Origin of the sequence: Kitasatospora sp. NPDC091207 (genome assembly GCF_044768625.1) — a bacterium.
Taxonomy (GTDB): domain Bacteria; phylum Actinomycetota; class Actinomycetes; order Streptomycetales; family Streptomycetaceae; genus Kitasatospora.
Window position 1 is genome coordinate 169,656 of record NZ_JBIVVS010000010.1, and the last position, 108,518, is coordinate 278,173.

The window sequence follows — 108,518 nt, forward strand, 5'->3', positions numbered from 1 at the left end:
CGCGGCCGGTCCTGGTCAGCGCGGCCGGCTAAGGAGCAGGCGCACGGTTCGCATGGGCTCAGGGTACCGCAAGGGGATCAGGCCTCTCCCGGAGATACCGACCGGGCGGCCGCGTCGAAGTCGCGCAGCGCGCGGGCGACCCGCTCGGACTGCATCCCGGCCGCCAGGGCGCGCGCCCGGTCGGCCGTGCCGGCGGCCTCCCGGAGGCGGCCGGTACGGCGCTGGGAGTCCGCCAGCCGGACCATCAGCAGCACCCGGGCCCGGGCCCGGCCGGGTCCGAGCCCGGCCACCGCCCCGGCGAGCAGGGCCTGGGCGTCGCGGTGGTCACCGAGGAGGAGGTAGCCCTCCCCCACCATGCCCGCGAGGTCCGCCCGGGCCTGCGCCACCTCCGCGCCCCCGGCCCTGGAACCCGCACCCGCACCCGCAGCACCCCCGGCCCCGGCCCCGGCCCCGGAACCCGCACCCGCACCCTCCGCGGGCCCCGCCCACCCGTCCAGCTCCGCGAACGCCCGCCCGGCCGCCGCCGCGACCTGCTCCGGCTCACCCCGCCGCCCGTACGCACGCGCCATCCGGCCGAGCTGCAGGGCCCGGTCGGCCGGGCCGAGCGCCTCCCAGGCCGCCTCCAGCACCCCGGCGAGGACGGTGACGGCGTCCAGCCCCCGCGCTCCCCCGCCCTGGGTGGCCAGCACCACCAGGCAGCCGACCACCCCCACCCCGAGCCGGGGGTCCCCGCTGAGGTGGGCGGCGCGCAGCGCGGCCACGAACGCCCGCTGGGCGGCCGCCTCGTGGCCGAGGTCGTACGCGGCCCAGCCGGCCAGCCGGGCCAGCCGGCTCGCGGTGCCGTACAGCGCGCGGCCGAGTTCCTCGTCGTATCCGCCGAGTTCCAGCAGCTTGGCGACCATGGCCAGCTCGGCCCGGGCCGGCCCGAGCACCAGGCCGCCGCCGCAGGCCCGTTCCAGCCGCAGCTTGCTCCGGTAGGAGAGCCGGAGTTCGCCGACCAGCGCGGGGTCGATCCGCAGCGCGCCCTCGCCGCCGCCGACGGGTGGCGGCGGGGTGGCCAGCCGGGCGGCGGCCTGGTCGAGGTCGGCGCCGCGGAACAGGTCGGTGAGCCGGACCGGACCGGCGTCGGTGGCCGCCTCGCGCAGCGCGGTCTGGGCGGTGTCGGCCGTCCACGGGTCGGTGAGCAGCCGGGGCGAGAGGATCTTGGCCCCCCGGTTGCCGCCCATCCGGCCCCAGAGCTGCTCGTAGGTGACGGCGATGCCGAGCGTGCGGCTGAGCACCTCGCAGACCGTCTGGTCGTGCGGGCTGCGCGGGACCATGCCCCGGTCGCGCCACTTGTACGGGGCGGTGGAGCTGATCGCCAGGCCGGGCGGCAGGGTCAGGTTCACCTCGCGGGCCAGCCGCTCCGGGTTCCAGCCGAGCTGGTGGAGTATCCGGGCCAGCTCCTCGTTGCGTCTGCGCTCCAGATCGGCCATGGCACGACGGTAGCGGTCCCGCGTGGCCGGCGGCCGGGCCGGCCGGAAAACCCCGGGGGGTGCCCGCCGTAGCTGAGCGGGCACCGCCGGGGCCGGCCGAACCGGCCTCGGGAAACGCCGAAGGCCGCCTCCCGGAACGGGAGGCGGCCTTCGACTTCTGTGGAGCTACGGGGAATTGAACCCCGGACCTCTTGCATGCCATGCAAGCGCTCTACCAACTGAGCTACAGCCCCTTGACCTGCGGTGTCACCGGAGGTTTCCTTCGGTTTCCCTCGGCGACATCGACTACTTTACACGGTCGAAGGGGTGCTCCACGAATCCGTTACCGGAGGTACTACCCGGCCGTCGGACGGCTGCGGGCGGCGAACGCCGCGCCGAGGCCGACGAGGCCCGCGATCGCGGCGGTGGTCACCAGCAGGGCGTGCCCGGAGTCCGGGGCGACGGCCGGCAGATCGACCCCGCCGAGGAAGACCGAGCCGAGCACCGCGACCCCGACCACCTGGCCGAGCTGGACGACCGTCACCAGCACGCCGCTGGCGTCCGCCGCGTCCGCCGGGGCGACACCGCCCAGCGCCCGGGCGAACAGCGGCGAGTACGAGCAGCCGGCGACGAGGCCGAGCCCGGTCATCAACAGCAGGGCCGCGGGGCCGATCTCCGCGCCGCCGCCGAGCAGCACCCCGAGCAGCAGGTAGCCGGGGGCCAGCAGGGCGGCGCTGATCAGCGGCAGGAAGCCGTGCAGCCGGGCGGGCAGCCGGTGCCAGTGCAGGCTGGACAGCCCGAAGCCGATCGCCACCGGTGCCGAGCAGAGCCCGGCGCGCAGCGCGCTGTGCCCGAGGCCGGACTGCTGGTGCAGGGCGAAGGCGAACAGGAAGCCCGCGAAGGCGGCCATGATCATGAAGATCGCGCCCGCCGCCGGGCGCAGTCCGGGCGCCCGCAGCACCCGGCCGGAGATCAGCGGTTGCCCGCCGCGCCGCGCGATCCGGCGCTCGACCACCACGAACAGGCCGAACAGCGCCGCGCTGCCGGCGAGCATCGCCCAGCCCCAGCCGGGCCAGCCCAGTTCGTGGCCGAGCACCAGGGGCACCACCAGCAGCCCGAGGGCCGCGCCGAGCACCACCAGGCCGGGGAGGTCGAGGCCGCGCTCGCGGTCGCCCGGCAGCTTCGGCAGCAGCCGGGCCCCGGCCACCAGCAGCGCCAGCCCGATCGGCACGTTGACCAGGAAGACCGGGCGCCAGCCCGTCCCGAACAGGTCGGCGCTGACCAGGACACCGCCGAGCACCTGGCCGACCGCCATGCCCCCGGCCAGCACCGCCGAGTAGAGGCCGAGCGCCCTGGTCCGGGCGGCGCCGGTGAAGGTCTGCTGCAGCAGGCTCATCACCTGCGGCACCATCAGGGCCGAGCCGGCGCCCTGGAGCAGCCGGAAGGCGATCAGCCAGCCGGTGGTCGGGGCGAGGCCACAGGCCAGCGAGGCGGCGGTGAAGACGGCCAGGCCCAGCTGGAACAGCCGGCCGTAGCCGTGCCGGGCGCCCAGCCGGGCGCCGGTGATGAGCAGCACCGCGTAGGCGATGGTGTAGCCGGCGATGACCAGTTGGAGGGCCGCGCCGGAGGCGTGCAGGTCGGTGCGGACGGTCGGCACCGCGACGTTGACGATGGAGACGTCCAGGATGGCCATGAACTGGCCGCAGAGCAGGAGGGCGAGGAGCCGCCCGGGCCGGGCGGCCGGGCCGGGGGCGATGGCGCCGGCCGCACCGGGCCGGATCTGAAGGTCCGTCATGGACCCAGCGTGCCGCGCGGCCGGTACTGGTGGTTAGAGCCTGCGGATCCTGGTACCGGCAGCACCTGTCTCGCCGGCCCGCCCTGCGGCACGATGGCGGGTATGACCGTCCTGGACGACCGCACCGCCTCCACCGCCGGGCCGCGCCGGCAGGACCGCCGCCGCACCGAGCTGGCCGGCTACCTCAAGGCCTGCCGGGCCCGGGTCTCCCCCGAGGACGTCGGCCTGCCGCCGGGGCTGCGCCGCCGGACACCGGGGCTGCGCCGGGAGGAGGTGGCGCAGCTCTCCGGGGTCGGCGTCACCTGGTACACCTGGCTGGAGCAGGGGCGGCCGATCAACGCCAGCGAGCAGGTACTGGCGGCGGTGGCCCGGACGCTGCGGCTGGACGACACCGAGCGCGAGCACCTGTTCCGGCTCGCCGGGCTGTCCGCGCGCCCGCGCACGCAGGCCGACCCGCCGGTCCTCGACCCCTCGACCCAGGCCATCCTGGACGCGCTCGCGCCGCTGCCGGCCGCGGTCTCCAACACCCGGTTCGACGTGCTGATGTACAACCGGTCGTACGAGTCGCTGTTCGGGACGAACCGGACCGCCACGCCCAGCGGGCGGTTCAACAGCATCTGGTGCACGCTCCTCATGCCGCCGTGCTGCAACCCGTTCCTGAACCGCGCGGAGGCGCTGCCGCGGATGGTGGCGGTGCTGCGGGCCGCGTACGGCAAGCACGTCGGCGAGCCGGTCTGGGAGGAGCACGTGCAGGGGCTGTCGGCGCGCAGCGAGCTGTTCCGGGACCTCTGGGCCCGGCAGGAGGTGGCGCAGCCGCAGACCTGGCTGCGGGTCTTCCGGCACCCGAAGGTCGGGGTGCTGCGGCTCAACGCCTCGTACCTGTCGCTGCCCGGGGTGCCCGAGACCTATGTGGTCGTCTATCTCCCGGAGGGGCCGGAGGACCGGGTCCGGATCGAGGAGCTCGCCACCCTGGCGCCCGGCGGCTGGCTCAACAGCTGCCACTCCTGAGCGGCCGGCCGGACTCCGGCCGTTCCCGGGGCCGCCCGGCCGACGGGGGCCCCGGGAACGCGGAAGGCCGCCACCCGATGGGTGGCGGCCTTTTCGCCGGTCTGTGGAGCTACGGGGAATTGAACCCCGGACCTCTTGCATGCCATGCAAGCGCTCTACCAACTGAGCTACAGCCCCGCGACACGCACGGCCCTCGCGGACCGCAGGTGCGGAGTGGAGCTACGGGGAATTGAACCCCGGACCTCTTGCATGCCATGCAAGCGCTCTACCAACTGAGCTACAGCCCCGCACTCACCGGATTTCGCGCTTCCCTTCCGGGCTGCGTTTCTTCCGTGCGAACGAGGAAGACTCTAACTGGTCAGGCCCGGAACTGCGAAATCCGCCCCCGCAGACCGCCCGGCGGCTCACCGCCGGGTGTCGCCGCCCAGGTGTCCCCACCCGAACGTCACCACCCGAACGTCACCGCTCGACCGTCCCCACTCGGCCGTCACCACTCGGCCGTCGCCGCCCGACCGTCACCGGCCGGGCGTTCCCGATCGGGTGTTCCCGATCGGCACCGTCGCCACCGCTCAGGTGTCGTCGCCGATCACCGGCTGCGGGAGGGTGCCCGCGTTGTGCTCCAGCAGACGCCAGCCGCGCGCGCCCCGGCCCAGCACGGACCAGCAGCAGTTGGACAGGCCGCCGAAGCACTCCCAGAGCGCCGGCTCCAGGCCGAGCAGCCGTCCGAGCATGGTGCGGATGGTGCCGCCGTGGCTGACGACCACCAGGGTGCCGTCCTCCGGCAGTTTGCCGACGGCGTCCAGCACCACCGGCACCGAGCGGTCGGCGACCTCGGTGGACAGCTCGCCGCCGCCGCGCCGGATCGGCTCGCCCTGCGCCCAGGCCGCGTACTCCTCCGGGAAGCGGGCCCGGATCTCGGCGTTGGTGAGCCCCTGCCAGGAGCCGGCGTACGTCTCGCGCAGCCCCTCGTGGTGCTGCACGTCCAGGCCGGTGACCCTGGCCAGTTCCTCGGCGGTGCGCCGGGCGCGCTGGAGGTCCGAGGAGACCAGCAGGTCGGGACGGAGGCCGGAGAGCAGCCGGGCCGCCCGCTGGGCCTGCAGGACGCCCTGGCCGGTCAGCTCGATGTCCGTGGTGCCCTGGAACCGCGATTCGAGGTTCCAGGACGTCTGGCCGTGCCGCCAGAAGACGATGCGCGGGCCCCGCGCCTCGCGGCTCAGCTGTAGTCCTCGGCGCCGAAGTTGTCCGCCGGGGCGGCCTCGGCCGGGGCGAGGGCGTTGCCGGCCTCGTCGGTGTGCGCGTCGGGACGGTTGCGGGAGGCCAGCGCGTCGGCCGGCAGCGGCAGCTCGGGGCAGTCCTTCCAGAGCCGGTCCAGGGAGTAGAAGGAGCGCTCCTCGGAGTGCTGGACGTGCACCACGATGTCCAGGTAGTCGAGCAGGATCCAACGGCCGTCGCGCTCGCCCTCCCGACGCACCGGCTTGATGTCCAGCTGCTCGCGCAGCTTGTCCTCGATCTCCTCGGCGATCGACTTGACCTGGCGGTCGTTGTTCGCGGAGGCGATCAGGAAGGCGTCGGTGATCGACAGCACGTCGCTGACGTCGAACGCGATGATGTTGTGCGCCAGCTTGTCGGCCGCCGCCTGGGCGGCGACGTTGATGATTTCCTGGCTGTGCTCGGTGGCGGTCACGATGTTCTTCCGGCTCGGCGGCTTGGGGGCGATGCCCGGCACTCGGCCGGGCATCGCCTTCCAGGATCTCACGCCGCCCCGGTGGCCCAGGAATCGTTTCCCGCGCCACCCGGCCGCCCCGGTCCTCCGCGCGGGCCTACTGCGCCTTCGGCGGCTGGTAGTCCTTGCCGAGGACGACCACCAGGTCGGCGTTCTGCGCGTCGGTGACCTTCTTCGCGGCCGTCTCCGGCAGGTTGAGGCTGACCGCCAGCGACTTCGCCGCGGCCTGCCGGGCGTCGTCGGTGTAGCGGATCTCACTGGTCGCCTGCGGCGTCGCCTTCGCCCCGCCCGGGATGAAGGTGAGGCCCGCGTTCACCACCTGGACCTGCGCGGCGCCGGCCGCCTGGTCGTTGCCGGTGGCGTCCTGGATCGAGACCCGGGCCGGCGCGTCGGCCGAGGTGGCGGACTTCACCGTGCCGCCCAGCACCTCCTTGACCTGCTGGCCGGCGCCGGCCTCGTCCAGGCTGCCGTCCGGCTTCACGGTCAGCACGGTGGTCCCGAGGTGGCCGTCCTTCGCCTGCTGGGCGAGCTGGACCAGCACGCCGGCCAGGGCGTCCTCCGGCAGCGACGGGTCGAGCACCGCGTTCATCCGGTGCACGTCGTCCTTGGCGTCCTTGAACTCGACCGGCATGGTCCGCATCACCGCGTCCATCACCTGGCCGAACCGGGCGAGTTGGGCGTCCCGGTTCTCGCCGGACGCCTGCAGGGTGGCGTAGGCGACCGCCGCCTTCCCGCTCAGCAGGGTGTTCTTGCCCGCGGCGGAGAGCAGCTTGCCGTCCGGCTTGCCGCCCTCGTGCGTCTCGGCGTTGGTGTCCACCCGGACCCCGCCGAGCTGGGCGACCAGCAGCTCCAGGTACGGCGTGTCGAGCCGCCAGGTACCGGCCACCGGGGCGCCCAGCACGGTGGCCAGGCCGTCCCGGGTGGCGGACGGACCGATGCTGTCCATCGCCTGGCCGACGGTGGTGACCGGCGGGTCGCCCGGGCCGGGCAGCCGCAGCGTGTCCGGCAGCAGCAGCACGGTGCCCTTGTGTCCCGAGGCGTCGTTGACCAGCAGCGCGCTGGAGACCTTGCCCTGGAGGTCACGCAGGTGCACCACGTTGACCTGGCGCGGGCCGGCGGCGGTCGCCGCGGTCTGCTTGCCGCCGGTCAACCAGAGGTAGCCGCCGGTGCCGGCCGCCGCGAGCGCCAGCACCACGCCGACGCCGATCAGCCGGGTGCGCAGCTTGCGGCGGCGCTCGGCGCGCACCTCGCTGCGCGACTCGGCGAACTTCAGCCAGTCGATGACGTCCTCGGTCTCCTCCGCCTCCTCGTCGACGAAGGTGAACTCACCGGTGGCGTAGTCGTCCCGGGGCGTCTTCCCGGCACCGCCGGCGGCCTTGGCCGCACGGCTCCCGCCGACCTGCTCGGACGGCGCCGCGGGCCGGGCCGGCGCCGCCCCGGCGGGGGTCGGCCGGGGCGTGCGGGGGCGCGGCGGCACCGGGGCCGGCGCCGGGGCGGCCTGCTCGGGCACCGGCTCGGCGACCACCGGCTGCGGCCCGGTCCCGAACTGCTGCGGCTGGTGGCCGCCCTGCTGTCCGTAGCCGCCCTGCTGCGGCTGCTCGTACGGCTGGTACGCCTGCTGCTGGTACTGGTCCTGGCCCTGCCCCTGGTAGCCGCCCTGGTAGCCGCCGGGCTGCTGGTACGCCTGCCCGCCGGCCGCCGGCTGCCCGTACGGGTCGTACTGGTCGTACCGCTGCTGCTCGTAGCCGCCCTGCTGTCCGTAGCCGCCCTGCTGCGGCTGCTCGTACGGCTGGTACGCCTGCTGCTGGTACTGGTCCTGGCCCTGCCCCTGGTAGGCGGTGTACTGGTCCTGCCCGTGGGGCTGCGCCGGCGGTACCGGCTGCCCGTACTGGTCGTACTGCTGCTCGTAGCCGCCCTGCTGCTGCTCGGGCGGGTACTGCTGCTGGTACTGCCCGGTGGACCAGTCGTCCTGCTGTCCCCTGCGATCGGTCATCCGTCGGCCCCTCCGGGGATCAGGTCCGGTGCGGCGCGTAGAGCGCCCGCTTGTCGATGTAGCGGACCACGCCGTCCGGGACGAGGTACCAGACCGGTTCACCCTTGGCGACCCGGTTGCGGCAGTCCGTGGAGGAGATGGCCAGCGCCGGGACCTCCACCAGGGAGACCCCGCCCACCGGAAGCCCGGCGTCCGAAAGAGTGTGCCCCGGCCGGGTGCAGCCGATGAAGTGGGCGAGCGAGAAGAGCTCCTCCGAGTCCCGCCAGGAGAGGATCTGCGCGAGCGCGTCGGCGCCGGTGATGAAGAAGAGGTCCGCGTCCGGGTGGAGCGCGCGCAGGTCGCGCAGGGTGTCGACGGTGTACGTCGGGCCCTCGCGGTCGATGTCGATCCGGCTGACCGAGAACTGCGGGTTCTCCGCGGTGGCGATGACCGTCATCAGGTAGCGGTCCTCGGCCGGGGTCACCTCGCGGTCGGTCTTCTGCCACGGCTGCCCGGTCGGGACGAAGACCACCTCGTCGAGGCGGAACGCGCTCGCCACCTCACTGGCGGCGACCAGGTGTCCGTGGTGGATCGGGTCGAAGGTGCCGCCCATCACGCCGAGCCGCTTCTTCACCGGTACCGGTCCGCCGGGATTCCCGGCCTGCTCTCCCATGCCGCCACACCTTACGCGACGCCCGTTACGGTGCGGGAACGCCCGGGTGGAGGCCATCCGGAGAACGCGTGAGGGAGCGGCCGGCGCTCCCGCCGGACGCTCCCCGAGCCGACCCGGCGGGGTTCGGTGCGCCGCTCAGCGGTCCCGGTTGAAGCGCGTGGTCACGTAGAGCAGCAGCAGCAGGACGAACAGTGCGGCGCCACCCGTGAGGTACGGGTTGAGGCTGTCGTGGTTGCCCCCCTCACCCTCGGAGGCGAGCAGGTTCAGGACGGGGAGTGCGGCGGCAGTGCTCATGGTCGGCGGACCTTCTCGGCTCGGATGACGGACCAGGGGTGGGCGGGCCGGTGAGGACCCACCTGTCATCGTACGGGTGCCGACACGGCAACCGCTCGGCGGCCCACCGCGTCTGATCCCGCGTGAGCCGGGCGCCCGGCGGGGCCCGTCCGGAGGGTGGTCAGTTGTTGCGGCCGGCCCGCAGCAGGAGCCAGGCGAGCAGGCCGACACCGACGAAGGAGGCCACCACGATGATCCGCAGGAAGAGCCCCGGGCCGTTCTCCGTGGAGATCGGACCGGCCAGGCTGACAAGGGCGTCGGTGGACATCTGCGGGCTCCTCGGACTGCTCGGTACCGCGGCCAGGTCTGGTCTCGGCTCTCCAGGTCATTCAGGGTAGACCGGCCTCACACCCGCGCCGGTCACCGCCCCCTCCGGCGCCGTCCGCGCCGCGCGTAGGGTGAGCGCGGGGACGAGTACGCAACCACGGACGTTGCACAGACAGTCGTTGCAGGCGAAGACCAGCGGGGGCCGGCCAGCTGCCGGGGCCGCCGTCGACCAGGAGGGTACTCACACCATGACCGATACGACCTCGAAGGCCCCCAGCCGGCGCCGCCAGCGGTTCCCGGAGATCTCCACCCGGGCCTGGGAGCACCCGGCGGACCGCTCCGCCCTCGTCGCGCTGCGCAAGCTGACCGGTTTCGACGACGTCCTCAAGAAGCTCGCCGGGCTGGTCTCCGAGCGCTCGATCCGGCTGATGTTCCTGGCCACCGCCGTGAAGACCTCCGAGCGGCAGTTCCCCGAGCTGCACGGGATGGTGCGCGACGCCGCGTACGTGCTGGACCTGGAGAAGGTCCCGGACCTCTACGTCTCCCAGGACCCGACGGTCAACGCCTACTGCATCGGCATCGACACCCCGATCATCGTGGTCACCAGCGGCCTGGTCGAGCTCCTGGACGAGGAGGAACTGCGCTCCGTCATCGGCCACGAGGTCGGCCACGCGATGTCCGGCCACGCCGTCTACCGGACGATGCTGCTGATCCTCACCAACATCGCCGCCCGGATCGCCTGGGTGCCGCTCGGCAACCTCGCGATCATGGCGATCGTCACCGCGCTCAAGGAGTGGTTCCGCAAGGCCGAGCTCTCCAGCGACCGGGCCGGCCTGCTCGCCGGCCAGGACCTCCAGGCCTCCATGCGGGCCCTGATGAAGCTGGCCGGCGGCCACAACCTGGGCGAGATGAACGTCGACGCCTTCCTGGAGCAGGCCGCGGAGTACGAGAAGGCCGGGGACCTCCGCGACGGCGTGCTCAAGCTGCTGCAGGTCCTGCCGCAGAGCCACCCGTTCGCCGTGGTGCGGGTCGCCAAGCTGAAGAAGTGGGCGGAGAGCGAGGAGTACCGCTCGATCCTGGCCGGCGCCTACCCGCGCCGCACCGACGACGCCGAGACCTCGGTCGGCGACCAGTGGAAGGCCGCCGCCGACCACTACACGAGTTCGGTGAAGGAGAGCAAGGACCCGCTGATGGGCCTGATCCGCGACGTCGCCGGCGGCGCGGCCACCGTCGGCGGCAAGCTCCGCGACACCTTCACCGGCGCCACCCGCTCCAACGGGTCGTCGGCCCCCCGCGACGAGAACTGATCCCGCGGTGCCGACGGCTCCCGGCGGCCCGCCGGGAGCCGTCGGCGCACCCGGGGCCCGGCACCGCCCGAACGGCACCCACCGCCCGAACGGCCCCCGGACCGTGCCCCGCGGCCCGGCCTCAGCTGCCCGCCAGCACCCCGCAGACCTGCCAGGCCGGGTGGGCGTGATTGCCCGGATCGATCGGCTGCGCACCGGCCGCCGGGGCACCGTCCGCCCCCGCCAGCAGCGGCTGCACGTACCCGGCCAGCGAACCGCCGCACGGCGCCGGCCCGGCCTGGAGCACCGAGTCCACCAGCCGCAGCTGGGCGGAGGCCAGGTCGATCCGGTCGAACTGGAAGGTCAGCTGCCGCCGGACGGTCTCCAGCGTCACCGGCGCGCCGCTCGGGGCCCCGGCCGGCTTCAGCGCGTAGACGAAGGTGTGGTCGGTGGTGATCTGCAGGGTGGTGCTGTCCGCCTCGTCGATCCGCATCGCTCCCGCCACCTTCACGCTGTCGGCGGCCAGCGCGACCTGCGCCGGGTCGAAGCGGACCACCCACCCGGTCAGCGCGTGGTGGCGGTCGTCGACGGGCTGCGCCACGCTGGCGTCGAACTGGGCCTGCTCACCGGGCGTCACGAAGGCCCGCACATCGGCGGTCGCCCCCTGGATCAGGGCTGTCGGCGCCAGCGAGGAGGCGACCAGGTAGCGCTGGACGGTGTCGAGCGCCTTGGTCACCTCGATCCTGCTGAAGTGCTCGGTGGCCGCCCCCGCGGGAGTCCCCAGACCGAGGGCACCGTCGCTGTACCCGGGCGGCAGCGCGGCGAACGGGGCGGCCGGGTCGGCGGCCGGCCGGACCGCCGAAGCCGGACTCAACGCCACCAGACTGACGGTCACTTGGGTGCCCTCGGGGCGGGACGTCGGCCGGTTCGGCGCGCTGATGCCGAAGTACACGGCGGCCGAGAAGGCCAGCAGGATCAACAGCAGTAGGGCGAGCGCCTGCCGCGGCACGGTGCCCAGCGGACCGAGCCGGATCCGCGGGCGGGTGGCCCGGCCGAACGAGTTCGCCAACCGTTCCCGGGCCGAGAGCTCCTGGATCCGGGCAGCCCGGACGAACGATTCGTCGAAGACGACGGACCGGTACTCGTCATCGCTTCCGGAACCACCGTCGGGCGCACCCTCCGGAGGCTCTCGCGGGTCACCCATGACACCAGGGTAAGCCGCGGCCGCGCCCCGCCACGAGGGTGTTCACACAGATTCCCGGGAGCGCTCCGTGACCGGAACGCCGTCGCGCGGAGGCCCCCGGGCGCACTCCGGCGCACGGCTCGCGAATCAGCGCCTCAACCCGCCGGCGCGGTGACCACGAGCGACGGATCGGCCGGCGAGGGGGCCGGATCGACCCCCGCGCTGCTGCTCCCGGACTCGGGCCGCCGGGGCGTGCCGCCACCGGCCCCGCCCACGCCCTGGTAGACGGCCGCGACCGCCACCGCGACCAGGCTCACGCCCATGATCACGGCGAGCACCCAGGCCACCGGCCGGTGCCAGCGCTGCTGGGCGACATAGCGCCCGCGCCGCGCCCGGACCGGGTCGTAGACGCTGTCCCGCCCCCACCGCCCGGCCCGGCGCCCGACCACCCGGCCGGGACCCGACCACGGATCGGGGTAGCGGCGGTCGTCGTCCAGTCCGCTCGGGTAGGGGCGCAGCTCCAGCGGCACCCCGTCACCCGCGGGGACGTCATAGGACCAGCCCGGTACCACCGCGTCCGGCTCGAACCGGGCCTCGGCCGCGGCGAGCTGCCGCTCCTTGGCTGTCGGCTCGTGCACGGCGGCGGACCGGACGAAGGCCTCATCGAAGACCACGGTGGCGAACTCGTCGTCCGCACCACCGTGGTCGGCGCCGTCGGGGTACGGCAAGCCCCCCACATCGTCAGCCACGGATTCAGCGTATTACCGGTCGGGCGATTTGTCTGTGGCTCCTCGCACTTGGTCGGTCACTCGTGTGACGCGGCCCGCCCGCCCGGAGCCCCCGGCCGGCTCAGCCGGCGTCGGCCGCCCCGCCCACGGTCTGCGCCGCCTCGCCCCGGACATGCCCGTCACCAGTGACGATGTACTTGGTGCTGGTCAGCTCCGGCAGGCCCATCGGGCCGCGGGCGTGCAGCTTCTGGGTCGAGATGCCGATCTCGGCGCCGAAACCGAACTCACCGCCGTCGGTGAACCGGGTCGACGCGTTGACGGCCACCGTCGTCGCGTCGACCAGCTGGGTGAAACGGCGGGCGGCGGCCTGCGAGGTGGTGACGATCGCCTCGGTGTGACCGGAGGACCAGCGGCGGATGTGCGCGACGGCGGCCTCCAGCGAGGGCACCACGGCCGCCGCCAGGTCGTACGAGAGGTACTCCGTCTCCCAGTCCGCCTCGGTGGCCGGCACCACGGTGGCCGCCGACCCCTCGGCGGCCTTGAGCACCGCGTCGTCGCCGTGCACCGTCACCCCGGCCTGCGCCAGGGCCGCCAGCGCGAGCGGCAGGAAGGCCTCCGCGACGTCCTGGTGGACGAGCAGGGTCTCGGCCGAGTTGCAGACGCTCACCCGCTGCGCCTTCGAGTTCAACAGGATGCCGACGGCCATCGCCAGGTCCGTCTCGGCGTCCACGTAGACGTGGCAGTTCCCCGTCCCGGTCTCGATCACCGGCACGGTCGAGCCCTCGACCACGGTCCGGATCAGCGAGGCCCCGCCGCGCGGGATCAGCACGTCCACCAGGCCCCGGGCGCGCATCAGCTCCTGGACCGACTCCCGGCTCTCGCCCGGGACGAGCTGGACCGCGTCGGCGGGCAGCCCCGCCGCGACGACGGCGTCGCGCACCACCGCGACTAGCGCGGTGTTGGACCGGTAGGCGGAGGCCGAGCCGCGCAGCAGCACCGCGTTGCCGGACTTCAGGCAGAGCGCGGCGGCGTCCACGGTGACGTTCGGACGGGCCTCGTAGATGATGCCGACGACGCCGAGCGGGACCCGCACCTGTCGCACGTCCAGGCCGTTGGGCAGGGTGTAGCCGCGCACCACCTCGCCGACCGGGTCGGGCAGGCCGGCCACGTCGCGGACGTCCGCGGCGATCGCGGCGATCCGCTCGTCGGTGAGGGTGAGACGGTCGACCACCGACTCGGCGGTGCCCGCCGCCCGGGCGCGCGCGACGTCCTCGGCGTTGGCGGCGGTGATCTCGGCGCTCCGGGCCACCAGGGCGTCCGCGATCGCCACCAGCGCGGCGTCCTTCGCCCGGCGCGGCAGCGGGGCGAGCGCGGCGGCGGCCTCCCGGGCTCGGCGCGCTACGGCGAGGACGGGGCTGTCGGCGGTGGCGAGGTCGCTGGTCATGCGCCAAGGGTAGCGACTGCGCGGGCGCCGACCGCCGGGCATTTCGCCCGGTGAGACACCGCCCGGGCGCCCCGGCGGCGCGCCGGGCCGAGCGGCCGGGCCGAGCGGCCGGGCGGACCGGGGCCCGGGGCCCGGGGCCCGGGGGTTCAGTACGGGTGCACCCCGCCCAGGTGCGGCGGCGGATCGCCGAAGCCCTCGGCGACCCGCTTGTGGTACGTCGCCCGGTCGACCACCTCCAGCCCCACGATCTCCCAGGGCGGCAGGCTCGCGGTGACCTTGTGCTCGCCCCAGAGCCGCAGCGCGATGGCCGCCGCGTCGTGCAGGTCCCGGGCCTGCTCCCAGTAGCGGATCTCCGCGTGGTCGGCCGCGTAGCGGGCCGTCAGGAAGAACGAGTGGTCGTGCGCGAGGCGTTCCAGCCCCGCCCGCAGCGCGGACAGCGGGGTGGTCGGCCCGGCCACGCTCAGCACCACGTGCCAGAGCCGGGCCTGCTCGGGCACCGTGGGCGGCTCGCCCTCGTCCCGCCGGTCCGGCCGGATCCTGCGTACCGCGCCGGGCTCCTGCGGCGGCGGACCGGCCGGCTCGGCAGGGGCGTCGGCCCCGCGCCCGCCGTCGATGCTGGTCAGCCGCCGGCCCGCCGTTCCTCCGGTCAGCGCTGCCTCGCGCCTGCGTTCCACCGGCGGCCTCCTGTTCGGCGATCTCGTGTCGTCGTACCCGCCGGCCTCGGCCCGACGCGGACGGCTGCGCCCCTCCTCGCCCGCGGCCGGGCGTGCACCCCGCGCGCGGTCGCCGCCGCTCCTCCAGGCCGGTCAGCCGCGCAGGACGACCAGGTCGTCGCGGTGGACGACCTCGCGCTCGTACGCGGCACCGAACTCCTGGGCCAGGTCTCGGGTGGACCGGCCGAGCAGCCGGGGCAACTCCCTCGCATCAAAGTTGACCAGTCCGCGCGCCACGATGTGGCCGTTTTCGCCAAGAAGGTCCACCGGATCACCCGCGGCGAACTCCCCGTCGACCTTGGTGACCCCGGCCGGCAGCAGCGAGGCGCCCCCGGAGACGACCGCCGCGACGGCGCCCTCGTCCAGGTGCAGGGCCCCGCGCGGGCTGCTGGCGTGGGCCAGCCAGAGCAGCCGGTCGGAGGAGCGGCTGCCGGTGCGCAGGAACAGCGTGCCGGTGGGCCGGCCGGCCAACGCGTCGGCCGCCCGGCTGGCGGCGGTGAGCACCACCGGGATGCCCGCGCCGGTGGCGATCCGGGCCGCCTCCACCTTGGTGACCATGCCGCCGGTACCGACGCCGGCCTTGCCCGCGCTGCCGATCGAGACGCCGTCCAGGTCGTGCGGCCCGGCCACCTGGGCGATCCGGCTGGTGCCGGGGCGGCTCGGGTCGCCGTCGTAGAGGCCGTCCACGTCGGAGAGCAGCACCAGCAGGTCGGCCCGGACCAGGTGGGCGACCAGCGCGGCCAGCCGGTCGTTGTCACCGAACTTGATTTCGGCGGTGGCGACGGTGTCGTTCTCGTTGACGACCGGCATCGCGCCCATCGCCAGCAGCTGGTCCAGCGTCCGGTAGGCGTTGCGGTAGTGGGCCCGCCGGCTGGCGTCCTCGGCGGTCAGCAACACCTGGCCGACCCGGATGCCGTAGCGGGCGAACGAGGCGGTGTAGCGGGCGACCAGCAGACCCTGGCCGACGCTCGCGGCGGCCTGCTGGCGGGCGAGGTCCTTGGGTCGCCGGTCCAGGCCCAGCGGGGCCAGGCCGGCCGCGATGGCACCGGAGGAGACCAGGACCACCTCCGGGGCGTCCGGGCCGCCGCGCACCTTGGCGAGCGCGTCCACCAGGGCGTCGACCCGGTCGGCGTCCAGGCCGCCGGCCGCCGTGGTGAGTGAGGAGGAGCCGACCTTGACGACGATCCGTCGCGCGGTCAGGACCTCCTCCCGCAGTGAGTCGTCGCTCATCTCGCTGTACGCCCTTCCGGTGTGGTGCGGGTACGGCGGGCCCGGGCCCGGCCGTCACCCCCGCAATCTACGCGATCGGCGCAGCTCGGCCGCCGGGCATTTCACCGGCTGGACCCGCCCCGGGTACGGGCCCGCCGTGGCGCGGCCGAGCGGCGCCTTCCCGGCCCGCGGGCCGGATCGGCGGCCGGGCAGCACATCTGACGACCCGTCATCCGCGCGGGCGGAGCGGACTCCCCCGGCCCGCCCGGCGCACCGGACCGCGCTCCCGCCACTCCGGCGGGAGGCGCCGGCCGCGGGAAGTCCCGTACCCGCCAGGCGAAGTGATGTCGCGCAAACGCCGCGGCCCCGCCTCCGGAACGGGAGGCGGGGCCGCGGCGGCGCACAGGTCGGGACCGGTCGGTCCTACTCCTCGTCGTCGCCCTCGACGGCCTCCGGGCGGCTGCCGGAGAGCGCCTCGAAGGCGAGGAACTCGGTCTCGGCGGCGTCCCGGCCCTTCTGCTTCTCACGACGGCGGTCGACCGCCGGCCGCGGGTTCTCGAAGCGGTGGTCCTCACCGCGGCGGCCGAGCATCTCGGCGCCGGCGGCCATGGTCGGCTCCCAGTCGAAGACGACGGCGTTCTCCTCCGGGCCGATGATGACGGTGTCGCCCTCCCGGGCGCCGACCTTCCAGAGCTTGTCCTCGATGCCGAGGCGGGCCAGCCGGTCGGCGAGGTAGCCGACGGCCTCGTCGTTGGAGAAGTCCGTCTGGCGGACCCAGCGCTCCGGCTTGGTGCCGCGGATGCGGTAGGCGCCGTCCTCCTCCTCGATGGTGAAGCCGGCGTCGTCCACGGCGGTGGGCCGCAGCACGATCCGGGTGGACTCCTCGAGCGGCTTGGCGGCCCGGGCCTCGGCGACGATCTGCGCCATCGCGAAGTTCAGCTCGCGCAGGCCCTTGCGGGAGGTTGCGGACACCTCGAAGACGCGGTAGCCGCGCTCCTCCAGCGACGCCCGGGTGAGGTCGGCGATGTCCTGGCCGTCCGGCACGTCGATCTTGTTGAGCGCCACCAGGCGCGGCCGGTCGTCCAGGCCGCCGTACTGGGCCAGCTCGGCCTCGATGGTCTCCAGGTCGGTCAGCGGGTCGCGGCCGGGCTCCAGGGTCGCGCAGTCCAGCACGTGGACCAGCACCGAGCAGCGCTCGACGTGGCGCAGGAACTCCAGGCCGAGGCCGCGGCCCTGGCTGGCGCCCGGGATCAGGCCGGGCACGTCGGCGACGGTGTAGACGGTGTCGCCGGCGGTCACCACGCCGAGGTTGGGGATCAGGGTGGTGAACGGGTAGTCCGCGATCTTCGGCTTGGCGGCGGAGATCACCGAGATCAGCGAGGACTTGCCGGCGCTCGGGTAGCCCACCAGGGCCACGTCGGCGACGGACTTGAGCTCCATGACGATGTCACGGGCCTCGCCCGGCTCGCCGAGCAGCGCGAAGCCGGGCGCCTTGCGGCGGGCCGAGGACAGCGCCGCGTTGCCCAGGCCGCCGCGGCCGCCGGCGGCGGCGACGAAGCTGGTGCCGTGGCCGACCAGGTCGGCGAGGACGTTGCCCTGCCGGTCCATCACGACGGTGCCGTCCGGCACCAGCAGCACGAGGTCGTGACCCTCGGCGCCGGTCCGGTTGCCGCCCGCGCCGGGCTTGCCGTTGGTCGCCTTGCGCTTGGGCGAGTGGTGGTACTCCAGCAGGGTGGTGATCTGCGCGTCCACGGTGAGGATGACGCTGCCGCCCTCACCGCCGTTGCCGCCGTCCGGCCCCCCCAGCGGCTTGAACTTCTCCCGGTGAACGGAGGCGCAGCCGTGGCCCCCGTTACCCGCGGCGACGTACAGCTCGACGCGGTCCACGAAGGTGGTCATGGGTGTGCCTCCAGTGCGAAGAAAGTGTTGACCTGCTGTAAAGCATGAAGGGTGGACCGGATCATTCCGGCCCACCCTTCATTGTGAGTCTTGTCGGACTCAGGCCTCGACGGCCACGATGTTGACGACCTTGCGGCCGCGACGCGTGCCGAACTCGACCGCACCGGCGGCGAGCGCGAACAGCGTGTCGTCGCCACCACGGCCGACGTTGGCGCCCGGGTGGAAGTGGGTGCCACGCTGGCGAACGATGATCTCGCCGGCGGAGACGACCTGGCCGCCGAAGCGCTTCACGCCGAGGCGCTGGGCGTTCGAGTCACGGCCGTTCCGGGTAGAGCTTGCGCCCTTCTTGTGTGCCATCTCGCTATCCCCTTACTTGCTGACGGAGTCGATGCTCGTGATCCGCACAGCAGTGTGCTGCTGACGGTGACCCTGGCGACGACGGTAGCCGGTCTTGTTCTTGTAGCGCAGGATGATGATCTTGTCGCCCTTGGTCTGGTCGACCACCTCGGCGTGAGCCTTCACGCCGGCCAGCACCCACGGGTCGGAGGTGACATCGTCACCGTCGACGACCAGGATGGTGGAGAGCTCCACCGAGTCACCCGGCTTGGCCTCGATACGGTCGATCTCCAGCACGTCGCCGATGGCGACCTTGTGCTGGCGGCCGCCTGCGCGAACGATCGCGTACATGCGGTACCCACTTTCCTAACTCGGTCGGAGCTCCAGATGCCAGCCACCTGGGTACGGACACAGGGGCCTCTCCCCGACTCCTCTGACGAGGCGCCCGGAAGGTGATGTGTTCGGGAGCGCGGCGTAGACACGCCGAGGGTCAAGAATACGGACCGGCCGCCTTCGGGGCAAACCGGGCCGTCCCGGTCCGGGGCGGGCTCGCGCCCGCCCCGGACCGGGGCGCTACTCGGCTGCCGAATCACCCTCGGCGGCCGCGGCCTTCTTGGCCGCCGCGCTCGTCCGCTTGGTGGCGGTCTTGCGGGCGGTGGTCTTCTTCGCGGCGGCCGCCGTGGTCTTCTTGGCCGCCGTCTTCTTCGCCGCGGTCTTGCGCGCGGCCCGCTTCTTCGGAGCCGGCGCCTCCTCGGCGGGCTCCTCCTCGGCGGCGGGCTCCTCGGCGACCGGCTCGGCCTCGGCGGCGGGCGCCTCGGCCGGGGTCTCGGCAGGAGCCTCGACGGGGGCTTCGGCGGCGGCCTCCGCCGTCACCTCGGCCGGGGCCTCCCCGGGCGTCTCGGCAGCCGCGAAGGCCGCCTCCAGCGCCGCGTCGGCCCGGGCCTGCAGCACCACGATCTCGGCCTCGGCGGGCGCCCCGGCCGGAGCCGTCGCCTTGCGCACCGCGCGGCGGCGGGTACGGCCCGCCGGCGCCGCCGTGGCGGCGGGGATCTCGACCAGGCTCGGCTGGGCCGGCTCCTCGGCCGCGGCCGGCTCGGCCACCGCCTCGGCGACCGGCTCGACGACGACCTCGGCCTCGGCGACCGGCACCTCGATCGCGAGCTGGCCCTCGACCTCCTCGTGCTCCAGTGCCTCACCGCCGGCCTCGACCGCGGTCTGCGCCTCGTCCTGGGCGGCACCGCCCTTGCCCCGGCGCCGGCGCTTGCCGCTGCCCGCAGCCGCCTCGCCCGCCGCGACGGCCTGGCCGCCACCGGTGTGGACGTGGGCGCTGGGCTGCTCCATGTGCACGATCACGCCGCGCCCGTTGCAGTGGACGCAGGGCTCGGAGAACGACTCCAGCAGGCCCTGGCCGACCCGCTTGCGGGTCATCTGGACCAGGCCCAGCGAGGTGACCTCGGCCACCTGGTGCTTGGTCCGGTCCCGGCCCAGGCACTCCAGCAGACGGCGCAGCACCAGGTCCCGGTTGGACTCCAGCACCATGTCGATGAAGTCGATCACGATGATGCCGCCGAGGTCGCGCAGCCGCAGCTGGCGCACGATCTCCTCGGCCGCCTCGATGTTGTTGCGGGTGACGGTCTCTTCGAGGTTGCCGCCCTGACCGACGAACTTGCCGGTGTTGACGTCGATGACGATCATCGCCTCGGTGCGGTCGATCACCAGCGAACCACCGCTGGGCAGCCAGACCTTGCGGTCCAGCGCCTTCATCAGCTGCTCGTCGATCCGGTAGGTGGCGAACACGTCCACCTCGGAGGTCCACCGCTGCAGGCGCTCGGCCAGGTCGGGGGCCACATTGGAGACGTAGTCGTGGATGGTGTTCCACGCCTCGGTACCGGAGACGATGACCTTGGTGAAGTCCTCGTTGAAGATGTCGCGGACGACCCGGACGGTCATGTCCGGCTCGCCGTAGAGCAGCGCGGGGGCGTTGCCGGTCGCGGCCTTCTTCTGGATCTCCTCCCACTGCTGCTGGAGGCGCTGGACGTCGCGGGTCAGCTCGTCCTCGGAGGCGCCCTCGGCGGCGGTGCGCACGATGACGCCCGCGTCGTCGGGGACGATCTTCTTGAGGATCTGCTTCAGACGGGCCCGCTCGTTCTCGGGCAGCTTGCGCGAGATCCCGGTCATCGAGCCCTCGGGCACGTACACCAGGTAGCGGCCGGGCAGCGAGATCTGGCTGGTCAGGCGGGCGCCCTTGTGGCCGATCGGGTCCTTGGAGACCTGCACCAGGACGGACTGGCCGGACTTCAGCACCGACTCGATCCGGCGCGGGCCGCCGTGGCCGCCCAGTGCGCCGAAGTTCACCTCACCGGCGTACAGCACCGCGTTGCGGCCCTTGCCGATGTCGACGAAGGCGGCCTCCATCGACGGCAGCACGTTCTGGACCTTGCCCAGGTAGACGTTGCCGACGTACGAGGTGGCCTGCTCCTTGTTGACGTAGTGCTCGACCAGCACGCCGTCCTCGAGGACGCCGATCTGGGTGCGCTGGCCGTTCTGGCGCACCACCATGACGCGCTCGACCGACTCGCGGCGGGCCAGGAACTCGGCCTCGGTGATGATCGGCACCCGGCGGCGGCCCAGCTCGCGGCCCTCGCGGCGGCGCTGCTTCTTGGCCTCCAGACGGGTGGAGCCCTTGATGGACTGCACCTCGTCCGGGTCGAAGGACGGCTCGGTGGAGCGGCGGCGCGGCTCGCGCACCTTCACCACCGTGCGGACACCGTCCTCGGTGGTCTCGGCGACCTCGGTCGCACCGGCCTCACCGCTGCGACGGCGGCGGCGACGGCGGCGGCGGGACGAGGCCAGGCCGGCCGACAGCTCGTCGTCGTCCTCGCCGTCCTCGTCCTCGGCCTCGGCGACCGGCTCCTGGACGGACTGCTCGGTCTCGGCCTGCTCGGCCTCGAAGTCCTCGGCCTCGCCACGACGGCGGCGGCGGCCACCCCGGCGGCGGCGGCGCGACGGACGGCCGTCCTCCCACTCGTCCTCGGCCTCGGGGCCGGCGGCGGGGGCCTCGGCGACGGCCGGAGGCTCGACGACGACGGGCGCCGCGACCGGGGCCGCGACCACGGGGGCGACGGGGGCGACGGGAGCGGCCGGAGCCGCGGGGGCACTGGCGGCGCCGCCCTTGCGGCGGCCCGGGGTCTGCACCCGCACCTGGGTGCGGGTACGGCGACGGCGGCCGACGCCGCTGTACTCGAACTCGTCCTCCTCCGCCGTCTTCGCGGCGGGGGCCTCGACCGGGGCCGGGGCCGGGGTCTCGACCGGAGCGGCCGGGGCGGCCGGGGCCGACGGGGCCGACGGGGCCGACGGCGCGGTGTAGGGAGCCGGCTCCTGGAAGACCGGGGCCTGGAAGATCGCGGTGGACGGGCGGACCGCGCGGCGGCGCACCCGGTGGGTCGGCTCGGCCTCGGCGACCGGCGCGGGGGCCGGGGCGGGCTCCGGCTCGGCGGCGGGCGCGACGGCCTCGGCCTCCTCGACCGGCTCCTCCTCGGCGGCGGGCTCCTCGGCCGGGGTCTCCTCGACGACCGGCGCGGCCTCGACCACGCGGCGCCGACGGGGGCGGCGGGCCGGTGCGGCGGGGGCCTCCTCCACCGGCGCGGCCTCGGCGGCGGGCGCCTCGGCCGGGATCTCGGCAGCGGTCTCGACGGGCGCCTCGGCGGCGGCGGGCGCGCTCACCGGCGCCTCGGCACGCTTGCGGGCACGGCGGGCCCGGACGGGCTTCTCGGCGACCGGCTCGGCGACCGGCTCCGCGGCCGGCGCCTCCGCGGCGGGAGCCTCGACGGCCTCCGGCGCGGTCACCACGATCGGGGTGGCCTCCGGCGCCCCGGCGGGCGCCTCGGCACGCTTGCGGGTACGGCGGGCCCGGACGGGCTTCTCGGCGACCGGCTCGACGGCCGGCGCCTCCGCGGCGGGCGCCTCGACGGCAGCCGCCTCGGCCGGAACCACCGTCTCGGCGGTGTCGGTGGCCGCACCCTGCGGGGTGCCCGCGGGGCGGGACACCGCACGGCGGCGGCGGCGCGGCGGCGCGGCGGACGCGCCCTCGCCGGTGGTTCCGTCGCCGGTGGCGACGGTGTTCTCGTTCGGTTCCGCTGCCGCGCTCTGCTGCGGATCGGTGTTATCGAGCATGCGGGTGGATCTCCCGTCAGGCCCCCGGGCTCCGTATCCGGGCACGGCAGGGCACCGGTGGCCGGCCGGCATCACGAGGATGCTCGGGCCGGACCCTTTCCTGGTGCCGCCGTGCGGACGCGAGGCCGCACAGGGGCTCGTAGTCTCGCTCGGCGCCCCGCCCTCGGCGGGGTGTCGAAAGTCTTCTGGTCTGACCAGTCTTCTGAGGTTTTCCCAAGCTGCGCCGTCCCCCAACCCCGGGTGGCTCCCGGACGGGGTCCTCGGGCCCACCGACCATCCGGGTCGGCGGGCCGCAAGAGGCCGGCCTGTGCTTCGACGACGCTCGCTCCCCTGGGGAGCCGCGGGGGCCTGGAGGACCAGTGGGTCCAGTGAGGCACTGGACCGGGCCTCCGCCCGCTAGGCGGACGCGGTTGCGCGCGGCTCGCCGGCGGCCACAGGGCCGGCCGGGGCCGCGGCGCGGTCGAGCGCCAGCGGGTCGGTCACCGTGCCGGTCCCCTCGTCGAGCGGCCCCTGCGCCAGCCTGGTCACCTCTGCGGGGACCGGCGGCGCCAGGTCAGCCGTCGCACGGAGACCGGACAATACGTCGTCGGGTCGTACGGCGGGTGTGGCGTGTCGTACTACCAGCCGCAGTATCGCACAGGGACGGCCGGTCCGAACATCGCGGGCCCGTTCGTCGTCCGTGTCCGCACCGCTGTCGACCTGCGGCGAGAGGATTTCCAGCGCCGCCACCGCGCCGCGCGCGTCGAAGACACGCACGCCGTTCTTGGTGAGGCGTTCGACCTCGACCCGCTCCTCGGCGAGGAATGCGGCGGCCGCGGCGGCCGCCTCCTGCGGCGTGACACCGTCCAGCCGGACCTGCCATTCGGAGGCTTCCAGACGCTCCACGAAGTTCGGCGTCCGGACCTCGACCGCGTCGATGACGTCGAGGCCGTTCGGCAACGACTCGTCCAGCTGCGCGCGCAGCTCCTCCGGGTCGCGGAAGGCCGCGAGGCCGATCTCCAGGTACTCCGCCTCGCTCGCCACTCCGGTGGGGGCGGCGTTGGCGTAGGAAACCTTCGGGTGCGGCGTGAACCCGGCCGAATAGGCCATCGGCACGGCCGACCGGCGCAGGGCGCGCTCGAAGGCGCGCTGGAAGTCGCGGTGGCTGGTGAAGCGGAGCCGGCCGCGCTTGGTGTAGCGGAGACGAATCCGCTGCACCGTCGGCGCGGGCGGCGGACCGTCGGGCGTACGGCGTGCCAGGGTCGCTCAGTCCTTAGTCAGATGTCCCCGTCCGGCGTGGCACGAACGCGCCACACTCCGGACTCTGTCACTCAAAGGGTACGCGCCCGCGCACCCCCTTCGCTCCGTCCCTGGTCAGCACGGATGCGCGAAACCCCGGCCGGAGCGTCCGGCCGGGGTCCCGGGATGACGTGCTATGTCCTACTTGACGACCGTCAGCGGCAGCAGTTTCTTGCCGGTGGGGCCGATCTGGATGGACGTGTCCATCTGAGGACAGACCCCACAATCGAAGCACGGGGTCCAGCGGCAGTCGTCGACCTCGACCTCCTCCAGGGCGTCCTGCCAGTCCTCCCAGAGCCAGTCCTTGTCGAGGCCGCTGTCCAGGTGGTCCCAGGGCAGCACCTCCTCGTAGGTGCGCTCACGGGTGGTGTACCAGTCGACGTCGACGCCGGTACCGGCCAGGCCCTTCTCGGCCGAGGCCATCCAGCGGTCGTAGGAGAAGTGCTCGCGCCAGCCGTCGAAACGGCCGCCGTCGTCGTAGACCGCCCGGATGACGGCGCCGATCCGGCGGTCGCCGCGGGAGAGCAGCCCCTCGACGATGCCCGGCTTGCCGTCGTGGTAGCGGTAACCGATGTTCTTGCCGTACTTGCGGTCGCCGCGGATGGAGTCGCGCAGCTTGGCCAGGCGGGCGTCGGTGGCCTCGGCGGACAGCTGCGGGGCCCACTGGAACGGGGTGTGCGGCTTGGGCACGAACCCGCCGATGGAGACGGTGCAGCGGATGTCGTTCTGGCCGGTGACCTCCCGGCCCTTCTGGATGACGTTCTTCGCCATCTGGCCGATCTGGAGCACGTCCTCGTCGGTCTCGGTGGGCAGACCGCACATGAAGTACAGCTTCACCTGGCGCCAGCCGTTGCCGTACGCGGTGGAGACGGTACGGATCAGGTCCTCCTCCGACACCATCTTGTTGATCACCTTGCGCATCCGCTCACTGCCGCCCTCGGGGGCGAAGGTGAGCCCCGAGCGGCGGCCGTTGCGGCTGAGCTCGTTGGCGAGGTCGATGTTGAAGGCGTCGACCCGGGTGGACGGCAGCGACAGGCCGATCTTGTCCTCGGCGTAGCGGTCCGCCAGGCCCTTGGCGACGTCGGCGATCTCGGTGTGGTCGGCGGAGGAGAGCGACAGCAGGCCGACCTCCTCGAAGCCGGTGGCCTTCAGCCCGCGCTCCACCATCTCGCCGATGCCGGTGATGCTTCGCTCCCGCACGGGGCGCGTGATCATGCCGGCCTGGCAGAAACGGCAGCCGCGGGTGCAGCCGCGGAAGATCTCGACGGACATCCGCTCGTGCACGGTCTCGGCGAGCGGGACCAGCGGCTGCTTGGGGTAGGGCCACTCGTCGAGGTCCATGACGGTGTGCTTGGAGACCCGCCACGGCACGCCCGGCGCGTTCGGCACCACGCGGGCGATCCGGCCGTCGGCCAGGTACTCCACGTCGTAGAACCGGGGCACGTAGACGCCGCCGGTGCGCGCCAGGCGCAGCAGCACCTCCTCGCGCCCGCCCGGGCGGCCCTCGGCCTTCCAGGCGCGGACGATCTCCGTGATGTCCAGCACGGCCTGCTCGCCGTCGCCGACCACGGCGCAGTCGATGAAGTCCGCGATCGGCTCGGGGTTGAACGCGGCGTGGCCGCCGGCCAGCACGATCGGGTCGTCCTCGGTCCGGTCGCGGGCCTCCAGCGGGATGCCGGCCAGGTCGAGCGCGGCCAGCATGTTGGTGTAGCCGAGTTCGGTGGAGAACGAGAGTCCGAACACGTCGAAGGCCTTGACCGGCCGGTGCGCGTCCACGGTGAACTGCGGGACGCCGTGCTCGCGCATCAGCGCCTCGAGGTCCGGCCAGACGCTGTAGGTGCGCTCGGCCAGCACGCCCTCGCGCTCGTTGAGCACCTCGTAGAGGATCATGACGCCCTGGTTCGGCAGGCCGACCTCGTAGGCGTCGGGGTACATCAGCGCCCAGCGCACGTCGCAGGCGTCCCAGTCCTTGACGGTCGAGTTGAGCTCGCCGCCGACGTACTGGATCGGCTTCTGGACGTGCGGGAGGAGGGCCTCCAGGCGTGGGAAGACCGATTCGACAGTCATGTACTAGGAACCCTTACGACGTTGAGAGGTGTCGCTCGCACCGGACCCGGTCGGGTGGTGGGCGACGGCTGGGAGGGGTGACCCTCAAGGGTAGCCGAATCCGGGGACGGTCCGGCCGGCCGCGGGCCCCGGGCGGCCACGCGGAACCCCGCAGACCGGTTGTTGACAGCCCCGGACGGCCCATGCGCTACTGGCAGGGCTCCGCCGGGAGGCCCTGCACGCCATCGGGACAAGGAAGTTGACCATGCACGACGGCACCGACACCGGCCTCCCGGTATGACCGACACCGGCCGGCGGGTGCCGCACTGCCACCCGGTACCCGAGCAGGCGGACCGCTACCCCACGGTGGCCCGCGCCGAAGCGGCGGCCCGGCGGCTCGCCCGGCGCCATCCGGAGCGCTGCCGGCTGCGGGAGGTGGGCCGCTCCCGCGCCGGGCACCCGCTGCTGCTGCTCTCGGTCGACGCGGGCCCGGACGCCGTCCTGGTGGTCGGCGGCCCGCACCCCAACGAACCGGTCGGCGTCGCCAGCGCCCTGCGGCTGGCCGAACGGCTGCTGGACCACCCGCCCCGGCCGGGCGTCTCCTGGCACATCCTGCCCTGTCTGGACCCGGACGGCGCCGCGCTCAACGCGGGCTGGCTGGACGGTCCGCTCACCATGCGCCGGCACTACGAGCACTTCTACCGGCCCTCCTTCGAGGAGCAGCCCGAGCTGCTGCCGCCCGCCGGAGCCGACCGCGCGCCGATGCCGGAGAGCCTGGCGCTGACCGGCGTGATCGACGAGCTGCGGCCGTTCCTCCAGTGCTCCCTGCACGGGGTGGACTTCGGCGGCGCGTTCGTGCAGCTCACCGGTCCCGTCCCGGGGCTGTCCGAGCGCTTCGGCCGGTCGGTGGCCCGCGGCGGCATCCCGCTGGACGTCGACTCCTACGACGCGGTGGGCTGGGCCAGCCCGGCGCCGGGGACGTATCTGATGCCGGCGCCGGGCGGCGCCGGTGTCTCGCGGGCGCTCCCGGACGAGCCCGAGCTGTCCACCTGGTCGTACGCCGGCCGCTACGGCGGGGTGACGGCGGTCCTGGAGGTGCCGATGTGGGCGGTCGACTCGGTCGGCGACGCCCGCCCGCACCCGGCCGTCCGGCAGGCGGTCGGCACCGCCGCCCGGGTGCTGCGGGACCGCGCCGAGGAGCTGTCCGGTCTGCTCGTCCATGTGCCGCCGCACTCGCGCCGGGCGTACGGCCCGTTGGTGCGCGCCGCCGAGTTCACGCTGGCGGTCTGCTCGCCGGTCGCCGACGAGTGGCTGGACCAGTGGTGCGCGCAGCCGCTCACCGTCTCGCGGGTGACCACCGCCGGGCTCGCGGCCGCGCGGATCCCGCTGCGGGTGGCGTCGGTGCTGCTGCGTCTGCTGGCGGACACCCGCGGTCCGGCGGCGGACGCGGCCCGCGAGCGGGCGCAGGGGATCGTCGCCGAGAGCCTGGACCAGCTGCGGCACCGCTTCGGTGCCCGTTGGGTGCCGGTGGAGGTGCAGACCGCCCATCACACCCGGGCGGTGCTCGCGGCGGCCGCGTGCCTGCCGGGCCGGGGCCGGTAGCGGGGCGCCGTCCGTCTTCCGGGCCGGGTGGAACGCCGGCGGGGGGGGGGCCCGGCCGGGGGCCCCCCCCCCCCCCCCCCCCCCCCCCCCCCCCCCCCCCGCGTCCGCTCAGCCGGCGGCCGGGTGGCCGCAGCGGAACAGCGGGTCGCGGGTGTCGAAGGCGACGTCCTCGCGGGCCGCGTCGACGGCGGCGTCCGAGCGCGGCAGGTCGAACGGCAGGACCCCGGTCATCGGGGCGCGGCCGAGCACGGCGTCCAGGACGAGGTCGTCGTGGGCGCCGAACTCGCCGACCAGCAGGGCGGCGTGGGGCACGAGCGGGGTGAGCACGGCGGGCCGGTCGAGGTGCACCACGAAGGCGGTGGGGACGACGGCGGCGACGGCGCGCAGCCGCGCCACCTCCTCGGGCCGGTACTCCAGCGAGCCGCTGTGGAAGAACCGCTCCAGGAACCCGTCGCGCGCCTCGTAGGGCGCGGCGATGCGCAGCACGGCGAGATCGGCGTCCTCGGGCCGGTCGACGACGGTGCCGTAGCGGGCGGCGACGGCCGGGTCGACGCCCTCGACGTAGAGCCGGGTGCCGGGCCGCGGCGCTCCGGCGATGTGCACCAGCGAACGTGCCTGGACCCGGCGGCCGAGCTCGCGTCCGGCCGGGGCGCCGACCAGTCCGGCGGCGGCGTCCGGGTCGACGTAGGGGTCGTCGAACAGGCCGAGGCGGAACTTGTCGCGCAGGATCCGGCGGGCGGACTCGTCGATCCGGGCCTCGCTCACCGCGCCGGAGCGGACGGCGGCCAGGACCAGTTCGGGATCGGTCTCGCCGCCGAGCTGGTCGGCGCCGGCGTCCAGGGTGAGCACCACCTGCTCGGCGACCGACAGCTCCTCGACGCCCCAGTGCCGCGCCGGGAGGCTGACCAGGCCGGGGACGTCCATGCCGGTGATGGCGTTGAAGTCGGTGCAGACGACGCCGTCGAAGCCGTACTTCCCGCGCAGCAGCCCGGTGATGACGTCACGGTTGAAGTTGGCGCCGACCTCGGCCAGCCCGGTGCCGGAGGGGATCGCGTAGGCGGGCATGATCTGCGCGGTGCCGGCCTCGAACGCGGCCTCGAAGGGGCGCAGGTGCTGCTCGAAGGCGCCGCCGGGGTAGACCAGCCGGCGTCCGGCCGCGAAGTGCGAGTCCTCGCCCTTGAACTGCGGGCCGCCGCCGGGGAAGTGCTTGGTCATGCAGGCGACGCTGTCGGGGCCGGTCCGCTCGCCCTGGAGGCCGGCGATGTAGGCGGCGATCATGCGGGAGGCGCGGTCGGCGTCCTCGCCGAAGGTGCCGTTGATCCGGGGCCAGCGCGGCTCGGTGGCGAGGTCGGCCATCGGGTGGATGGCGAGCCGGATGCCGACGGCGCGCAGTTCGCGGCCGATCAGTGCGGCGTACTCCCGGACCAGGGCCGGGTCGTCGGTGGCGGCGAGGCCGATCGGCTCGGGGCCGAGGCTGAAGCCGCCGCCGCTGGCGGCGGTGAGCGGGTTGGCGGAGGTGCCGTGCCGGGGGTCGGAGGCGAGGGTCACCGGGATGCCGAGGCGTTCGGCGGCGGCGAGGTCCTGGACGTGGTTGTTCCAGAGCGCCATCGAGCGGGCGTCCGGAACGGCCATCATGGCGAAGGCGGTGAGGCCGTGTTCGGTGATGAGGTGGGCGCCGGTCGGGAAGGGGCCGGCCTGGGCGTCCGGGCCGCCGGGGAGCATCCGGCCGTGCAGCATCAGCGCGGCCTTCTCGGCGAGGGTCATCCGGCCGAGCAGGTCCTCGACCCGCTCCTCGACGGGCAGCCGCCGGTCCTCGTAGGGCTCCATGGTGCCGTTGTGGTTGAGGTCGCGGAACGGCGTGCCGTCGGTGTGGCGCAGCAGCGTCAGCATGCGACGGCCTCCGGGGCGGCCTTGGCGCGGAAGGCGGCCAGCGTGGCGTCGGTGACGCCGCAGGCGGCGAGGAAGGCGGCCGAGCCGCCGTGCCGGGTGTGGACCAGGTCGAGGAAGGCGGCCATCGCCTCGGCCGGGGCCGCCAGCAGCGGGGCCGGGACGGCGTCGCGGGCGGCGGTGTCGTTGAGCGTGACCCGGTGGCGCACGGCGAGGCCGGCCCAGATCTGCGGCAGCGCCTCGGTGGTGCGGTGGTAGTCGGCGACGATGTCCTCGACGGGCACGCCGAGGACGTCCAGCAGCAGGGCGGTGAGCAGGCCGGTGCGGTCCTTGCCGGCGGCGCAGTGCAGCAGGACGCCGCCGGGGCGGGCGGCGGCCTCCACGGCGGCGGCGACGGCCCCGGGCGCGGCCTCGGCCATCAGCAGGTAGAAGGCGCCGAGGTCGGCGGCGGTCGTCATCTCGCGCATGGCCGCGGTGAGCGCGTCGGTGGTGGGGTTGATCCGGGCGGCGACGACGGTCACCCCGTCGGCCTCGACGGCCGCCCAGTCGGCCGGGTCGCACTCGGCGGCGCCGCGCAGGTCCACGATGGTGCGGATCTCGGCGGTGCGGAGCTGTTCGACGGTGGCCTCGTCGGCGGCGGGGAAGGGCTGGGCGGAGCGGAAGAGCTGCCCGGCGCGGATCAGCCGGCCGTCCGGGTCGGTGAGCCGGGCGGGGTCGCGGAAGTTGACGAGGGACATACGGGGGCCTTTCGGAGGTACGGAACAGCGGGGAACAGCGGGGGGATCGGGGCGCGGCGGGGCGGGGCCGGTCACCGTGCGGGCAGGGGGGACCGGCCGCGCACCCGGCGGGGCGCGGTGGGTGGGGCGGTGGGCGGACCGGCGTGGCGGCCGGTCAGCGGGTGGGGCGCAGGACGTCCTGGTAGGCGGCGGCCCAGGCGGCCATCCCACCGGTGTCGGAGCCGCTCAGGAGGTGGTGCCGGATCATGCCGGCCAGCACCGCGCCGAACGCGGCCGGCCGCAGGTCGGTGTCCGGATCGACGCCGAGGCGCTCGGCGGCGGACCCGGCGGCCCGCTGGCCGAGGGTGTCGACCAGGACGAGGGCGTAGTCGCGGACCGACCTGATCTCCAGGACCTCGCGGCGCAGCGCCCGCCGCCGGGTGGTGTGCTCGGCCGGTTCCTCCATCCGCCCGTCGGTCGCGGCGACGGCGTGCTCGAACGCCTCCCAGAGGCCGAGGCCGGCGGGGGCGGCCGCGAAGGCGCCGAGGACGGTCTGGCCGAAGTCCCAGCCGAACAGCAGGGCTTCCTTGGTGGCGTAGTAGCGGAAGAACGTGCGGTGGGCGACGTCGGCGCGGCGGCAGATCTGGTCGACCGTGGTGCGCTCGAAGCCCTGTTCCTCGAAGAGGTCCAGTGCGGCGGTGCGGATGGTTTCGCGGGTGCGGGCCTTCTTGCGGTCCCGCATGCCCAGCTCTGCTCCGGTGTCCGTCTCCTGCGCCCGCATCGGTGTCCCGCTCCTCGTCGTCCGCCCGTCGCCGGGTGTCGCTCTGACGGTGCTTCGCGCACCGCCGCCACCCGTACCGAATCACGACCGACGCGGCCCGCTCAAGGCGCGTGCCAACTCTTCGGCAGCTGGCCACACGAAGTTAACACAACTGCCTTTTGGCAGTACTGCCAGATCGGAAATGGTGTCGTCGGCGGCAGTCCCCGGTGCTGGCGCCCCACCCCCCGTGAACCGAGAAACCCGAGGAACCATGAAGCGGCACAAGCACGTTGTGGCATCGGCGGCCTGCGCACTGGCCATCACCCTCACCGCCGGCGCCTGCGCGGCCTCCGACGACGCGGTGTCCGGCGAGGGCTCCGCGAAGGCCGCGGCGAACGACGGCGCGGCGGTCGACGGCGGCACCCTGAAGATCGGCCTGGACCGTCCGTTCGCCAAGCTCGACCCGGCCGACGGCGTCCTCACCTCGATGCCGATGATGATCCTGGCCAACGCGCTGTTCGACCCGCTGATGGTGAACGGCGACAACGGCGCCGTCCAGCCCTACCTCGCGAAGTCCTTCACCCCGAACGCCGACGCCACCGGCTGGACCCTCGACCTGCGCGAGGGCGTCACCTTCAGCGACGGCAAGCCGCTCGACGGGCAGGCGGTGGTCGACCACGTCACCCGCCTCGCCAAGCCGGAGAGCAAGTGCTCCTGCGCCGCCGACGCCGCCGCCATCGGTGCCATGGCGGTCAACTCCCCGACCTCCGTCACCTTCACCCTCAAGGCGCCCAACGCCGCCTTCCCCAGCCTCTTCACCCGCTCGCTCGGCTACGTCTCCGAGCCGCCCGCCGGCGACGCCCCGGCCGTCGGCTCCGGCCCGTACACCGTGGAGAGCGTGCAGCCCGGAGTCTCCGTCACCCTCACCCGCAACCCGGCCTACTGGGGCACCAAGGGCCACGCCGACAAGCTGGTCTACCGGGTGCTGCCGGACTCCGACAGCCGCTACCAGTCGCTGCGCTCCGGCGACGCCGACCTGATCTGGACCGAGACCCCCGCCCAGTACAAGCAGGCCGCCGGCGACGGACTGCGCGCCGCCACCGGGCCCGGCTCCACCTCCACCGCCGTGATCAACACCAAGGCCGCGCCCTTCGACGACCCGCGGGTCCGCCGGGCCCTCCAGTACGCGATCGACCGCGAGGCCGTCGAGAAGGTGGTGCACCTGGGCCGGGGCAAGGTCTCGGACGGCCCGATCGGCTCCACCTCCCCCTACCGGGGCACCGCGGCCCCGGAATACCCGGCCCGCGACGTGGCCAAGGCGCGGGAACTGCTCGCCGAGGCCGGCCACCCGGACCTCTCCTTCGAGTACCTGGTCGACAACCGGCCCGAGGGCCAGCAGCGCGCCACCGTCCTCCAGCAGATGCTGGCCGAGGCGGGTGTGAAGGTGACCGTCAAGCCGATGGACTCGGCGAGCCTCGGCACCGCGATGTTCCAGCGCAAGTTCCAGGTGATGGACTTCGTCACCAGCATGTTCGGCGACACCGACACCGCGCTGGCCGCCCTCTACCTGCCCGACTCCCCGTTCAACTTCAGCGGCTGGAACAGCCCCGAGGCGGCCCGCGCGATCGCCGCCGGGCGGGCCTCGCTCGACCAGGCCCAGCGGGCCCGCTCCTACCAGGAGGCCGCGCGGTCCGTCGTCGCCGACGCCCCGATGCTCTTCCTCACCGAGAACCCGGTCGGCTTCCTCGCCACCCCCCGGGTCGCCGGTCTGCCCGACGTGTCCAGGCGGACCGTCGTCAACGTCTCGCCCGCGCCGCTGTGGGTGAAGAAGTGACGGCCTCCGCCGTGCGGCCCGCGCGGACCGGCGCCGTGCGCCACTCGGTCACCCGGCTGTCCGCCGTCGCCGGGCCACTGGGCCGGGCGGGCGCCGTCCTCCTCCTGGTCACCCTCGGCGCGCTCCGGCTGCCGCAGCTGATGCCCGGCTCCCCGGCCGTCGCCGCGCTCGGCCCCACCGCCACCCCCGAGCAGGTCGCCGCCTTCGAGGCCGGCCTCGGACTCCACGACGACGTGCTCACCGCCGCCCGGCACTGGCTCGGCGCCGCCCTGCACGGCGACCTCGGCCACTCGCTCACCAGCGGCGCCGCCGTCACCGCCGAACTCGCCGACCGGATCCCCGTCACCCTCGAACTCTTCCTCGCCGGGCAGCTGGTGGCGCTGTGCATAGCCGTGCCCGTCGCACTGCTCTCCGCCTGGAAGCCGGGCGGCCCGCTGGACCGGGTCGCCACCGCCGGCGCGTTCGTCTGGCTCGCCGTGCCCGGCTTCGTGCTCGGCCTGCTGCTCATCTGGATCGCCGCCGTCCAGCTGAGGATCCTGCCCGCCACCGGGTGGACCCCGTTCACCGATGACCCGGTCGAGAACCTGCGCCACCTCGTCCTGCCCGCGCTCACCCTCGGCCTCACCGAGGCCGCCGTCTTCACCCGGACCCTGCGCGGCCAGCTGCTGGACACCCTGGACCAGACCTACATCGCCGCCGCCCGCAGCCGGGGCATGGGCACCGGCCGGCTCCTGCTGCGCCGCGCGCTGCGCCCCTCCTCGCTGCCGCTGGTCACCCTGATCGGCATCGGCATCGGCACCTCGCTCGGCGGCTCGGTCCTCGTCGAGACGCTCTTCGCCGTCCCGGGCGTCGGCAGCTTCGCCGCCGGGGCCATCAGCAGCCGCGACTTCCCCGTCATCCAGGCCGTCGTCGTCATCAGCGCCACCGCCGTCGTCGCGGCCACGTTCGTGGTCGACCTGCTCTACCGCACGCTCGACCCGAGGATCGCCCATGACCACCGCTGAGACCGTCCAGCCGGCCGCGGCCGCGGCGGAGCCCGCCGAGCCCGCCGCCGCCCCCGGCCGGGCCCGGCGGCTGCCCCCGCCCGGGGTGCTCGCCGCCACCGCCTGGCTGGCCGTCGTCGCGCTCTGCGCCCTGCTGCTGCCGCTGCTGCCCGGCTTCGACCCGCTGCACGGCGACTTCGCCCACCCCTCCGCCCCACCCGGCCCCGGCCACTGGCTCGGCACCGACGCCTCCGGCCGCGACCTCCTCCAACGCACCGTCGCCGGCGCCCGCGCCTCCTTCGCGGTGGCCGCGCTGACCGTCTGTGTCGGCCTGCTCGGCGGGGGCGCGCTCGGCCTGGCCGCCGGCTGGTTCCGCGGCCCGGTCGACAAGGTCATCGGCTTCGCCACCGACCTGCTGATGTCCGTCCCGACCCTGATCCTGGTCATGATCGTCGTCTCGCTGCGCGGCCCCGGCCTGCCCGTGATCGGCGGCCTGATCGGCCTGTTCACCGTCCCCTCGTTCACCCGTGTGGTCCGGGCGGTCGTGCTGTCGCTCAGCGAGCGCGGCTTCGTCCAGGCCGCCCGGATGATCGGCACCGCCCCGCTGCGGATCCTGCGCCGCGAGGTCGTCCCGCACGTCGCGCCGATCGCGCTGACCTTCGCCTTCACCGCGACCACGGTGGCCATCGTCGCCGAGGGCTCGCTCAGCTTCCTCGGGTTCGGGCTGCGGCCGCCGGAGCCGTCCTGGGGCGGCATCATCGCCGAGGGCCGCACCACGCTCGGCAGCGCGCCGTGGATCTCGCTCGCCCCGGCGGCGGTGCTCTGCCTGACCGTCCTCGCCCTCAACTACCTGGGCGAGCGGCTCCGTTCGAAGGGAAGCCCCGCATGACCACCCCCGTCCTGGACGTCCGCTCGCTCGACACCACGATCCACACCCCCGACGGCCGGGCGCTGCACATCCTGCACGACGTCAGCCTCACCGTCGACGTGGGTGAATGCCTCGGGGTGGTCGGCGAATCCGGCTCCGGCAAGTCCGTCCTCGCCCGGACCGTCCTCGGTGTGCACGCCCGCACCACCCGGGTCGAGTCCACCGGCACGGTGCTGCTGAACGGCGAGGACCTGCTCACCGCCACCGCCGCCCGCCGCGGCGAACTGCTCGGCACCGGCGTCGCCATGGTCCACCAGGACCCGATGACCTCGCTCAACCCGGTGGTCCGGATCGCCGACCAGGTCACCGAGTCGCTCACCAACCGGCGCCGGCTCGGCCGCCGGGCCCGCCGCGAGCTGGCCGCGGAGTTGCTCGCCGCCGTCGACGTCCCCGACCCCGCGCGGCGCGCCCGCGCCTACCCGCACGAACTCTCCGGCGGCCTGCGCCAGCGCGTCGGCATCGCCGCCGCCCTCGCCGGACAGCCCGCCCTGCTGCTCGCCGACGAACCCACCACCGCCCTCGACGTCACCGTCCAGCGCACCGTCCTCGACCTGCTCGACCGCCACCGCGAGACCCGCGGCCTCGCCACCCTCCTGATCACCCACGACATCGGCCTGCTCTACGGGCGGGCCCGGCGGACCGCCGTCATGTACGGGGGCCGGATCGTCGAGACCGGCCCCACCGAGGAGGTCACCGAACGGCCCGCCCACCCGTACACCGCCGCGCTGCTGCGCTCGGTGCCGCGCGTCACCGGACCGCTGCGCCGCACCCTGCCGGCCGTCCCCGGCTCACCGCCGGACCTCTCCCGGCCGGCCGGGGGCTGCTCGTTCGCCCCGCGCTGCGAGCTCGCCCGGCCGCTCTGCACCACGGCCGCGCCGCCCGTCCAGCAGGTCGGACCCGGGCAGACGGCCGCCTGTCACTTCCCCCTCACCACGATGGAGAACGCCGCATGAGCGCCCTCCCGACCACCCCCGTCCTGCGGGCCGAGGGCCTCTCGGTGGTCCACCGCACCCGGTCCGGGCCGCTGCACGCCGTCAGCGATGTCGCCCTGGAGCTGCGCGAACGCCGCACCCTCGCCCTGGTCGGCGAGTCCGGCTCCGGCAAGAGCAGCATCGCCAAGGCGCTGCTGCGGCTGCCCCCGCCCACCGCCGGCACCGTCACCCTGGACGGCACCGACCTCGCCGCGCTCTCCCCGCGCGCGCTGCGGGCCCTGCGCCCCCGGATGCAGATGGTCTTCCAGGACCCGCTCTCCTCCCTCAACCCCCGCCGGACGGTCCGCGACCTCGTCGCCGAACCGCTCGACGCCCACCCCGACCCGGCGCGCGACCGGGCGGCCGTCGTCGAACGGCAACTGGCCGCGGTGGGCCTGCCGCCCGGGCTGTTCGCCGACCGCCGCCCGGCCCAGCTCTCCGGCGGGCAGGCCCAACGCGTCGCCATCGCCCGCGCGCTCGCGGCCGGACCGCGCGTGCTCATCGCCGACGAGGCCGTCTCCGCCCTCGACGTCTCCGCCCAGGCCACCGTCCTCAACCTGCTGCGCCGGCTGACCGAGGAACGCGGTCTGGCGAGCCTGTTCATCTCGCACGACCTGGGCGTGGTGCGCGCGGTCAGTGACGACGTGGCCGTGCTCCAGCTCGGCCGGGTCTGCGAACAGGGCCCCACCGAGGAGGTGCTGGCCGCCCCCGCCCACCCCTACACCGCCGCCCTGCTCGCCGCCGTGCCCGAACCCGGCCGCCCGCTCGGCGACACCGGCCTGCTGCCGGCCGACCCGCCCTCCCCGCTCGCCCCGCCCTCCGGTTGCCGCTTCCGCACCCGCTGCCCGCTGGCCGACGCGCGCTGCGCGGACGAGACGCCCGCCCTGCGCGAGGTCGCCCCCGGCCGGACGGTGGCCTGCCACCGGCCGCTGCTCTCCTGAGGGGGCGACCGGCCGCACGGCCCGCCGCCCCCGGGCGCGCGGGTCCCCGGGATCAGGGCCCGTGCGCGGGTCTCACACCGGGTCGCCGCCCACGTTCCGCACCATGCGCCGCAGCACCCGCAGGGTGGTCGCGTAGTCCGCGTCGTCGACGCCCTCGTGGATCAGGTCGCGCCAGGCCGGCGCGTGGGTCTTGAGACCGGCGCGGGCCGCGTCGCCGCTCTCGGTGATCCACAGCCGCCCGGCGCCGTCCCGGGTGACCCGGCCGCGTTCCAGCAAGGTCTCGGCCTCGTCGGCCACCCGGTCCTCCGGGCACAGGTAGGTCCGCATCGCATCGACCAGCTCGGGCACGGTCATCCCGTGCCCGTCCGGCGAGATGTCGTGCTTCGACACGTGGCGGGCTCTGGCGGCCCGTGCACGAACCGGACCTCAGCGTCGGTCCCACCGTGCTGACCGAGGGCCGCGTGCTCGCGGTCGCGACGGGCTCCGACCTGGCCGGTCGGGAGTCCGTCTCGATGGAGGACCTGGCGGGCCGGACCGCCCTCGACCCGGGGCCGTTGGTCCCCGACTACTGGTTCGAGGCCATGGTGCCCAAGGTCACCGGGAGCGGACACCCCGTCACGCGCGGGCAGGCGGCGAGGACCTTCCACGAACTCCTCGCCCTGCTGGCCACCGGGGCGCTCGTCTGCCCGCTCAACGCCCATGTCCGCCGCCACCACACGCCGCCCGGTATCACCTTCGTGCCGATCCACGACGCGCCCGCCACCGAGTGGGCGCTGGTCTGGCCCACCCCGGCCGACAACGCCCGGCTGCGCGCCTTCGTCCGCACCGCCACCGACGCCGGCCCCCGTCCGATGGGCGACCGCACCGGCTGAGCCGCGCCCCGGGTCAGGGCCCGTCGCGGCGGCCGACGAGACCGGCGAAGTACTCGCGGTCCCGCAGGGCCGGGGGCAGCGGGTGGCCGAGCAGGACGTGCAGATTGCACGCGGCCAGGGTGTACGCGTGGAAGAGCAGGTCCGTGGTGGTGTCGGCGCCCAGCTTGCGCAGGACCGTCCTGGTGCCGCTGCTGCGCAGGGTCCGCTCCTGCCAGGCGGCGCGGTGCGCCGGGTCGTCACCGAGCGCGTCGAGCACCTCCTTGGCGCGGGTGGCCCGCTCCGGCCACCGGTCCCCGGCGGCGGCGTACGCGTCGGCCACCCGGTACGGGGACTGCGCGATGTGGACCAGCGCGCTCACCGGCTCGCCGTCCGCGGCCCGGCGTTCGGACCACCGCACCAGGGTGTTGCGCCGATGGCTGGTCGTCACGTCGTACATCACGCCCTTGACGCGCACCAGCGCGGCCAGTTCGCCGGCCAGCGGGAACCGGGACGGGGGCAGCGGCCGCCAGGTCATCCCGGCCGAGGCGTTGACCACGACGATCTCGTCCACCTCGTAGTGCGCGGGCGGCCGGTCGGCGCGCCGGGCCCGGTCCGCCAGCGCGGTGAGCCACTGGTCGGCCATGTTGTCGTAGACCCCGCCGTCCGTCAGCACCAGCTGGGTGGCGGCCGGGGCCGGATCGGCCACGGCCGGCCCCGGGGCCGTCCGGTGCGGGTCGGTGGGCAGGCGCCGGACGGCGAAGGCACCCGGCAGGCAGGCCGAGACCTGCACCGCGGTGGACAGCGGGAGCCCTCCCGGGGCTCCGGTGCCGAACCGGTACCCGTAGGTGAAGCCGGGCGAGAGGTAGAAGTGGTCGCCGCTCTGCAGTTCGGTGGCGCAGAAGACGTGGTCGACGGAGCGCCGCACGTCACGCAGGGGCGTGGCGACGCCGTCCCGGTGGAAGAACACGCGGGCCAGGGCCCGGTCCACGACGACGCTGCGCCGTTCGAAGACCACCAGTGCGCCGGCGGCCAGCAGCAGACCCGCCACCAGCAGGACACCGGACAGGACGCGGATCCCGTCGACCGCGGTGGCGGCCACCCCGGCGAGCGTGACCGCGCAGGCCAGGCCGGCGAGCGCGAACAGCGAGCGCACGTAGGCGTTGGTGGACGGCCCCCAGAAGAACAGGCCGGTGTGGGCGCAGTGCCGGATGAGCGGGCGGACGCGCCCGGCGAACTCCGGCCCGGGGCTGTCGCGGTAGTCGGTCTCCTGGGCGACCACGCCGTTGGCGACCGAGCCGCCGGACACCGAGGAGATCGCCACCACCTCCCGGTTCCGGCCGACGTCGGCCAGGTAGATCAGGGCTCCGATGCCCCACATGGTGGCGCGGTAGCCGCCGCCGGACAGGGCCACACCGATCTTCGCCATGGTCAGACCTCCACGGTCGTGCCCGTCCCTGCGGTTCCCGTCCCTGCCGTGCCCGTCGCGGTCGTGCCCGTCGCGGTCGTGCCCGTCGCGGGAGCGTCCGGGTAGACGGCGGTGTAGTCGAGCGTCCGCTGCTGGTCGGGGTCGGCCCACGGGGCGGTGGTGTCGCTGCGGTAGTTGAACACCAGCTCGGGCGGCCCGGCCGTGCGGTCCGCCGCGCCGATCATGCGCAGGACGGCCGCCCGGTCGGGGTGCTTGAACTTGTCGCCGTTCGTCGACATCAGGAAACGGCGGGTGGCGAGCAGTGCCAGCAGCTCGTCCGTCGTGTTGGCGGCGCTGCCGTGGTGGGGCACTTTGAGGGCGTCCACCGTCAGCCGCTTCGCCGGCCGTTCCGCCAGGAGCCGGGTCAGGCCGCGCGCGAGGACGTCCCCGTGGCCGTCGCCGGTGAGCAGGAGGCGGTGGTCGCCGAGCTCCAGCAGGAACGCGATGCTCGATCCGTTCGGCACCGATCCGTCCACCCGTTCGCCGCCGAGCAGGTCGTCGGCGAGGCCGCGCAGGTCCCTGCGCCGGGCCAGCCGGTCGAGGGCCTCCTCGGGGTGCCCGGGGGTCACCCCGAGGCCCTTGAGGACCTTGGTCCACTCTCCTCGCAGGGCGTCCAGTTCCTTCTGGCCCGGGGAGACCACGGTGGCGCGGGCGCCGCCCGGAAGTGCGGCCGAGGGCAGCGCGCCGCGGTCCGGGACCAGGACGGCGGGCGCGGCCTGCCGGCGCGTGCGGAAGGCGCTGTTCCAGCCGAGGCGCTGGCTGCCGATCAGGGCCTGGAGCATCTCGCCCTGGTCCGCGCCGAGCAGGTCGGTGTCCTGGGTGAGCTGCGTCCAGCCGTTGAACCAGACGTCGCCGATGGACAGTTCGAGCGCGGCCCGGTCCTGGAGGAGCCGCACGACGCCTTCGATGTGGTCGGCGTCGACATGCGTCACCACCAGCACGTCCAGGTGCCGGTCCCGCTTCGGCAGGGACCGCACGCGGTCGAAGACGGCCCGGTAGGTGGTGCTCGGTCCGCCGTCGACGAGCATCCGGTGCACCTCGCCGCCCGGCCCGGGCCACTCGATCCACAGCGCGTCGCCGTGCGCGGCGGGCAGCATCTCGACGGTGATCACGGCGCACCTCCGGCAGGGTCGGCTCCCATGGGGCCGGCTCCGGTCGGATCCGGCGCCGGCCCCGGGCCCGCGACGACCCAGCGGGCGTCGCCGAAGGCCACGATCGACATGGCGAGCGTGAACCCCAGGGCGAGCAGCCGGCGGCGGATGTCCCGCACCAGCTCGCCGACGCTCTTCCCGTCGTTCGCCCGGTCGGCCAGCATCGCCGCGGCGATGCCCGCCATCACGGCGGCCTGCCGGCCCAGGGTCGGTACGAGGGTCCCCACCACCACGGGCGCGCTCTCCTGGAGGAACTTCGCCGCGACGTTCTGCCAGCTGACGTCGGCCTCCGCCATGGTGCAGCCGAGGAGCATGACGATCGGCCCCGTGCCGCCCTCGTGCAGGTCGGACAGGATGTCCTGGCGGCCGATCAGGACGGACGGCAGCCTGCTCGGCTTGAGCCTGTTGCCGATCTCCAGCACGACGGTGTTGCCCTCGTCGCGTCCGTTGTGGGGGAGGGCCAGCAGCAGCGGCGGGCCCTGGGTCCGGACCACGTTCCGCCAGGCCCGCCAACTGGTGGCCGTGTGCAGTCCGTCCACCCCGAACGAGGTCCGCAGCGCCCGGGTCGCGGCCGTGCGGTCCGCCGCCCGGACGTTGTGGCTCACCGCGAAGAGCACACTGTCGACCGGACGCAGCGCCCGGCCCTGGTCGGCCGCGTCCGGTTCGACGACCGTCCCCGCGAGCCGGTCCCGCTGCACGCGTCGCTCGATCTCCAGGCGGATGCCCCAGAAGCCGAGCGGGCAGACCGTCCGGCGGCCGAGGCCGGCCGAACCGTCGGCGCGGGCGCAGGTGCAGGTGCCGGTGTCGAGGGCCTGGCGCCAGTTGGCGCAGAGTCTGGCACCGTCGCGCGGATAGCCGTAGTCGTAGACGAACTCCGCCGGCCACAGCTCCGCCGCCTCCGCCGAGACCACCTGGAGGTACGTGATGTCCTTCAGCGCGCCCAGGCCCAGTGTCACCAACTGGTCGAACAGGGTGCTGCCCTGCTGGGCGAGGCCGCGCAGCAGCTCGTCCGGCGCGCGGTCACCGGGCTGCCGCGGATCGGCGTCCTGGGCGAGCACGCCGGTGAGGTGCTCCCGGATCATGGCCCGGAAGTCGTCCAGGCCGTCGAGGCGCACGGGGGTGGTCTTCCCGCCCAGGTGGATGTCGGCCCGCTCGCCGTCCTCGACGCGGATGACCGCCCGGCGGTCGCCGCTGCCCCCGGGGGCAGCGGCGGGGGTACTGGTGAGGGAGCTGAACAGCTCGCCGCGGATGGTGATCTCCTGCCCGGCGACGGGCCCGTCCGGCTCGGCGACCGGGCCGACCAGCTCCAGCCGCTGCAACAGCCGGTCGGCGTGGTAGACACGGGCGCCGCAACGAATCTCCCGCTCGCCCGGCTCCACCGTGACCGGGAACACCGCCTCGCTGGAGGCGCCGCGGTCCGGTAGGACGATCGTCTTGGACGGGTGGCGGCTCGCGGTGCTCCGGTCCTCGTAGAACTCGACCACGAGGCGCGCCCCGCTCTTCCGGTGGATGAGGTCCTCGGTCGGGAACTCCTCCACCAGCGCGTGCCACTCGGGACTGCCCGGGCCGACCCGGACGTGGACGTCGTGGACGGCACCGGGACGGAACGCCTGGCGCCGCTGCTCCCCGGTCGCCCGCACGGTGACCAGGGCCTGGAGGAAGCGGGCGTCGGGCCGGCGGGTCGCGGCCCCGGGCGAGCGGCTCTCTCGCAGGGGAGGGGCGGTCTTGCGCCGGAGTCCTGTCCGGCGGCGCCCGGTCCGACCGGCCCCCGTCGGGCTGCCGCCCGCACCGCCCGGGGCCGGAGCCGGGGCCGGAGCCGGCGGCACCGGTGGTTCGGGTGGCCCTGGGGCGTGTGCCGACTGCGCGCCGCCGTCGATGTACGCCTGTAGGCTCCCGCTCCCGCTCCCGTACCGGACGGAACCGGTGACCGTGGGGCGCTCGACCAGCTCGGTGTGGGCCACGGTGAGCACCGAGCCCGCCCGCGCCGCCGCCTGGTCGAGCGGGACGTCGTAGGACAGCTCGCGCACGAGCCGGCCGACGGCCTCGCCCGCGTCGCCCGCGGCGAGGTCGGCGACGATCCAGCCGGAGGCGCCCAGTTCGCGCACCACCGCGTCGAGCCGGGCCGGTGCCTCCCTCCCGAGCGGCTGCCGGGCGCACCACAGCACGCAGGTGGCGCCGGCACCGTCGGCGTGGGCCTGCTCCAGCAGGGCGAGCCCCTCCGGGCCGGACACCACCAGGAGGTCGCACTCCCCGTCCCGCGCACCGAGGGTGTAGGCGTCGACGAGCGGGGCGATCGTCCGGTGGGACCGCAGGCCGTCGAGGAGTTCCGCGGCCGCGTCGGCCGTCACGGCGCCGACCCGCAGGGGCCAGTGCCAGCGGGGCTCCGGCTCCAGGGTCTGGTCCGCGACGAACACCGTCCCGACGGCGGGCCGCAGGGTCCGTAACCGCGCCACGAGCGCGAGCCGCTGGGTGGGCGGCACGTCGTACAGGGCGAGCCGGACCGGGGCGGCGTATTCGAGGGCGTCGTCCCAGGCGAGGCTCAGTTCCTCCTGGAGCCGCGGGTCGCCGACGACCCGGGCGCGGATCTCCTGGGGCAGCCGCCAGGCCCAGGGCCGCCCCTGGTCCGGCGCGCGCAGGGGGCTGGTCGGGCCGGTGTCCTCCCAGCCCACCACACCCGCGGCGGCCAGGGCCGCCGGGGCGATGGAGAGGATCTGACGCGACGCGACCATGGGAGACCTCGTCCCCGGCTCCGACAGGAGGCCACCCGCGACTCAGGTCGGTCTCCCGACCCTTCCACTCTGCCACAGGTCGGGAGGCCGGTGGAGGGTGCGGTCGCGGGCAAGGACCGAGGCCTCAAACGTTGAACCGTCGAGCGGTTGGGGGCGCCGGCCGGTCATCGCGGCCTGCACCGCTCATCGCGGCCTCGCCCGGCGCCGGGCGGGTGGGGTGGCACCGGCCGGGCGGAACGCGGACGGCGGGTCAGGCCGAGCCGGCCCGGCTCAGCCTGGCCAGCCGCACCAGGGAGAGCGGGTACTGGGCCGCCTTGCGCGGGGAGGGGGAGATCCACACCGTGGCACCGGTCCGCGCCGGGCCGTACAGCGGGGCGGCGGTCTGGTTCGGCGCGTGGTGACGTGCACTCATCGTCGGATTCCTTCCTGGCGGGGGAGCGGCGGCCATCTCGCCGGCACCACCAGGGAACCGGCCTTTGCCGGTCGGATCAATGCGGGGGACTACCTAAACGACCAGGGTGAATGGTGCGTGAACCACCCACGAACGGCGCGAGCCTGGGCGGCGGGGTCACACCCGCCTCCGCCGCCTCCCCCGACCGCCCGTCGGCTCCCGCCACCGGACGGCAGCACCGCGGGTCAGACCGGTGACCCGTCCGCCGCGCCGTCCCCGGCCTCCTCCGCGTCGGCCTTGGCGAGCGCCCGGCCCGTCTCGGCACGGCTGGTGGCCAGTTTGTGGAGCACGTTCGCGACGTGGTGCTCGACGGTCCGCGGGGAGAGGAACAGGGCCTGGGCGATGTCCTGGTTGCCGGCGCCCTGCGCGAGCAGCTCCGCCACCTGCCGCTCGCGCGGCGACAGGCGCTTGCCGTAGCCGCGGCGCCCCGGGGAGCCGGTGTTGCCGAGGTCCAGGTCGCGGCGGAGCTTCTGGCAGCGGGCGATGTCGGTGGTCGCCGCCACGGCGAGGTAGACGCGTTCCGCGGCGGCGATCCGCTCGGTGGCCCGGGCCCGGTCGTGCGGGGCGAGCGCGGCGGCGATCCGCTCGTCGGCGCGCGCCGCCTCGTACGGGCGGCCGATGTCCTGCCACTGGTCCCGGGCCCGGGTGAACGCCCGGTCGGCGCCGGGCTCCCCGGCCGCGGTCAGCAGCAGGCCCCGGGCGAGTTCGAGGGCCGCCGACACGGCGGGCGCGTCCCGGCCGCTGAGGGCGGCCTCGGCCTCCTCGGTGACGGCGACCGCCGGGGCGTGGTCACCGGTGACGATGAGTGCCTCGACGGCGACCGGCAGCAGTTCGGCGGTACGGGCCCAGGCGTCGGCCTGGCGCGTGGTGGTGAGGGCGGGGCCGACCGTGGCGGCGGCCGCGGCCGGGTCGCCCTCCAGCAGTTGCAGGCCGGCGAGCCCGGCCGCCGCGCGCAGGGCGGCGGTGACCTGGGACTCCCGCTGGCCGTACCGGCCGGCGATCTCGAACTCCTCGCGCGCCAGGGCCAGTCGGCCGTGGGCGGCGTACAGGCGTCCGAGCAGGAGGGAGCGTTCGGCCCCGGCCATCGCCAGGTTGTCGAACTCCGCGCCGAGGGTGTCGAAGCGCCGCTCCAGCCCCTGCCAGCGGCCGGCCAGCATGTCCAGCCGGATCAGCGCGAGGCGGCTGTAGCACTCCAGGTACGGGATGGCCGCCTGCCTGGCCAGCCGCCGGCTCTCCGCCAGCAGGTGGGCGGCCCGGCGGTCGTAGCCGAGTTCGATGGCGATCTCGCCCGTGTTGTACAGCGCCCGGGTGGTCTGGCGCATGACCTCGGGACGCTCGGAGGCCCGGGGCAGCAGGTCCAGCCGGTCCCAGACGGCCGGGTCGCCGTCCCGGGCCAGGAAGGTGAGGGAGGTGGCCTGGACGGCGGCGGCCACGTCCTCGTCCGGATGGGTCGCCAGCAGGCTGTCCGCCCGCGCCAGCCAGTCCGCCGCCTGCCGGCCGGCGCCGTCGCGTTCGTCCATGGCGATGGCCACCATGGCCCGGGCCGCCCGGGTCGGGCGCTCCTCCAGTTCGTCCAGCGCGTCGCGGATCCGGTCGAACCCGGCCCGGTTGCCGCTGTGGACGGCGGTGAGGAAACCGAGCGCGAGGCGGATCTCGCCGCGGTCGGCGACCGGCAGTCGCGGGTCCGCGATCATGCCGCTCAGGACCTGGATGCTGGCCGCCGGGTCGATGTCGTCGGCCGCGATCCGGGCCAGGGCCAGTGCGGCCCGGCCGCGCCGCTGCGGGTCGAGGCCCGGCTCGTCGAGGAGGCTGCGCAGCATCGTCCGGGCGCTGCCCGGGTCGCCGAGGGCCACCGCCTGGTCGGCGGCGGCCTGGGCGAGGTCCTGCCAGGCCCGGCGGTCGCCCGTGGCCAGCGTGTGGTGGGCGACCTGGACCAGCGGCCGGGGGACGCGGGTGTCCAGGGCCTCGACCGCCCTGCGGTGCAGGACCCGGCGGTGCGGGCCGGGAACGCGCTGGTAGGCGACCTGCTGGGCCAGGACGTGGCGGAAGGCGTAGCGGTCGGGGGCGTTCTCGTGGAGGACGGCCGCGTGGAGGGCTTCCGTGAGGCCGTTCGCCCCGGCGGCGGGGTCCAGCCCGGCGACGGCGGTCAGCAGGTCCTGGTCCGCCGGGACGGCGAGGACGGCGGCGGCCGCCACGACGGCGTCGCCGTCCCCGCTGAGGCGGGTGAGCCGTTCGGTGACGGCGTCCCGCAGCCCCTGCGGCACCTCGCGCCGGGCCAGCTCGGCGGCCAGGTCGGCGCTCTGGTCGCCGCTCTGCCCGGGACCGGCGGGACGGCCGGTGGTCCGGGCCTCGGCGCGGGGCCGTTCGGCGATGGCGAGCAGGTCCTCCTCGGCGGTCAGGGGCAGTCCCTGGCTGCGTTCGAAGAGCACCCGGGCGAGGTCGGCCGTGACGCGCGGGCCGAGCGCCGCACGGGCCAGTTCGTGGACGTCCGGTTCGGTCAGCGGGCCCAGCCGGATCAGCGCACCGGCCACCCCGGGCGGGCGCCGGTAGGCCGCGCCGAACGCCGGGGCGTCGGGCGGCATGTCCTCGGCGCGGTAGGTGACGGCCAGGGCGAGCCGCGGCGGCATGTCGCGGGCCAGCTGGAGCAGAAGGTCGCGCGTCGCGTCGTCGGCCCAGTGCAGGTCCTCGATCACCAGGATCGCGTCGTCCAGCGCGCCGAGCAGCGCGCGCAGGCCCTGGACCAGCAGGTGACGTCCGGAGAGCAGGCCCTCACCGGTGGACGGTGTCGGGGGCAGGGCCGGCGCGAGATCGGGCAGGACCCAGCGGACCGCTCCGGCGCTGGGCGGGAGCCGCTCGGGCGGGGGCAGCAGGGCGGCGGCGTCCCGCAGCGCGTCGACCACCGGGCCGAAGGGCAGTGGTTCGCGCAGCGGGTGGCAGAGGCCGCCGAGGACGGGCCGCCCCGCTCCGCCGAGGGCCGCGACGGCCTCGGCCACCAGGCGGGACTTGCCGATGCCGGCCTCGCCCTCGACCACGAGCACGGCCGGCGGGTGGGACAGCGCGTCGCGGGCGCGGGTGAGCTCACGGTCGCGGCCGACGAGCGTGAAGCCGGCGCCGTGGGCGGTCGGCGGCTGAGGCCGGCTCATCGCCGCGGTGCCTGGGGGCGGTCGTGGCGGACGGCGTATCCGGTCTGGGCGGGCATGCCCCTATGATGCCTCGGCCCCGTGCGGGCAGCCGGGGCCGGGTCGCCCGGTGCCGCCGGCCGGCGCGGTCGGGTCGCGCCTCATCCGGACAGCGCGGCCGGCACGCCGCCCAGGAACCGGTCCACGGGCCGCACGACGCGGCCCGGTGTCTCGACGACCTCGCAGCCCGCCCGTGCCAGCCGGGCGACGGTCGCCGCGGCGACGCGGTCGTCGAGCGAGAACACGAACGGTCCGGGGACCAGGACGACGTCCGTCCACCCCTGCTCGGCCGCCCTCAGCAGGTTCTCCAGGGCGGGCAGCGGACCCCTGGCGGACCGGCCGTGGTCGGCGTAGACCTCCGGGAAGGGCAGTCCCAACCGGACGGCCAGCATCTCCATCGCGGTGCGCACGTACTCCGCCTCGCGGGTGTCGTACGGGTGGCACCGCAGGTACATCGCGGGTCGTCGGACCGGTCTCACCGGGGGGTGGGCGTCGTCCATGCCGTTCACCTGGCCTTGCCTGTCGTGGAGCCTTGCGCGGGGAGCCCGGCGCTCGCAGCGGGCGTACTCGGCCGGGTGCTGGGCCGGGCGGGTTCGGCCGGCCGTCCTGCTGCCGGCGCCCCGGTGGCTGCTTCGGTGGCTCGCCCGGTGGTCCGGGCCGCTTCTCAAGCGGACCTCCGGAACGGTTCGGGGAACAATGCGGGGGAGTACCCATTTCTCGCTCCGTGCCTGATCGCGGGCCCGCCGCACCCCTGCGCCGCCCGCCCCGCGGTGCCGGTGCCGGTGGTGTCACGCGTCGTGCCGCTCGCCGTCCCGGGGGGTGGCGATGAGCACCGTGCCGCCGCCCCGGCGGGCCGGGCCGGTGACCGGGCGCGGGTCGGCGAGCGGCGCGTCGCCGGGCAGGTCGGCGGCCGCCGCGCGGAGGACCGGGTCGGCGGCTCCGCCACGCCCGCCGGGCGGTGCCCGTATGGTCGACGGGAGGCCTGCCCGGAACGGGCGGGTCCCCGGCAGCGTTGAGAGTGGCAGGAGGTTCGGATGGACGGCACGAGCGTGTTCTGGTGGGTGGCCGGCGGGGGCCTCGTGGTGGCCACCGCGGCGGTGGCGGTCGTCCTGGTGGTCAAGCTGGTCCGGGCCCGGCGGCTGCTGGGCGCGTCCGGCATCCCGATGTCGAAGAAGGTCCTGTTCTGGGCGTCGATCGTCTATCTGGTCAGCCCGGTGGACCTGCTGCCCGACCCCATCCTGCTGGACGACATCGCCTTCCTGCTCGTGGCGCTGCGCTCGCTGAGCAAGGCCGGGGCCGGGCTGCGGCTGGGCGGCTCCGGCGAGATCCCGCGACTCAAGCGGTGACGCCCGGCCGGGCGTGATCGAGCGGTGTCGTGGTCGCCGGTGCGGGCGTATCGGTGGTGAGGTGTTCCGGTTCGGTCAGCCGACGGTCAGGCCGAGGCCGGTCCGGGCGCCGGTGGCTGTCCGACTCGTTCCCGTGATCCGGTCGGGGTTCAGGGTCCAGGGTCCTGGGTCCGGGGGAGGCGGCGGCATCCGGGGCCTGCCGCCGCCTCCCCCGGGGAGAGCGCCGATCACTCGGGGGATCGGCTACCGGGCCCTCCGGCCGGCGCGGCCGTCGGTCAGCGCCGCACGCCCCACGACAGAGTGTCCGTCAGGGAGGCCCGCAGTCCGGGGTCGATGACGGCGGACGTCGGGTCGGTGGCGACGGCGGTGAGCCGGTGGTGCGCGCCCTTGGGGCCGACGAGGTGCAGGTCGGCGACGGCGACCGCCGTCCGGTCGCGCCAGGTCCACACCTCGCGGCCGTCGAGGTACCAGCGCAGCCGGGTGCCGGGGGCGGGCAGTTCGACGGTGAGTCGGTCGGCGGGGGTGAGGAGGGTGGTGCTGGGGGTCGGGCTGGTGAGGGTGGCGGCGTAGCGGTAGAAGCCGGCGATCATGGCCTCACGGCCGGGGAGGTTGAACTCGCGGCCGAGCGATCGCATGATCGAGTTCTCGGTGGGTCGGTAGAGGCCGGTCGGGTAGTAGCCGCCGCCCTCGTACGCGCCGACCGTCCCGCCGTCGGGGGAGGTCCGGCCGAGCCAGCGGTACCACTTGGCTCGGGTGCGGCGCAGCTGGTCGGCGGTCAGGGCGGTGATGTTGGCCTCGGTGGGTTCGTCGCCCTGGTAGGTGCCCTGGCCGTCGTAGAAGTACTCGTCGGCGAGGAGGCCGAGGGAGTGGCCGGTCTCGTGCACGGCCACCTGCCCGGAGCGGTCGTTGCCGCCCGACACCGTGGCGATGCCCGAGTACCCGAGCGGGGAGACGACGTCGTTGTAGCCGGCGCCGCCGTACTTGGCGCTGTTGGCGACCACGAGGACGAGGTCGGCCTGGGGGGCCTTGGCGGCGTAGCGGTCGACGGCGGCGGTGTCGACGCAGAGCAGCCGTTCGACGTCCTCGCACCAGAAGTAGGAGCCGAGGGCGGTCTGCCGCACGGTGGCGCGGTCCGGGTCGCCCGAGACGCCGGACTGGGCGGAGACGGCCTGGACGGCCCAGACGTTGAAGAGCGAGCGGTAGGTCGTGTAGGGCTCGACGGCGGTGATCTCCTGCCACTTCGCGGCGGCGTCGGTGAGGAACTTCTCCTGTTCGGCGGCCGTGTAGCCGTCGCCGATCACCACCACGTCGAGCTTGCTGTCGGTCCCGCCGTTGCGGACGACCGGCGTGACGGTGCCGTCGCCGGCCGCGGGCCCGGCCAGGGGGCGCGGGGAGGTGAACGGGGAGGCCGCGGGCACCCGGGCCCGGCTGATGCCGCCGTCCTCGGCGAACACCTCGACCTGGTGGTCGGCGCCCGGTCGCGCGGCGCCGGCGGGAGCGGGGGCGCCGGCGGGAGCGGAGGCGCCGGCGGGGGCGGACGCGGAGGCGGCCGGGCGGGGCGGTTCGCCCGCGGCGGCTGCCGCGACGGCGGGGACGGGCCAGGAGCAGAGGGCTGCCAGGGCCGTGACGCCGGCCAGGGCGGTGCTGAGGAGTCTGCCGTGACGCACGAGGGAACCTCCGGGGCGGGGTGAGCCGACTGGGACGGCGGTGAGCCGACTGGGTGGTCATGGGGCGGGGTATGGCCAGAGCGGTTAAGTCACTGAATAATCAGACTCAAGTGACGAGTTAATCTAGAACACTGTCGCGTCCACGACAATGGGTGCGACGAGAACGGCGGATGCCCGACGGAAGGGGCGGTCATGACCTCGGAGCAGGATCCGGCCGGCATCGGGCAGCGCGTCCGACGGCTGCGCAGGGAGCGCCAGTTGACCCAGCGCATGCTCGCCGAACCGGCCTACACACCGGCCTACGTCTCCACCGTCGAGGCGGGCCGGGTGCACCCCTCCGAGGCCGCGCTGCGCCACCTCGCCGAACGCCTCGGCGTCACCTTCGACGAACTCGCCACCGGCCGGCCGGCCCACCTGGCCACCGAACTGGGGCTCGCGCTGACCGAGGCCCAGAGCGCGCTCGCCGACGGTGACGCCGCCGACGCCGCCCGCCGCTTCGCCGCCGTCCGGGACCGCGCCGACCACTACGGCGTCGAATCCGTCCGGCCCGCCGCCCTGCTCGGCCTCGGCGACTGCGCGCTGGAGGCCGGCCGCCTGGACGAGGCCAGGGGGCACTTCGAGGACGCGGAGCGCCTGCTGGCCGACGAGCCGCTGCCGCGCCGCGCCGCCGCGATCCGGGGCCGGGCCGTGGCACATCTGCTGGCGGGCGAACTGCGCTACGCCTGCTACCTGTTGGAGACCGCCATCGACCGGCTCAACGCCGGCGGCCTGCACGACCCGGACGCGCTGCTGCTGCTCTACTCGGCCGCCATCGGCCCCTACATGGACATGGGCGCCCACGCCCGGGCCGCCCAGGCCGCCGAACTCGCCCTCGCCCTGGCCCCCGACGCCACCGACCCCGCGCTGGTCGCCGGGCTGCACCGCAGCGTCGCCCGCACCCTGATCGCCGACGGCCGGGCCGCCGAGGCCGACGCCTCCCTGGCCAAGGCCCAGGCGCTCTACCAGCGCCTACGCCTCACCACCGACCTCGCCAAGTGCCACTGGATGCGCGGCTACGTCCACGCCCAGGCCGGCGACCTCGCCCGGGCGGAGGACGAACTGCGCACCGCCCGCGCCATGCTGGCCTCCCGGCAGGCGGAACTGTTCACCCACCAGGTGGACGTCGAACTCGCCGACGTGCTGCGCCGCCGCGGCGACCACGCGCAGGCCGAGGGCCTGCTCCGGAGCCTCCTCGACCGGATCGGCCCCGACCGCGGCGCCGTCCACGCCGCCGGGGCGCACCGGCTGCTCGGGCTCATCGCCGAGGAGCGGGGCGAGCCGGACGCCGCCGAGGCGCACTACACCGGTGCCCTCGCCCTGCTCGAACGGACCGGTGCGGCGGGCGACCTCGCGGACCTCTGCCGGCTCCTGGGCGACCTGCTGCGCCGCACCGGCCGGGTCGAGCGCGCCCTGGACGTCTACCGGACCGGCCTGGGCCACCGCGCCGCGCCCGGGACGACGACGCTGGGACCGGCCCCCGCCGCCCCGCCGATCCCGACCACCGGCCGACCCGCGGCCGGGGCGTAGCCGCCCGCCACCGGGCGCGACCGACCGGCTGGCCAGCCGGCCGGCCGACCGACCGGGCCGGCTGACCGACCGGGCCGCCCGGCTCGTCGGTCAGTCGTGGAAGTCGCTCGGCCGGACGCGGTAGACCTGCAGGTTGAGGCCGTAGTACTTGGCCGTCTCGCCCACCCACTCCATGCCGAGCCGCTTCGCCATCGCGATGGCGCGGGTGTTGTTCGGCCGGGCGACCGCGAACAGCTCCTCGGCCTCGTGGGTGAAGGCCCAGGCGATCAGGGCCCGCCCGGCCTCGGTGGCGTAGCCCTTCCCCCACGCGTCGGGGGCCAGCTGCCAGCTCATCTCCAGGTCGTCCTCGAACGGCGGCAGCAGCCGGATGCCCAGGCCGCCGACGACCGCCCCGTCCTCCTTGCGCTGCACGGCCCAGCGGCCCCGAGGGGGCGGCAGGTTCGGCTGGGCCTCCTGCCAGGCCTGCAGGACCGAACGCATCGCCGCCACGTCGACGACGCGATCCATCACCGGGGTCAGCCAGTGGGCGACATCCGGCGAACCGTAGATCGCCAGAGCCGCTTCGGCGTCGTCGGGGGACCAGTCCCGGACGATCAGCCGATCGGTGGCCAGCGAGATGTCCATGGGCCGGAACCTCCTCGCGTTTCCTGAAGCACATCATCCCCCCGCCCGCCGGTCCGTGCGCGAGGAGCGTCCACCCACCGGGCCGCCACCGGGCCGGCGCGCCGGCGCGCGGTGGTCGGCCCGCGTCGGCCCACGTCGGCCCACGTCGGCCCGCGTCCACCCCGGGGCGAACGCCGCGGCGGGAGCGGCCCGCCCGCCGGCAGCCCGGCCGTCTCGGTGTCGAGCCGTTCAGACCCGGGCGATCAGGGCGTACCGCTCGTCGGTCACCGGCCCGCCCCACAGATCGGCGTTCGTGCTGAGCGGTTCGATCCGCAGGCGGGCCACGAGCGGGCGCACGGCGGCCGCCAGCTCGCCGGCGCCGACCCCGCCGCTCCACGGCAGCGAGTCCGCCCCGGCCGCGTACGGCGGGCCCGACTGCCCGGACACACGCCACCGGCCCTCGACGAGCACCAGCCGGCCCCCGGGCCGAAGCCGCGCGACCCACTCCCTCAGCGCGGCCCCGGGATCGGGCAGCGTCCACAGCAGGTGCCGGGCCAGTACGACGTCGAACAGCTCGCCGCCGGTCGGCGGACCGGCCGCGCCGCCCAGCAGGAAGCGGGCGGACAGCCCGGCGGCGGCCGCCTTCCGTGCGGCCCGCTCGATCATCCCCGGAGCCAGGTCGACCCCGGTCACCCGGTGCCCGGCCGCCGCCAGGAGCAGTGCGAGCGAGCCCGTCCCACAGCCGACGTCGAGCACGTCGGCCGGTGCGAAGGCCGGAGCGGTGTCCGGAGCGGATGCCGGCGTGCAGGCCGCGGCGGCGTCCGGAGCGGAGGGTACCCACGTCGCCGGCAGCCGGGCCCACGCGGCGCGCGTGGGCCCGGCCGCGAGCCCGTGATCGGGCGCGTCGTCGAAGGACGACGCGCCCGCGTCCCAGTGGTCGACGACGGCGGATCGATCGATCATGGCCGGCATCCTCGCAGTCGCCACCGACACTCCGACCGCACGGTGCCGGCCCGGACGCGCCCTGTCGAGGGAGCGCGGCGGGGCGCGGGGGCGCGCGGGGCGCGGGCCGCGTGCCTCCGGACGGGGCCGGGCGACGCCGGGATCCGGAGGGCCGGTGTCCCGTCAGGTCGGCCCGGCGTGGGAGCGAAGCACAAGTCCCCACGCCAGGCGGTGAATTGGCGGCGATTCCGGCCGTTCCGGGCGTGCGCTCGGACATCGCCTTGTACGGTGGGTCGGCTGTCCCGGCCCGGTGCGGACCGCGGGAGTCCCGGCGTCGGCCGGGGTTGGCGGGAGCGGTGCGGGGGCAGAGCACACCCACGTACGGGGGCAGGGGCACCCACCCGCAGGGGGCACCCACGCACAGGGGCCGGTGAGGCCCCGAGGGGGAGACATGGCGTATCTCGTTGAGCTGCCGGTCGGTACGGCGGAGGGCCGGCCGGATGTCGTGAAGGTCGAGATCGAGCAGACCGCGGAGGGCCTGGTGCAGGTCGCCCGGCCGGGCCAGGTGGTGGCGCGCGCCACCCGGTCGCTGGGCGAGATGCTGGCCGGGGTGCGGCCGGTGGCGCAGGACTTCGTGGAGGGCTTCCGTGACATGGTCCACGCGCCGGACGAGATCGGCATCGAGTTCGGACTGTCGCTGTCGGCGGAGGCGGACGTGGTGATCTCCAGCACCTCGGCCCAGGCCAACTTCAAGGTCTCGCTGACCTGGCACCGGGCCCCGGCCGACGACGCGGGCGAGGGCGTCCGGCCGGTCTCGGCGGAGCCCGCGCCGTGACGTCGCCGGGCACCGGGCCCGTCGAGGGGCTCGGGCCCGTCGAGGGGCTCGGGGCGACGGCGCTGGACGCGGCGGTGCTGCGGGTCCGCGACGCGCTGAGCAGGCCGGTGGGCGTGGGCTTCCTGGTCGCTCCCGACCTGGCCCTCACCTGCGCGCACGTGGTCACGGCGGCGCTGGCCGGCCAGGGCGTCGAGCCGGGCGTCGGGTCCTGGGTGTTCGTGGACCTGCCGTTGCTGCCGGCGCCGCCCGGCGCGGGCGAGCCGGCCGTGACGGGTGTGATGGCGGTCGTCGAGCACTGGATCCCGCGGACGTCGGAGCGCGGTGGTGACGTCGCGGTGCTGCGGCTGGCCGCCCCCCTGGCCGGCGTCCGCCCGGTCCGGCTGATCGAGACCAGGACCGAGAACGTCTGGGAGCACCCCGTGCGGGCGTTCGGCTTCCCGGTCGGCCGTTCCGACGGCGTCTGGCACGCGGGTGTGCTGCGGGCCCGGCAGGGCGGCGGGTTGTTGCAGGTCGACCTCGCGGCCCAGGGCTACCGGGTGTCCGGGGGGTTCAGCGGCAGCCCGGTCTGGGACGACCACCTCGGCGGGGTGATCGGCATGGTGACGATCGCCGAGGCGACCGACCCGCCGGTGAGCTACCTGATTCCCACCGACGGCCTGACGGCGGCCTGGCCCGGCCTGCGGGCCGTCATGCTGCCGCCCTCGCCGTTCCGCAGCCTGACCTCCTTCCAGGAGTCGGACGCGGCGGTCTTCCACGGCCGGAGCGTCGAGAGCGAGGAGGTCGCCCTCCTGGCGGCCCGCGAGCGCTGGGTCACCGTGGTCGGCCCCTCCGGCTCCGGGAAGTCGTCGCTGGCCATGGCCGGGGTGGTCCCCCGGCGGCGGGCGGCCGGGGCACTGGTGGTGACGCTGCGGCCGGACTCCGGCGGCAGCCCGCTCCCGGCGCTGGCCGCCGCGCTGCTGCCGCTGCTGGAGCCGGAGCTGTCGGCGACGGAGCGCCTTCAGCGGGCCCCCGTCCTGACCGCCGTGCTGGCCGGGCCGCGGGGCATGGCCGACCTCGTGCCGCTACTCCTTCAGCGTTACCGGGCAAGCCAACTGCTTCTGGTCCTGGACCAGTTCGAGGAACTGCTGGCAGCCGGCCGGTCCGCCGTCGACGAACTGGCCGGCGTGCTGTTCACCGAGGCCCTGCCGAGCACCGTCCGCGTCCTGACCACGCTGCGGGCCGACTTCCTGGAGGCGGCCCTCGCCCACCCGCGGCTCGGCCCGGTCATCGGCCGGAAGGTCTACGCGCTCGGCCCGATGAGCCGCGAGCAGCTGCACCAGGTGGTCACCGCGCCGGTCGACGCGAGCCCGGGGGTGCGCTACGCGCCCAGCCTGGTCGAGCGCCTGCTGGACGACACCGGGGCCGAGCCGGGCGCGCTGCCGCTGCTGGGCTTCGCCCTCGACGTGCTCTGGAAGCGCCAGGACGCCGGTCTGCTGACCCATCAGGCCTACGAGGCGCTCGGCGGGGTGAAGGGCGCGCTGGGCGCCCACGCCGACGACGTCCTGCGGCGGACGGTCCCGCCGGAGGAGCGGGACACCGCCCGTCGGCTCTTCACCCAGCTCGTCCGGGTGCCGATGGGCTCGCTGTCGGCCACCCGTCGGACGGCGCTGCGCACCGACCTCGCCGAGGACGAGTGGCGTATCGCCCGGCGCCTGGCCGACGAGCGCCTGCTGGTCACCGGCCGCAGCGCCGAAGGCGCGGAGACGGTGGAGCTCGCGCACGAGGCGCTGATCAACGCCTGGGACGAACTGCGGACCTGGGTCGAGGAGGACCGCGCGTTCCTGGCCTGGCGGGAGGTCCTGCGGCACGACCGGGACCGCTGGGAGCGCGCCGGGCGCGACCGCGACCTGCTGCCGGGCAAGACCACGCTGGCGGGCGCCGAGCCCTGGTTGCGCGGCCCGGCCGGACACCTGAACGAGGCCGAGCGGGACTACCTGGCACGCGGGCACGCGCACCGCCGCTCAGGCCGCCGGCGGCGGGTGGTGGTGGCCGTGGTGCTGGTCGCGGCGCTGCTGGGCGCCCTGACCGGGGGTCTTCTCACCCAGCGGCAGCGAGACGCCACCGACCGGGAGCGGGCGGCCACCGCCCGGCAGACCGCGGCCGTCAACTCCAAGGACCTGGCCGCCCGCGCGCAGGCCCTCGGTGGCAGCGATCCCGGACTCGCCACCCAGCTCGCGATCGCCGCGCACCGTACGTCCCCCACCCAGGAGGCCACCGCCCAGCTGTACGACCTGGGCAGCTCGCTGATGGACGGCGTCGTCGGCGAGGCCGGGGGTTCGGTCGTCATCGTGGCGACCGCCGCCCGCGCGCCCCGGGTCGCCACCGTCGACGAGGACGGAGCGGCGCGGATCTGGGACCTCACCGACCCGGCCGCGCCGGCCCTGCGCTCGACCATCGACGTCGGCCTGGTGGGCATCGCCCTCACCCCGGACGGCTCCCACCTGGCGGCCAGGTGCGACCCCGCGGGCGGCCTGTGCCTGTGGAGCCTCGCCGACCCCGCGAAGCCCGTGATCGCGGCCCGGCTGCCCTACACGACCGACCCGGGGGAGGAACCGACCGGCGTCACCTCCATGGCCGTCAGCGCGGACGGCGCGCTGCTGGCGGCGGCCTCGGGAAACGGCGACACCCGCCTGTGGTCGATCGTCCGGCCCGCCGCCCCCCAGGAGTTCGGCCGGCTGCGCAACCCGACCGGCGACGGGCCGCACAGCCTCGCCGCCGTCGCCTTCGCGCCGCAGGGGCACCTGCTCGGCGCCACCGTCCTGGGCGGCAAGACCCAGCTGTGGGACGTCACCGACCCGGCGAACCCGGCCAACCCGGCCACCCTGGAGACCGGGTACAAGTCGATCGCGTTCAGCCCCGACGGCAGCCTGCTGGCCGCCGGCAGCCAGCGGGACGTCGGCCTCTGGCGGGTCGGGGACCCGGCCCACCCCGAGGCGATCAGAGTCGGCATGGAGGGCTCCGCGAACGTGAGCGCGGTGGCCTTCGGCCGGGACAGCCGCTCGCTCGCCTACGGCGGGACGGACGCCACGGATCCCAAGGGCGATCTCTGCTTCGCCACCCTGGCCCCGGAGGACCTGACCCCGGGGTCGGCGAAGTCGACGTGCCTCAAGACGCCCTTCGGCGTCTACGCCATGGCCACGACCACCGTCGGCGGGCTGCTGACCGCGGGCGCGGACGGCGTGCTGCGCCGCTGGCGCTCACCGGTGCGGCAGATCGAGGAGGCCCGGCAGCCCGGCGGCCTCCCCTCCTGGTCCTTCAGCCCGGACGGACGCCTGATGGCCGCGCCCCAGCAGGTCAGGGCAGCGCCGCCGACCCCGAACTCGCAGTCCGTCGGGCTCTGGGACCTCTCCGCATCCCCGGGCCCGGCCCTCCTCACGACCCTCCCGGTCTCGGCGCGGAGCACCGCGTTCATCCGTCCGGGCGCGCTGCTGACCATCGGCTGGGAGGGCGAGGTCCAGCTCTGGAAGGTGAGCGATCCGCGCAACCCGGTCAAGGCCGCCACCCTGGGCACCGCGGACTTCCCCGCGACCCCGACCGGCGTCGGTGATGTGATCATCACCTTCGGGGTGACCTGGGACGACGGTGGCCACCTGATGGCGGTGATCCGCGGCGGCGCGCTCCACCTGTGGCGGGTGACCGACACGCTCGACGCGACGGAGGCGGGGTCGATCCCCGCCCCCGACGCCGGCGGCCACGACGCCGGCGTGCTGAACCACGGTCGCACGGCCTACCTGGCGACCAAGAGCGGCTTCGACTGGTGGGACGTCAGCGACCCGGCGAAACCGCGGCGCGCCGGCTCCTCGGAGATCAAGCCCCCGGACGGCTCCACCGGCTCCGGAGACAAACTGAACATGGGCTCCGCGATCTCCCGGGGTACCCCGGACAGCGCCGTCCTGGCCGTCACCAGCACACCGGACACCACCTGCAAGTGCGCGGCCCTGGAACTCTTCCACTTCACCGGCGGCGGCGAGCCGACCTCGCGGGTCACCGTGCCCGGGGCCTTCAATGACGCCCTCGGACTGAGCAGCGACAACCGACTGCTCGCCGCCGGCGGAAACAGCGGAAACACGGTATCCCTGTGGGACATCGGCGATCCGCGGCACCCCCGCCCCCGGACGACCATCCAGACGGTGCAGGACATCCAGGGCATCGAATTCGCCCAGGACGGCACGCTCATGACCGTCTGGAACGAGACCACCCTGGAACTCTGGGACCTCCGCGACCCCACCGCCCCCGCCCGGGTGGCCTCCGTCGCCAATCCGAACAGCAAGCCGATCCGGGCGGTCGCGCTCGTGGCCACCGGCCCCACGCTCCTCGTCGCCTCCAGCCAGACCGTCTCGCTGCTCGACACCGACCCCGGCAACCTCGCCACCCGCCTGTGCTCCTACAGCGCGGGAGCCGTCACCCCCGCGCAGTGGCAGCGGTACGCGCCCGACATCCCCTACCGGGAGCCGTGCCCGAAGCGCTAGCCGGGCGCGGTGAGGCCGTGACCGGCGGGACCACCACCGGCCAAGGTCAAGGCCTCACCGTGACCGGAGGTGCCCGGAGGCGAATGCAATGCTGACCGGTGACCGGAAAGAGGACACCCCTGCGAGGACCACAGGCCGCTGCAACAGTCCTGTTGCCTCGACTCCACGAAGAACAGCAGGCCAAGCTGATGTCGCCGGACAGGCCGCCGACCCTTCGCCGATTGATGGGATCTGCTTCCGGCGCCGGCCGTGATCCGAGCCGCCCCGAGCGATAGTCGCCGCACTGGAAGTCGGCCCGTCCGACTTCCGGTGCGGCACCCGGGGGTGCCACGCCCGTCGTCCCGTTGCCCCGCGCCGTCCCTCACTACCTTGAGCCGCATCGGCGGGGCCGCAGTGGGCGGTCCCGCGCCGTCCGAAGGGACATAGACGCATGAAGCGACGCACCGCCACCGTTCTGGGAGCCTGGCTGGCGGCGGCCACCCTGGCCGTCGCGGTACCGAACACCGCGTACGCGGCCCATGGTGTGCTGATCATCGACGGCGGCGCGCACCAGGATCCGAGCGGCTGCATCACCCTGGGCGACTTCGTCCGCCCGCTGGTGACCAACCTGACGGACTCCGTGGTTCAGGTGCGGACCGGGACGGACTGCTCCGGCCGGATCGAGGCGTTGATCGTCCCCGGTCAGAGCTACGCGCCGATCGCCGGCCGGAGCGTCCTCGTCCCCTGACGCCCGGAGAGCGGGGCCCGCGCAGGAGTTCGGCCCGGCCGGTCGGACGTCGGATCGGGGGTCGAAGGCCGTCGCTGCTCCTCGGCATCGATGTCAGTGCCTCCGGCTATCGTGCCGGCGACCGTCGAGAAGCAGGGAAAGGGTCTTCCGCCATGCCGTCACTCCTGCGCCCGCGAGCGCTCGCTGCCGGCGACGTCGTCGCGGTCGCCGCGCCTTCCGGCCCCCTGGACGCCGAGGCCGCCCCGCTGTTGGCCCGCGGCACCGGGACACTTCGGCAGCTGGGTTTCGAGGTGCGCGACTCGGCGCTGCTCGCCGCGGGCCACCCCCGTTGGTGGGCGGCCGGCTCCCCGGCCGCGCAGGCCGAGGAGTTGAACGCCCTGCTGCGCGATCCACAGGTGCGGGGCATCATCGCCCACACCGGCGGCCAGGCCACCCTCGGCCACCTGGACCTGCTCGACCTCGACGCGATCCGCGCCGACCCCAAGCCGCTGCTGGGCTGCAGTGACATCTCCCTGCTACTGCTCGCCCTGTACGGCCGCACCGGTCTGGCCGGCATCCACGCCGACATGGCGACCTACGGGCTCGGCCACTCCTGGCACACCCTTCCCGGCCGGCACGAGGAGTTGGCCGCCCTCTACCGGCGGCTGCTCACCGTGCCCGAGCCGCTCGGCGTCCTGCCCGCGACCTCCGGCTGGGAGTGCTGGCGGGCCGGGCAGGCGCAGGGGCCGCTGGTCGGCGGGCTCCTCAACCGGCTGACCTCCCTGCAGGCCACCCCGTACGCCCTGCCGGCCGAACTCTTCGACGGCGCGGTGCTGTTCTGGGAGGAGGTCGAGCGCCCGCTCGCCGCGGTCTGGAGCGATCTGCACGTCCTGCGGTTGTCCGGGGTACTGGACCGGATCGCGGCGATGGTGGTCGGTGTTCCGCACCGGCTCACCGCCCCCGGGTGCGCGCAGGGGGCACCGGCGCTGCGCGAGGTGGTCCTCGACGTTCTGGGCAGCCGCGACCTCCCCGTGCTCGGCCAGGTCGACATCGGTCACGCCGGCCCCAATCTCCCCCTGCCGCTGGGCGTCCGTGCGGCGGTGGACGCCACCGCGCGGACCTTGACCCTCCTGGAGGCCGCCGTGACGGCCTGACCTCCGGGAACGCTCCGCATCTGGCGCCCGGTTCACCGGAGCTACTCGGCGGGGATGCCGCGGAGGAGGAAGGGGAGGTGGGCGCCGCGGGCGAGGGCGGTGAGGGCCTGGGCGGCGCGGCGGTGCTGGTCGGTGGCCATGGTGTCGGCGAGGTCGGCGGGGTGGACCCAGTGCAGGGCGACGATCCGCTCCGGGGGTCGGTGGCGGGCGACGGTGGTTTCCTGGGCGCGGGTGAGGCGGCCGCCCCAGTAGACGAAGTTGACTCCTTCGGGCAGCAGTTGGGCGTCGACGTAGTCGGTGGCGAGGATGCTGCGCAGGGGGAGGACGAGGCCGGTCTCGGTCTCGGTGTGACGGCGGGCGGCGAGGTGGGGGAGTTCGTTGCGTTCGGCACTGCCGCCGGGGAGGGTGCAGCCGTTCTTGTAGGTGGTCTCGACGAGCAGGACGGCGCCGTCGGTGTTGAGGACGAGGGCCTGGTGGCCGAGACGGCGGCGGGGCGGGTTGGTGAGGATCTCGGGCAGCGGGTACAGCATCGCGGGCTCCTTGGAGGGGAGTTGGGGTGAGTGTCCGGCCCGGCTCGCGGCTGGGGTCGCGAGCCGGGCCGGGCGTCCCGCGTGGCGCACCACACCGGCACGCGGGAGTTCGGGGGTCATCGGCGGGGCGTGGTGGCCGACAGCCGGGTGAAGCAGGCGGGCAGTCCGGCGACGACGCCGGTGGTGAGGATGAGGCCGCTGACGAGGAGGCGGGGCCCCAGGGGCGCGTCGCGGATCGGCCAGCAGGCGAGCGCGGCGGCGCCGGTGCTGAGGGTCGAGACGCCGAGGAGGGCCGTGAGAAGCCTGAAGGAGGGGCTCACGCGGCGTCGTTCGCGCGGGGCGGGCTGGGGTGCTGGACGTGGATGAAGCGGGGAGTGTCGAGCGGCTTCACGTGCTCGGGGCCGGTGGTCCACTCGCAGCCGCCGGCTTCGGGTCTGAGGTAGGCCGCGCCGCCGAGGGTGTCCATGTAGACGCCTTCGGTGGCCTGCCCGTTGGGGGCGCGGTGGGCGAGGTCGCGGACGACCTCGCCCACCGTTGGCCGGTACGCGGGCGTGCGGGGGCGGCTGGGCATGGGGGCTCCCTTGGTTGCTCTGGGTTCCCGAGTTCTTACCGGGTGTAGCCATGGTGGCCCGGATGGCTCTACGATGGCCAGGGTTTCACCATTGACCGATCCGTCATGTGAAAGGTCCCAGCTGGCATGGTTGACAGTACAATTGACGCCACTTCATCTCCCGCCGTCCGGTTTGGATGGGAACTCCACAGGTCACGGCGGGCGAGGGGCTGGTCTCAGGTCGGTCTGTCGAAGCGCATGGGCTACTCGAACACGCTTGTGTCATACATCGAACGAGCGAAGCGTCCTCCAACAAGGAAATTCGCTGTCAAAGCCGACGAGGTGTTCGAGACTGGAGGTGCCTTCTACGAACTCTGGCGGCGGTACTCGCGCGCCAGTCTGCTGGAAGGGTTCCCTGAGTTCGCCGACGCGGAAGCGAAGTGTCGACGCTTGCGGACCCTGGAACTGGCTGTCATTCCAGGGCTGTTCCAGGTACCGGCCTACGCCCGGGCGTTGGCTCAGGCCGCCGCAAACCGAGGTGCCATCTCGCAGAGTGAGGCGGCAGAGCGAGTCGACTTCCTGGTCTTTCGCCAACAACGTGTGCTGGGACAGCAGTCGCCTCCGCTCATCCATGCGGTGATGGATGAGAGCTGCCTGCTCCGTCCGGTCGGCGGTCGCGACGTCATGTGCGGCCAACTCGACCATTTGGAGGCTCTTGCAGCGCGCCCGAACGTCACCATCCAGGTGGCTCCGTTCAGTCTTGGTGAGAACTTGCCGTTCACCATGCCGGTAGTGCTGTTGGACCTTCCGGATCACTCGGTAGTCGGATACGCCGAGTCTCAGGCTCGTGGCTACCTTGAACGCACGCGTGCAACGGTCACAGGTTGGGAGAGAGAGTACGATCAGCTAGTGGTGGAAGCGCTGCCCAAGGCGGCATCCCTGGCACTGATCCGCAAGGCTCGAAAGGAGCTAGCCTCATGAACCTTGACATGTCTAGCGCTTCCTGGTTCAAGTCGCCTTACAGCAACAATGGCGGCAACTGCGTGGAGGTCTCCGCGAGCTTCCCGGGTGCCGTTCCCGTGCGTGACTCCAAGGACCCCGAGGGTCCCGCGCTCGTCTTCCCCGCCGATGCCTGGCAGTCGTTCCTCGCCGGTGTCCGCAAGGGCGACTTCGGCGGTGTCTGAGACGACCCACGTGCAGAGGGCCCCGACCGGCTTCCCGGTCGGGGCCCTCTCCTATCGGTGAGGCACGGGGCGTACGATCGGCTGGTGGTGCAAGGTGGCCTCGAAGCAGTGTCCTTGACGCTAGTTCACAAAGTCTCGGAAGGAGCTTGCCCATGAACCCCGACCTCTCCGGCGCGTCCTGGGTCAAGTCGTCGTACTCGGGCAACGGCGGCAACTGCGTGGAGGTCTCCGCGAGCTTCCCGGGTGCCGTTCCCGTCCGTGACTCCAAGGACCCCGAGGGGCCCGCACTCGTCTTCCCCGCCGATGCCTGGCAGTCGTTCGTCGCCGGTGTTCGGGTGGGCGACTTCGGCGCTGTCTGAGCGGCGGCCCCGGTCGGTTGCGATCATCACCACCGGCCGTGCGCTCGACGTGATCACGATCTGCGGCCCGGGTAGCGAGGGGCCAAGGACGACGACGCGGAGGAAGCAAGGTCGCCCCATGGTTCGAGCAGCCTGGCGGCGCGACGCTGTACAAGCTCAACAAGACCGTGAGTCAGCTCTGCCCGGGGGATTCCTCGTGCGCGGGACAGGAGAACCCTGCAGGTGAACCACCATGAACTCGTGGTCGCGCTCCGCGAAGCCGGGGTGAGTAGTGGCTCGTACGGGCTTGAGGTGCGCGACCTGCCGAGCTCCAAGTACATCCAGGAGAGCATCCCCGTCCTGGTCGAGCACGTCGACGGCCGGTGGGCGATCGAGGCCTGGGAGCGCGGCCGGCACTGGACCGTGGCGAGCTTCGACACCGAGGCGGAGGCCTGCGCATACCTGTACACCTATCTCGTGCCGCCGTCTCGTAGCAGCTGAGCGCCCGGCCGGGGGCTCGCCGGCCGGGCGCCTCGGGTGCGTGCGGGGGCGTCAGCCCGTGTGTGAAGTCCCTCGCGGTGGCACCCCACGTGGGGACCGAGGACCTGCTGAAGGAAGGTCAGCCAAGGGCCGTCAGCGCGGTGCGGGCGAGGGGGGCTTGGAGCGGGTTGAAGGCGGGGTCGGCGGTGAGTGCCTCGGTGAGGTGGGTGCGGGCGTCGTCGGTGTCGCCGAGGGCGTGTTCGATCTCGCCGAGGTGGTAGAGGAAGAGGGCGTTGTGCCAGCCGTGGGCCTGGGCCTGTCGGGCGAGGCCGAGGGCTTCGGTGTCCGCGCCGGTTCGGTGCAGGGCCCAGGAGAGGGCGTCGGCGACGAGGACGTTCTGCCGGCGGGCCCATTCGGCACGCAGGAGGCGGACGGCCTCGGCGGGGTCGCCGTGGTCGGCCTGGTACTGGCCGAGCGTGAGGTCGTCGACGACGCCGTTGGCGGCGGCCAGCTGCTGTTCGGCGGTCAGCATCCGGTACTGTTCGCGGGCCTGTTCGGGCTGGCCGAGGGATTCCTGGAGTTCGCCGAGTTCGAGCAGGTACTGGGGGAGCGGGACGCGGGCGATGGCGGCGGCGTAGTCGCGTACGGCGTCGTCGTGCCGGCCGAGGGCGGCTTCGGCGCGGGCCTGGCCGGCGAGGGCGGGGGTGTGGCCCGGGTCGGTGCCCAGGGCCTGCCGGTAGCCGGTGAGGGCCTCCTGGGCGCGGCCGGAGGTCCGGTCGAGTTCGGCGATCTGGTACTGGCAGAAGGCCTTGTCGGCGGGGTCGTAGGCGCCTTCGAGGGCTTGGCGGAGCGCGGCGCGGGCGTCGTCCGTGCGGCCGTGCTGTTCGAGGTCGTAGGCGGCCCGGGTGAAGGCGGCGGTGCCGGGGCGGCGGTCCAGGAGTTGCTGGACGGCTTCGGTGGCGCCCGTGTCGTCGCCGAGCTGGGTCCGGGCGTCCGCGAGCACGGCGTAGGCGGGCCAGTGCGTCGGTGAGGCGGCGATGGCCCGTTCGGCGAAGTCGCCCGCCTGGTCGAAGAGGTGTCGGGCGTTGGCGAGGGCGCCGAGGCCGGTGAGGGCGTCGGCGTTCGCCTGCGGCACCAGGGTGAGGGACCGGCGCAGTGCCTCGTCGGCTTTCGGGTAGTACGACGGGTCGGCGGTGAGGCGGGCCTGTTCGACGTACTCCGCGCCCAGCCGGGCCCAGGCCGCGGCGTCGTTGGGCAGCTGCCGCAGCCGCTGCTGGTCGGCGCTGATCGCCCGGGTCAGCGAACCGTCGGGGGCGGAGCGGTTGCCCGGAGGCCGGGCGGTGTCCGCCGAGGGACGGGGGGAGCCGGGCCAGGGACGGTCCAGGGCCCCGAACGCGGCCAGGCCGCCGCACAGCGCGAGGGTGGTGAGCAGCAGGGGCAGGCGGCGCATGGGAGTCCTTCGGCGGTGCGGTGGGTGGGGCCGGGCGGGTGGGTGACGGCGTGGTCGCCCACCCACCCGGCGGGGTGGGTCAGTTGGGCTGGTTGACGGCCTTGTCGTACGGCAGCGCGATGTACGGGAAGGCGGTGCCGAACGGCTTGTCGGCGGTGTTGACCTTGTCGCCGGCGGCGAGGGCACCGATCAGGTGGCCGGGGGTGGCGCCCTCCATGACCTGGAGGGCGATGTCGACGACGTCGTCGGTGAGGCGGCGGCCGTTGGGGTAGCCCTGGAAGTCGCCGTTGAGGACACCGAGCCGGTCGGGCTTGGCGGTGACCGGGGTGGACATGTTCAGGCGCAGTTCCTCGGCCGCGACGAACTTCCTCGGGTTGATGTCCTGGTTCATCAGCTGCGAGTTGAGGTCGACCTGGAAGGGTCCGCCGGTGGCCTTGGCGATGCCGGTGAGGAAGATCTCCTGGAGGTCGGTGCGCGGGGTGGCCGGGGCGGGGAGGCCGTAGATCGCCTGGATCAGCTGCGGCACCTCGGGGTTCAGCACCTTGTCGACCACGGCGGGCTGGTTGTGGTCCTCCGACGGCGGCAGGGAGTTGAAGGCGTCCTTGAGGCCGGCGGGCAGGACGACCTCGTTGACGAGGGGGTTGCCCAGCCGGGAGACCTGGACGAACTTGCCGGCCGGCTCGGCCTTGCCGGGGCTGAGCTTGAGCGTCTGCTTCTCGGTGCTGGACCAGACCCCGATCACCGGGTTGCGGCCGGGGTCGCCCTTGTAGGCGAGGCGGCTCTTGGGCACCTGGATGGACAGGGAGTTGACGTTGTACCCGGCCAGGGTGTTCTGGCCGACCTCGGAGAGGTCGCCGCCGTAGAGCAGGTCGAAGATCCGAAGGTCGAGGAAGAACGGGTCCGCGGCCTGGGTCGCCACGGTCTGCCCGCCGCCCGGGAGCTGGACGGTCGCCTGCTGGCGCAGCTGCCCGTAGTTCGGCATGGACGCGCGGCCGGTGTCGGAGGGGGCGACGCTGCCGTGCTCGACCAGGGTGACCGGGTCGCAGTCGGGACGCAGCTCCTGGAGCGTGTAGTACTGGCGGAACAGCAGGGTGGGGTCGGTGAGGTTGTTCACGACGCCGTTGTTGTAGAGGAAGGTGTTGGTACCGCGCCGGTCCTCGGTGTGGAAGGTCCAGCGGTAGGTGAGGTCGGGCCTGCCGGTGCCTTGGGAGTCGATGTTGATGTCGTAGTGCGCGCCGTCGGCCCAGGGGTAGAAGTTGGGTCCGCCGTTGGGCTCCTGGAACGGCAGCCAGTTGGCGACGAGGGTGACGGTGTCCTGGTTGTCGGGGCTGGTGAAGGCGTAGACGTCGGTGTTGTCGACCTGCGGGTCGGCGGCGATCAGCGGGGCCTCGCGGTGGCTGGAGGCGGTGCTGACACCGGCGCCGGATCCGAGGATCGCGGTGCTCGCCAGCGCGAGGCTCATGGTGGTGAGGGTCGCCGCGGTGCGGGCGGTGGAGCCTCGGCGGGCGGGGCGGCGCGTGACGTTCATACGAGTGGGGTGCTCGCTTTCGTGACGGGTGGGCTTCCACTCCGGGCCGGACGTGGCGACGGAGCGGGGATCCGGCTGGGCAGCCGCACTCGGCACTGTGGACCGGATCCCGTCACGGCTTCGCGAGCGGGGCGGGCGCGGTTTGGTCGCCTCACTCCCGTGGCTCAGCGAAGTCACCCGCCCGGGTGCACGGACGCCGCGAGGAGCCCTGTTCGCCGGGTGCGCCGGGCGCATGGGGGAGGGACGCGCAGCACCGGCTCACTCCAACGGGTCAATCGGTGCCGATCATCCGTTCGGTGGACGGGAACAGGCATCCGGAGGCGATGCCCCGGCGGAGTGACGCCCGCGCCGGGGTCGGAGTGGTGCCAATCCCGAGCCGCCTCCCGGCCCGGATGGTGTGCGTCGGGCCCTTCGAGCCCGCATCTCGTTCCTGCCGGGCCGGGCTTCGCCGCCGCGGCGGCCGGCCCCTTTCCCGGAGGCCCAGCATGGCGGTTCCACGATTTCTCGCCCGGGCAGGTGTGGCTGCTTCGGGCGCACTGCTGCTGCTCGGTGTCGCCGTACCTGTCGCCGGCGCCCATCCACTGGGGAACTTCTCCGTCAACCACTACCTCGGCTTCACCGTCCACCCCGACGGCCTCGATGTCTTCGCTGTCACCGACGCCGCCGAGATCCCCACCCTCCAGGAGCAGCCGAAAGTCGACCGCGACGGCGACGGCACCGTCGACGACGCCGAGCGCGCCGTCTGGGCCTCCGAGCAGTGCGCGCAAACCGCGCAGCGCCTCAAGGTGACGACAGACCGGGCGACCGCGGCCCTGACCTGGCGGACGGACTCCGGGCGGTTCCAGTACGAGGACGGCTCCGCGGGCCTGCGCACCAGCCGCCTGGAATGCGTGCTACGGGCGGAACTGCACCTCCCGGCCGACGGCACCACGGTGCGCGTCGTCAGCGGGAGCGACCCGAGCCGGGTCGGCTGGAACGAGATCACCGCTCAGGGCGACGGGGCCACGCTCGATCACACCGGCGTCCCGGCCGAGTCGGTCTCCAAGGAACTCCGGGACTACCCCCGCGACCTGCTCGACAGCCCCAGCGGTGTCACCCGCGCCGAGTTCCGCGCGCGCCCCGGCGGCAGCGGGGCGCCGGTCCGGGGCGCGGGCGTGACGGCGGACGGCTCCGGGCCCACGGCCTGGCTCGCCAGCCTCGACGCCCGCCTCACCGAACTCGGCGCCGTCCGGCGCCTGACCGTTCCGCTGGGCCTGCTCGCCGTCCTCCTGTCGATCGTGCTGGGTGCCGGGCACGCGCTGCTGCCCGGACACGGCAAGACCGTGATGGCCGCCTACCTCGCGGGCCGCCGCGGCAGCACCCGTGACGCCGTCACCGTCGGCGCCACCGTCACGGTCACCCACACCGCGGGCGTCCTCGTGGTCGGTCTGTGCCTGACCGCGTTCTCCTCACTGGCCGGCGACGTGCTGCTCGGCTGGCTGGGCGTGCTCAGCGGCGCCCTGGTCGCCGTCGTCGGCGCCGGCCTGCTGCGCGACGCGGTACGGCGCGCCCGCGGCACCGAGCGGCACGGACACCCGCCGCACACCCACGCGGAACCCGACCGCGAGCCCACCAGGGAACTCGCCCACGTGTCGGCGGCGGTCGCCCCGTCCGGCCACCACCGCCACCCGGACTCGCACCCGCGGCCGGTCGCGCACCACGTCCGGGGTGACCACGGGCACGGCCACGGTGACCACCCGCACGACCACGACCACCCGCACGACCACGACCACCCGCACCACCACCGCCACGGTCTGTTCGGAGGCGGCCACCATCACCACCACGACCCCGCGATGCCCGGTCGCCGCGGCCTCGTCGGCCTCGGTATCGCCGGTGGCCTGGTCCCCAGCCCGTCCGCCCTGGTGGTCCTGCTGGGCGCCGTCGCACTCGGCCGCACCCTGTTCGGCGCGGCCCTCGTGCTCGCCTACGGCCTGGGCATGGCCGCCACCCTCACCGCCGTGGGCCTGCTCCTGGTTCGCGTCGGCGACCGGCTCGCCGGCGCGGCGAACGGCCCGGTCATCGGACGGCTGCGCCGGATCGCCCCCTACAGCGCCCTGCTGACGGCCCTGCTCGTCCTGACCGTCGGCCTGGGGCTGGTCGTCCGCAGCTTTCCCTCGACCCTGTGAAGACCCGTCCGCACCGGAGGCCGACCGTCATGACCACCCGCCCGGCACACCTGCTGTGCCTGATCCTCCTCGTCGGTCCGCTGTCGGCGGCCTGTGGAGCGGAGCCGGACGGCAGTTTCGACGCCCGGCCCGGCACGCCGACCCCGTCCTGTCTCCAGCACCAGGTCAACGACCCGGGCGCCGACTACACCGGTGGGGAGAAGTCCGATCCGCGGGCGGTGCTGGAGATGATGCGCTTCTACACGGCCAACGGAACCAAGGCGTACTGCGACGGCAGGCCGCCGACCGACACCGACCGCCGTTGGACGGGTCTGTACGTCGCGCTGGGCGGCGACGCCGGCCACCTCCCGCCGCCGGAGCGGTGACCGTCGCGACCATCCCCGGTCCACGGCACCACCGGCTTCGGCGACGCCGTCGAGCGAGGTCCCGGCCGCGCACGGTCGACCGTCCCGGCACCCGCGACCCCGGACCGTGCCCGGTGGCCCGGGGAGATCCTGGGCAGAGCCCCTTCCCGGTGCTCAGCCCGGGACGAGCGCGTCCCACTGGTCCCGGGTGGGGCCGTCGTGCGTCGGGGTGAAGTCCGGGCGGGCGGCCAGCCAGGCGGTGACGTGCCGGTCCACCTCGTCGGTGCCGTAGGCCTCGTCGGGCGTTCGCAGGAGGTGGCGGACCTGGGCGCGGGCCCGCATGACGACGGGGTCGTCGAAGGCGCAGGCGGCCAGGGCGGCGGCCCGCCGGTCCGTGAGGGGTGAACTCGCGGCGAGGCGTTCCGCGTTGGCGCGGTCGGACGTCACCTGGGCGTCGAAGCACGGGCGGAGGGTCCGCGCCGCCCAGGCGTGGTAGCCGGTCGGGTCCTCGGCCGTCTCGTCGGCGTGGGCGGCCAGGTGCTGGGCGGCGCGCAGGCCGAGGGCCACGCCGTGACCCAGGGTGGGGTTGGTGTGGATGAGGCTGTCCCCGGCGTTGACCAGGCCGGTGACGACGGGGCCGGCGTCGTCGGTGAGGGCCGTCCAGCGGTTGTCCAGGCCTGCCATCGGCAGGACGGCCGACTGCGGTTCGGCGGCCAGGTCCAGCCAGGCGGCGCAGGCGGGGAAGGCGCGGGCGGCGGCCTCGAAGACGGCGGGGTCGGTGAGCGCGCCTCGGGTCGGATCACCGGTGGAGAGCACCAGGTTCACCGCGAAGGTGTCGTTGTCGGAGGGGAAGACGCCGGCGAGCGCGAACGGCGCGGCCGAGCCGTTCTTGACCCGCCCGGGGTCGCGCGGTCCGTCGGCCCGCAGGCGGTACCAGCGGCACAGGTAGGCGATCCCGGCGCGGTGGCTGTCGACCACGGGCGGCCGGCAGCCGGCGGCGGTCAGCCAGGCCGGCACGGGTGAGCGGCGGCCGGCCGCGTCGACGACGAGGTCCGCCTCGTGGGCTTCCGCGCCCACCCGCACGCCGGTGACCCGGGGCGGGCGGCCCTCCTCGACGGTGAGGGCGCTCACCCGGCAGCCGCGTCGCACCTGCACGGTGGGTTCCCGCCGCACGGCCGCGGTCAGGGCGGCCTCCAGCACGATGCGGCGGGTGCGCAGGGTCACCAGGTCCTCGTCGCCGGCCCGGTGCGGAGGGTGCTCGCCGAACCAGTCGAACTCGTGGTACTCCCGGGCGCCGCGGGCCAGCAGGTCCGCGTAGACGTCAGGGGTTTCGCCGAGCAGCACGGTGCGTACGGGCGCGAGGAGCGAGTGGGGTTGGACGGCCTGCGGTATCCGGGGCCGGTTCCAGTGGAAGAAGTCCCGGTCGAGGTCTGCCCCGGCCTGCCGCGTGTCCTGTTCGAACAGGGTGACCGTATGGCCCCGCCGGCCCAGCATGAGCGCCGTCCCCAGCCCGCTGATACCCCCGCCGACCACCGCAACCCGCGCCACTGTCTCCCCATTTCGCGTCGTGTTGCGGGTTGATCCTACTGTCCGATGATCTTCGGTTGCGCATCGGGGCTGCCCCTGTCAGTGCCGGCGGCGGGCGTTGAGCCGGGCGGCCTGGCGGGTCAGATGGTCGCGTTCGGCGAGGTTGGGGGCCTGGTGGGCCGCCTCGGCGTAGAGCCTGGCCGCCGTCGCCAGATCGCCGTCCCGCTCGTGGAGGTACGCCGCGACCGCCGTGCGGCGGGGGACGGCGCGCCCTCCGGTCGAGGAGTCCGGGGAGGGGTCGTCCAGCGCCGCGAGCGCCGCCAGCCCGGCGCGCGGTCCGTCGGCCTCACCGACGGCCACCGCGCGGTTGAGCCGGACGACGGGGCTGCCGGTCAGCCGCACGAGCTCGTCGTACCACTCGACGATCTGCACCCAGTCGGTCTCCTCGGCGGTGGGCGCGTCGGCGTGGAGTGCCGCGATGGCGGCCTGGGCCTGGAACTCGCCCAGCCGGTCGCGGGCGAGCGCCGCCTGAAGGATCCCGACGCCCTCGGTGATCGCCCCGGTGTCCCACCGGCCGCGGTCCTGCTCGGCGAGCGGGACCAGGCTCCCGTCGGGCGCGGTCCGGGCGGCGCGCCGGGCGTGGTGGAGCAGCATGAGGGCGAGCAGGCCCGCGACCTCGGGGTGGTCGACCTGGGCGGCGAGCTGCCGGGTGAGCCGGACGGCCTCGGCGGCGAGGTCGACGTCGCCGGTGTAGCCCTCGTTGAAGACCAGGTAGAGGACGCGCAGCACGGTGGCGACGTCGCCGGGCCGGTCGAACCGCAGGCCGCTCACGGTGCGCTTGGCCCGGCTGATCCGCTGCGCCATGGTCGCCTCGGGGACCAGGTACGCCTGGGCGACCTGACGGGTGGTCAGCCCGCCGACGGCGCGCAGCGTGAGGGCGACCGCGGACGACGGCGTGAGCGAGGGGTGCGCGCACAGGAAGTAGAGCTGGAGCGTGTCGTCCACCGCGGGCGCGGCGCCCGGCGCCGGCTCCTCGTCGACGAGGTCCTCGCGCCGGCGCCGGGCGGTGTCCGAACGGGTCGCGTCGAGGAACCGGCGCCAGGCCACGGTGACCAGCCAGCCCTTCGGGTCCCGGGGAGGGTCGGCCGGCCAGACGCGGACCGCCTCGACCAGCGCGTCCTGCACGGCGTCCTCGGCCGCCGCGAAGTCGGCTCCGCGGCGGACGAGGACGGCCAGCACGCCCGGGGTGAGGCTCCGGAGCAGGGCCTCGTTCAACGGGGAGGTCACTCCGTGATGGTAGGCGGCGCGGCCAGGAACGGACGGACCTCCAACCACTCGTGGATCGGCTTCCCGCCCGCCCCGGGCGCGGCCGACAGCTCCCCGGCCAGCTCGACGGCGCGCGCGTGGCTGTCGACGTCGATCACCATCCAGCCGGCGATGAGGTCCTTGGTCTCGGCGAACGGGCCGTCGGTGACCGGCGGGCGCCCCTCGCCGTCGTAGCGGACCCAGGAGCCCTCGGGGGCGAGCGCCTGGCCGTCGACGAACTCGCCCGTCTCCTGGAGCCGGTCCGCGAAGTCGTGCATGTACCGCATGTGCGCCGAGATCTCCTCCGGCGTCCACTGGTCCATGGGCACGTCGTTGACCGCGGCCGGGGCGCCGCGGTAGTGCTTGAGCAGCAGGTACTTGGCCATCGTGGTTCTCCTCGGCGCTGGTGCGACCCATGGTGGTCGCGCTTCACTACGGGGACGGAGCGGGCCACGGGTTCTCGACATCACCGGCCGGGATTTCTTCGGTTCTTTTTCGCGCGCTCGGCTCACGGCTGCCGCGGGTCCCGCCGGCGACCGCGTCCAGGCCCTGCCCGCAGCGGTCGGCCCTCTTCGCCCCGGGCTCAGGGGGTCGGGACGACGACCAGTTCGCCGACCAGCGCGGCGGCTGCCGCGCGGTGCTCCTCGGAGAGGCCGTCATCGGTGATCAGGACGTCGACCTGGTCGAGCGGGGCGAAGGAGACCAGGCCGACGGAGTTCCACTTGGTGTGGTCGGCCACCACGACGACCCGCCGGGCGGAGTGGATGAACGTCCGGTTGGTCTCGGCCTCGGCGAGGTTGGGGGCCATCAGCCCGCCGTCGGCGGACAGGCCGTGGCAGCCGAGGATCAGCACGTTCACGTGCAGCGAGCGGATGGCCTGGTCCGCGACCGGGCCCACCAGGGCGTCCGACGGGGTCCGGACGCCGCCGGTGCGGATGACGGTGGCCGGGGTGGGCGCGCTGTCCGCGCCGGGATCCTCCATGAGGTCGGCGATGCGCAGCGCGTTGGTGACGACGGTCAGCCCGCCGATCGCCCGCAGGCAGCGGGCCACCTCGTAGGTGGTGGTGCCGGCGGCCAGGCCGACGGCCGAGCCGGGCTGGACGAGTTCGGCCGCGCTCCGGGCGATCGCCTCCTTGGCGGGCAGGTGCCAGGACGACTTGGCCTCGAAGCCGGGCTCGCGGACGACCGGGTCCTCGATCCGTACGGCGCCGCCGTGGACCTTGTGGAGCAGGCCCTTGCGGGCGAGCGTGTCCAGGTCCCGACGCACCGTCATGTCCGAGACGCCCAGCTCGCGGACGAGTTCGTTGACGCGCACCCCGCCCCGGGTGCGCACCAGGTCGAGGATCAGGGCGCGCCGCTGGCCGGCGAGCGGCTGGTGGGTGTCGGACATCGGGCTGGCCTCCTCCGGCGGGTGGTGACCCGGGTGAATGGTGATCATCGCCATCATGACAGGTCGAGTCGCCGCCTGTTCGCGAAACGCTGTTGACTTCCGTTGGATAATGTTTGATTGTGACTGTGTCCGGGGCATGGGCGCCGGAAAACCGAGAGGGAACGATGGCCAAGACCGTGACGACGCTGGCGGACGGCCGCGAGCTGATCTACTTCGACGCGGGCGCGGCCGCACCGCCGCACACCGCCGTCGACCGCCGTCCGCTGGACCGGTCGGCCCCGGCCTCCGAGGTACGGCTCGACCCGGCCACCGGCGCCTGGGTCACCATCGCCGCCCACCGCCAGGCCCGCACGTACCACCCGCCGGCCGACGAGTGCCCGCTCTGCCCCTCCCGCGACGGACGCCTCAGCGAGATCCCCGAGGCCGACTACCAGGTGGCGGTCTTCGAGAACCGCTTCCCGTCGCTGGCCGGCTCCCCGCTCGCTTTCCCGGGTGGCGAGGCGGCGGAGGCCGACCCGCTGCACACCGCGCGGCCGGGCGACGGCCGCTGCGAGGTCGTCTGCTTCACCGCCGACCACGACGTCTCCTTCGCCGACCTCGACGAGGACCGCGTCCGGCTGGTCCTGGACGCCTGGACCGACCGCACGGCCGAGCTGTCGGCACTGCCCGGGGTGGAGCAGGTGTACTGCTTCGAGAACCGGGGGGTCGAGATCGGCGTCACCCTCGCCCACCCGCACGGCCAGATCTACGCCCTGCCCTTCACCGCCCCGCGCACCGCCCGCATGGTCGAGCAGGCCGGCCGCCACCGCGAAGCCACCGGGCGCAACCTCTTCGAGGACCTCCTCGCGGCCGAACGCGCCGACGGTGAACGGGTCGTGACCGCCGGCGAGCACTGGACGGCCTTCGTCCCGTTCGCCGCCCGCTGGCCGTACGAAGTCCACCTCTACCCCAACCGCCGCGTCGCGGACCTCACCGGGCTCACCGAGGACGAGCGAGCCGAGTTCCCCGGCGTCTACCTCGACCTGCTGCGCCGCTTCGACGGCCTCTTCGCCACCCCGCAGGCCCCCGGGCGGACACCGTACATCTCCGCCTGGCACCAGGCCCCCGCCCGCGACGGTGACGAACTCGCCCTGCACCTCGAACTGTTCACCATCCGGCGGGCCGCCGACAAGCTCAAGTACCTGGCCGGGGTCGAGTCCGGCATGGACGCCTTCGTCAACGACATCGCCCCGGAGACCGCCGCCCGGCGGCTGCGCGAGACCGCCCCCCGGACCGCCGCCTCCTGAGCACCCGGCTCGTTCCCGCGAGCGCAGACCTTTCCCGCCGCAGGCCTTTCCCCCGGCAGACCTCCCACCGCAGGCCCTCCACCCGCAGACCTCCCACCCGGAGAACGACAACCATGACGACGTTCCACGCGCTCTACGGCCACCAGCCCGAAGGGGAGTGGGCGGCCCCCGGCCGGGTCAACCTGATCGGTGAACACACCGACTACAACCTCGGGTTCGTGCTGCCGATCGCCCTCGCGCAGACCGTGCGCGTCCAGGCCCGCCGCCGGACCGACGGCCGACTGCGCCTGTACAGCGCCCAGGGCGACGGCTCCGTCACCGAGCTGACCGCCGAGGACCTCGCCGCCGGCGACGTGGCCGGCTGGGCCCGCTACCCGGCCGCCGTCGTCCGGGCGCTGGCCGCGGCCGGCCACCGGGTCGGCGGGGCGGACCTGCTGTTCGACAGCGACGTCCCCACCGGCGCCGGGCTCTCCTCCTCGGCGGCCCTGGAGTGCGCGGTCGCGATCGCCTACAACGACCTGCACGACCTCGGGCTGGGGGAGCAGGAGCTGGCCCTGCTCTGCCAGCTCGCCGAGAACCGGTACGTCGGCGTGCCCTGCGGGATGATGGACCAGATGGCGTCGATGTGCTGCCGGGCCGGCGCGGCGCTGTACCTCGACACCCGGGACCTGGCCGTCCGTCAGGTGCCGTTCGACCTGGCCGGCGCCGGTCTGCGGCTGCTGGTGATCGACACCAGGGTGAAGCACGACCTCGGCGACGGCGCCTACGCGCAGCTGCGGGCCGGCTGCGAACGGGCCGCCGGACTGCTCGGGCTGCCCGCCCTGCGCGAGGTGCCGCTCACCGGCCTGGACGAGGCCCTCACCCGGCTGCCCGCCGAACTACGGCCGCTGGTCCGGCACGTGGTGACGGAGAACGAGCGGGTCCGGCAGGCGGTGACGCTGCTCGACGCCGGTGACCCGGCCGCGCTCGGGCCGATCCTGACGGCGGGACACGCCTCGCTGCGCGACGACTTCCGGGTCTCCTGCGCGGAGACGGACCTCGCCGTCGCGGTGGCCGTGACCGCCGGCGCCCTCGGGGCACGGATGACCGGCGGCGGCTTCGGCGGCTCGGTCATCGCGCTGGTCGCCGCCGCCGCTGCTGAGGCGGTGGCCGGCAGTGTCACCGAGGCCTTCCGCGCGGCGGGCTACGCCGAGCCGGTGATCCACCACGCCGAGCCGGCCCGTGGGGCCCGGAAGCTGAGCTGAGCGGGGTCGGGACCGGGCTCGCCCGGGTGTCCCGGCTCCCGTCCCGGTGGGGGCGTGGGCGGCTCGGTCATCGCGCTGGTCGCCGCGGGCAGCGCTGACGCGGTGGCCGGCAGTGTCACCGAGGCCTTCCGCGCGACGGGCCACGCCGAGCCGGCCAGCGGAGCCCGGAAGCTGAGCTGAGCGGGGCCGGGACCGGGCTCGGGGCGGGGACCAGGTGGACGACCCGGGTCCGTCCCGGTGTCCCGGCTCCCGCCCCGGCGGCGCGCCGAGCCCGCCGGTACCGCCGGATCGGCGTCGGGCGGCGATGATCGATGACAGCTCTCCCGGAGCGACGTCGTCCCATCGCTTCTCCCGTACAGGAGGGCTCCGATGCCCCGGCCGTCCCAGCCGTCCGCGACCCTCACGCCCCTGGCACTGGTGCTCTCCTCGCTGGCCACCGCGCTCCTTCCGGTGGCGCCGGGCACCGGAGCGCGGAGCGTACCCGTGGTGAGCACGGCGGCCCCCGCGCCCGTCCCGCCCGCGTCCGACCGCGCGCCCGCTCCGCTCACGCCCCTACCGGCCCCGGTCGACAGCCGGGAGCGCTTCCCCACGCGGTTCACCGCGCCGTACGTGGAGGCGTGGGGATCACCGGACGTGCTGGAGCGCGCTCACCGGGAGCTGGGCCTGTCCTACTTCACGCTGGGCTTCGTGATCAGCGACGGCGGCTGCGAGGGCGCGCTCGACGGCACCATTCCGATCGCGGAGCCCGGGTGGCCGGAGTCGGTGGCGGGGCTGCGCGCGGCCGGCGGCGACGTGATCGTCTCCCTGGGCGGCGGCGCGGGGACGGAGCTGGCGAGGGCGTGCAGCTCGGTGGACGCCCTCGTCGGCGCCTACCGGCGCGTGGTGGAGGCCTTCGACCTGCGCAGGATCGACCTGGACATCGAGGGGCCCACGCTGGAGGACGACGCCGCCAACGAGCGCCGCACCCGCGCACTGGCCCGGCTCCAGCGCGAGTACGCCGCGGAGGGCCGCAGGCTCGCCGTTCACTACACCCTGCCGACCCACCCCCACGGTCTGTCCGACCCGGCGCTGCGCCTGTTGTTCGACGCCCGCGACCGGGGCCTGGAGATCGACCTGGTCAACATCATGACCATGGACTACGGACCGGACTTCGACATGGGCCGGACCGCCATCGGGGCCGCGAAGGGCCTGCACGAGCAACTCGCCGGGATCTGGCCGGGCAAGAGCGCCGCGCAGTTGTGGGCGATGGAGGGCAATACGCCCATGGTGGGTGTCAACGACGCCGTGAACGAGGTCTTCAGCACGGCCGACGCCATCGAACTGGCGGCGTTCGCCGACGAGACGGGCATCCGGATACTGTCCTACTGGTCGCTGGGCCGGGACCGGGCCTGCCCCGTTCCGGGCGTCCTGGCCGAGGACTGCAGTGGAACCGCCCAGGAGGCGGGCGACTTCGCCCGCCTCCTCAACCGCACCGCGTCCCCCGCCCCGCGGATCGCCGAGCCGGCCCGGTTCCGGTACCGGAGCGCGGTGGCGGGGCGGGGGATCGTCCCGTTCCGTCCCGACGGTCGGGCACGGACGGAGATCGAACGTGACCCCGCCGGCTGGGGCCAGTCGCCGGCCTTCCAACGCCGTTACGCGGGGCCGCACGTGGGGCCGCACGCGAAGGGACCAGGCGGACCGCAGCGGTAGCCGCCGGTACCGGAGGCTCCTTCGGCGCGCCGGCGATGCGGCGTACCGGAGCTGTGGCCGACCGGAGATGCGGCGTACCGGCGGCCCCGCGATGCGGCGGCCCGGATGCGTTCCGGACCGCCCGGGGGTCAGGCGGGCGGTGTCACGGCGCGGATCGCCTGGAGGAGCCGGCGCAGGGCGGGTGGGGGTGGGCCGCTACGGACGGCGAGCGAGGTGGTGACGGTGAGGCCGGCGAGTGGCCGGTAGGCGATCCGGGGGACCGGTGGCAGCTCGGACACCCGGTAGAAGACCGTCCATGACGGGGCGTCGGCCGCGATCTCGGTGAGCGTCTCGCGCAGGGTGGTGAACGGCGGGCCGGGTACCGGTGCGGTGCCGCCGACCGCGTGCCAGGCGGCGGTGACCAGGTCGTGGAACGGCGGGTTGTGCGCGCGGGGGGCCAGCCGCAGCGGAAGGTCGCGCAGGTGGGCCAGGGGCAGCGGGGCGGGTCCGCCGGGTGCCGGACCGCCCGGCGCGGCTCCGGCCAGCGGGTGGTCGGCGGGCAGGGCGGCGTACAGCGGGTCGCTCCAGAGCGGGAGCAGGTCCAGCCCGGGCTCGGTGGCCGGACCGCGGACGAAGGCGGCGTCCAGCGCACCCGAGCGGACCAGGGCGAGCCGCTCCGCCGGGGCGGCCCGGGTGAGGCGGACGCGCAGGCGAGGCGCGAGGTCCGCCAGCGCGGCCAGGATGTCGTAGAGACGGTCGCCGGGCCCGTGGAGGGCTCCCAGCCGGAGCGTGCCGTCGGCCCCGGCGGCGATCTCGGCGGCCACCCGGCGGGTGCGGTCGGCCGCCGCGAGGACCGCCCGGGCCTCCGGCAGCAGGCGCTCACCGGCGGCCGTCGGCCGGACGCGCCGGGTCGAACGGTCGAAGAGCACCACCCCGAGTTCGCGTTCCAGCCGTTGGACCTGCTGGCTGACCGCCGACTGGACGATGCCCAGCCGCTCGGCGGCGCGGCCGAACCCGCCCTGCTCGGCCACCGCGACGACGTACGCCAGCTGCCGCAGTTCCACGGTCCCCCTCGGTGTGCTCGGTCCGGTCCCTGTGCTCTCGGGCCGTTGCTGTCCGGCCGTTGCTCTCTGCGAGTGCCCGGATTCGCGCCCGGTGCCCTTCCGGCGCGCGCGGTCCGCCGAGTCGCCGACCCATCGCGATCACTGATCGGTGCCATCGCCAACTGCTCCTGGTTCGGCCGCTATTCCCGCGTTCGAATGGGTCCCGACCAGCCGGCCACCCAGGAAGGACCCCGCCATGCCGTCCCACCCGAGCCCTCACTCCACGTCCCGCTCCACCCCTGGGCCGCTGCCCGGGACGGCGCCGGCGGTGGTCGTCCGCGCGGCCGATGCCGAACGCGTCGCCCTGGCCGGCGGCAGCGCCTTCCACCTGCTGGCCGACGGTGACGGCAGCGCCACCCCGCCCGGCGGCGCGTTCGGCGCCAACCGCCTCGTCCTGGCGGAGGGCGCGGACGGCGCCAGGCCGCACTACCACGCGCGGTCCGCCGAGTTGTTCTACGTGCTCGGCGGCGCGGTGGAGTTCCTGCTCGGTGACCGATCGACCGCCGTCACCGCGGGCGACCTGGTGGTCGTCCCGCCCGGTTTGCCGCACGCGTTCGGCGCGGCTGCCGGCCGCACGGCCGACCTGCTCGTGGTGATGGCCCCCGCCGTGGAGCGCTTCGGATACTTCCGCCACCTCGGCCGTGTCGCCGCCGGGCTGGACACCTTCGACCGGCTCCTGCCCGAGCAGGACCGCTACGACGTGCACTTCACGGACGCCGGGTCCTGGCAGCGCGTGCGTTCGGGCGGCACGGTCTGACCGTGCCGCCCGAACGCTGCGGGGGCGGTGGGCGCGTCCGCCGTGCCGGGCGGCCCGGGTGTCAGCCGGCGGCGCCGACCGGGCCGGTCAGCAGCGGGCCCGTTTGCGGCGGGCCGGGCATCAGGGGCCCGGGCACCAGCGGGCCGGTGACGTTCTTGGTGTCGTCGTCGTCGTCCGTGAACGTCGAGGTGATCGAGCTGGTGCCCGAGGAGAGCACGCCGATCACGAGGAATGCCACCAGCAGCCCGCGCCCGCCCCCGCTCAGCACCAGGGGGTGGGTCCCCGAGACCGGCCCGCCCTTCAGCGGGGCCGCCCCGCCCACCGCCGCCCCGCCCGCCGCCGCCCCGCCCGCGGTTGGGGCCGGTTCGTCGCCGAACAGCCGCTTCGGGTAGGCGGAGGTGAGCATCAGCAGGTACGCCGTGTACCGCATCTGGTAGCGCAGGATCGCCGCCGTGGCCTCGAACAGCGGCTGCGGCATCCGGCCCAGGATCAGCACCACCAACCAGCTGATGAAGGCCACCGTCCACCAGCCGGCGTACAGCACTGCCTGGATGATCATCGCGGGGATGACCAGCACGATCCGGAAGAACACCGCGAGCCGGTTGAGTTCACCGGGCCGCAGTTCGACCTGCACGGGGTAGCCGGGGGTCCGGAACGCGAACGGCGGGTAGCAGTCGTGGGTGAGCATCAGATAGGCGTTCACCCGGGTCTCGTAGGGGACGAAGCCGGACAGGTAGTCGGCGGCGAAGTCCGGCAGCCGGCCGAGGAACAGCGCGCCGAACCAGCCGATCACGGTGACGAAGAAGGCCACCACCGACAACGCCCAGACCACCACGAGCTGCGGAATCAGCAGCAGGATCCGCACCAGCACGGTGAGCCGGTTCTGGAGCCCCGGCGGGGGCATGTCCAGTACCGGCAGCCACTCGCTGTCCGTCGGAGCGGGCGCGGCGGGAGCCTGCCACATCAGGGCCTCCAGTTTGTGACACCTTGCGGAGGACGGTGCACCGCCGCGTGCTCCGAAGATCGCAGCCCTCCGCCGTCCGCGCGCGCTGAGCTGCGCCGCCCGGGCGAATCGGTACCCGGAGCCGAGCAGCGTCGGCGGCCGGGGCCCGGGCACCGGGCGACGCCACCCCACCGCGGCCGGATGCTGATGGTTCGCTCACTTCCGACGGCTCGGACGATCAGATTCGCGCGCCAAGTAGCCGTTGGTCGATCAGAGAGGAGCAGTACCGGGCATCCGGCCCTTCCATGCGGAACCGGGAGGGACGATCACAGCGGTGGTCGGGCCGCGCCACCGTGGTGTCATGCCTCGGCCACGCAGTGCTCACGCATTGGCAGTGCTCACGTATGGGGGTGCCCGCGTTGCCAACCATCGACGACCACGAGGACGGCCGTGACGGCCGTGGGGGCCGTTCCGACGACCTCGACGACTTCGACGGCGCCGACCACGACGACCTCGCCGACTTCGACGCGTTCCTCCGGGTCTCCGCCGGGCTCACCGGCTTCGACGAGACGGAGCTGCGCGACACCGGCATGGCCCACGAGCACCACCGCACCCTGCTGGCCCGCCGCGTCCGTGACGAACACGCCCTCATCCACCTCTGGTACGTCGGAGCCTGGCCGGGCGAGCCGCCCTCCTCGCCCCGCGCCTACGACCGGGGGCTGATGTGGCGCACCTTCCAGGCCGCGCCGCCCGGGGCCGCCACGCCCGGACACGGCAGCTGGGCCGAGGCGCCGCAGCACGGCGGTGGCCGGTGAGCGCGCGCTGGGACGCCGTCGTGGTCGGCGCGGGCTTCGCCGGGTCTCTCGTCGCCGAGCGCCTCGGCGCGCAGGGCTGGCGCGTCCTCGTCCTGGAGGCCGGCCACCCGGCCCGCGGCGCCGCCGCCACCACGGCGGCGTACCGTGCCGCCGGCGGCGGGACGCCCACCTCCCCGTACCCGCTCAGCGAGGACGCGCCGTCCCCCGACGTGAGCGACCTCGCCGGGCGGGCGGACGGCGGCTTCGACGCGACCGGCTACCTGGTGCAGCACGGCCCCCTGCCCTACGCCAGCGGCTACCTGCGGGTCAACGGGGGCACCGGGCTGCTGTGGACCGGACTCGCCCCGCGGATGCACCCCGAGGACTTCCGCACCGGCGACCTCGGCCACGGCCGCAACTGGCCGATCGGCTACCACGACCTCGAACCGTACTACCGCCAGGCCGAACAGGAGCTCGGCGTGGCCGCCGACGCGGACCAGCAGCGGGCCGCCGTCGGCCTGCCCATCCCGGACGGCTACGCCTTCCCGACCCGCGCCATCGCCCCCAGCTACCTCGACCAGCAGCTGGCGCATGCCCTCGACGGCCGCACCGTCCGCGACCCCGAGGCCGCCGAGGCGGCGCCCCTCGCCGTCACCGCCACTCCGCACGCCCGCAACGGACTGCCCGGCGGACCGGCGGGGGCTCCGCCGCACGGACCGGGGGCGGTCGGCACCCCCTGCGCGGGCAGCGCCAGCTGCGTCCCGATCTGCCCGACCGGTGCCAAGTACACACCGCTGCGCACCCAGGCCCGCTGGTCCCCGACCGTCGAACTGCGTACCGACGCCGTGGTCCGCCGGGTGATCGCCGGTCCCACCGGCCGGATCACCGGCGTCGACTACCTGTCCGACGGCGCCGCCCACCGGGTCGAGGCGGACCTGGTCGTCCTGGCCGCCCACGCGATCGAGAACGCCCGGCTGCTGCTCCTCTCCGGCCTGGCCAACCGCAGCGACCAGGTCGGCCGGAACCTGATGGACCACCCGGCCCTGCTCACCTGGGGCCTGATGCCGCGACCCGTCGGCCCCTACCGGGGCCCGGGGTCGACCAGCGGGCTGGAGGCCTTCCGCTTCGGAGCGGGCCGCCGGCGCCGTGCGCCGTTCCGGGTCGAGATCGGCAACTGGGGCTGGTCCTGGGCCGCCGGTCCGCCGCAGGTCGACGTCGCGGAGCTGCTGGCCGCCGGAGTGCGGGGGAAGGAACTGCGCGAGCGGTTGGGGGACCGGCTCGGCCGGCAGTTCGCGCTCCAGTTCGAGCTGGAGCAGCCGGCCGACCCGGCCAACCGCGTCACCCTCGACCCGGACCGGCGGGACAGGCTGGGGCTGCCCCGCCCCGCCCTGCACTACGACCTCTCCGGGTACGTGCGGCGGGGCATGGCCTCGGCCCGCGCCGTCTCCGACCAGCTGTTCGCACTGCTCGGCGCCGAGGACCACACCCGCTACGAGGCCGGGCCGCGCTGGCCGGGCCGGCTGGAACACGAGGGCCGCCCCTACGCCTACCGCGGCGCGGGCCACGCCGGTGGCACGCACATCATGGGCGAGTCGCCCGCCGACTCCGTCGTCGACCAGTGGCAGCGCTGCTGGGACCACCCCAATCTGTACGCCGTCGGCTGCGGATCGATGCCCTCGCTCGGCACCTCCAACCCCTCGCTCACCATGGCCGCGCTCGCGCTGCGCAGCGCCGAGCGGATCCACCGCGACCTGCTGGCGCTGCACCGCCCGGCGACGGTCGTCGCACCGGCCGGCCCGCCCGCACCCACCCCCCACCTGACGGAGTCCTGATGGCCGCCCTTCCGCTCCCGCCCGTCCCGGAGCCGTACCACCTGCCCTTCCACTACGGCGCGTTGCACAACATCGGGGTGGACTACCTGGTCGCCCCGGGCCCGTGCCACGACCTGCTCGCCAAGCGCCACCCGGGCCTGGCCGTCGCCCTGTTCGACGGGATGGCCTGCGTCTCGCTGAACTACCAGCTCTACTTCGCGCAGTACCCGGGTGGCGGCGGGATCACCCAGGAGGTGGAGATCAACGTCATCGCCCACCCGCAGTTCGCCGAGGACCGCCTGCCCGAGCTCAACTACGGCCAGTACGCCCGGGGATACGACCAGACCAAGCTCCTGGGGATCGCCCGGATGCACGTCCTGTGCGACAACCCGCTCGCCATCGACGCGGGCCGCAGGCTCTACGCCGAGCCGAAGCGGCCCGGCTGGTTCGAGGCGGTGATGCCCTCGCTCAACGCCCCCTCCGTGCGCGAGCACTGGTCGGTCTCCTGCCGTCGGGCCTCGCTCGGCCCGGACGGTATGAGCCGGCACGACGGGGAACTGTTCGCCATCGAGGCCGACCTCGTGGGCCTCACACCCGAGGCGGTGATCAACACGCCGATCACCGGCTACGGCACCGACGAGGAGGGCCGGCTGCTGGCCGGGCCGCTCAACGTTCACCAGTCCTACCGGTTCTACGCGCTGGACGACCGCAGCGCCGAGCGGGTCCGCCTCTCCCTCGGTGACCGGCCCGACCGGTCGGCCGACGCCGGGGTGACCCAGCAGGCCGGGGAGACCGGCGGGACCGGGGAGGCCGTCGACGACCTCGGCCGGCTCGTCGGAACCGCGCCCGCCGCCGGAGTGTGGACGTACCAGTCCCCGCCGGTCGCCGCGCACCACCGCCCCTACTACGTCCGGTGAGCACGGGCGTCCGGTGTGCTCGGCCGACCCGGGGTGCGGTTCCCTCGACGGAAACTCGGATGCAGGTGTCGCACGGCCACCCTTAGGCTGCGTTCCCGGGGAGGCCGAGGCGCCGTATCGGCCGTCAGCGAATCGGAGATGCACGGGGTATGAGCAGTCAACTGTTCGCGATCTGCTTCCATGCGACTCGGCCGTCGGGCCTGGCGCGGTTCTGGTCCGGGGTCCTGGGCTGGGAGTTGGCCGACGGTCCGGACGACGACGTCGCGATCCTGCCCCCCGATGCCGCCGGGTTCCGCATCCGCTTCCTGCCGGGCCAGGAGCCGAAGACCGGCCAGAACCGGGCGCACTTCGACCTGACGAGCACCTCCCCGGAGGATCAGCAGCAGACCGTGGCCAGGGCGCTGGAGTTCGGCGGAAAGCACATCGACGTGGGCCAGCTCCCGGAAGAGGGGCATGTGGTGCTCGCCGATCCGGACGGCAACGAGTTCTGCGTCATTCAGGCGGGCAACAGGTTCCTCGCCGACACCGGCTTCATCGGAGCGCTGGCCTGCGACGGGACGCAGGAGGTCGGTTACTTCTGGAGCAACGCGCTGCGGTGGCCGCTGGTCTGGGACCAGGACCAGGAGACCGCGATCCAATCACCGAACGGCGGTACGAAGATCACCTGGGGTGGTCCTCCGGTGGCACCGAAGACGGGCACGAACAGGCTGTCCTTCGAACTGGCGCTCCCCGCCGACGCCGACTGGGAGGCGGAGGTGGACCGCCTGACCTCGCTCGGTGCGACGCGCACCGATGCCGGCGCGGGCACCGACACCGGCGAGGACAAGGGCAGCCGGGTCATGATGCTCGACCCCGACGGCAACGAGTTCTCCGTACAGCGTTCCCGGTAGCGGCCCTGTTGCCGGGTGGGCCGTGTTTCACCGGTGGTCGCCTCTGAGACGCGCGGTCAATCAGCGGTGCACACGCATCCACCGCCCGGCGTCCCTCGACTCCCGACTCCCGACTCCCGACTCCCGACTCCCGACTCGATTCGCGCTCGCCGAAGCCGGGTCACCCGGATCCACTCCGGGTGACCTCCGGCGTGCCGATGGGGCTGCCCGCCGGACCGGCCTCGAACCCCACGTCGGGCGGGGGCGGCGCGTCCTCGGGTCTGTCCGGGGCCCGCGACCAGCGGCCGGCGAGCAGGGTGCCGACGACCAGTTGGAGCTGGTGGTACGCCATCAGCGGCAGCACCAGGAGCCCGGCCTGCGGACCGAACAGGACGGTGGCCATCGGCAGACCGTTCGCCAGGCTCTTCTGCGAACCGCAGAGAACGGCCGCGACCGTGGACTCCCGGTCGAGCCCCAGCAGGTGGGCGCCGAACCGGGCGATGCCGAGCGCGGCGGCGAGCAGCAGGAGCAGGACCGCCAGCAGGCCGAGCAGCGCGCCCGGGGTGGTCATGCTCCAGATGTCCTGGGCCACCGCCGCACTGAACGCGGTGTAGACGACGAGCAGGATCGACGCCCGGTCCACCGGGGTCAGCAGGCGTTTGTGCCGGGCCAGGAAGCCGCCGATGCGTGGCCGTAGTGCCTGCCCGAGGAGGAACGGAGCGAGCAGCTGCGCGCCGATCCGCAGCAGGCCGTCGGCTGACAGGGCGGTGTGGGAGCCGAGCAGCCAGGCGGCCAGCAGCGGGGTCAGCAGCAGGCCGGCGAGGCTGGAGTAGGTGCCCGCGCAGATCGCCCCCGGGACATTGCCCCGGGCGGCGCCGGTGAGCGCCACCGAGGACTGCACCGTCGACGGGACGAGGCAGAGGAACAGCACCCCGGTCTGCAGCTGTTCGGTGAGCGGACGGGGCGTCAGTGCGGCGGTGGCGAGCCCGAGCAGGGGGAAGAGGACGAAGGTACAGGCCAGGACCAGCCCGTGCAGCCGAAGGTGGCGCAACCCGGCCAGGGTCTCGCCGGCGGAGAGCCTGGCGCCGTACAGGAAGAAGAGCAACCCGACCGCGAGGTCGCAGGCCAGCTCGGCCGCCTGGGCGGCCCGCCCGGTGACGGGCAGCAGGGCGGCGAGCAGCACGGTGCCTGCCAACGCTGCCACGTACGGGTCGAGCCCCCGCAGTCGAAGCCCGGGCCGGTTCCGACCCGTCGCGGGTGGGAGGGCCGGTGTCGCCCCCGGTGCCGCGCCCGGTTCCGGGGGCCCGCTCCCCGGGAGTTCGGCCTCCCGGGCCTCCGCCGCTGCCTCCGAGGCCGCCGGCGCCGAGACGCCCGTCTCCGAGATGCCCGCCTCCGAGGCGTCCAGTTCCGAGGCGTCCGGTTCCGAGATGGACGTCTCCGGAGGGCCGGGGTCACGGCCGCCGGGCCACGGCCCGGGAGCCCGGTGCCGGAGCCCGCCGCTCATTCGCCGCTCCCTGCCGACGCGTCCACCGCACTGACCGCGCTGGCCGGAGCGATCCCCAACACCGCGCCCACCAGGGCATTGGCAGGGCCGTGGTCGCTGCCGGCCGTGCCGTGACCGGTCTGGACGTTGCCCGCCTTGTCGATCTCCAGGAGTGAGTCCGTACTCACCAGCGAGTCCGCGTGCGAGTTGTCGATCACTGTGATCAGGCTGCCGCCCGCTGCGGCGGGCGAGGCGGCGGCGCCGAGCAGGACCCAGGCGCCCAGCAGCCCGGCGGCAGTCAGCCGCCACCGGACCGCGGACCCCGGCGCCGGGCCATGCAGTGCTGAGCGCAGCGCCGGGCCACGCAGCGTCGAACCGCCCGGTGCGGACGTCACGCCCGCACCGCCTCGCGCCGGCGCGGGTGGGCGATGTTCCGCTCCAGCAGCTCGGTGGACTCGCGGACGCCGATCTGCGGGCTCTCCTCGGCAGGAGCCGGCAGCCGGCCGTCGGCGACCTTCAGCCCGGCCAGTGCCTCGTCCATCGCCCGGTGCGCGGCGAACAGGCACGGGGTGCTGTAGATGGCGACGTCCACGCCCAAGTCGCCGAGCTCGGACAGCGACAGCCGGGGGGACTTGCCGCCGGCGATCTGGTTGAACAGCAGCGGCTTGTCGCCCACCACCTGCCGGATCCGCCGGATCCACTCCTCGCTGCGCACCCCGTCCACCAGGACGACATCGGCCTCGGTGGCGGCGAGCGCCTCGGCCCGCAGCAGGATGTCGCTCTCCTCGGTGGCGTCCGTGCGGGCCACCACCACGAGGTCGGTCCGGGCGGCGAGGACCTGGTCGAGCTTCTCCAGGTACTCCTCCAGCGGCAGCACCTGCTTGCCGTCGGCGTGGCCGCAGCGGCGCGGGCGCTTCTGGTCCTCCAGGATGACGCCGGAGGCGCCGATCCGCTCCAGCCTGCGCACCACGTGGCAGGCCACCTCCGGATCGACGTACCCGTCGTCGATGTCGACCAGCAGGTGGTGCTGCGGGAACGCCCCGCGCAGCCGCTCGACGAAGGCCACCATGTCCGGCCAGGCGATGAAGCCGATGTCGGGCAGACCGTAGTAGGACGCCGCGAAGCCGAAGCCCGAGACGAACATGCCGTTGTAGTGCTCGGCCGCGATCGACGCCGAGTACATGTCGTAGACGCCGATGAGCGGGGTCGTCCCCTGGGTCGCGATCTCCTCGCGAAGGCGCTGACCGTAGCCCGGCGCCGTGTCTCCGTGAAGCACTGCTCTCTCCTCACTTGCCAAGGTGGGGCACCGCGCGGCGGGTGGCCGAGCCGGCCGACAGCGGGCCGCCACCCGAACGCGAGGCGCACGGAACTTTGCCTGAACTTGGCCATCACTAGAGCCAAATAAGGTGTTCTCACTATGCGGCCTTTAATGTTCCGTGGGCAAATCTTTAAGGGAAGTTCCCTCGTGTGAGTGATGGGCATTCATATCAATCGGAATGGCATATGAAAAGCCGAGAGTAAGGGGACCGTGCCACCGGCCTCGCCGCCCCACGATCGCGGCGGCGGCGTCGGCGCGCACCAGGTGTGCACCAGGCGCCCTCCGGGCGCGGGCCGGCGGGCGTTTCAACGGTGGAGCGGCGCCTCATCCGCCACGAGGCCGGCATCGCCGCCGTCGTGGCTCGGTCCACGGGCGGCGCCGAGAGCCGTCGCCGGCGCCGGGACCTCGACCGGTCGGGTGCTGTCCACCCGGTGGACGGTCCCCGGCCCGGGCGGTTCGGCCGGACCACGACTCCCGGTCCCCGCCGAAGCCGTCGAGCCGCTCGGGACGCACCGGGTGCCGGTCGGCGATCCGCTCGGCGATCCGGTCGGTGAACCGCAGGCGGGCCGTGTCCGGCGGCACCTCGCACCAGACCTCCGGCACCCGTACCACGCCCGCGCGTCGAAGGCCGGCCCGCACGATCGGGCACAGGGGGACAGCCACGGGCTCCCGGCACGGCCCCGCCGCCCGCGTCGCCGCGCAGGGTCCACAGGGTCTCGCCGGCGGCGACCCCCAGGAGGCGGCTCCACTCGTGGTCCGGACGACTCGGTGCCCGAGGGACCGCCGGCGGGTCCGCCGGGGTCCCTCGATCGCGTCCTCGCAGACGAGCGGCAGGCCCGGCTCGGCCGCCGAGGCCCGCGCGGGTGCGGTCCTCCCCGCGCCGGGAAGCCCGTTGACCAGGACCGTCATCGTGCGACCACTCCCTCGCCGGAGGCTCCGCCTCCGACGATCAGCGGGCCGGACGGTGCCACTTCCGACACGGGCGGCCGGCGAACCGACGGCTTCGCCCGTTCGCCGCGCACCGGGCGCGGGGTCCCGGCCGGGGGAGCCGTGGCCCGGCTCCCTCAGCCGCCGTCCTCGTCGAGCGCCAGCCATCCGCCGACGACGTACCAGTGGTCGCCCGCGCGCAGGTGGTCGACGAGGGCGCGCTGGAGCGGGGTGTCCCGGGGCAGGGTGTCCAGCGGACGGTCGGTGTCGCCGAAGACGTAGCGCAGCGGGTTGTCGTCCTCCGGCTCGCCGGGTGGGCGCAGCGGGGTGAACCGCTGCTGGAAGCGGACGATGTTGGACTCCGCCGGCAGGTACCGGCGGAGTTGAGGGTCCAGCAGCCAGGAGAAGACGCAGGCCGCCGGATACGGCTCGGTCGGGAAGTGCCGGGCGAAGAAGCCGCGGGCCCGGGCGAGCGCGCGGTCACAGGCCTCGGGGGAGAGCGGGCCGCAGTGGTCGGGGACGTGGAGCTGGAGGCACCACGGTCCGAAGCCGGCCACGGCGGCCGCCACGGCGTCCGGGCCGGTGAGCCGCTTGCGTTGGAACTGGAGGCGCCCGAGCTGGTACAGCTCGCCGCGGAAGTGCAGGGTCAGCCAGGACGGGTTGCCCAGCACGCCCGGGTGGCCGCGCCAACGGCTCACCACCAGCTGCCGGCCGAGATCGGCCAGGGTGGTCCGGCTCACCGCCGGGCTGATGCCGAGGGCACGGTGGTAGGCGCGGGTGTGCGGGGCGAGGGCGACGAAGAGCAGGGTCAGGAGGTGTCCGGCGGCGTCGAACCCCGTCGGTCGGCCGCCGTCCAGACCGGAGGGCCGTCCGACCGTCCCGATCGCCGCGGACTGCTCGCGCAGGGCCTCGTCGAACGCGGACCGCAGCCCGCGGTCCCGGGCCAGCGCGGTGCGTGCGGCGAGGACGGCGTTCACCTCCTCGAACGGGACGGCGAGTTCGAGCAGCACCTCGGGCAGCTGCTCCGTGTCCGGCAGCGTGAACGGCTCCAACGAGACCCTCCTCAAGGCCCGGCCCGGCAGCGACCCGCCGACCCTATCGGGAGACCGCCGGGGCACCGCGAGAGCGGGGAGCCGAGAGAGCACGGCCGGGACGCGGCCCCGGAACCGGCCGGGGCGTGGGGCTCAGCGCAGCAGGGCGAACACCAGCGCGCAGACGCCGCCGAGCGCCGTGCCGGAGAGCACCTGCGCGGGCGTGTGGGCCTTCAGCACCAGCCGCGACCAGCCGACCGCCACCGGTGCGGCGGCCGCCACCGGCAGCACCGCCGGGCCGAACGCCAGCACCAGGATCATCGCGGCGCCGCCGGCCACGGCGTTGTGCAGGGAGATCTGCCACCAGACCGTGACGGCCAGCGCCGACACCAGACCGGCCAGCATCGCGACGACCAGCGCGCCGACCGCTGCCGGAGCGCCCAGCGTGTAGAGCAGCGCCACCCCCGCCAGCACCGACAGCAGGCTGGCGGCCATCGGGACCACGCGCTGGCGGCGGACCCGGACGTGCTTGTCGGTCAGCGCGCCACGTCGCACCCCGAGGGCGATGATGCCGATCGGCACCACCCCGCAGAACAGCGCCGCGAGCAGGCCCCAGCCCGCCCCCGACCAGCCCTCGGCGCTGTGCGCGCCGACGAGCAGCAGCAGGGCGATGACCAGATGCGCGGGAGCCAGGGACTCGGTGATGATCCGCGCGATCCGCTCGCGCGGCGAGGCGGCGGCGAAGGCCGGCGGCTCGGGCGGCACGAAGGCGCTCATCCGGGCAGCTCGGGGTGGGTCGGCAGGGTGGTGGTCCGGCGCATCGCGACAGCCTATCGACCGGACCGGCCGCCCCGGACCGGCCGCCCGGTCGGCGCCGGGCCCGTCCGGTGGATCAGCCGGTCCGGACCGCCGGGCGGCCGGCGCGGCGGCCGCGCAGCGCCCGCAGGAGCCGTCTGGTCGCGCGGGTGGCGACCGGCGGCAGCAGGTCCAGTGCCAGGCGGCGCGGGGCCGAGCGGTGCGGCGGGGTCGAGCCCGGTTTGACCGCGTGGTTCAGCCGCACCACCCGCGCGCCGGCGATGGAGTCCTCGTCCACCGTGTAGCCGTCGGCCCGCCAGTCCCGGGTGAGCAGCACCCGTCGCAGCGCCTCGGCATCGCCCCAGGTGCCGTAGAACTTCATCGGGGTGAGCAGCACGGGCCGCAGGCCGCCGGTGAACACGGCCTGCCAGACCGCCGCCGAGACGCCGGGGGTGTGCTCCGAACGGTAGTCGTCGAGCGCGACCAGCCCGTTCTCGTCCAGTGCCGCCCGGGCCACCTCGATGTCCCCGGCGACGTGCTCGTAGAGGTGCGAGGCGTCGATGTGGACGAAACGGCAGCTGCCGTCCGGGATCCGGCGGTCGGCCAGCACCGAGGTGGGGGCCTGCACGATGACCGGCAACCGCGGGTGGAACGTGAGGTAGTTGGCCTCGAAGGCCCTCCTGGTCAGGGTCTTGCGGTAGGACATCGTCATCTCGGCGGCGTTGTCGGCGTCGCCGGCCTCGGAGTCGAACAGGTCGCAGACGGTCAGCCGCTCGCCGGGCCGGAGCTGGTCACCGAGCAGGACGGCGCTCCGGCCGAGGTAGCTGCCCAGTTCGAGGATGTCGCCGGTGCGGCCCGCGGCGCTCTGCCCGGTGAGGAAGTGGGCGAAGGCCTCCTGGTCGATCTTGAAGAACCAGCCGGGGATGCCGTCCGGCGTCAGGTGCCGCGGGTGGGCGGTTCCGTTGTCGGCAGTGGGCACGGTGGCCTCCAGGGGTGCGGGCACGGCGCGGCGCGTACGGTGCGTCCCGCGACGGCGCCACGGTGCGGGGCGGAACATCATAGCGACGACTCCGCCGCGTCGCGCCAGGCCCGGAACGGGATTCGACGGAGCGTCCGCACCGGGTATCGGGCGGCCTCCGGAGGCCTCGGTGAAGGCCGGCACCGGGCCCGCCCCGTCGGCCTCAGGAGGACCGGCCGCGCTCCAGGTCGGCGATCGTCGAGGCCAGCCAGGCCCGCTCGGCGGCGCCGGACGCGCGGGCGACGAGCAGCATGCCCCGCCGGAACGGGTTGGGCTCCTGCTCGGCCGCGACCGGCCGGCCCTGGGCGTCGTAGAAGAAGCTGCTCGGTGCCTCCAGGAAGGCCAGCCGGCGCCGCAGTACCGCGGCCTGCGCGGCGGGGTCGGTGAGGCGGTCGAGGAAGGTCGCCACGGTGAAGAAGCGGATCTGGTCGGAGATCTCGACCTCGGCCGGGTCGGCCAGGCGGCGCTCCAGTTCGGTCCGGCCGTCGACGGTGAGCCGCAGGACCTGCCTCGGTACGGCGCCGCTGCCCGGCTCGTGGTGGCGCTCCAGCAGCCCGGCCTTCTCCAGACGGGCGATGGCGGGGTAGAGGGCGCCGTCGCTGACGGGCCGGACATGGCCGGTCAGGCCGGTGATCCGGGACTTCAACTCGTAGCCGTGCAGCGGTTCGTCGTACAGGAAGCCGAGGATCGCGAGGGTGAGCACCGGTACAGCCCTTCCGTCGTCGCACGCTCCGTCCGGCCGTCATGCTACCTCTTGCCGATGTGCATCGAATCGATGTATCTCTATTCGAGATAGCGCGCGGTGGCCGATCAGGCCCACGGAACCGGGGGAGCACGTATGCGAGGACACCTGTCGAGGCTGCTCGGGCTGGCGGGCCCGGTCTACGCCGGACTCCTGTCCGGGGTGGTCGCCACGGCCATCGGGACGTTCTGGGCGGGACGGCTCGGCGCGGACGCCGTCGCCGCCGTCACCCTCGCGGGCACCGTCGAGAACCTGCTGCTCGGCCTGGTCCTGGTGGTCGCCTCCGGCACCACCCTGCGGATCTCGCACGCCGTCGGCGCCGCGGACCCGTCGGCGGCCGGCCGCACCGCGCGCGCGGCCTGGCGGCTCTGGGCCTGCGGCAGCCTGCTGCTCGCCGTGCCCGGCTACCTGCTGCGCGACGCGATCGCGGAGGCCTTCCTGGACGGCCCCGCCGCCGGGCTCGCCGCGGACTACTTCGCGGTCGCCTTCCCCGCGTTCGGGCTCTTCTTCGGCCAGCGGGTGGCCGACGAGCTCTTCAAGGGCGTCGGTGACACCCGGACACCGATGCGGCTCGCCCTGTTGAGCAACGCCCTGCTGCTCGTCCTCGACCCGTTGCTGATCTTCGGCCCCGGCCCGTTCCCGGCCCTCGGCGTGACGGGCGCGGCGCTCGCGCTGACCGTCTCGCGGGCCGCCACCCTCGCCGTCACGGTGCTGCTCCGGCGGCGCCACGAGTCCGCCGCCCCGGCCGGCGGACTCGTGGCGGAGGCCCGTCGGATCATCGCCGCCGGGGCCCCGTTCGGCCTCGACTTCACCGCCCGGATGGGCGTCGGCACGGCGCAGCTCGGCCTGGTCGCGGCCTTCGGCGTCCCGGCGGTCGCCGGCTACGGGGTCGGCTACCGCGTGCTGATGATCGTGACCATGGCCTTCTACGCCGTCCGGCAGGCGGCCGCCATCGAGGCGGCCCGGCTCACCGGCGCGGGGGACGCGGCCGGGCTGCGCACCCTGGGCCGTGACACCGCCCGGCTGGCCGGGGCGCTCGGCGCGGGCGCCGCCGTGCTCTGCGCGGCGCTGGCGGTGCCGGTCACCGCGCTGTTCACCGAGGACCGGGCGGTGGCCGCCCACTCCGTCGGCTTCCTGCGGATGACCGGGTTCTACCTGCTGCCGTACGCCCTGGTGGTCGCCCTCGGCGGGGTGCTCCAGGCGACCGGCGCGGGGCGCCCGCTGGTGGTGGCCGTGCTCTTCGGGCTCGCCGTCCAACTCGCCGCCGGCGTGGTCCTGTCGGGCCCGTTCGGAGTGGACGGCCTCTGGGCCGGTATGGCGCTGGGCGCGGTGGTCCAGCTCGGGCTGATGCGGCTGTTGGCGCTGCGCCGCCGGCCGGCGGGACCGGCGGTCGGTACGGCGGTCGAACCGGAGGAACCGGGCGAGCCGGCTGGACGGGCCGGGGCCACCCGGCGGTCGGCGCCGGTGGAATGACGCCCCGGGCCCGGTTCCGGCCGCCGCACCGACTCGCCGGCGCGGGTGCTCACCCCGCCCGCCGCACGTCGCGGACCGAGGTCACGTCGGTGGCCGCACGGCAGGTCGGGCTGACGTTTGAGCGGGGGAGGCGCGTCCAGCAGTGCGAGAAAGCCGCTCGTCTGCGGCGACGGCAAGGCTCAACCCCTCGTAGCGGGGTGAATGTCCCTTCGCCTGGCGGTCGGCGAAGAGCCGGTACTCATCCGCGATGGTCCGCGACTCGACGTCCGGGGCCGGGTCGGTGCTTGTGTCTACTCGTCGGCACGGGGGTGGGCCGGGCAGAATCGGCGGTATGGACGAAGGCGGCGAACCGGCCTGCTGGCTGGACCTGGTCTGCCCGGAGTGCGGGCGGCTGCGCGAACGGCGCGGGCCGGATCCCTGCGCGAACTGCGGAGCCCCGCCCGGGCCCGGCGCCGCGCCGGGTGCGCACGGAGGAGCGTCGGACCCGGCCGGAGGTGCGGACCCCGGGGCGGATCGGGTCGAGTGATCCGCCCCGGGGCCGTGTTCAGCGCGGAAGCCCGCCGGCCGGCTCCTCCTGCGCGACCCCGTCCGGCGCGGCGCCGTCCTCCGGCGCGGTGGCGGGCAGCCGTCCGGCGGCCGGCGCCGACGGGTCGGCGGGCGCCCAACGCCCCCGCCGGCGTTGGCGCAGCGCCCCGAGCCGCTCCACCGCGGGCTGGGTGTACCGGGCGGCGAGCGGTCCGGTGACCACCAGGATCAGCACGTACGCGGTGGCGAACGGTCCGAGCTCCGGTTCGATGCCCGCGGTGACGGCCAGGCCGGCGATGACGATCGAGAACTCCCCGCGCGAGACCAGCGCCCCGCCGGCCCGCCAGCGGCCGCGTACGGCGATCCCGGCCCGCCGGGCGGCCCAGTACCCGGTGGCCACCTTGGTGAGCGCGGTGACCAGGGCCAGCAGCAGGGCGGGCAGCAGGACGGGCGGGATGCTGGTGGGGTCGGTGCTGAGCCCGAAGAAGACGAAGAAGACCGCGGCGAAGAGGTCTCGCAGCGGGCTGAGCAGGGTGTGCGCGCCCTCGGCGGCCTCACCGGAGAGGGCGATGCCGACCAGGAAGGCCCCGACCGCCGCCGACACCTGGAGCTGCTGCGCCAGGCCGGCCACCAGCAGGGTGAGCCCGAGGACGACCAGCAGCAGCTTCTCCGGATCGTCGTGCGAGACGAACTTCGAGATCACCCGGCCGTAGCGGAGCGCGACGAAGAGCACGGCGCCCGCGGTCGCGAGCGCGATGGCGAGGGTGACCGAGCCGGCCAGCAGCCCGGCGCCGGCCAGCAGCGCGGTCAGGATCGGCAGGTAGACGGCCATCGCGAGGTCCTCCAGCACCAGGATGCTGAGGATCACCGGGGTCTCCCGGTTGCCGAGCCGGCCGAGGTCGCCGAGCACCTTGGCGATGACCCCGGAGGACGATATCCAGGTGACGCCGGCCAGCACCACGGCGGCCACCGGGCCCCAGCCGAGGAGCAGCGCGGCCGCCGCGCCCGGCAGCGCGTTGAGCAGGAAGTCGACGGCGCCGGCCGGGTACTGCGCCTTGAGGTTGGTCACCAGGTCGGCGGCGGTGTACTCCAGACCCAGCATCAGCAGCAGCAGGACGACGCCGATCTCGGCGCCGGTGGCGACGAACTCCTCACTGGCGCTGAGCGGCAGCAGCCCGCCCTTGCCGAAGGCCAGTCCGCCGAGCAGGTAGAGCGGGATGGGCGAGAACCCGTACCGGCCGGCTATGCGGCCGAGCAGGCCGAGCACCAGGATGACCGAGCCGAGCTCGATGAAGACGGTCGCGGTGTGCATCCGATCACTCCCTGCCCAGGATCGCGGCGGCGGCGTCCACGCCCTCGCGGGTGCCGATGACGATCAGGATGTCCCCGCCGGCCAGCCGGAAGTCGGGCGCGGGGGAGGGGACGGCGCCGGTGCGGCGCAGCACGGCGACGATCGAGGTGCCGGTCGCGGTGCGCATCCGGGTCTCACCGAGCAGCCGGCCGTTCCAGTGGGAGGCGCCCTCGACGGGGAGGCGCTCGGCGACCAGGCCCAGGTCGGTGGTGTGCAGCAGGCCAGGATTGTGGTGAGCGGGCGTCAGGGCGTCGACCAGGGCGGTGGACTCCTCGGCCGTCAGCCGGAACGCCTGGGCGCAGGCGTCGGGGTCGTCCGAGCGGTAGACGTTGAGGCTGCGTGAGCCGTCCCGGTGGGCGATGACGGACAGGTGCCGTTGTTCTCGGGTGGTGAGGTCGTACTGGACGCCGACGCCGGGCAGGGGAATGGTCCGGACACGGGGGATCGACACGGCGGCTGTCCTCTCGTCAGGGCTTCCCGCTGGCGTGCGCGACGTCTGCCGGAACAGGGCCGGCCCGGTGGGCGGCCGGTGGCCCCGACGGGGGACCGGCGCCGCACCGCGTGCGACACGCGGAAGCGCTACCGTGCCAATAGTAATAAGTATGTAAAGCCCTCCTGGTGGGAGGGGTCCCGGTGGTGTCCGGAGCGCGCCCGGGGAGCGGCCACCCGGGGGCGAACGTGCGGTACCCCGGCGCGGAGTACGCGTGGTCGCGCACACCGCGCCGGGGTACCGGGATCAGGGGTGGCCGGACGGCGCCGGCGGCCTACTGCGGCGGTTGGTCGCGGAACTGCTCCTTGGCCTTCTCCTGAGCCGTGTCGACATGGCCGCTGTACTTGCCCTGGGTGCGTTGGTCGACGGTGTCACCCGCCTTGTCGACGGCCTTGTCGGCCTGGTCCTCGTGGCCCTTCAGCATCTGCTTGATCTTGTCGATCATGGACATTCGGTCACACTCCCGGATGAGACGGCCCCACCCCTCCAGGATCACCGCGCCGCCGGATGTCCGCATCCGGTCAGCTTTCGCGTCAGGGTTGGAAATATGGCGCCGAGCATGTCAAATCGGGATCTCCATGGACTCTCGGAAGGACTTGCCGTGAACGCTCGGACCCGCCGCCCGACCTCCTCACCCCGCCCGGGGACTGCCCGGACCCGCCGGGTCGCGAGTTCCGCGCTGGCGGTGGCGGCCCTGGTGACCCCGCTGCTACTGGTCGGTGCCGGGAGCGCCTCGGCCGATCCGGACCCGGGCCGCAAGGGTGCCAAGCTGGCCGCCCGGCTGGTCGAGGAGAGCAGCGCCGACAGCGCCCACCGGACGCTGGTGGCGCTGCAGCGGATCGCCGACCGCAACGGCGGCAACCGGGTGGCGGGATCACCCGGCCACGACGAGTCGGCCCGTTACGTCTACGACCAGGCCCGCAGGGCCGGGCTGAAGGTGTCGAAGCAGGAGTTCGAGTACACCTTCTTCCAGGCGCTCGCGCAGCGGCTGACCGTGGTGTCGCCGCAGGCCGAGGACGTACCGGTGATCGCCATGACGTACTCCGTCGGCGGCCCGGAAGGCGGTCTGACGGCCCCGCTGGCGGTCGTCCCGGCGGACGACACCACCGGCTGCGAGGCGGGCGACTACGCGGCCGGGGCGTTCACCGGCCGGATCGCGCTGATCAAGCGCGGCGGCTGCAGCTTCGCGGTCAAGGCGGCCGCGGCGGCGGACGCGGGCGCGCTCGGCGCGATCGTGTACAACAACACCGACGGCGACCTCAACGGCACGCTCGGGGAGCCGACGGCCGGCCGGGTCCCGACCGGGGGGATCGGCAAGGCGGCCGGCGAGGCGCTGGTCGCCAGGGCGGCGGCCGGCCCGGTCACCGTCGGCCTGGACATCCGCACCTTCATGGAGAAGCGCAAGACCTGGAACGTCATCGCCGAGACCCGCGGCGGCGACCCGGAGAACACCGTCGTGATCGGCTCCCACCTCGACTCCGTGGTGGCGGGTCCGGGCATCAACGACAACGGCTCCGGCTCGGCGGGCGTCCTGGAGGTGGCGAAGAACCTCGGCACCCGGCCGGTGAAGAACAAGGTCAGGTTCGCCTGGTGGTCCGCCGAGGAGTTCGGCCTCAAGGGCTCCGAGGCGTACGTGGCCTCGCTCTCCCCGGCCGAGCAGAAGAAGGTCAAGCTCTACCTGAACTTCGACATGATCGCCTCGCCCAACTCCGCCCAGTTCGTCTACGACGGCGACGACTCCGACCACGTCGGCTCCGGCCCCGGCCCGGACGGCTCGGCGCAGCTGGAGCGGCGCATCACCGACTACCTGGACCGCCGGGGCCTGCCGCACGAGGGCACCGACTTCACCGGCCGCTCCGACTACGGCCCGTTCATCGACGCCGGCATCCCGGCCGGCGGGACCGACACCGGCGCCGAGGTGATCAAGTCCGCGGCGCAGGCGGCCCGTTACGGCGGCACCGCCGGGGTCGCCTTCGACACGTGCTACCACAAGGCCTGCGACAACCTGGGCAACCTCGACCTCAAGGCCTTCGACGTCAACATCGACGTGATCGCCGACTCCGTCGGCACCTACGCCTGGGACCTCTCCGCGCTGCACGCGCCGGTGACGCCGCAGCACACCGACGGCCAGGCCGGCAGCGGCGGCGGCCTCCAGGAGGGCCACGCCCACGAGGTCGCGGCCTGACCGCCGGGGGCCCCGCCGCCGGGCGGGGCCCCGCGCGTCACCCGGCGCGGTGCCGCTCCCCGCGCGGGGCCGGCGGGCCGGCCCGCCGTGCCGCACCCCGGTCGGAGGCCGACCGGCCGGGGTCGATGAGTGCGTCGTCCGGGCTCCTGACACCATGGCACCGAGATCACGTCACCGTGACACCCTCGGAGGAGTCAGCATCATGAGCACGCATTACGACGTCGTCGTCCTCGGCGCGGGCCCCGGCGGCTACACCGCCGCTGTCCGTGCCTCCCAGCTGGGTCTGCGGACCGCCGTCATCGAGGCCAAGTACTGGGGCGGGGTCTGCCTCAACGTCGGTTGCATCCCCTCCAAGGCACTGCTGCGCAACGCCGAGCTGGCGCACATCTTCACCAAGGAGGCCAAGACCTTCGGCATCGAGGTCGAGGGCCAGGTGCGGTTCGACTTCGGCGCCGCGTTCCGCCGCAGCCGGACCGTCGCCGACGGCCGGGTCAAGGGCGTCCACTACCTGATGAAGAAGAACGGCATCACCGAGTACGACGGCCGGGGCACCTTCGTCGACGACCGCACCCTCCAGGTCGCGCTGACCGGCGGCGGTTTCGAGGTCGTCACCTTCGACCACTGCGTCATCGCGGCCGGCGCCACCACCCGGCTGCTCCCCGGCACCAGCCTCAGCGAGCGCGTGGTCACCTACGAGGAGCAGATCCTCACCGAGGAGCTGCCGGGCAGCATCATCATCGCGGGCGCCGGCGCGATCGGCGTCGAGTTCGCGTACGTGCTGCACAACTACGGCGTGAAGGTCACCATCGTCGAGTTCCTCGACCGGATGGTGCCGCTGGAGGACGCCGAGGTCTCCACCGAGCTCGGCAAGCAGTACCGCAAGCTCGGCATCGAGGTGCTCACCTCGACCCGGGTGGAGTCGATCGACGACAGCGACCCGGCCGCCAAGGTCAAGGTCACCGTCACCCGCGACGGCCGGCAGCAGGTGCTGGAGGCCGACAAGGTGCTCCAGGCGATCGGCTTCGCGCCCCGGGTGAACGGCTACGGCCTGGAGAACACCGGGGTGAAGCTCACCGACCGGGGCGCGATCGACATCGACGGCCGCGGCCGCACCAGCGTCGACCACATCTTCGCGATCGGTGACGTCACGGCCAAGCTGATGCTGGCCCACGCCGCCGAGTCGATGGGCGTGATCGCCGCCGAGACCATCGGCGGGGCGGAGACCATGGAGCTCGACTTCGCGATGATCCCGCGCGCCACCTACTGCCAGCCGCAGATCGCCAGCTTCGGCTACACCGAGGCGCAGGCCCGTGACCTGGGCTACGACGTCAAGGTCGCCAAGTTCCCGTTCACCGCGAACGGCAAGGCGCACGGCCTCGGCCACCCGATCGGCTTCGTCAAGGTCATCAGCGACGGCACCCACGGCGAGCTGCTGGGCGCCCACCTGATCGGCCCCGAGGTCACCGAGCTGCTGCCGGAGCTGACCCTGGCCCAGCAGTGGGACCTCACCGTGCACGAGCTGGCCCGCAACGTGCACGCCCACCCGACCCTGGGCGAGGCGGTCAAGGAGGCCATCCACGGCCTGGCCGGGCACATGATCAACATGTGACGCGGGCGCGCGCCGGGCGGACGGTCCCACCGTCCGCCCCGCGCGCGCGTGTCCCTCCCGGCGCTCGGCCGGGTACTCGCGCCCGCCCCGCTCCGGAACCAGGCCACGCGCCCCCGATTGGCCATGGCGGGCCCGGTGGAGCCGCCGCTACCGTCCCGGCATGCGCATCCACGTGGTCGACGCCTTCACTGACCGTCCGTTCGCCGGGAACCCGGCCGGCGTGTGTCTGCTGCCTGCGGGGGAGTGGCCGGACGACACCTGGATGCGGCAGCTGGCCGCCGAACTGAACCACTCCGAGACGGCGTTCGCCCTCCCGCTCGCCGACGACGGCGAGGCCGACTGGGCCATCCGGTGGTTCACCCCCACCGTCGAGGCCACCCTGTGCGGCCACGCCACCCTGGCCACGGCGCACGCGCTCCGCACCGAGCGCGGGATCCTCGGCACCGTGCGGTTCCGCAGCCGCCACCACGGGGTCCTGGTCACCCACACCGACGACGCCGGTGGCGTCACCCTGGACTTCCCGGCCGCACCGGGCACCGAGGTCCCGGCCCCGAAGGGACTGGCCGAGGCGCTGAGGGCCGAGCCCGGGTCGACCTGGCGCACCGACCCGCTCGGTGACCTGCTGGTCGTCCTGCCGGACGAGGCGACGGTCCGGGCGCTCGCCCCCGACCTGGCGGCGGTGGCGGCACTGACGCTCCGCGAGGGCCTGCGCGGCATCATCGTCACCGCGCCCGCGGCCCGGGACGGCGCCGGGTACGACTTCGTCTCCCGCTTCTTCGCACCGGCCCGCGGCATCCCGGACGACCCGGTCACGGGCAGCGCCCACACCGCGCTCGCCCCGTACTGGTCGGCCCGGCTGGGCCGCGACCGGCTCGCCGGACTCCAGGTGTCCGCCCGCACCGGCCTCGTCCGGACCGCCCTGCACGGCGAGCGCGTCCACCTCAGCGGAAGCGCGGTGACCGTCCTGGACGGCACCCTGTACCCCTCGCCGACGCGGTGACCGTCCGGACGGGCCCGCCACGGGCAGGTCACCTCCGCGCCGGCCTCCCCGGCGTCCCCGACTTCCCTGACTTCCCCGACTTCCCCTGGCCCCCACCGACACCGTCGAGCGGCTGACCCGCCGCCCCGGCCGCATCAACCCCTGAGGGGGCAGCGGGCATTCTCCTCCCGCACCACCTGCCGCGGGAGGAGAATGCCCGCGTGACCGACACGACCCTCAACCTCTGGCGGCAGCCGCTGGGCGCGGTGCCGGACTCCGTCTGGGACCGCACCGACCTGACGGTGCTCATCCTGGCCGACACCGGTCTGACCGAACTGCCGCCCGATATCAGGCGGTTGCGACAACTTCGGACCCTCGACCTCGGGCACAACGCGCTCACCGCCGTGCCCGAGGAGATCGGTGCGCTCGCCGGGTTGCGCGACTTCCTCTACCTGCACGACAACGCGCTCACCCGGCTGCCGGACGCCCTCGGCCGGCTCACCGCGCTGCGCTACCTCAACATCGGCGAGAACCGGATCGGCGAACTCCCGGCGGCGCTCGGCGGGATGACCGCCCTGGTGGAGCTGCGGGCGCGGCACAACCTGCTCACCCGCCTGCCCGACACCCTCGGCCGGCTCGGAGCCCTGCGCGAACTCTGGCTGCGCGGCAACGCGTTGACCGGACTGCCGGCGTCCACCGCGCGGCTGACCCAGCTGCGCGAGGTCGAGCTGCGCGACAACGCCCTCACCGAGATCCCGCCCGTGCTGGCCGAACTGCCCCTGCTGCGCCGCCTCGACCTGCGGAGCAACCGGATCACCGCACTGCCGGGGTGGCTGGCGGAGCTGCCCGCGCTGGAGAAGCTCGACCTGCGGTGGAACGGCGTCGCGCCGTCGCGCCGGCTCCTGGCCGCCCTCGCGGAGCGCGGCTGCGTCGTGCTGCGTTGAGTGGTGCGTTGAGTGCTGCGCCGGGGCCTCCGGCGCCGGGCCCCGCCGCCGGGTGCCGCGCGGCCGTCGGTGACCTGCGGGAAAGAGCTCGTCGCGGGCGGCACCGCCCTGCTACCGTGGGAGCCATGAAGCGCGCTGCAGCCGTCCTGACGACGACGCCGGAGAGAGTCCCGGTGCGCTGACTGCTGCCTAGTCCGAAGCCCCGGGGCGAGTGCCCCGGGGCTTCGTCGTACCGGTCCACTCGCCCGTGGAGCACCGCCTGCGGATCCCTTCCCGCAGGGCCCTTGCCCGCAGACCCGAGTGGAGACCGCCACCATGCACGACCACCGCCGCCTCGGCCGCGAACTCGACCTCTTCGACACCGACCCGCTGATGGGCGCCGGCCTGCCCTACTGGCTGCCCGACGGCGCCGCCGTCCGGCACACCCTGGAGGAGTTCGTCCGTGGGCGCGAACAACGGGCCGGCTACCGCCACGTGTACTCGCCGGTGCTCGGCAAACGCGAGCTGTACGAGATCTCCGGCCACTGGTCGCACTACCGGGACGACATGTTCCCGCCGATGGACCTGGGGGCCGAGCAGGTCGTGCTGCGCCCCAGCCTCTGCCCGCACCACGCCCTGATCTACCGTTCCCGCGCCCGCAGTTACCGCGAGCTTCCGCTGCGGATGGCGGAGCTGGGCGGGATGTACCGGTCCGAGCTGTCCGGCGTGCTGGGCGGGCTGACCCGGGTCCGGGCGATCCAGCTGAACGACGCGCACGTCTTCTGCACCCCCGAGCAGGCGGCCGACGAGGCGGTGGCCGCGCTGGAGCTGATCCGCGAGGCGCATCGCGCGCTGGGGATCCGGCCGGTCCGCTACCGGCTCTCGCTGCCCGGCGAGGGCGGGAAGTACGTGGCCGACCCGGCGCTCTGGGAGCGGGCCACCGCGCTGCTGACCGGTGTACTGGAGCGCTCCGGGGTGCCGTTCGAGGCGGCCGAGGGGGAGGCGGCGTTCTACGGCCCGAAGATCGACGTCCAGATCGCCGACGGCGCCGGGCGCGAGTCCACCCTCTCCACCGTGCAGATCGACTTCCACCAGCCCGAGCGGTTCGGTCTGCACTACATCGGCGCCGACGGGGCCAAGCACCGGCCGGTGATGGTGCACCGCAGTGTCATCGGCAGTGTCGAGCGGGTCGTCGCCCACCTGATCGAGCTGTACGGCGGCGCGTTCCCGGCCTGGCTGGCACCGACCCAGCTGGTCCTGCTGCCCGTCTCCGAGGGGGAGGTGGCGCAGGCCGGGCGACTGCGGCAGCGCTGTCTGGACCGGGGGCTCCGGGCCGAACTCGTGGGGCCCGAACACGGCAGCCTCGGCGCGCGGATCAGGGAGGCCCGGCTGGTCCCGTACCAGGCGGTGATCGGGCCGGAGGAGGCGGCGGACGAGCGGGTGGCCCTGCGGCTGCGCGACGGGCGCCGGCTCGACCCGATGCCGGCCGGAGAGGCGCTGGCCCGGATCGGTGCCCTGGTCGGGGCGTGCGACCCGGAACTGTGGGAGGCCCCGCCGGCCGGGGAGTGAGCGGCCGCGACGCCCCCGACCGGCCGGTCCGGGGGCGTCGCCGCGCCCGGTGGTCGGAGCGGTCAGTAGGACTGCAGCTCGATCAGGTGGCCGTCGGGGTCACGCAGGTGGGCGCTGCGCAGCTTCGGCCCCCACTCGGGGCGGTCGGTGGGTCCGACCAGTTCGGTGCCGCCGTGCCGGAGGCAGAGGGCGAGTGCCTCGTCCACGTCGGCCACGCGGAAGACCAGCATCGCGGAGTCCTGAACGGCCGGCGGCCGGGCCGGGAGCCGGTCGGTGCCCAGGGTGGCGGCCATCAGCGCGCGGTCGTACAGCGCGAGGACGGCCCGGTCGTCGACGTCCCAGTTGGCGTACGGGCCGTCCGGTCCGCCCTTGGCCAGGGCGGCGCCGGTGAGGCGCGGCAGGACCGCGTGGTAGAAGCCGAAGCAATCGGCGAAACGGGAGACGAGCAGGCGGTTGTACAGGGCGTCCACGTCGGGGCTCCTGGGCTGGGCGGTCACCGGGCAATTGATAGGTGCTTACCCACTATAGGTGCAGACCCTAGACTTCTCCCGTGACCTCCGAGACCTCCACCCCGCCCACGCTGCTGGATCTCAGCACCTACCTGCTCTCCCGGATCGGCCGGACCGCCCGGACCAGGCTGGCCGAACGGCTGGCCGGGCGCGGTCTGCGCCTCTGGGACATGGCGGTGCTCGCCGCGCTGGCCGACTTCGGGCCGCACGCCCAGCGGGACCTGGTCCGGCGGCTCGGGGTGGACCCGAGCGACCTGGCCAAGGTCGCCGACCGGCTGGCCACGGCCGGGTGCGTCGAGCGCGTGCGCGACGGGGCGGACCGCCGGCGCGTCTCGGTCAGCATCACCGCGACCGGCCGGGCCGTCCTGGCCGAACTGGACGCCGAGGCCCGCGCGGTGCAGGACGAGGTCCTCGCGCCCCTCGACGCACAGGAGCGCCGCACCCTGCACGACCTGCTGCGGCGCGTCCAGCACGACCTGCCGGGCGCGCTGTGAACCGGGCGTGCTCTGAACCGGGCGGCGGTGGCGGCCGGTCAGCCGAGCGGCAGGGGGCGGCGGGCACCGGCGAACTCGGCCGCCCAGCGGGGCTCGTCGAAGACGCCCGGGAGCCGGGCCACCAGGGTGCCGGTCCGCTCCGCGTGGATCATCGCGCCGTCGCCCGCGTAGACGCCGACGTGGTGCAGCGGAGCGTCCGGGCGCGAGAAGAAGAGCAGATCGCCGGGGAGCAGCTCGGGCCGGGCGACCGGCGCGGAGCGGTGGTGCTGCGCGACGGTGTAGTGGGCGAGGTCGACGGCGCCGTCGCTGGCCCGGTACCAGCAGTGGAGGGCCAGCCCGCTGCAGTCGAAGCCGACGGTGTGCTCGCCCAGGCACTGGCCGTCCAGGTAGCCGTTCTCCTCGTCGCAGAAGCCGATGCTCGCGCCCAGCCGGTCGCCGCCGCCCCAGGCGTACGGCACGCCGATCTGCGCGGCCGCCACCTCGGCGACCCGGCGGCCCAGGGTGGCCGGCGGTACCGCGGCGGGTACCGCGGCCGGCGCCGCCCGTGCCGCGGCGGTCGCGAGCGCCGGTACGACGCTCGCGCCCAGGGCCAGCCCCAGGATCTGGCGGCGGCCGGCACCCCGGCCCGACAGGGGAAGCGCCATGGTGGGACCTCTTCGTCTCTCTCGTCACTGCCTGGTCTCCGTGGAGCACCAGGATCGGGGCCCGGCGGTGCGCCCCGCCATCACCCGCAACGGTGAACCGGGAGTACGGGGGCGCGGAGCAGGGGCGGACGGGGTCGGTCGCGGTGCGGCCGTGGTGCGGTCGTGGTGCGGCAGGGGGTGGCACAAATGGTTTGACGGGTGATCAGGAAGGCGTCGACGATGAGGCGGAAAGACCCGTCGACCTTCGGAGCTGTTATGACCGGCACTGTTCGGCTGATCCGCAACGACCGGCTCACGCAGGCGGTGGACTACGCCTACGCCGCGTCCGTGGACGCGCCGGTCCGTTCGCTCTGGCTGGCGGGTGCCTGCCCGCTCGACACCGAGGGCCGGACGGTCGCGGTCGGCGACTTCGAGGGCCAGGCGCACCAGGTGATGCGCAATCTGATCACCGTGCTGGAGGACGAGGGCGCCGCGCTGACCGACCTCGTCCGCACCACCGTGTACGTCGCCTCCTCCCGGCAGGACGACCTGGTGAAGGTGTGGGAGGTCTACCGCTCCTATCTGGGGAGCCACGACGTGCCGAGCACGCTGCTCGGCGTCACCGTACTCGGCTACGACGACCAGCTCGTCGAGGTGGAGGCGGTCGCCGTGCTGTCCTGAGTGGCGCCCCGACGCGCGCCGGGGGCGGCTTGCGGCAGGGCCGCTCCACGGTGGGTCGGTTCACGGCGGGTCGTTTCGCGGCGAGGAGTTCGTCGAGTTGCCCGTAGCCCTCGATCACACCGCGGTCCCTCCCGCTCGCCGTGATCGCGTCGCGGATGGCCGGGCTGTCGACGAGCGACAGCGAGCTGACCCGGGTGCGGCCTTCGCCGACCGCTTCGAAGCGCACGGTCTCCAGGGCGACGCCGTCCGGCACGCCCTCGAAGGTGAAGGTCTGGACGAGGCGGCTGTCCGGACGGAGCTCGTGGAACGAGCCGTAGAACGAGGCGATCACCTCGCGCGCCGGCTCGTTCCCGCCCCCGCCCGCCTTCCCGCCCGCGTTCCCGTCCGCGGCCAGAGTGGAGTAGCGGTAGTGCCGCCGGTGCGGGCGTCCCAGACGTCGATCCTCATGACCCGGTCCTTGGGGCCGAGCCACTGCGTCACCAGCTCGGGCTCGGTCCAGGCGCGGAACACCCGGCCCGGCGGGGCGTCGAACTCGCGGACGGCGCGGATGACGGGGAGCACCGGATCCGCCTCGATCACGGTCCGGCGGTCGTGGGTGGTGGTCATGACGCTGCTCCTTCGTGCGGCCCGGGTTCGTGCTGTCCGGGTTCGTGGTCCGGGGGGCGTCGGTCGTGCGACGGCCGCCTCGGGCTCGCCGCCGCCGTGCTGCTCGCCGTCCATCGCGGCGAGGACGGCATCCAGGCGGCCGAAGCGCTCCTCGGCCTGTGGGCGGTACCGCTCGATCCAGACCGTCATCAGGTCGAGCGCCTCGGGTTCGAGGTGGCAGGGCCGGCGCTGGGCGTCGCGGCTGCGGCTCACCAGCCCGGCCTCCTCCAGCACCTTGCGGTGCTTGGAGACCGCCTGGTCGACATGGCGTAGGACTCCGCGCGTTCGCCGACGCCCGCGTCGCGGACGGAGAGCCGGGCGACGATGTCACGTCTGGTCGGGTCGGCGAGGGCGACGAACGCCTTGGACAGCGGGTCGGTGGCCATCGCGCACCTCCGCGTTCTTCCGCAACCGTTTGGTTGAGTACGTCCCTCCGTGCTCTTGCTCAACCGGTCGGTTGAATGCGCCGGGTGTCCTCCGTCGCGGGGCGTACGGGCTACGCCCCCGGGTTGAGTCCGGGCTCCTCACCGCGGGCGACGACCGGGGGTGGCGGCGTCGGCGAGGCTTGCGGAGCGGTCGGCCCGGAGCTTGGGGGCCGGCGGTTCCCGGCGGCCTCGTTCGGCCGGCGCCCGCTCGCTGAGTGGGTGCCCGGCGGCGCCCGGGCGGGCACGGGGCCGCCCGGGGTGGACGGGGCAGCAGGGGAGGGCCCGCGGCGGGTGCTCCGCCGCGGGCCCTCCGGAATGCCTGACCGGGGTACTTCCGCCCGGTCGTCACTCCTGCTTGATCGCGGAGATGTCGAACTCCAGCACGACCTTGTCGCCGACCAGGACGCCACCGCCTTCGAGGGCGGCGTTCCAGGTGATGCCGTAGTCCTTCCGGCTGATGGTGACCGATCCCTCCAGGCCGACCCGGAGGTTGCCGTAGGGGTCACGGGCGTTGCCGGTGTACTCGAAGTCGATGCTGATCGGGCGGGTGGTGCCCTTGATGGTCAGATCGCCGCTGACCCGGTACTCGGTGTCGCTCCGCCGCTCGACGCCCGTCGAGGTGAAGGTGATCTTCGGGTGGTTCGGCGCGTCGAGGAAGTCGTTGGTGCGCAGGTGGCCGTCGCGCTGCTCGTTGCCGGTGTCGATGCTCTCGGCGCTGATCGACACCTGGGCGGTGGAGCGGCTCGGGTCGGACCCGTCGAGGTGGGCGCCGCCTTCGAAGGTGTGGAAGGCGCCACGCACCTTCGTCACCATGGCATGGCGTGCCACGAAGCCGATCCGGGTGTGTGTCGGGTCCAGGACGTAGTCGCCGGTGAGATCGGACAGCGGGGTCGTCGTGGTCACGGGATCTCCTGAGGGGTGGGGACGGGCCGGAGCCGGGGGTTCGGAGCCCCGCGCCGCCGGCGGCGCCTGGCCCGGGGGAGGCGGCAGGCCGGGCGGGGTGCCCCGGGCCACGCTAGGCGCTCCCTCGCGGTGCCGCACGCGGTGGTTCACCCGACCGGATCAACGCGCCGGCCTGCCCGGCCGAGCCGACCCGGGTGTCGGCCGGGCGGGCCGCATTCCGTCCGGGCCTCCGCCGGTCGCTCCGTCCCCGCCGAGCCGCAGGGACGGCCTCTCGCCGACACCGCCCCGTCTGCTCGGCGCCCGTCTGCTCGGCGCCCGTCTGCTCGGTTCCCGTCTGCTCGGCGCCCGCCCGCGGGAGCGATCCGCGCCACCTGAGCCGTCGCCTCCCGGCCGAGCCCCGGCGCCTGCGGGTGTCGGTGCGTCGTCGTACCAGGTTGGCCAGAACTCGTACCTCGCACCATGGTTGACGCGGGTAGCATCCCTGCACGGCCGGCGCTGTCGACGGGGCCGTTCGGCCCACCACCGGCAGGTGACACCGGCGACGCCGAACCGAAGCGCATCGAGTGGGGTGACCTGATGGACGAGGCGGCGCAGCACCGGCCGGAGGCCGCCGCGCCGGGCGTGGTCCGCAACGACCTCTCCGTCGGGACGGCGGTGTCGATGTCGGTCGTGCAGGCCGGACTTGTCACGGGCGGGATCCACTACCACTTCTCGTTCCCCGGTGACCTCGCGACTCCGCCACAGCTGCCACCGCCCCCCGACTCGCTCGCCCTGCCGGAGGGGCTCCTCGGGGAGGAGCAGGCCAGAGAGGTCTACGAGGCCGCCTGTCTCCTGGAGTTGGAGTGGAGCGGCGGGGACGGGACGCAGAACCTGCCCAGGATCGAGCAGTTGCACCGGCTGGCCGCCGCTGCCGGGAACGCCGACGCGATGGCCCGGCTGGGGCTGATCGTCGAAGGCCGGATGCGTGCCAGGCTGCGCGGGGAGCGGCCGGAGGAGCCGTCCGCGACGGATGCCGAGACGGCCATGCGCTGGTACCTGAGGTCGGCGCAACTCGGCAGTGCCTTCGGCGCGCTCTTCCTGGGCACGCTCTACGAGGAGCGGCTCGGCAATCCGACCGAGGCGCTGAAGTGGTACGAGAAGGCAGCCGACGCCGGTCACCAGATCGCGCGTTCGCGGTTCGACGGCCTGCAGAAGCGGCTCGCTCTCGGGCTCGGCGCGCTGGCCGGCCGGAAGCGGTTCGACGAGGACGGGCCTCGGGGCACGACACGACGCGAACGTGGGGGAGAGCAGCCTGTGAACGCCGATTCGTCCTTCGAGCTGTGGCTCGACAGGGAATGGAAGGGCAACGAGGCCAGGGCCCTCGCGGCCTGTCTGTTCGCGCTCGCCGACGCGTGGGGCGGCGCCCACGGTGAGTGGGGAACCTTGACCGAGGAGGAACTCGGCATCATCATCCGGCACTTCAGCACCCTGCTGCCCACCCGGGTGACCCTACCGGCGGTCGCTCTGGAGTATCAGGAGAGCATCGGGGACGGGAACCTGCGGGCGCTCGCCGCCCGCCTGCGCGCCGATCCGCGCACGGCCCCCTCGGCCCGGGACCTGACCCCGGTGTGGTGTCGCAAGGTGCGGGAGAACAGGGTGGAGGCACGGGAGTTCACCTACACGGTGGAACTGGACTACCGGGACTACGACTGGATGAAGTCGCTGCTCGACAATCTCGCCCAGCAGCTGCGGGCGGACCCTCCCGAGGGGGACGGCCTTCCCGAGTACCTGCTCCACCTCAGGATGATCTCGCTCGAGCTGGCCAAGGGGCGCGACCGCGCCGTCCCGGCGTACAGCGGCGAGAACAGGTGGGAGTTCTCCGTCATCCTCACCCCGGAGTACCTGGAGGTACTGAAGGCGCACTCCGCCCAGTACTCCGCCGACCGGGAGGCTTCGACGGAATTCCAGGCGTTCTGGAAGCGCGTCGACGATGCCCTGAACGCGGCCCCCGCCACGCCGTTCCCGTAGGCACCGTCGGGGTCCGCGGGGTCTGCGGGGTCTGCGGGGTCCGCGGCCGGGTGGGTTCTGTCGTTCGGCGGGAGCCCGAGGTCCTGAACGGTGCCGAGGACATCGGTGTGGTCACCCTTTCACGTCCCACCGGGCCGCGCATATACCGCATGGTCGGTTTGGTAGACCTCCACTCGATCGCCGGGGTGTGAGAAACAGCGGGTTCGGTCGGTTAATCAGCGCCGGTTAAGCTTGACGTTCAACCTCGGCGGGCCTGGTGTTCCTTGATCGACTCGGCGCGTTTGACCGTTTTGCCGACGTCGTGGTGCTTGGCGCGTTGCTTGTTCTTCGAGCCG

At 74.3% G+C, this 108,518-nt stretch carries 96 protein-coding genes, 3 tRNA genes and 1 pseudogene; 39 read left to right on the plus strand and 61 right to left on the minus strand.

All coding sequences use genetic code 11. From position 1 onward, the window contains the following. Positions 1-77: 77 nt before the first annotated feature. The 3 genes from ACIQTO_RS19045 to ACIQTO_RS19055 all read right to left on the minus strand — a co-directional run bounded on the left by ACIQTO_RS19045 (position 78) and on the right by ACIQTO_RS19055 (position 3,249). Positions 78-1,475 (minus strand): hypothetical protein, encoded by a 1,398-nt coding sequence (locus tag ACIQTO_RS19045; RefSeq protein WP_402389020.1) that lies wholly within the window; start codon positions 1,473-1,475, stop codon positions 78-80. Positions 1,476-1,635: 160 nt separating this feature from the next. Continuing rightward, positions 1,636-1,708, minus strand: a tRNA-Ala gene (locus ACIQTO_RS19050). A gap of 101 nt (positions 1,709-1,809) precedes the next feature. After that, on the minus strand, positions 1,810-3,249 hold the full coding sequence (locus ACIQTO_RS19055) for an MFS transporter (RefSeq protein WP_402389023.1): 1,440 nt from the start codon (positions 3,247-3,249) through the stop codon (positions 1,810-1,812). A 102-nt stretch (positions 3,250-3,351) separates the two neighbouring features. On the opposite strand from ACIQTO_RS19055, the gene ACIQTO_RS19060 reads away from it, so the two are divergent. After that, a complete protein-coding gene (locus ACIQTO_RS19060; protein WP_402389026.1) occupies positions 3,352-4,257 on the plus strand; it encodes a helix-turn-helix transcriptional regulator in 906 nt (301 codons plus the stop codon). A gap of 104 nt (positions 4,258-4,361) precedes the next feature. On the opposite strand, the gene ACIQTO_RS19065 is transcribed toward ACIQTO_RS19060, so the two are convergent. From ACIQTO_RS19065 to ACIQTO_RS19100, 8 genes are all read right to left on the minus strand, one after another. Then, a tRNA-Ala gene (locus ACIQTO_RS19065) sits at positions 4,362-4,434 on the minus strand. 37 nt (positions 4,435-4,471) lie between these two features. Continuing rightward, positions 4,472-4,544 (minus strand) — tRNA-Ala (locus ACIQTO_RS19070). 282 nt (positions 4,545-4,826) lie between these two features. Further along, entirely contained in the window at positions 4,827-5,474 is a 648-nt protein-coding gene (locus ACIQTO_RS19075) for a histidine phosphatase family protein (protein WP_402389273.1), read from the minus strand. Continuing rightward, on the minus strand, positions 5,471-5,941 hold the full coding sequence (gene rsfS / locus ACIQTO_RS19080) for a ribosome silencing factor (RefSeq protein WP_329492097.1): 471 nt from the start codon (positions 5,939-5,941) through the stop codon (positions 5,471-5,473). The genes ACIQTO_RS19075 and rsfS overlap by 4 nt, the downstream gene beginning before the upstream one ends. A gap of 136 nt (positions 5,942-6,077) precedes the next feature. Beyond that, complete coding sequence (locus ACIQTO_RS19085) at positions 6,078-7,973, minus strand: LCP family protein (protein ID WP_402389030.1); 1,896 nt, start codon at positions 7,971-7,973, stop codon at positions 6,078-6,080. 19 nt (positions 7,974-7,992) lie between these two features. Then, positions 7,993-8,625: a nicotinate-nucleotide adenylyltransferase gene (nadD, locus tag ACIQTO_RS19090; RefSeq protein ID WP_402389033.1), complete on the minus strand. Its 633-nt coding sequence runs from the start codon at positions 8,623-8,625 to the stop codon at positions 7,993-7,995. A gap of 135 nt (positions 8,626-8,760) precedes the next feature. Continuing rightward, entirely contained in the window at positions 8,761-8,919 is a 159-nt protein-coding gene (locus ACIQTO_RS19095; RefSeq protein ID WP_360637147.1) for a hypothetical protein, read from the minus strand. 160 nt (positions 8,920-9,079) lie between these two features. Continuing rightward, a complete protein-coding gene (locus tag ACIQTO_RS19100; RefSeq protein WP_380571177.1) occupies positions 9,080-9,226 on the minus strand; it encodes a hypothetical protein in 147 nt (48 codons plus the stop codon). Positions 9,227-9,473: 247 nt separating this feature from the next. Between ACIQTO_RS19100 and ACIQTO_RS19105 the strand changes: the two genes are divergently transcribed. Then, positions 9,474-10,532 (plus strand): M48 family metallopeptidase, encoded by a 1,059-nt coding sequence (locus tag ACIQTO_RS19105; protein ID WP_402389037.1) that lies wholly within the window; start codon positions 9,474-9,476, stop codon positions 10,530-10,532. A 121-nt stretch (positions 10,533-10,653) separates the two neighbouring features. Here ACIQTO_RS19105 and ACIQTO_RS19110 read toward each other — a convergent pair whose 3' ends face one another. From ACIQTO_RS19110 to ACIQTO_RS19160, 11 genes are all read right to left on the minus strand, one after another. Next, a complete protein-coding gene (locus tag ACIQTO_RS19110; RefSeq protein WP_402389040.1) occupies positions 10,654-11,715 on the minus strand; it encodes a hypothetical protein in 1,062 nt (353 codons plus the stop codon). Positions 11,716-11,849: 134 nt separating this feature from the next. Beyond that, positions 11,850-12,443 (minus strand): hypothetical protein, encoded by a 594-nt coding sequence (locus ACIQTO_RS19115; protein WP_402389043.1) that lies wholly within the window; start codon positions 12,441-12,443, stop codon positions 11,850-11,852. Between the two features lie 100 nt (positions 12,444-12,543). Next, positions 12,544-13,866 carry a glutamate-5-semialdehyde dehydrogenase gene (locus tag ACIQTO_RS19120; RefSeq protein WP_402389045.1) on the minus strand — a complete coding sequence of 441 codons (1,323 nt, stop codon included), beginning with the start codon at positions 13,864-13,866 and terminating at the stop codon, positions 12,544-12,546. Between the two features lie 146 nt (positions 13,867-14,012). Beyond that, positions 14,013-14,540, minus strand: coding sequence for a hypothetical protein (locus ACIQTO_RS19125; protein WP_402389048.1), 528 nt, complete (start codon positions 14,538-14,540; stop codon positions 14,013-14,015). A 132-nt stretch (positions 14,541-14,672) separates the two neighbouring features. Then, the gene (gene proB / locus ACIQTO_RS19130) at positions 14,673-15,809 is read right to left on the minus strand and encodes a glutamate 5-kinase (RefSeq protein ID WP_402389050.1); all 1,137 of its coding nucleotides are present in this window, start codon (positions 15,807-15,809) and stop codon (positions 14,673-14,675) included. Between the two features lie 402 nt (positions 15,810-16,211). Further along, positions 16,212-17,687, minus strand: a complete 1,476-nt coding sequence (obgE, locus tag ACIQTO_RS19135; protein WP_402389053.1) for a GTPase ObgE — start codon at positions 17,685-17,687, stop codon at positions 16,212-16,214. 99 nt (positions 17,688-17,786) lie between these two features. Continuing rightward, positions 17,787-18,044 carry a 50S ribosomal protein L27 gene (gene rpmA, locus ACIQTO_RS19140; protein ID WP_380576262.1) on the minus strand — a complete coding sequence of 86 codons (258 nt, stop codon included), beginning with the start codon at positions 18,042-18,044 and terminating at the stop codon, positions 17,787-17,789. Positions 18,045-18,056: 12 nt separating this feature from the next. Next, positions 18,057-18,374 carry a 50S ribosomal protein L21 gene (gene rplU, locus ACIQTO_RS19145; RefSeq protein ID WP_402389056.1) on the minus strand — a complete coding sequence of 106 codons (318 nt, stop codon included), beginning with the start codon at positions 18,372-18,374 and terminating at the stop codon, positions 18,057-18,059. Between the two features lie 222 nt (positions 18,375-18,596). Beyond that, positions 18,597-22,196 carry a ribonuclease E/G gene (locus tag ACIQTO_RS19150; RefSeq protein WP_402389059.1) on the minus strand — a complete coding sequence of 1,200 codons (3,600 nt, stop codon included), beginning with the start codon at positions 22,194-22,196 and terminating at the stop codon, positions 18,597-18,599. Between the two features lie 396 nt (positions 22,197-22,592). Then, the gene (locus tag ACIQTO_RS19155) at positions 22,593-23,393 is read right to left on the minus strand and encodes a TIGR03936 family radical SAM-associated protein (protein ID WP_402389061.1); all 801 of its coding nucleotides are present in this window, start codon (positions 23,391-23,393) and stop codon (positions 22,593-22,595) included. 222 nt (positions 23,394-23,615) lie between these two features. After that, the gene (locus tag ACIQTO_RS19160; RefSeq protein WP_402389064.1) at positions 23,616-25,541 is read right to left on the minus strand and encodes a TIGR03960 family B12-binding radical SAM protein; all 1,926 of its coding nucleotides are present in this window, start codon (positions 25,539-25,541) and stop codon (positions 23,616-23,618) included. A gap of 276 nt (positions 25,542-25,817) precedes the next feature. On the opposite strand from ACIQTO_RS19160, the gene ACIQTO_RS19165 reads away from it, so the two are divergent. Further along, the gene (locus ACIQTO_RS19165; RefSeq protein WP_402389067.1) at positions 25,818-27,122 is read left to right on the plus strand and encodes a M14 family zinc carboxypeptidase; all 1,305 of its coding nucleotides are present in this window, start codon (positions 25,818-25,820) and stop codon (positions 27,120-27,122) included. A 108-nt stretch (positions 27,123-27,230) separates the two neighbouring features. Here the strand turns inward: ACIQTO_RS19165 and ACIQTO_RS19170 are convergent, their stop codons facing one another. From ACIQTO_RS19170 to ACIQTO_RS19180, 3 genes are all read right to left on the minus strand, one after another. After that, complete coding sequence (locus tag ACIQTO_RS19170) at positions 27,231-29,012, minus strand: glycoside hydrolase family 3 protein (protein ID WP_402389070.1); 1,782 nt, start codon at positions 29,010-29,012, stop codon at positions 27,231-27,233. Beyond that, positions 29,006-29,746, minus strand: coding sequence for a tyrosine-protein phosphatase (locus ACIQTO_RS19175; protein ID WP_402389072.1), 741 nt, complete (start codon positions 29,744-29,746; stop codon positions 29,006-29,008). The genes ACIQTO_RS19170 and ACIQTO_RS19175 overlap by 7 nt, the downstream gene beginning before the upstream one ends. A gap of 154 nt (positions 29,747-29,900) precedes the next feature. After that, entirely contained in the window at positions 29,901-30,506 is a 606-nt protein-coding gene (locus ACIQTO_RS19180; RefSeq protein WP_402389075.1) for a TetR family transcriptional regulator, read from the minus strand. Between the two features lie 250 nt (positions 30,507-30,756). On the opposite strand from ACIQTO_RS19180, the gene ACIQTO_RS19185 reads away from it, so the two are divergent. The 5 genes from ACIQTO_RS19185 to ACIQTO_RS19205 are packed head-to-tail and all read left to right on the plus strand — an operon-like array spanning position 30,757 to position 36,142. After that, a complete protein-coding gene (locus tag ACIQTO_RS19185) occupies positions 30,757-32,319 on the plus strand; it encodes an ABC transporter substrate-binding protein (RefSeq protein ID WP_402389077.1) in 1,563 nt (520 codons plus the stop codon). Beyond that, entirely contained in the window at positions 32,316-33,323 is a 1,008-nt protein-coding gene (locus tag ACIQTO_RS19190; protein ID WP_402389080.1) for an ABC transporter permease, read from the plus strand. Before ACIQTO_RS19185 ends, ACIQTO_RS19190 begins: the two co-directional genes overlap by 4 nt. Continuing rightward, positions 33,310-34,191 (plus strand): ABC transporter permease, encoded by an 882-nt coding sequence (locus tag ACIQTO_RS19195; RefSeq protein WP_402389083.1) that lies wholly within the window; start codon positions 33,310-33,312, stop codon positions 34,189-34,191. The genes ACIQTO_RS19190 and ACIQTO_RS19195 overlap by 14 nt, the downstream gene beginning before the upstream one ends. Next, positions 34,188-35,183, plus strand: a complete 996-nt coding sequence (locus tag ACIQTO_RS19200; protein ID WP_402389086.1) for an ABC transporter ATP-binding protein — start codon at positions 34,188-34,190, stop codon at positions 35,181-35,183. The genes ACIQTO_RS19195 and ACIQTO_RS19200 overlap by 4 nt, the downstream gene beginning before the upstream one ends. Then, a complete protein-coding gene (locus ACIQTO_RS19205) occupies positions 35,180-36,142 on the plus strand; it encodes an oligopeptide/dipeptide ABC transporter ATP-binding protein (RefSeq protein WP_402389088.1) in 963 nt (320 codons plus the stop codon). Before ACIQTO_RS19200 ends, ACIQTO_RS19205 begins: the two co-directional genes overlap by 4 nt. Before the next feature lie 72 nt (positions 36,143-36,214). Here the strand turns inward: ACIQTO_RS19205 and ACIQTO_RS19210 are convergent, their stop codons facing one another. Continuing rightward, positions 36,215-36,532 carry a hypothetical protein gene (locus ACIQTO_RS19210; protein WP_402389091.1) on the minus strand — a complete coding sequence of 106 codons (318 nt, stop codon included), beginning with the start codon at positions 36,530-36,532 and terminating at the stop codon, positions 36,215-36,217. A gap of 20 nt (positions 36,533-36,552) precedes the next feature. Between ACIQTO_RS19210 and ACIQTO_RS19215 the strand changes: the two genes are divergently transcribed. Beyond that, positions 36,553-37,014 (plus strand): LysR substrate-binding domain-containing protein, encoded by a 462-nt coding sequence (locus ACIQTO_RS19215; protein WP_402389093.1) that lies wholly within the window; start codon positions 36,553-36,555, stop codon positions 37,012-37,014. Positions 37,015-37,027: 13 nt separating this feature from the next. On the opposite strand, the gene ACIQTO_RS19220 is transcribed toward ACIQTO_RS19215, so the two are convergent. The 6 genes from ACIQTO_RS19220 to ACIQTO_RS19245 form a co-directional block, all read right to left on the minus strand. Continuing rightward, positions 37,028-38,419 (minus strand): hypothetical protein, encoded by a 1,392-nt coding sequence (locus tag ACIQTO_RS19220; RefSeq protein ID WP_402389096.1) that lies wholly within the window; start codon positions 38,417-38,419, stop codon positions 37,028-37,030. A 2-nt stretch (positions 38,420-38,421) separates the two neighbouring features. Beyond that, the gene (locus ACIQTO_RS19225) at positions 38,422-39,570 is read right to left on the minus strand and encodes a ComEC/Rec2 family competence protein (protein WP_402389099.1); all 1,149 of its coding nucleotides are present in this window, start codon (positions 39,568-39,570) and stop codon (positions 38,422-38,424) included. After that, positions 39,567-42,338: a hypothetical protein gene (locus tag ACIQTO_RS19230; RefSeq protein ID WP_402389102.1), complete on the minus strand. Its 2,772-nt coding sequence runs from the start codon at positions 42,336-42,338 to the stop codon at positions 39,567-39,569. Before ACIQTO_RS19230 ends, ACIQTO_RS19225 begins: the two co-directional genes overlap by 4 nt. Positions 42,339-42,588: 250 nt before the next feature. Further along, positions 42,589-42,750, minus strand: a complete 162-nt coding sequence (locus ACIQTO_RS19235; RefSeq protein ID WP_402389104.1) for a hypothetical protein — start codon at positions 42,748-42,750, stop codon at positions 42,589-42,591. 224 nt (positions 42,751-42,974) lie between these two features. Beyond that, complete coding sequence (locus ACIQTO_RS19240; RefSeq protein WP_402389107.1) at positions 42,975-45,932, minus strand: AAA family ATPase; 2,958 nt, start codon at positions 45,930-45,932, stop codon at positions 42,975-42,977. Positions 45,933-46,069: 137 nt separating this feature from the next. Further along, complete coding sequence (locus ACIQTO_RS19245; protein WP_402389109.1) at positions 46,070-46,468, minus strand: hypothetical protein; 399 nt, start codon at positions 46,466-46,468, stop codon at positions 46,070-46,072. 534 nt (positions 46,469-47,002) lie between these two features. Here ACIQTO_RS19245 and ACIQTO_RS19250 point away from each other — a divergent pair. Continuing rightward, positions 47,003-47,314, plus strand: coding sequence for a YkvA family protein (locus tag ACIQTO_RS19250; RefSeq protein WP_402389112.1), 312 nt, complete (start codon positions 47,003-47,005; stop codon positions 47,312-47,314). 275 nt (positions 47,315-47,589) lie between these two features. Here ACIQTO_RS19250 and ACIQTO_RS19255 read toward each other — a convergent pair whose 3' ends face one another. Next, positions 47,590-48,981 (minus strand): M64 family metallopeptidase, encoded by a 1,392-nt coding sequence (locus tag ACIQTO_RS19255; RefSeq protein WP_402389115.1) that lies wholly within the window; start codon positions 48,979-48,981, stop codon positions 47,590-47,592. A gap of 192 nt (positions 48,982-49,173) precedes the next feature. Here ACIQTO_RS19255 and ACIQTO_RS19260 point away from each other — a divergent pair, with 192 nt between their 5' ends. Beyond that, positions 49,174-50,547: a helix-turn-helix domain-containing protein gene (locus ACIQTO_RS19260; RefSeq protein ID WP_402389117.1), complete on the plus strand. Its 1,374-nt coding sequence runs from the start codon at positions 49,174-49,176 to the stop codon at positions 50,545-50,547. 90 nt (positions 50,548-50,637) lie between these two features. Here the strand turns inward: ACIQTO_RS19260 and ACIQTO_RS19265 are convergent, their stop codons facing one another. Both ACIQTO_RS19265 and ACIQTO_RS19270 read right to left on the minus strand, forming a co-directional pair. Then, on the minus strand, positions 50,638-51,171 hold the full coding sequence (locus tag ACIQTO_RS19265) for a GNAT family N-acetyltransferase (RefSeq protein ID WP_402389120.1): 534 nt from the start codon (positions 51,169-51,171) through the stop codon (positions 50,638-50,640). A 228-nt stretch (positions 51,172-51,399) separates the two neighbouring features. After that, positions 51,400-52,113, minus strand: a complete 714-nt coding sequence (locus ACIQTO_RS19270) for a class I SAM-dependent methyltransferase (protein ID WP_402389123.1) — start codon at positions 52,111-52,113, stop codon at positions 51,400-51,402. Between the two features lie 430 nt (positions 52,114-52,543). Here ACIQTO_RS19270 and ACIQTO_RS19275 point away from each other — a divergent pair, with 430 nt between their 5' ends. The 4 genes from ACIQTO_RS19275 (at position 52,544) to ACIQTO_RS19290 (ending at position 59,295) form a co-directional block, all read left to right on the plus strand. Further along, positions 52,544-52,927: a CU044_2847 family protein gene (locus ACIQTO_RS19275; protein WP_402389125.1), complete on the plus strand. Its 384-nt coding sequence runs from the start codon at positions 52,544-52,546 to the stop codon at positions 52,925-52,927. Beyond that, entirely contained in the window at positions 52,924-57,435 is a 4,512-nt protein-coding gene (locus tag ACIQTO_RS19280; protein WP_402389128.1) for a trypsin-like peptidase domain-containing protein, read from the plus strand. Before ACIQTO_RS19275 ends, ACIQTO_RS19280 begins: the two co-directional genes overlap by 4 nt. 430 nt (positions 57,436-57,865) lie before the next feature. Beyond that, complete coding sequence (locus ACIQTO_RS19285; RefSeq protein ID WP_402389131.1) at positions 57,866-58,162, plus strand: hypothetical protein; 297 nt, start codon at positions 57,866-57,868, stop codon at positions 58,160-58,162. A 152-nt stretch (positions 58,163-58,314) separates the two neighbouring features. Beyond that, positions 58,315-59,295, plus strand: a complete 981-nt coding sequence (locus ACIQTO_RS19290; RefSeq protein WP_402389134.1) for an LD-carboxypeptidase — start codon at positions 58,315-58,317, stop codon at positions 59,293-59,295. A gap of 41 nt (positions 59,296-59,336) precedes the next feature. Here the strand turns inward: ACIQTO_RS19290 and ACIQTO_RS19295 are convergent, their stop codons facing one another. The 3 genes from ACIQTO_RS19295 to ACIQTO_RS19305 all read right to left on the minus strand — a co-directional run bounded on the left by ACIQTO_RS19295 (position 59,337) and on the right by ACIQTO_RS19305 (position 60,396). Next, positions 59,337-59,825, minus strand: coding sequence for an NUDIX domain-containing protein (locus ACIQTO_RS19295; RefSeq protein ID WP_402389136.1), 489 nt, complete (start codon positions 59,823-59,825; stop codon positions 59,337-59,339). Positions 59,826-59,941: 116 nt separating this feature from the next. Then, positions 59,942-60,145 carry a hypothetical protein gene (locus tag ACIQTO_RS19300; RefSeq protein ID WP_402389138.1) on the minus strand — a complete coding sequence of 68 codons (204 nt, stop codon included), beginning with the start codon at positions 60,143-60,145 and terminating at the stop codon, positions 59,942-59,944. Beyond that, positions 60,142-60,396, minus strand: a complete 255-nt coding sequence (locus ACIQTO_RS19305; RefSeq protein ID WP_402389140.1) for a hypothetical protein — start codon at positions 60,394-60,396, stop codon at positions 60,142-60,144. The genes ACIQTO_RS19300 and ACIQTO_RS19305 overlap by 4 nt, the downstream gene beginning before the upstream one ends. Positions 60,397-60,522: 126 nt before the next feature. Between ACIQTO_RS19305 and ACIQTO_RS19310 the strand changes: the two genes are divergently transcribed. From ACIQTO_RS19310 to ACIQTO_RS19325, 4 genes are all read left to right on the plus strand, one after another. Further along, complete coding sequence (locus ACIQTO_RS19310) at positions 60,523-61,356, plus strand: helix-turn-helix transcriptional regulator (RefSeq protein ID WP_402389143.1); 834 nt, start codon at positions 60,523-60,525, stop codon at positions 61,354-61,356. An 8-nt stretch (positions 61,357-61,364) separates the two neighbouring features. After that, positions 61,365-61,559, plus strand: coding sequence for a DUF397 domain-containing protein (locus ACIQTO_RS19315; RefSeq protein ID WP_402389146.1), 195 nt, complete (start codon positions 61,365-61,367; stop codon positions 61,557-61,559). A gap of 152 nt (positions 61,560-61,711) precedes the next feature. Further along, positions 61,712-61,918, plus strand: coding sequence for a DUF397 domain-containing protein (locus ACIQTO_RS19320; RefSeq protein WP_402389149.1), 207 nt, complete (start codon positions 61,712-61,714; stop codon positions 61,916-61,918). 222 nt (positions 61,919-62,140) lie between these two features. Further along, positions 62,141-62,398, plus strand: a complete 258-nt coding sequence (locus ACIQTO_RS19325; protein WP_402389152.1) for a hypothetical protein — start codon at positions 62,141-62,143, stop codon at positions 62,396-62,398. 118 nt (positions 62,399-62,516) lie between these two features. Here the strand turns inward: ACIQTO_RS19325 and ACIQTO_RS19330 are convergent, their stop codons facing one another. Both ACIQTO_RS19330 and ACIQTO_RS19335 read right to left on the minus strand, forming a co-directional pair. Continuing rightward, positions 62,517-63,827 carry a tetratricopeptide repeat protein gene (locus tag ACIQTO_RS19330; RefSeq protein WP_402389154.1) on the minus strand — a complete coding sequence of 437 codons (1,311 nt, stop codon included), beginning with the start codon at positions 63,825-63,827 and terminating at the stop codon, positions 62,517-62,519. A 79-nt stretch (positions 63,828-63,906) separates the two neighbouring features. After that, complete coding sequence (locus tag ACIQTO_RS19335; protein WP_402389157.1) at positions 63,907-65,355, minus strand: DUF4331 domain-containing protein; 1,449 nt, start codon at positions 65,353-65,355, stop codon at positions 63,907-63,909. A gap of 485 nt (positions 65,356-65,840) precedes the next feature. Here ACIQTO_RS19335 and ACIQTO_RS19340 point away from each other — a divergent pair, with 485 nt between their 5' ends. Together ACIQTO_RS19340 and ACIQTO_RS19345 are read left to right on the plus strand one after the other, a co-directional pair. Beyond that, complete coding sequence (locus ACIQTO_RS19340) at positions 65,841-67,520, plus strand: nickel/cobalt transporter (protein ID WP_402389160.1); 1,680 nt, start codon at positions 65,841-65,843, stop codon at positions 67,518-67,520. A gap of 29 nt (positions 67,521-67,549) precedes the next feature. Then, a complete protein-coding gene (locus tag ACIQTO_RS19345; protein ID WP_402389163.1) occupies positions 67,550-67,885 on the plus strand; it encodes a hypothetical protein in 336 nt (111 codons plus the stop codon). A gap of 153 nt (positions 67,886-68,038) precedes the next feature. Here the strand turns inward: ACIQTO_RS19345 and ACIQTO_RS19350 are convergent, their stop codons facing one another. The 4 genes from ACIQTO_RS19350 to ACIQTO_RS19365 all read right to left on the minus strand — a co-directional run bounded on the left by ACIQTO_RS19350 (position 68,039) and on the right by ACIQTO_RS19365 (position 72,086). Continuing rightward, positions 68,039-69,358, minus strand: coding sequence for an FAD-dependent oxidoreductase (locus ACIQTO_RS19350; RefSeq protein WP_402389165.1), 1,320 nt, complete (start codon positions 69,356-69,358; stop codon positions 68,039-68,041). 132 nt (positions 69,359-69,490) lie between these two features. After that, positions 69,491-70,666: an RNA polymerase sigma factor gene (locus ACIQTO_RS19355; RefSeq protein ID WP_402389275.1), complete on the minus strand. Its 1,176-nt coding sequence runs from the start codon at positions 70,664-70,666 to the stop codon at positions 69,491-69,493. An 8-nt stretch (positions 70,667-70,674) separates the two neighbouring features. Then, positions 70,675-71,082: a YciI family protein gene (locus ACIQTO_RS19360; RefSeq protein ID WP_380580922.1), complete on the minus strand. Its 408-nt coding sequence runs from the start codon at positions 71,080-71,082 to the stop codon at positions 70,675-70,677. A gap of 197 nt (positions 71,083-71,279) precedes the next feature. Beyond that, on the minus strand, positions 71,280-72,086 hold the full coding sequence (locus ACIQTO_RS19365) for a DeoR/GlpR family DNA-binding transcription regulator (RefSeq protein ID WP_402389278.1): 807 nt from the start codon (positions 72,084-72,086) through the stop codon (positions 71,280-71,282). Between the two features lie 164 nt (positions 72,087-72,250). On the opposite strand from ACIQTO_RS19365, the gene galT reads away from it, so the two are divergent. The 4 genes from galT to ACIQTO_RS19385 all read left to right on the plus strand — a co-directional run bounded on the left by galT (position 72,251) and on the right by ACIQTO_RS19385 (position 76,305). Next, positions 72,251-73,372, plus strand: coding sequence for a galactose-1-phosphate uridylyltransferase (galT, locus tag ACIQTO_RS19370; protein WP_402389168.1), 1,122 nt, complete (start codon positions 72,251-72,253; stop codon positions 73,370-73,372). A 113-nt stretch (positions 73,373-73,485) separates the two neighbouring features. Next, on the plus strand, positions 73,486-74,616 hold the full coding sequence (gene galK / locus ACIQTO_RS19375; protein WP_402389170.1) for a galactokinase: 1,131 nt from the start codon (positions 73,486-73,488) through the stop codon (positions 74,614-74,616). A 54-nt stretch (positions 74,617-74,670) separates the two neighbouring features. Then, positions 74,671-74,796 (plus strand): hypothetical protein, encoded by a 126-nt coding sequence (locus ACIQTO_RS19380; protein ID WP_402389173.1) that lies wholly within the window; start codon positions 74,671-74,673, stop codon positions 74,794-74,796. Positions 74,797-74,985: 189 nt separating this feature from the next. After that, entirely contained in the window at positions 74,986-76,305 is a 1,320-nt protein-coding gene (locus ACIQTO_RS19385) for a chitinase (RefSeq protein WP_402389176.1), read from the plus strand. A 128-nt stretch (positions 76,306-76,433) separates the two neighbouring features. Here ACIQTO_RS19385 and ACIQTO_RS19390 read toward each other — a convergent pair whose 3' ends face one another. Beyond that, the gene (locus ACIQTO_RS19390) at positions 76,434-77,348 is read right to left on the minus strand and encodes a LysR family transcriptional regulator (RefSeq protein WP_402389178.1); all 915 of its coding nucleotides are present in this window, start codon (positions 77,346-77,348) and stop codon (positions 76,434-76,436) included. A 235-nt stretch (positions 77,349-77,583) separates the two neighbouring features. On the opposite strand from ACIQTO_RS19390, the gene ACIQTO_RS19395 reads away from it, so the two are divergent. Next, complete coding sequence (locus tag ACIQTO_RS19395) at positions 77,584-78,144, plus strand: cupin domain-containing protein (protein WP_402389181.1); 561 nt, start codon at positions 77,584-77,586, stop codon at positions 78,142-78,144. A gap of 61 nt (positions 78,145-78,205) precedes the next feature. Here the strand turns inward: ACIQTO_RS19395 and ACIQTO_RS19400 are convergent, their stop codons facing one another. Beyond that, complete coding sequence (locus tag ACIQTO_RS19400) at positions 78,206-79,108, minus strand: DUF4389 domain-containing protein (RefSeq protein ID WP_402389184.1); 903 nt, start codon at positions 79,106-79,108, stop codon at positions 78,206-78,208. 398 nt (positions 79,109-79,506) lie between these two features. Between ACIQTO_RS19400 and ACIQTO_RS19405 the strand changes: the two genes are divergently transcribed. The 4 genes from ACIQTO_RS19405 (at position 79,507) to ACIQTO_RS19420 (ending at position 83,499) form a co-directional block, all read left to right on the plus strand. Beyond that, positions 79,507-79,902, plus strand: a complete 396-nt coding sequence (locus tag ACIQTO_RS19405; protein ID WP_402389186.1) for a hypothetical protein — start codon at positions 79,507-79,509, stop codon at positions 79,900-79,902. Further along, the gene (locus tag ACIQTO_RS19410) at positions 79,899-81,713 is read left to right on the plus strand and encodes a GMC family oxidoreductase (protein ID WP_402389189.1); all 1,815 of its coding nucleotides are present in this window, start codon (positions 79,899-79,901) and stop codon (positions 81,711-81,713) included. The genes ACIQTO_RS19405 and ACIQTO_RS19410 overlap by 4 nt, the downstream gene beginning before the upstream one ends. Next, a complete protein-coding gene (locus ACIQTO_RS19415) occupies positions 81,713-82,609 on the plus strand; it encodes a hypothetical protein (RefSeq protein ID WP_402389192.1) in 897 nt (298 codons plus the stop codon). Before ACIQTO_RS19410 ends, ACIQTO_RS19415 begins: the two co-directional genes overlap by 1 nt. A 149-nt stretch (positions 82,610-82,758) precedes the next feature. Continuing rightward, positions 82,759-83,499: a VOC family protein gene (locus tag ACIQTO_RS19420; RefSeq protein ID WP_402389195.1), complete on the plus strand. Its 741-nt coding sequence runs from the start codon at positions 82,759-82,761 to the stop codon at positions 83,497-83,499. A 160-nt stretch (positions 83,500-83,659) separates the two neighbouring features. Here ACIQTO_RS19420 and ACIQTO_RS19425 read toward each other — a convergent pair whose 3' ends face one another. The 7 genes from ACIQTO_RS19425 to ACIQTO_RS19455 all read right to left on the minus strand — a co-directional run bounded on the left by ACIQTO_RS19425 (position 83,660) and on the right by ACIQTO_RS19455 (position 90,753). Then, positions 83,660-84,682, minus strand: a complete 1,023-nt coding sequence (locus tag ACIQTO_RS19425) for a bile acid:sodium symporter family protein (RefSeq protein WP_402389198.1) — start codon at positions 84,680-84,682, stop codon at positions 83,660-83,662. A gap of 296 nt (positions 84,683-84,978) precedes the next feature. Further along, entirely contained in the window at positions 84,979-85,356 is a 378-nt protein-coding gene (locus ACIQTO_RS19430) for a hypothetical protein (protein ID WP_402389201.1), read from the minus strand. Then, the gene (locus tag ACIQTO_RS19435) at positions 85,353-86,237 is read right to left on the minus strand and encodes an oxaloacetate decarboxylase (protein ID WP_402389204.1); all 885 of its coding nucleotides are present in this window, start codon (positions 86,235-86,237) and stop codon (positions 85,353-85,355) included. The genes ACIQTO_RS19430 and ACIQTO_RS19435 overlap by 4 nt, the downstream gene beginning before the upstream one ends. 1,106 nt (positions 86,238-87,343) lie before the next feature. Beyond that, complete coding sequence (locus tag ACIQTO_RS19440) at positions 87,344-88,258, minus strand: acyltransferase domain-containing protein (RefSeq protein WP_402389207.1); 915 nt, start codon at positions 88,256-88,258, stop codon at positions 87,344-87,346. Positions 88,259-88,390: 132 nt separating this feature from the next. Further along, positions 88,391-89,014, minus strand: a complete 624-nt coding sequence (locus ACIQTO_RS19445; protein WP_402389210.1) for a phosphatase PAP2 family protein — start codon at positions 89,012-89,014, stop codon at positions 88,391-88,393. Positions 89,015-89,129: 115 nt separating this feature from the next. Continuing rightward, on the minus strand, positions 89,130-90,035 hold the full coding sequence (locus tag ACIQTO_RS19450; RefSeq protein ID WP_402389212.1) for a class I SAM-dependent methyltransferase: 906 nt from the start codon (positions 90,033-90,035) through the stop codon (positions 89,130-89,132). Between the two features lie 178 nt (positions 90,036-90,213). Further along, entirely contained in the window at positions 90,214-90,753 is a 540-nt protein-coding gene (locus tag ACIQTO_RS19455) for a PadR family transcriptional regulator (RefSeq protein ID WP_402389215.1), read from the minus strand. A gap of 135 nt (positions 90,754-90,888) precedes the next feature. Here ACIQTO_RS19455 and ACIQTO_RS19460 point away from each other — a divergent pair, with 135 nt between their 5' ends. Then, a complete protein-coding gene (locus ACIQTO_RS19460; RefSeq protein WP_402389218.1) occupies positions 90,889-92,265 on the plus strand; it encodes an MATE family efflux transporter in 1,377 nt (458 codons plus the stop codon). A 544-nt stretch (positions 92,266-92,809) separates the two neighbouring features. Here the strand turns inward: ACIQTO_RS19460 and ACIQTO_RS19465 are convergent. From ACIQTO_RS19465 to ACIQTO_RS19475, 3 genes are all read right to left on the minus strand, one after another. Further along, positions 92,810-94,102 (minus strand): cation:proton antiporter, encoded by a 1,293-nt coding sequence (locus ACIQTO_RS19465; protein ID WP_402389220.1) that lies wholly within the window; start codon positions 94,100-94,102, stop codon positions 92,810-92,812. 4 nt (positions 94,103-94,106) lie between these two features. Beyond that, positions 94,107-94,592 (minus strand): cation:proton antiporter regulatory subunit, encoded by a 486-nt coding sequence (locus ACIQTO_RS19470; RefSeq protein WP_402389223.1) that lies wholly within the window; start codon positions 94,590-94,592, stop codon positions 94,107-94,109. 313 nt (positions 94,593-94,905) lie between these two features. After that, the gene (locus ACIQTO_RS19475) at positions 94,906-95,082 is read right to left on the minus strand and encodes an antitoxin (protein ID WP_402389225.1); all 177 of its coding nucleotides are present in this window, start codon (positions 95,080-95,082) and stop codon (positions 94,906-94,908) included. Positions 95,083-95,232: 150 nt separating this feature from the next. Between ACIQTO_RS19475 and ACIQTO_RS19480 the strand changes: the two genes are divergently transcribed. The 5 genes and pseudogenes from ACIQTO_RS19480 to thrS all read left to right on the plus strand — a co-directional run. Continuing rightward, on the plus strand, positions 95,233-96,816 hold the full coding sequence (locus ACIQTO_RS19480; RefSeq protein ID WP_402389228.1) for a M28 family metallopeptidase: 1,584 nt from the start codon (positions 95,233-95,235) through the stop codon (positions 96,814-96,816). Between the two features lie 202 nt (positions 96,817-97,018). Further along, a complete protein-coding gene (lpdA, locus tag ACIQTO_RS19485) occupies positions 97,019-98,425 on the plus strand; it encodes a dihydrolipoyl dehydrogenase (protein WP_402389231.1) in 1,407 nt (468 codons plus the stop codon). Between the two features lie 160 nt (positions 98,426-98,585). After that, positions 98,586-99,425, plus strand: a complete 840-nt coding sequence (locus tag ACIQTO_RS19490) for a PhzF family phenazine biosynthesis protein (RefSeq protein WP_402389234.1) — start codon at positions 98,586-98,588, stop codon at positions 99,423-99,425. A gap of 200 nt (positions 99,426-99,625) precedes the next feature. Further along, a complete protein-coding gene (locus ACIQTO_RS19495; protein WP_402389236.1) occupies positions 99,626-100,348 on the plus strand; it encodes a leucine-rich repeat domain-containing protein in 723 nt (240 codons plus the stop codon). Positions 100,349-100,585: 237 nt separating this feature from the next. Further along, positions 100,586-101,896: pseudogene (thrS, locus tag ACIQTO_RS19500) on the plus strand (threonine--tRNA ligase); the annotation flags it as partial. A gap of 62 nt (positions 101,897-101,958) precedes the next feature. On the opposite strand, the gene ACIQTO_RS19505 reads toward thrS, so the two are convergent. After that, entirely contained in the window at positions 101,959-102,393 is a 435-nt protein-coding gene (locus ACIQTO_RS19505; RefSeq protein ID WP_402389237.1) for a VOC family protein, read from the minus strand. Positions 102,394-102,446: 53 nt separating this feature from the next. Between ACIQTO_RS19505 and ACIQTO_RS19510 the strand changes: the two genes are divergently transcribed. Then, positions 102,447-102,899 (plus strand): MarR family winged helix-turn-helix transcriptional regulator, encoded by a 453-nt coding sequence (locus ACIQTO_RS19510; protein ID WP_402389240.1) that lies wholly within the window; start codon positions 102,447-102,449, stop codon positions 102,897-102,899. 38 nt (positions 102,900-102,937) lie between these two features. On the opposite strand, the gene ACIQTO_RS19515 is transcribed toward ACIQTO_RS19510, so the two are convergent. Then, entirely contained in the window at positions 102,938-103,543 is a 606-nt protein-coding gene (locus ACIQTO_RS19515; protein ID WP_402389243.1) for a C40 family peptidase, read from the minus strand. Between the two features lie 255 nt (positions 103,544-103,798). Here ACIQTO_RS19515 and ACIQTO_RS19520 point away from each other — a divergent pair, with 255 nt between their 5' ends. Further along, complete coding sequence (locus ACIQTO_RS19520) at positions 103,799-104,203, plus strand: RidA family protein (RefSeq protein ID WP_402389246.1); 405 nt, start codon at positions 103,799-103,801, stop codon at positions 104,201-104,203. 327 nt (positions 104,204-104,530) lie between these two features. Here the strand turns inward: ACIQTO_RS19520 and ACIQTO_RS19525 are convergent, their stop codons facing one another. From ACIQTO_RS19525 to ACIQTO_RS19535, 3 genes are all read right to left on the minus strand, one after another. Then, positions 104,531-105,061 carry an SRPBCC domain-containing protein gene (locus ACIQTO_RS19525; protein WP_402389249.1) on the minus strand — a complete coding sequence of 177 codons (531 nt, stop codon included), beginning with the start codon at positions 105,059-105,061 and terminating at the stop codon, positions 104,531-104,533. Beyond that, positions 105,058-105,234: a hypothetical protein gene (locus ACIQTO_RS19530; protein ID WP_402389252.1), complete on the minus strand. Its 177-nt coding sequence runs from the start codon at positions 105,232-105,234 to the stop codon at positions 105,058-105,060. Before ACIQTO_RS19530 ends, ACIQTO_RS19525 begins: the two co-directional genes overlap by 4 nt. Positions 105,235-105,618: 384 nt before the next feature. After that, the gene (locus ACIQTO_RS19535; RefSeq protein ID WP_402389254.1) at positions 105,619-106,176 is read right to left on the minus strand and encodes a YceI family protein; all 558 of its coding nucleotides are present in this window, start codon (positions 106,174-106,176) and stop codon (positions 105,619-105,621) included. A 459-nt stretch (positions 106,177-106,635) separates the two neighbouring features. Between ACIQTO_RS19535 and ACIQTO_RS19540 the strand changes: the two genes are divergently transcribed. Next, complete coding sequence (locus ACIQTO_RS19540; protein ID WP_402389257.1) at positions 106,636-108,183, plus strand: tetratricopeptide repeat protein; 1,548 nt, start codon at positions 106,636-106,638, stop codon at positions 108,181-108,183. The last annotated feature ends 335 nt before the right edge of the window (positions 108,184-108,518 follow it).

Excerpts from the sequence above, each read along its gene's own strand:
- ACIQTO_RS19530 (WP_402389252.1), bottom strand. The coding sequence starts at position 105,234 with ATGGCCACCGACCCGCTGTCCAAGGCGTTCGTCGCCCTCGCCGACCCG.
- ACIQTO_RS19315 (WP_402389146.1), top strand. The coding sequence starts at position 61,365 with ATGTCTAGCGCTTCCTGGTTCAAGTCGCCTTACAGCAACAATGGCGGC.
- ACIQTO_RS19205 (WP_402389088.1), top strand. The coding sequence starts at position 35,180 with ATGAGCGCCCTCCCGACCACCCCCGTCCTGCGGGCCGAGGGCCTCTCG.
- ACIQTO_RS19150 (WP_402389059.1), bottom strand. The coding sequence starts at position 22,196 with ATGCTCGATAACACCGATCCGCAGCAGAGCGCGGCAGCGGAACCGAAC.
- ACIQTO_RS19330 (WP_402389154.1), bottom strand. The coding sequence starts at position 63,827 with ATGCGCCGCCTGCCCCTGCTGCTCACCACCCTCGCGCTGTGCGGCGGC.
- ACIQTO_RS19415 (WP_402389192.1), top strand. The coding sequence starts at position 81,713 with ATGGCCGCCCTTCCGCTCCCGCCCGTCCCGGAGCCGTACCACCTGCCC.
- ACIQTO_RS19200 (WP_402389086.1), top strand. The coding sequence starts at position 34,188 with ATGACCACCCCCGTCCTGGACGTCCGCTCGCTCGACACCACGATCCAC.
- ACIQTO_RS19400 (WP_402389184.1), bottom strand. The coding sequence starts at position 79,108 with ATGTGGCAGGCTCCCGCCGCGCCCGCTCCGACGGACAGCGAGTGGCTG.
- ACIQTO_RS19420 (WP_402389195.1), top strand. The coding sequence starts at position 82,759 with ATGAGCAGTCAACTGTTCGCGATCTGCTTCCATGCGACTCGGCCGTCG.
- ACIQTO_RS19060 (WP_402389026.1), top strand. The coding sequence starts at position 3,352 with ATGACCGTCCTGGACGACCGCACCGCCTCCACCGCCGGGCCGCGCCGG.
- ACIQTO_RS19515 (WP_402389243.1), bottom strand. The coding sequence starts at position 103,543 with ATGGCGCTTCCCCTGTCGGGCCGGGGTGCCGGCCGCCGCCAGATCCTG.
- ACIQTO_RS19235 (WP_402389104.1), bottom strand. The coding sequence starts at position 42,750 with ATGAGTGCACGTCACCACGCGCCGAACCAGACCGCCGCCCCGCTGTAC.
- ACIQTO_RS19095 (WP_360637147.1), bottom strand. The coding sequence starts at position 8,919 with ATGAGCACTGCCGCCGCACTCCCCGTCCTGAACCTGCTCGCCTCCGAG.
- ACIQTO_RS19180 (WP_402389075.1), bottom strand. The coding sequence starts at position 30,506 with ATGCGGGCGCAGGAGACGGACACCGGAGCAGAGCTGGGCATGCGGGAC.
- ACIQTO_RS19540 (WP_402389257.1), top strand. The coding sequence starts at position 106,636 with ATGGTTGACGCGGGTAGCATCCCTGCACGGCCGGCGCTGTCGACGGGG.
- ACIQTO_RS19160 (WP_402389064.1), bottom strand. The coding sequence starts at position 25,541 with ATGACTGTCGAATCGGTCTTCCCACGCCTGGAGGCCCTCCTCCCGCAC.
- nadD (WP_402389033.1), bottom strand. The coding sequence starts at position 8,625 with ATGGGAGAGCAGGCCGGGAATCCCGGCGGACCGGTACCGGTGAAGAAG.
- galT (WP_402389168.1), top strand. The coding sequence starts at position 72,251 with ATGGCCAAGACCGTGACGACGCTGGCGGACGGCCGCGAGCTGATCTAC.
- obgE (WP_402389053.1), bottom strand. The coding sequence starts at position 17,687 with ATGACCACCTTCGTGGACCGCGTCGAGCTGTACGTCGCCGCGGGTAAC.
- ACIQTO_RS19165 (WP_402389067.1), top strand. The coding sequence starts at position 25,818 with ATGACCGACACCGGCCGGCGGGTGCCGCACTGCCACCCGGTACCCGAG.
- ACIQTO_RS19335 (WP_402389157.1), bottom strand. The coding sequence starts at position 65,355 with ATGAACGTCACGCGCCGCCCCGCCCGCCGAGGCTCCACCGCCCGCACC.
- ACIQTO_RS19220 (WP_402389096.1), bottom strand. The coding sequence starts at position 38,419 with ATGGCGAAGATCGGTGTGGCCCTGTCCGGCGGCGGCTACCGCGCCACC.
- ACIQTO_RS19045 (WP_402389020.1), bottom strand. The coding sequence starts at position 1,475 with ATGGCCGATCTGGAGCGCAGACGCAACGAGGAGCTGGCCCGGATACTC.
- ACIQTO_RS19520 (WP_402389246.1), top strand. The coding sequence starts at position 103,799 with ATGACCGGCACTGTTCGGCTGATCCGCAACGACCGGCTCACGCAGGCG.
- ACIQTO_RS19445 (WP_402389210.1), bottom strand. The coding sequence starts at position 89,014 with ATGAGCGCCTTCGTGCCGCCCGAGCCGCCGGCCTTCGCCGCCGCCTCG.
- ACIQTO_RS19245 (WP_402389109.1), bottom strand. The coding sequence starts at position 46,468 with ATGGACGACGCCCACCCCCCGGTGAGACCGGTCCGACGACCCGCGATG.
- ACIQTO_RS19100 (WP_380571177.1), bottom strand. The coding sequence starts at position 9,226 with ATGTCCACCGACGCCCTTGTCAGCCTGGCCGGTCCGATCTCCACGGAG.
- ACIQTO_RS19120 (WP_402389045.1), bottom strand. The coding sequence starts at position 13,866 with ATGACCAGCGACCTCGCCACCGCCGACAGCCCCGTCCTCGCCGTAGCG.
- lpdA (WP_402389231.1), top strand. The coding sequence starts at position 97,019 with ATGAGCACGCATTACGACGTCGTCGTCCTCGGCGCGGGCCCCGGCGGC.
- ACIQTO_RS19365 (WP_402389278.1), bottom strand. The coding sequence starts at position 72,086 with ATGTCCGACACCCACCAGCCGCTCGCCGGCCAGCGGCGCGCCCTGATC.
- rpmA (WP_380576262.1), bottom strand. The coding sequence starts at position 18,044 with ATGGCACACAAGAAGGGCGCAAGCTCTACCCGGAACGGCCGTGACTCG.
- ACIQTO_RS19490 (WP_402389234.1), top strand. The coding sequence starts at position 98,586 with ATGCGCATCCACGTGGTCGACGCCTTCACTGACCGTCCGTTCGCCGGG.
- ACIQTO_RS19285 (WP_402389131.1), top strand. The coding sequence starts at position 57,866 with ATGAAGCGACGCACCGCCACCGTTCTGGGAGCCTGGCTGGCGGCGGCC.
- ACIQTO_RS19175 (WP_402389072.1), bottom strand. The coding sequence starts at position 29,746 with ATGTCCCTCGTCAACTTCCGCGACCCCGCCCGGCTCACCGACCCGGAC.
- ACIQTO_RS19170 (WP_402389070.1), bottom strand. The coding sequence starts at position 29,012 with ATGCTGACGCTGCTGCGCCACACCGACGGCACGCCGTTCCGCGACCTC.
- ACIQTO_RS19290 (WP_402389134.1), top strand. The coding sequence starts at position 58,315 with ATGCCGTCACTCCTGCGCCCGCGAGCGCTCGCTGCCGGCGACGTCGTC.
- ACIQTO_RS19320 (WP_402389149.1), top strand. The coding sequence starts at position 61,712 with ATGAACCCCGACCTCTCCGGCGCGTCCTGGGTCAAGTCGTCGTACTCG.
- ACIQTO_RS19195 (WP_402389083.1), top strand. The coding sequence starts at position 33,310 with ATGACCACCGCTGAGACCGTCCAGCCGGCCGCGGCCGCGGCGGAGCCC.
- ACIQTO_RS19350 (WP_402389165.1), bottom strand. The coding sequence starts at position 69,358 with ATGCTGGGCCGGCGGGGCCATACGGTCACCCTGTTCGAACAGGACACG.
- ACIQTO_RS19305 (WP_402389140.1), bottom strand. The coding sequence starts at position 60,396 with ATGCCCAGCCGCCCCCGCACGCCCGCGTACCGGCCAACGGTGGGCGAG.
- rplU (WP_402389056.1), bottom strand. The coding sequence starts at position 18,374 with ATGTACGCGATCGTTCGCGCAGGCGGCCGCCAGCACAAGGTCGCCATC.
- galK (WP_402389170.1), top strand. The coding sequence starts at position 73,486 with ATGACGACGTTCCACGCGCTCTACGGCCACCAGCCCGAAGGGGAGTGG.
- ACIQTO_RS19460 (WP_402389218.1), top strand. The coding sequence starts at position 90,889 with ATGCGAGGACACCTGTCGAGGCTGCTCGGGCTGGCGGGCCCGGTCTAC.
- ACIQTO_RS19110 (WP_402389040.1), bottom strand. The coding sequence starts at position 11,715 with ATGGGTGACCCGCGAGAGCCTCCGGAGGGTGCGCCCGACGGTGGTTCC.
- ACIQTO_RS19230 (WP_402389102.1), bottom strand. The coding sequence starts at position 42,338 with ATGGTCGCGTCGCGTCAGATCCTCTCCATCGCCCCGGCGGCCCTGGCC.
- ACIQTO_RS19085 (WP_402389030.1), bottom strand. The coding sequence starts at position 7,973 with ATGACCGATCGCAGGGGACAGCAGGACGACTGGTCCACCGGGCAGTAC.
- ACIQTO_RS19385 (WP_402389176.1), top strand. The coding sequence starts at position 74,986 with ATGCCCCGGCCGTCCCAGCCGTCCGCGACCCTCACGCCCCTGGCACTG.
- ACIQTO_RS19250 (WP_402389112.1), top strand. The coding sequence starts at position 47,003 with ATGGACGGCACGAGCGTGTTCTGGTGGGTGGCCGGCGGGGGCCTCGTG.
- ACIQTO_RS19475 (WP_402389225.1), bottom strand. The coding sequence starts at position 95,082 with ATGTCCATGATCGACAAGATCAAGCAGATGCTGAAGGGCCACGAGGAC.
- ACIQTO_RS19105 (WP_402389037.1), top strand. The coding sequence starts at position 9,474 with ATGACCGATACGACCTCGAAGGCCCCCAGCCGGCGCCGCCAGCGGTTC.
- ACIQTO_RS19360 (WP_380580922.1), bottom strand. The coding sequence starts at position 71,082 with ATGGCCAAGTACCTGCTGCTCAAGCACTACCGCGGCGCCCCGGCCGCG.
- ACIQTO_RS19240 (WP_402389107.1), bottom strand. The coding sequence starts at position 45,932 with ATGAGCCGGCCTCAGCCGCCGACCGCCCACGGCGCCGGCTTCACGCTC.
- ACIQTO_RS19340 (WP_402389160.1), top strand. The coding sequence starts at position 65,841 with ATGGCGGTTCCACGATTTCTCGCCCGGGCAGGTGTGGCTGCTTCGGGC.
- proB (WP_402389050.1), bottom strand. The coding sequence starts at position 15,809 with ATGAGCGACGACTCACTGCGGGAGGAGGTCCTGACCGCGCGACGGATC.
- ACIQTO_RS19185 (WP_402389077.1), top strand. The coding sequence starts at position 30,757 with ATGAAGCGGCACAAGCACGTTGTGGCATCGGCGGCCTGCGCACTGGCC.
- ACIQTO_RS19265 (WP_402389120.1), bottom strand. The coding sequence starts at position 51,171 with ATGGACATCTCGCTGGCCACCGATCGGCTGATCGTCCGGGACTGGTCC.
- ACIQTO_RS19345 (WP_402389163.1), top strand. The coding sequence starts at position 67,550 with ATGACCACCCGCCCGGCACACCTGCTGTGCCTGATCCTCCTCGTCGGT.
- ACIQTO_RS19055 (WP_402389023.1), bottom strand. The coding sequence starts at position 3,249 with ATGACGGACCTTCAGATCCGGCCCGGTGCGGCCGGCGCCATCGCCCCC.
- ACIQTO_RS19275 (WP_402389125.1), top strand. The coding sequence starts at position 52,544 with ATGGCGTATCTCGTTGAGCTGCCGGTCGGTACGGCGGAGGGCCGGCCG.
- ACIQTO_RS19270 (WP_402389123.1), bottom strand. The coding sequence starts at position 52,113 with ATGATCGATCGATCCGCCGTCGTCGACCACTGGGACGCGGGCGCGTCG.
- ACIQTO_RS19465 (WP_402389220.1), bottom strand. The coding sequence starts at position 94,102 with ATGCACACCGCGACCGTCTTCATCGAGCTCGGCTCGGTCATCCTGGTG.
- ACIQTO_RS19295 (WP_402389136.1), bottom strand. The coding sequence starts at position 59,825 with ATGCTGTACCCGCTGCCCGAGATCCTCACCAACCCGCCCCGCCGCCGT.
- ACIQTO_RS19260 (WP_402389117.1), top strand. The coding sequence starts at position 49,174 with ATGACCTCGGAGCAGGATCCGGCCGGCATCGGGCAGCGCGTCCGACGG.
- ACIQTO_RS19310 (WP_402389143.1), top strand. The coding sequence starts at position 60,523 with ATGGTTGACAGTACAATTGACGCCACTTCATCTCCCGCCGTCCGGTTT.
- ACIQTO_RS19395 (WP_402389181.1), top strand. The coding sequence starts at position 77,584 with ATGCCGTCCCACCCGAGCCCTCACTCCACGTCCCGCTCCACCCCTGGG.